This is a genomic window from Paeniglutamicibacter sulfureus, assembly GCF_039535115.1.
Taxonomy (GTDB): Bacteria; Actinomycetota; Actinomycetes; order Actinomycetales; family Micrococcaceae; genus Paeniglutamicibacter; species Paeniglutamicibacter sulfureus.
In genome coordinates this window covers 3,136,253-3,250,355 of record NZ_BAAAWO010000001.1, presented here as the reverse complement: position 1 = coordinate 3,250,355, position 114,103 = coordinate 3,136,253, and the positions used below count along the sequence as shown (strand labels likewise).

At 64.1% G+C, this 114,103-nt stretch carries 103 protein-coding genes, 4 tRNA genes, 6 rRNA genes and 1 pseudogene (2 of these 114 cut by a window edge); 37 read left to right on the top strand and 77 right to left on the bottom strand.

The genetic code is table 11. The features are described from left to right. A protein-coding gene (locus ABD687_RS14895; protein ID WP_310290035.1) for an ABC transporter permease subunit crosses the window boundary here: on the top strand, positions 1–19 show its final stretch. It extends 1,634 nt beyond the left edge of the window; the window shows 19 of its 1,653 coding nt (coding positions 1,635–1,653); its start codon lies beyond the left edge, outside the window; the stop codon is at positions 17–19. Further along, positions 16–711 (top strand): ABC transporter ATP-binding protein, encoded by a 696-nt coding sequence (locus ABD687_RS14890; RefSeq protein ID WP_310290037.1) that lies wholly within the window; start codon positions 16–18, stop codon positions 709–711. Before ABD687_RS14895 ends, ABD687_RS14890 begins: the two co-directional genes overlap by 4 nt. A gap of 23 nt (positions 712–734) precedes the next feature. On the opposite strand, the gene ABD687_RS14885 is transcribed toward ABD687_RS14890, so the two are convergent. From ABD687_RS14885 to pyrE, 10 genes and pseudogenes are all read right to left on the bottom strand, one after another. After that, the gene (locus ABD687_RS14885) at positions 735–1,841 is read right to left on the bottom strand and encodes an ECF transporter S component (protein WP_310290040.1); all 1,107 of its coding nucleotides are present in this window, start codon (positions 1,839–1,841) and stop codon (positions 735–737) included. A gap of 727 nt (positions 1,842–2,568) precedes the next feature. Next, positions 2,569–3,453 carry an urease accessory protein UreD gene (locus ABD687_RS14880; RefSeq protein ID WP_264270552.1) on the bottom strand — a complete coding sequence of 295 codons (885 nt, stop codon included), beginning with the start codon at positions 3,451–3,453 and terminating at the stop codon, positions 2,569–2,571. Positions 3,454–3,470: 17 nt separating this feature from the next. Next, positions 3,471–4,085, bottom strand: a complete 615-nt coding sequence (gene ureG / locus ABD687_RS14875) for an urease accessory protein UreG (protein ID WP_264270551.1) — start codon at positions 4,083–4,085, stop codon at positions 3,471–3,473. Positions 4,086–4,130: 45 nt separating this feature from the next. After that, on the bottom strand, positions 4,131–4,832 hold the full coding sequence (locus ABD687_RS14870; RefSeq protein WP_302263235.1) for an urease accessory protein UreF: 702 nt from the start codon (positions 4,830–4,832) through the stop codon (positions 4,131–4,133). Then, on the bottom strand, positions 4,813–5,286 hold the full coding sequence (ureE, locus tag ABD687_RS14865) for an urease accessory protein UreE (RefSeq protein WP_302263236.1): 474 nt from the start codon (positions 5,284–5,286) through the stop codon (positions 4,813–4,815). Before ureE ends, ABD687_RS14870 begins: the two co-directional genes overlap by 20 nt. 29 nt (positions 5,287–5,315) lie before the next feature. Continuing rightward, positions 5,316–7,028, bottom strand: a complete 1,713-nt coding sequence (gene ureC, locus ABD687_RS14860; RefSeq protein ID WP_264270548.1) for an urease subunit alpha — start codon at positions 7,026–7,028, stop codon at positions 5,316–5,318. 230 nt (positions 7,029–7,258) lie between these two features. Then, positions 7,259–7,600, bottom strand: a pseudogene (locus ABD687_RS14855) (urease subunit beta); the annotation flags it as partial. A 17-nt stretch (positions 7,601–7,617) separates the two neighbouring features. Further along, entirely contained in the window at positions 7,618–7,920 is a 303-nt protein-coding gene (locus tag ABD687_RS14850) for an urease subunit gamma (protein WP_264270547.1), read from the bottom strand. Positions 7,921–8,227: 307 nt separating this feature from the next. After that, the gene (locus ABD687_RS14845; protein WP_264270546.1) at positions 8,228–9,016 is read right to left on the bottom strand and encodes a hypothetical protein; all 789 of its coding nucleotides are present in this window, start codon (positions 9,014–9,016) and stop codon (positions 8,228–8,230) included. Between the two features lie 11 nt (positions 9,017–9,027). Continuing rightward, entirely contained in the window at positions 9,028–9,585 is a 558-nt protein-coding gene (gene pyrE / locus ABD687_RS14840) for an orotate phosphoribosyltransferase (protein WP_264270545.1), read from the bottom strand. Positions 9,586–9,737: 152 nt separating this feature from the next. On the opposite strand from pyrE, the gene ABD687_RS14835 reads away from it, so the two are divergent. Genes ABD687_RS14835 through ABD687_RS14825 form a run of 3 tightly spaced genes read left to right on the top strand, consistent with a single transcriptional unit; the run spans position 9,738 to position 11,791 of the window. After that, positions 9,738–10,190 carry a MarR family winged helix-turn-helix transcriptional regulator gene (locus ABD687_RS14835; RefSeq protein ID WP_264270544.1) on the top strand — a complete coding sequence of 151 codons (453 nt, stop codon included), beginning with the start codon at positions 9,738–9,740 and terminating at the stop codon, positions 10,188–10,190. 47 nt (positions 10,191–10,237) lie between these two features. Further along, entirely contained in the window at positions 10,238–11,062 is an 825-nt protein-coding gene (gene nadE / locus ABD687_RS14830; protein WP_264270543.1) for an ammonia-dependent NAD(+) synthetase, read from the top strand. A gap of 30 nt (positions 11,063–11,092) precedes the next feature. Continuing rightward, positions 11,093–11,791: a peptidyl-tRNA hydrolase gene (locus tag ABD687_RS14825; protein WP_264270542.1), complete on the top strand. Its 699-nt coding sequence runs from the start codon at positions 11,093–11,095 to the stop codon at positions 11,789–11,791. Here the strand turns inward: ABD687_RS14825 and ABD687_RS14820 are convergent. Then, complete coding sequence (locus tag ABD687_RS14820; RefSeq protein WP_264270586.1) at positions 11,778–12,920, bottom strand: acyl-CoA dehydrogenase family protein; 1,143 nt, start codon at positions 12,918–12,920, stop codon at positions 11,778–11,780. The two genes, ABD687_RS14825 and ABD687_RS14820, sit on opposite strands and share 14 nt — an antisense overlap. A 230-nt stretch (positions 12,921–13,150) precedes the next feature. Here ABD687_RS14820 and ABD687_RS14815 point away from each other — a divergent pair, with 230 nt between their 5' ends. Together ABD687_RS14815 and ABD687_RS14810 are read left to right on the top strand one after the other, a co-directional pair. After that, the gene (locus ABD687_RS14815) at positions 13,151–14,866 is read left to right on the top strand and encodes an AMP-binding protein (protein ID WP_302263238.1); all 1,716 of its coding nucleotides are present in this window, start codon (positions 13,151–13,153) and stop codon (positions 14,864–14,866) included. Positions 14,867–14,918: 52 nt separating this feature from the next. Further along, complete coding sequence (locus ABD687_RS14810) at positions 14,919–15,443, top strand: MarR family winged helix-turn-helix transcriptional regulator (protein ID WP_264270540.1); 525 nt, start codon at positions 14,919–14,921, stop codon at positions 15,441–15,443. A 32-nt stretch (positions 15,444–15,475) separates the two neighbouring features. On the opposite strand, the gene ABD687_RS14805 is transcribed toward ABD687_RS14810, so the two are convergent. From ABD687_RS14805 to ABD687_RS14780, 6 genes are all read right to left on the bottom strand, one after another. Further along, complete coding sequence (locus tag ABD687_RS14805) at positions 15,476–16,201, bottom strand: ABC transporter ATP-binding protein (protein ID WP_264270539.1); 726 nt, start codon at positions 16,199–16,201, stop codon at positions 15,476–15,478. Between the two features lie 71 nt (positions 16,202–16,272). After that, positions 16,273–17,388 (bottom strand): ABC transporter permease, encoded by a 1,116-nt coding sequence (locus ABD687_RS14800; protein WP_310290058.1) that lies wholly within the window; start codon positions 17,386–17,388, stop codon positions 16,273–16,275. A gap of 133 nt (positions 17,389–17,521) precedes the next feature. Beyond that, entirely contained in the window at positions 17,522–18,337 is an 816-nt protein-coding gene (locus ABD687_RS14795) for an MBL fold metallo-hydrolase (RefSeq protein WP_264270537.1), read from the bottom strand. A gap of 145 nt (positions 18,338–18,482) precedes the next feature. Continuing rightward, a complete protein-coding gene (gene mmsB / locus ABD687_RS14790) occupies positions 18,483–19,409 on the bottom strand; it encodes a 3-hydroxyisobutyrate dehydrogenase (RefSeq protein ID WP_302263241.1) in 927 nt (308 codons plus the stop codon). A 15-nt stretch (positions 19,410–19,424) separates the two neighbouring features. Further along, entirely contained in the window at positions 19,425–20,498 is a 1,074-nt protein-coding gene (locus tag ABD687_RS14785; protein WP_264270535.1) for an enoyl-CoA hydratase/isomerase family protein, read from the bottom strand. Positions 20,499–20,503: 5 nt separating this feature from the next. After that, complete coding sequence (locus ABD687_RS14780; RefSeq protein WP_264270534.1) at positions 20,504–22,003, bottom strand: CoA-acylating methylmalonate-semialdehyde dehydrogenase; 1,500 nt, start codon at positions 22,001–22,003, stop codon at positions 20,504–20,506. A 239-nt stretch (positions 22,004–22,242) separates the two neighbouring features. Between ABD687_RS14780 and ABD687_RS14775 the strand changes: the two genes are divergently transcribed. Genes ABD687_RS14775 through ABD687_RS14765 form a run of 3 tightly spaced genes read left to right on the top strand, consistent with a single transcriptional unit; the run spans position 22,243 to position 24,951 of the window. Beyond that, positions 22,243–23,046, top strand: a complete 804-nt coding sequence (locus ABD687_RS14775; RefSeq protein WP_264270533.1) for an exodeoxyribonuclease III — start codon at positions 22,243–22,245, stop codon at positions 23,044–23,046. A gap of 3 nt (positions 23,047–23,049) precedes the next feature. Beyond that, on the top strand, positions 23,050–23,901 hold the full coding sequence (locus tag ABD687_RS14770) for a DUF8083 family protein (protein WP_264270532.1): 852 nt from the start codon (positions 23,050–23,052) through the stop codon (positions 23,899–23,901). A gap of 48 nt (positions 23,902–23,949) precedes the next feature. Further along, positions 23,950–24,951 carry a YdcF family protein gene (locus tag ABD687_RS14765; protein WP_310290065.1) on the top strand — a complete coding sequence of 334 codons (1,002 nt, stop codon included), beginning with the start codon at positions 23,950–23,952 and terminating at the stop codon, positions 24,949–24,951. Between the two features lie 10 nt (positions 24,952–24,961). Here the strand turns inward: ABD687_RS14765 and ABD687_RS14760 are convergent, their stop codons facing one another. From ABD687_RS14760 to ABD687_RS14725, 8 genes are all read right to left on the bottom strand, one after another. After that, complete coding sequence (locus ABD687_RS14760) at positions 24,962–25,576, bottom strand: alkaline shock response membrane anchor protein AmaP (RefSeq protein ID WP_264270530.1); 615 nt, start codon at positions 25,574–25,576, stop codon at positions 24,962–24,964. After that, positions 25,573–26,148, bottom strand: a complete 576-nt coding sequence (locus tag ABD687_RS14755; RefSeq protein WP_310290068.1) for a hypothetical protein — start codon at positions 26,146–26,148, stop codon at positions 25,573–25,575. Before ABD687_RS14755 ends, ABD687_RS14760 begins: the two co-directional genes overlap by 4 nt. Then, positions 26,148–26,513: a hypothetical protein gene (locus ABD687_RS14750; protein ID WP_264270528.1), complete on the bottom strand. Its 366-nt coding sequence runs from the start codon at positions 26,511–26,513 to the stop codon at positions 26,148–26,150. Before ABD687_RS14750 ends, ABD687_RS14755 begins: the two co-directional genes overlap by 1 nt. Next, positions 26,510–26,701, bottom strand: a complete 192-nt coding sequence (locus ABD687_RS14745; protein ID WP_310290073.1) for a hypothetical protein — start codon at positions 26,699–26,701, stop codon at positions 26,510–26,512. The genes ABD687_RS14750 and ABD687_RS14745 overlap by 4 nt, the downstream gene beginning before the upstream one ends. After that, positions 26,698–27,135: an Asp23/Gls24 family envelope stress response protein gene (locus ABD687_RS14740; protein WP_310290075.1), complete on the bottom strand. Its 438-nt coding sequence runs from the start codon at positions 27,133–27,135 to the stop codon at positions 26,698–26,700. The genes ABD687_RS14745 and ABD687_RS14740 overlap by 4 nt, the downstream gene beginning before the upstream one ends. A gap of 260 nt (positions 27,136–27,395) precedes the next feature. Then, positions 27,396–27,471, bottom strand: a tRNA-Phe gene (locus ABD687_RS14735). 55 nt (positions 27,472–27,526) lie between these two features. Next, positions 27,527–27,600: transfer RNA gene (locus ABD687_RS14730), tRNA-Asp, on the bottom strand. Between the two features lie 80 nt (positions 27,601–27,680). After that, positions 27,681–27,753, bottom strand: a tRNA-Glu gene (locus ABD687_RS14725). A 184-nt stretch (positions 27,754–27,937) separates the two neighbouring features. On the opposite strand from ABD687_RS14725, the gene ABD687_RS14720 reads away from it, so the two are divergent. Together ABD687_RS14720 and ABD687_RS14715 are read left to right on the top strand one after the other, a co-directional pair. Further along, positions 27,938–28,309, top strand: a complete 372-nt coding sequence (locus ABD687_RS14720; protein ID WP_264270525.1) for a metallopeptidase family protein — start codon at positions 27,938–27,940, stop codon at positions 28,307–28,309. 454 nt (positions 28,310–28,763) lie between these two features. Beyond that, on the top strand, positions 28,764–30,470 hold the full coding sequence (locus ABD687_RS14715) for an NlpC/P60 family protein (protein ID WP_310290081.1): 1,707 nt from the start codon (positions 28,764–28,766) through the stop codon (positions 30,468–30,470). Positions 30,471–30,554: 84 nt separating this feature from the next. Here the strand turns inward: ABD687_RS14715 and ABD687_RS14710 are convergent, their stop codons facing one another. Then, the gene (locus tag ABD687_RS14710) at positions 30,555–31,529 is read right to left on the bottom strand and encodes a universal stress protein (protein ID WP_264270523.1); all 975 of its coding nucleotides are present in this window, start codon (positions 31,527–31,529) and stop codon (positions 30,555–30,557) included. 169 nt (positions 31,530–31,698) lie between these two features. Between ABD687_RS14710 and ABD687_RS14705 the strand changes: the two genes are divergently transcribed. After that, positions 31,699–33,171, top strand: coding sequence for an NCS2 family permease (locus tag ABD687_RS14705; RefSeq protein ID WP_264270522.1), 1,473 nt, complete (start codon positions 31,699–31,701; stop codon positions 33,169–33,171). Positions 33,172–33,261: 90 nt separating this feature from the next. On the opposite strand, the gene ABD687_RS14700 is transcribed toward ABD687_RS14705, so the two are convergent. The 5 genes from ABD687_RS14700 to ABD687_RS14680 form a co-directional block, all read right to left on the bottom strand. Next, positions 33,262–34,395 carry a class I SAM-dependent methyltransferase gene (locus tag ABD687_RS14700; RefSeq protein ID WP_310290086.1) on the bottom strand — a complete coding sequence of 378 codons (1,134 nt, stop codon included), beginning with the start codon at positions 34,393–34,395 and terminating at the stop codon, positions 33,262–33,264. A gap of 129 nt (positions 34,396–34,524) precedes the next feature. Continuing rightward, complete coding sequence (locus ABD687_RS14695; protein ID WP_377700284.1) at positions 34,525–35,403, bottom strand: spermidine synthase; 879 nt, start codon at positions 35,401–35,403, stop codon at positions 34,525–34,527. Continuing rightward, complete coding sequence (locus ABD687_RS14690; RefSeq protein ID WP_264270520.1) at positions 35,396–35,917, bottom strand: GNAT family N-acetyltransferase; 522 nt, start codon at positions 35,915–35,917, stop codon at positions 35,396–35,398. Before ABD687_RS14690 ends, ABD687_RS14695 begins: the two co-directional genes overlap by 8 nt. Positions 35,918–36,009: 92 nt before the next feature. Then, a complete protein-coding gene (locus ABD687_RS14685; protein WP_310290087.1) occupies positions 36,010–36,699 on the bottom strand; it encodes an O-methyltransferase in 690 nt (229 codons plus the stop codon). Between the two features lie 5 nt (positions 36,700–36,704). Continuing rightward, on the bottom strand, positions 36,705–37,010 hold the full coding sequence (locus ABD687_RS14680; protein ID WP_264270518.1) for a thiamine-binding protein: 306 nt from the start codon (positions 37,008–37,010) through the stop codon (positions 36,705–36,707). A gap of 145 nt (positions 37,011–37,155) precedes the next feature. Between ABD687_RS14680 and ABD687_RS14675 the strand changes: the two genes are divergently transcribed. Continuing rightward, on the top strand, positions 37,156–37,584 hold the full coding sequence (locus ABD687_RS14675; RefSeq protein WP_310290088.1) for a hypothetical protein: 429 nt from the start codon (positions 37,156–37,158) through the stop codon (positions 37,582–37,584). Positions 37,585–37,605: 21 nt separating this feature from the next. Here ABD687_RS14675 and ABD687_RS14670 read toward each other — a convergent pair whose 3' ends face one another. The 4 genes from ABD687_RS14670 to ABD687_RS14655 all read right to left on the bottom strand — a co-directional run bounded on the left by ABD687_RS14670 (position 37,606) and on the right by ABD687_RS14655 (position 40,298). After that, the gene (locus ABD687_RS14670; RefSeq protein ID WP_264270516.1) at positions 37,606–37,920 is read right to left on the bottom strand and encodes an AzlD domain-containing protein; all 315 of its coding nucleotides are present in this window, start codon (positions 37,918–37,920) and stop codon (positions 37,606–37,608) included. Further along, positions 37,917–38,639: an AzlC family ABC transporter permease gene (locus tag ABD687_RS14665; RefSeq protein WP_264270515.1), complete on the bottom strand. Its 723-nt coding sequence runs from the start codon at positions 38,637–38,639 to the stop codon at positions 37,917–37,919. Before ABD687_RS14665 ends, ABD687_RS14670 begins: the two co-directional genes overlap by 4 nt. A 70-nt stretch (positions 38,640–38,709) precedes the next feature. Further along, positions 38,710–39,384: an alanyl-tRNA editing protein gene (locus ABD687_RS14660; RefSeq protein ID WP_310290090.1), complete on the bottom strand. Its 675-nt coding sequence runs from the start codon at positions 39,382–39,384 to the stop codon at positions 38,710–38,712. A gap of 53 nt (positions 39,385–39,437) precedes the next feature. Then, positions 39,438–40,298 carry a glycerophosphodiester phosphodiesterase gene (locus ABD687_RS14655; RefSeq protein ID WP_310290092.1) on the bottom strand — a complete coding sequence of 287 codons (861 nt, stop codon included), beginning with the start codon at positions 40,296–40,298 and terminating at the stop codon, positions 39,438–39,440. 115 nt (positions 40,299–40,413) lie between these two features. Here ABD687_RS14655 and ABD687_RS14650 point away from each other — a divergent pair, with 115 nt between their 5' ends. Continuing rightward, the gene (locus ABD687_RS14650) at positions 40,414–41,685 is read left to right on the top strand and encodes a DUF445 domain-containing protein (RefSeq protein ID WP_310290094.1); all 1,272 of its coding nucleotides are present in this window, start codon (positions 40,414–40,416) and stop codon (positions 41,683–41,685) included. Here the strand turns inward: ABD687_RS14650 and ABD687_RS14645 are convergent. From ABD687_RS14645 to ABD687_RS14635, 3 genes are all read right to left on the bottom strand, one after another. Then, complete coding sequence (locus ABD687_RS14645) at positions 41,682–42,503, bottom strand: hypothetical protein (protein ID WP_310290096.1); 822 nt, start codon at positions 42,501–42,503, stop codon at positions 41,682–41,684. The genes ABD687_RS14650 and ABD687_RS14645 overlap by 4 nt on opposite strands. A gap of 299 nt (positions 42,504–42,802) precedes the next feature. Next, the gene (locus tag ABD687_RS14640; RefSeq protein WP_310290098.1) at positions 42,803–43,342 is read right to left on the bottom strand and encodes a DUF2871 domain-containing protein; all 540 of its coding nucleotides are present in this window, start codon (positions 43,340–43,342) and stop codon (positions 42,803–42,805) included. Between the two features lie 76 nt (positions 43,343–43,418). After that, positions 43,419–44,057, bottom strand: a complete 639-nt coding sequence (locus ABD687_RS14635) for an alpha/beta hydrolase (RefSeq protein ID WP_302263260.1) — start codon at positions 44,055–44,057, stop codon at positions 43,419–43,421. A 68-nt stretch (positions 44,058–44,125) separates the two neighbouring features. On the opposite strand from ABD687_RS14635, the gene ABD687_RS14630 reads away from it, so the two are divergent. The 3 genes from ABD687_RS14630 (at position 44,126) to ABD687_RS14620 (ending at position 47,355) form a co-directional block, all read left to right on the top strand. Further along, entirely contained in the window at positions 44,126–44,701 is a 576-nt protein-coding gene (locus ABD687_RS14630) for an Lrp/AsnC family transcriptional regulator (protein ID WP_310290100.1), read from the top strand. A gap of 142 nt (positions 44,702–44,843) precedes the next feature. Further along, a complete protein-coding gene (hisC, locus tag ABD687_RS14625; RefSeq protein WP_302263261.1) occupies positions 44,844–45,923 on the top strand; it encodes a histidinol-phosphate transaminase in 1,080 nt (359 codons plus the stop codon). Then, positions 45,916–47,355 carry an amino acid permease gene (locus ABD687_RS14620; RefSeq protein WP_302263262.1) on the top strand — a complete coding sequence of 480 codons (1,440 nt, stop codon included), beginning with the start codon at positions 45,916–45,918 and terminating at the stop codon, positions 47,353–47,355. The genes hisC and ABD687_RS14620 overlap by 8 nt, the downstream gene beginning before the upstream one ends. Before the next feature lie 77 nt (positions 47,356–47,432). On the opposite strand, the gene ABD687_RS14615 is transcribed toward ABD687_RS14620, so the two are convergent. Next, on the bottom strand, positions 47,433–48,698 hold the full coding sequence (locus ABD687_RS14615) for an endonuclease/exonuclease/phosphatase family protein (RefSeq protein ID WP_310290102.1): 1,266 nt from the start codon (positions 48,696–48,698) through the stop codon (positions 47,433–47,435). 105 nt (positions 48,699–48,803) lie between these two features. Beyond that, complete coding sequence (locus ABD687_RS14610) at positions 48,804–50,465, bottom strand: thiamine pyrophosphate-binding protein (protein WP_310290104.1); 1,662 nt, start codon at positions 50,463–50,465, stop codon at positions 48,804–48,806. 419 nt (positions 50,466–50,884) lie between these two features. On the opposite strand from ABD687_RS14610, the gene ABD687_RS14605 reads away from it, so the two are divergent. Further along, on the top strand, positions 50,885–51,079 hold the full coding sequence (locus ABD687_RS14605) for a flavodoxin family protein (protein WP_425566752.1): 195 nt from the start codon (positions 50,885–50,887) through the stop codon (positions 51,077–51,079). Positions 51,080–51,327: 248 nt separating this feature from the next. Continuing rightward, the gene (locus ABD687_RS14600; RefSeq protein ID WP_310290106.1) at positions 51,328–51,534 is read left to right on the top strand and encodes a helix-turn-helix domain-containing protein; all 207 of its coding nucleotides are present in this window, start codon (positions 51,328–51,330) and stop codon (positions 51,532–51,534) included. A gap of 39 nt (positions 51,535–51,573) precedes the next feature. Here the strand turns inward: ABD687_RS14600 and ABD687_RS14595 are convergent, their stop codons facing one another. Continuing rightward, positions 51,574–52,128, bottom strand: a complete 555-nt coding sequence (locus ABD687_RS14595) for an ANTAR domain-containing protein (RefSeq protein WP_310290107.1) — start codon at positions 52,126–52,128, stop codon at positions 51,574–51,576. A 588-nt stretch (positions 52,129–52,716) separates the two neighbouring features. Here ABD687_RS14595 and ABD687_RS14590 point away from each other — a divergent pair. Next, positions 52,717–53,025 carry a hypothetical protein gene (locus ABD687_RS14590; protein ID WP_264270500.1) on the top strand — a complete coding sequence of 103 codons (309 nt, stop codon included), beginning with the start codon at positions 52,717–52,719 and terminating at the stop codon, positions 53,023–53,025. On the opposite strand, the gene ABD687_RS14585 is transcribed toward ABD687_RS14590, so the two are convergent. From ABD687_RS14585 to ABD687_RS14565, 5 genes are all read right to left on the bottom strand, one after another. Next, a complete protein-coding gene (locus tag ABD687_RS14585) occupies positions 53,022–53,240 on the bottom strand; it encodes a hypothetical protein (protein WP_310290111.1) in 219 nt (72 codons plus the stop codon). The genes ABD687_RS14590 and ABD687_RS14585 overlap by 4 nt on opposite strands. Positions 53,241–53,561: 321 nt before the next feature. After that, positions 53,562–54,281 carry a GAF and ANTAR domain-containing protein gene (locus tag ABD687_RS14580; RefSeq protein ID WP_310290112.1) on the bottom strand — a complete coding sequence of 240 codons (720 nt, stop codon included), beginning with the start codon at positions 54,279–54,281 and terminating at the stop codon, positions 53,562–53,564. Further along, positions 54,282–54,557, bottom strand: coding sequence for a hypothetical protein (locus tag ABD687_RS14575; protein ID WP_264270498.1), 276 nt, complete (start codon positions 54,555–54,557; stop codon positions 54,282–54,284). A 16-nt stretch (positions 54,558–54,573) separates the two neighbouring features. After that, positions 54,574–55,305: a GAF and ANTAR domain-containing protein gene (locus tag ABD687_RS14570; RefSeq protein WP_264270497.1), complete on the bottom strand. Its 732-nt coding sequence runs from the start codon at positions 55,303–55,305 to the stop codon at positions 54,574–54,576. A 503-nt stretch (positions 55,306–55,808) separates the two neighbouring features. Beyond that, a tRNA-Lys gene (locus ABD687_RS14565) sits at positions 55,809–55,881 on the bottom strand. A 215-nt stretch (positions 55,882–56,096) separates the two neighbouring features. Here ABD687_RS14565 and ABD687_RS14560 point away from each other — a divergent pair. The 3 genes from ABD687_RS14560 (at position 56,097) to ABD687_RS14550 (ending at position 58,688) form a co-directional block, all read left to right on the top strand. Next, positions 56,097–56,756, top strand: coding sequence for a hypothetical protein (locus tag ABD687_RS14560; protein WP_264270496.1), 660 nt, complete (start codon positions 56,097–56,099; stop codon positions 56,754–56,756). 284 nt (positions 56,757–57,040) lie between these two features. Then, positions 57,041–57,655, top strand: a complete 615-nt coding sequence (locus ABD687_RS14555; protein WP_264270495.1) for a hypothetical protein — start codon at positions 57,041–57,043, stop codon at positions 57,653–57,655. 7 nt (positions 57,656–57,662) lie between these two features. Continuing rightward, positions 57,663–58,688 (top strand): inorganic phosphate transporter, encoded by a 1,026-nt coding sequence (locus tag ABD687_RS14550; RefSeq protein WP_264270494.1) that lies wholly within the window; start codon positions 57,663–57,665, stop codon positions 58,686–58,688. 413 nt (positions 58,689–59,101) lie between these two features. On the opposite strand, the gene pstB is transcribed toward ABD687_RS14550, so the two are convergent. The 4 genes from pstB to pstS all read right to left on the bottom strand — a co-directional run bounded on the left by pstB (position 59,102) and on the right by pstS (position 63,285). Then, the gene (gene pstB, locus ABD687_RS14545) at positions 59,102–59,881 is read right to left on the bottom strand and encodes a phosphate ABC transporter ATP-binding protein PstB (protein ID WP_264270493.1); all 780 of its coding nucleotides are present in this window, start codon (positions 59,879–59,881) and stop codon (positions 59,102–59,104) included. 52 nt (positions 59,882–59,933) lie between these two features. Further along, positions 59,934–61,085, bottom strand: a complete 1,152-nt coding sequence (pstA, locus tag ABD687_RS14540) for a phosphate ABC transporter permease PstA (protein WP_264270492.1) — start codon at positions 61,083–61,085, stop codon at positions 59,934–59,936. Beyond that, complete coding sequence (gene pstC / locus ABD687_RS14535; RefSeq protein ID WP_264270491.1) at positions 61,085–62,017, bottom strand: phosphate ABC transporter permease subunit PstC; 933 nt, start codon at positions 62,015–62,017, stop codon at positions 61,085–61,087. Before pstC ends, pstA begins: the two co-directional genes overlap by 1 nt. Positions 62,018–62,169: 152 nt before the next feature. Then, a complete protein-coding gene (gene pstS / locus ABD687_RS14530) occupies positions 62,170–63,285 on the bottom strand; it encodes a phosphate ABC transporter substrate-binding protein PstS (protein ID WP_264270490.1) in 1,116 nt (371 codons plus the stop codon). 225 nt (positions 63,286–63,510) lie between these two features. Between pstS and ABD687_RS14525 the strand changes: the two genes are divergently transcribed. The 3 genes from ABD687_RS14525 to disA all read left to right on the top strand — a co-directional run bounded on the left by ABD687_RS14525 (position 63,511) and on the right by disA (position 67,281). Then, entirely contained in the window at positions 63,511–64,638 is a 1,128-nt protein-coding gene (locus ABD687_RS14525; RefSeq protein WP_310290117.1) for an FUSC family protein, read from the top strand. A gap of 56 nt (positions 64,639–64,694) precedes the next feature. Next, positions 64,695–66,083 carry a DNA repair protein RadA gene (radA, locus tag ABD687_RS14520; RefSeq protein WP_264270488.1) on the top strand — a complete coding sequence of 463 codons (1,389 nt, stop codon included), beginning with the start codon at positions 64,695–64,697 and terminating at the stop codon, positions 66,081–66,083. Between the two features lie 121 nt (positions 66,084–66,204). After that, positions 66,205–67,281, top strand: coding sequence for a DNA integrity scanning diadenylate cyclase DisA (disA, locus tag ABD687_RS14515; RefSeq protein ID WP_264270487.1), 1,077 nt, complete (start codon positions 66,205–66,207; stop codon positions 67,279–67,281). Between the two features lie 32 nt (positions 67,282–67,313). On the opposite strand, the gene ABD687_RS14510 is transcribed toward disA, so the two are convergent. Continuing rightward, on the bottom strand, positions 67,314–67,940 hold the full coding sequence (locus tag ABD687_RS14510; protein ID WP_310290119.1) for a hypothetical protein: 627 nt from the start codon (positions 67,938–67,940) through the stop codon (positions 67,314–67,316). A 103-nt stretch (positions 67,941–68,043) separates the two neighbouring features. On the opposite strand from ABD687_RS14510, the gene ABD687_RS14505 reads away from it, so the two are divergent. After that, positions 68,044–69,039, top strand: a complete 996-nt coding sequence (locus ABD687_RS14505; RefSeq protein WP_302263269.1) for an HhH-GPD family protein — start codon at positions 68,044–68,046, stop codon at positions 69,037–69,039. Positions 69,040–69,068: 29 nt separating this feature from the next. On the opposite strand, the gene ABD687_RS14500 is transcribed toward ABD687_RS14505, so the two are convergent. From ABD687_RS14500 to ABD687_RS14460, 9 genes are all read right to left on the bottom strand, one after another. Next, a complete protein-coding gene (locus ABD687_RS14500; RefSeq protein ID WP_264270484.1) occupies positions 69,069–69,575 on the bottom strand; it encodes an amino-acid N-acetyltransferase in 507 nt (168 codons plus the stop codon). A gap of 131 nt (positions 69,576–69,706) precedes the next feature. Next, positions 69,707–72,220, bottom strand: a complete 2,514-nt coding sequence (locus ABD687_RS14495) for an ATP-dependent Clp protease ATP-binding subunit (protein WP_302263270.1) — start codon at positions 72,218–72,220, stop codon at positions 69,707–69,709. A 228-nt stretch (positions 72,221–72,448) separates the two neighbouring features. Beyond that, on the bottom strand, positions 72,449–72,769 hold the full coding sequence (locus tag ABD687_RS14490; protein ID WP_264270584.1) for a histone-like nucleoid-structuring protein Lsr2: 321 nt from the start codon (positions 72,767–72,769) through the stop codon (positions 72,449–72,451). 120 nt (positions 72,770–72,889) lie between these two features. After that, positions 72,890–73,066: a hypothetical protein gene (locus ABD687_RS14485; protein ID WP_302263271.1), complete on the bottom strand. Its 177-nt coding sequence runs from the start codon at positions 73,064–73,066 to the stop codon at positions 72,890–72,892. A gap of 1 nt (position 73,067) precedes the next feature. Continuing rightward, the gene (gene lysS / locus ABD687_RS14480; protein WP_372342931.1) at positions 73,068–74,591 is read right to left on the bottom strand and encodes a lysine--tRNA ligase; all 1,524 of its coding nucleotides are present in this window, start codon (positions 74,589–74,591) and stop codon (positions 73,068–73,070) included. Positions 74,592–75,253: 662 nt separating this feature from the next. Next, on the bottom strand, positions 75,254–77,257 hold the full coding sequence (locus tag ABD687_RS14475) for a M13 family metallopeptidase (RefSeq protein ID WP_310290122.1): 2,004 nt from the start codon (positions 77,255–77,257) through the stop codon (positions 75,254–75,256). 454 nt (positions 77,258–77,711) lie between these two features. Further along, positions 77,712–77,828 (bottom strand): 5S ribosomal RNA (gene rrf / locus ABD687_RS14470). A gap of 173 nt (positions 77,829–78,001) precedes the next feature. Next, positions 78,002–81,131: ribosomal RNA gene (locus ABD687_RS14465) — 23S ribosomal RNA — on the bottom strand. A gap of 534 nt (positions 81,132–81,665) precedes the next feature. Next, a 16S ribosomal RNA gene (locus ABD687_RS14460) occupies positions 81,666–83,193 on the bottom strand. The 16S, 23S and 5S rRNA genes sit together here, the layout of an rRNA operon. 1,373 nt (positions 83,194–84,566) lie before the next feature. Between ABD687_RS14460 and ABD687_RS14455 the strand changes: the two genes are divergently transcribed. From ABD687_RS14455 to ABD687_RS14440, 4 genes are all read left to right on the top strand, one after another. Continuing rightward, positions 84,567–84,929, top strand: a complete 363-nt coding sequence (locus tag ABD687_RS14455; RefSeq protein ID WP_302266480.1) for a hypothetical protein — start codon at positions 84,567–84,569, stop codon at positions 84,927–84,929. A gap of 1,079 nt (positions 84,930–86,008) precedes the next feature. Further along, a complete protein-coding gene (locus ABD687_RS14450) occupies positions 86,009–86,653 on the top strand; it encodes a DUF6431 domain-containing protein (RefSeq protein WP_302263213.1) in 645 nt (214 codons plus the stop codon). Positions 86,654–86,739: 86 nt separating this feature from the next. Further along, positions 86,740–88,257: a DDE-type integrase/transposase/recombinase gene (locus tag ABD687_RS14445; protein WP_310292703.1), complete on the top strand. Its 1,518-nt coding sequence runs from the start codon at positions 86,740–86,742 to the stop codon at positions 88,255–88,257. After that, positions 88,254–89,066: an ExeA family protein gene (locus ABD687_RS14440; protein ID WP_302263215.1), complete on the top strand. Its 813-nt coding sequence runs from the start codon at positions 88,254–88,256 to the stop codon at positions 89,064–89,066. The genes ABD687_RS14445 and ABD687_RS14440 overlap by 4 nt, the downstream gene beginning before the upstream one ends. 853 nt (positions 89,067–89,919) lie before the next feature. Here the strand turns inward: ABD687_RS14440 and rrf (ABD687_RS14435) are convergent. From rrf (ABD687_RS14435) to ABD687_RS14425, 3 genes are all read right to left on the bottom strand, one after another. Continuing rightward, positions 89,920–90,036: ribosomal RNA gene (rrf, locus tag ABD687_RS14435) — 5S ribosomal RNA — on the bottom strand. A gap of 173 nt (positions 90,037–90,209) precedes the next feature. Beyond that, positions 90,210–93,339: ribosomal RNA gene (locus ABD687_RS14430) — 23S ribosomal RNA — on the bottom strand. Positions 93,340–93,873: 534 nt separating this feature from the next. After that, a 16S ribosomal RNA gene (locus tag ABD687_RS14425) occupies positions 93,874–95,401 on the bottom strand. 545 nt (positions 95,402–95,946) lie between these two features. On the opposite strand from ABD687_RS14425, the gene ABD687_RS14420 reads away from it, so the two are divergent. Then, on the top strand, positions 95,947–96,963 hold the full coding sequence (locus ABD687_RS14420) for an NAD(P)H-dependent flavin oxidoreductase (protein WP_310290124.1): 1,017 nt from the start codon (positions 95,947–95,949) through the stop codon (positions 96,961–96,963). Between the two features lie 19 nt (positions 96,964–96,982). Here the strand turns inward: ABD687_RS14420 and panC are convergent, their stop codons facing one another. The 14 genes from panC to dacB all read right to left on the bottom strand — a co-directional run bounded on the left by panC (position 96,983) and on the right by dacB (position 110,473). Beyond that, entirely contained in the window at positions 96,983–97,918 is a 936-nt protein-coding gene (panC, locus tag ABD687_RS14415; RefSeq protein WP_302263274.1) for a pantoate--beta-alanine ligase, read from the bottom strand. Positions 97,919–97,952: 34 nt separating this feature from the next. Further along, on the bottom strand, positions 97,953–98,849 hold the full coding sequence (locus tag ABD687_RS14410; protein WP_302263275.1) for a Rossmann-like and DUF2520 domain-containing protein: 897 nt from the start codon (positions 98,847–98,849) through the stop codon (positions 97,953–97,955). Then, positions 98,846–100,384, bottom strand: a complete 1,539-nt coding sequence (locus ABD687_RS14405; RefSeq protein WP_310290128.1) for a PH domain-containing protein — start codon at positions 100,382–100,384, stop codon at positions 98,846–98,848. Before ABD687_RS14405 ends, ABD687_RS14410 begins: the two co-directional genes overlap by 4 nt. Beyond that, complete coding sequence (locus ABD687_RS14400; protein ID WP_302263277.1) at positions 100,381–100,893, bottom strand: PH domain-containing protein; 513 nt, start codon at positions 100,891–100,893, stop codon at positions 100,381–100,383. The genes ABD687_RS14405 and ABD687_RS14400 overlap by 4 nt, the downstream gene beginning before the upstream one ends. After that, complete coding sequence (locus ABD687_RS14395) at positions 100,874–101,374, bottom strand: DUF3180 domain-containing protein (protein ID WP_302263278.1); 501 nt, start codon at positions 101,372–101,374, stop codon at positions 100,874–100,876. Before ABD687_RS14395 ends, ABD687_RS14400 begins: the two co-directional genes overlap by 20 nt. Positions 101,375–101,378: 4 nt before the next feature. After that, entirely contained in the window at positions 101,379–101,870 is a 492-nt protein-coding gene (folK, locus tag ABD687_RS14390; RefSeq protein ID WP_302263279.1) for a 2-amino-4-hydroxy-6-hydroxymethyldihydropteridine diphosphokinase, read from the bottom strand. A gap of 5 nt (positions 101,871–101,875) precedes the next feature. Next, positions 101,876–102,244 (bottom strand): dihydroneopterin aldolase, encoded by a 369-nt coding sequence (gene folB, locus ABD687_RS14385; protein ID WP_264270981.1) that lies wholly within the window; start codon positions 102,242–102,244, stop codon positions 101,876–101,878. A gap of 22 nt (positions 102,245–102,266) precedes the next feature. Next, entirely contained in the window at positions 102,267–103,184 is a 918-nt protein-coding gene (gene folP / locus ABD687_RS14380; RefSeq protein WP_264270982.1) for a dihydropteroate synthase, read from the bottom strand. Between the two features lie 11 nt (positions 103,185–103,195). Next, the gene (gene folE / locus ABD687_RS14375) at positions 103,196–103,807 is read right to left on the bottom strand and encodes a GTP cyclohydrolase I FolE (protein WP_372342948.1); all 612 of its coding nucleotides are present in this window, start codon (positions 103,805–103,807) and stop codon (positions 103,196–103,198) included. A 30-nt stretch (positions 103,808–103,837) separates the two neighbouring features. Next, entirely contained in the window at positions 103,838–105,793 is a 1,956-nt protein-coding gene (gene ftsH / locus ABD687_RS14370) for an ATP-dependent zinc metalloprotease FtsH (RefSeq protein WP_264270983.1), read from the bottom strand. A gap of 234 nt (positions 105,794–106,027) precedes the next feature. Continuing rightward, positions 106,028–106,579: a hypoxanthine phosphoribosyltransferase gene (gene hpt, locus ABD687_RS14365; protein ID WP_264270984.1), complete on the bottom strand. Its 552-nt coding sequence runs from the start codon at positions 106,577–106,579 to the stop codon at positions 106,028–106,030. Positions 106,580–106,732: 153 nt separating this feature from the next. Further along, entirely contained in the window at positions 106,733–107,782 is a 1,050-nt protein-coding gene (tilS, locus tag ABD687_RS14360) for a tRNA lysidine(34) synthetase TilS (protein WP_310290133.1), read from the bottom strand. Between the two features lie 26 nt (positions 107,783–107,808). Continuing rightward, positions 107,809–108,957: a zinc-dependent metalloprotease gene (locus ABD687_RS14355; RefSeq protein WP_310290134.1), complete on the bottom strand. Its 1,149-nt coding sequence runs from the start codon at positions 108,955–108,957 to the stop codon at positions 107,809–107,811. Positions 108,958–109,048: 91 nt separating this feature from the next. Further along, complete coding sequence (gene dacB, locus ABD687_RS14350; RefSeq protein ID WP_310290136.1) at positions 109,049–110,473, bottom strand: D-alanyl-D-alanine carboxypeptidase/D-alanyl-D-alanine endopeptidase; 1,425 nt, start codon at positions 110,471–110,473, stop codon at positions 109,049–109,051. A gap of 131 nt (positions 110,474–110,604) precedes the next feature. Here dacB and ABD687_RS14345 point away from each other — a divergent pair, with 131 nt between their 5' ends. The 4 genes from ABD687_RS14345 to ABD687_RS14330 all read left to right on the top strand — a co-directional run. Then, positions 110,605–111,090, top strand: a complete 486-nt coding sequence (locus ABD687_RS14345) for an inorganic diphosphatase (RefSeq protein ID WP_264270988.1) — start codon at positions 110,605–110,607, stop codon at positions 111,088–111,090. 161 nt (positions 111,091–111,251) lie between these two features. Next, positions 111,252–112,994 (top strand): HNH endonuclease signature motif containing protein, encoded by a 1,743-nt coding sequence (locus tag ABD687_RS14340; protein ID WP_310290139.1) that lies wholly within the window; start codon positions 111,252–111,254, stop codon positions 112,992–112,994. A gap of 94 nt (positions 112,995–113,088) precedes the next feature. Next, positions 113,089–113,772 (top strand): membrane protein YczE, encoded by a 684-nt coding sequence (gene yczE, locus ABD687_RS14335; protein ID WP_310290141.1) that lies wholly within the window; start codon positions 113,089–113,091, stop codon positions 113,770–113,772. A 90-nt stretch (positions 113,773–113,862) separates the two neighbouring features. After that, positions 113,863–114,103, top strand: the 5' end (the start) of a protein-coding gene (locus ABD687_RS14330) for a hypothetical protein (protein WP_264270991.1). It continues 374 nt past the right edge of the window; 241 of the gene's 615 nt are visible here — the first part of the coding sequence; the start codon lies at positions 113,863–113,865; its stop codon lies beyond the right edge, outside the window.

Genomic DNA, 114,103 nt, shown 5'->3' with positions numbered 1-114,103 from the left:
GCTGGGGGCGTTGGCATGAGCCTGGAGCTCGCGGACGTTTCCTACACCCACCCCGGCACCGCACCGACATCCGGGAAGCTGCTCGAGGGGTTGAGCCTGCGGGTCGGAGCAGGCGAAATCACGGGGCTTGGCGCCCCCTCGGGGGCGGGCAAATCGACGTTGCTACGCATCGCCGCGTTGATGACGCCCGCGGCTTCCGGGGCCGTGCTCGTTAACGGCCAGGCATTTGCACCGGGTACCCCGGTCCCGCGTCGGGTGCGCCAGTCCATTGGCATGGTCCTGCAGTCCCCGCGTGCCGCCGCCGATCCGCGGCTGCGCCTTGACGCATTGATTTGCGCCCCGCTGGCCATCCGCGACCGCGCCCTGCGCCCGCAACCACGGCGCCATGCCAAACGGCTGGCCGAGCTGGCCGAGGCGGTGCAATTGGATCCGGCACTGCTGCGGCACTATCCGCACCAGGTCTCGGACGGGCAGCTCCAACGGGCCATGGTGGCCCGTGCCCTGGCACTGGATCCGGAGGTGCTGATCTGTGACGAGCCAACCGCCCAACTCGACGCCGGAACCAAAGCCGTCATTCTGGGGTTGTTGTCCGTCCGCGCCGCGGCCGGCGCCGCCGTCCTCATCGCCTCGCACGACCGCGCCGCGCTGTCCAGGGTTGCCCACACCATGGTGGACCTCACGGACGTCAACCACGCCGGACGGCCTTCCTGACGCCCTTCCTGACGGCACGAGGCTCAGGGCCTGTCGGCGGTCGATTCCGACTCGTTCCTCCCGGGATCGGGACCAGCCATCCGCACCGGCAAGGGAGCCTGCCAACGCCGGGAGCCGGGCCCGGCGTTCCGGGCGGGGTCGCCAACCGCCTTCAGAAGGAGCTTCACGTCCGTGCTCAACGCCTCGTAGAACGGAACCTCGATCCATCGCCGAACGGCGCCCAAAGCACCAAGAACGACAAAACCAGTCAACAATTTGTCGGCCAGGGAATGAACCAGGTTCGACCCCAAGACGGCAAGGTACAAGGAATTGCCCATCGCCGCGAGATTCCGGGTTGTCGACTCCGATGCGTGGCCGGTTCCGCCGTTGAACAGCAGGACCAGCAAGGCGGATGCGACCAGCGAACAGCTGAGGGCAACGAGGACATTGAGCAACACGTACCTGGGGAAGGTTTGGCACAGTCGAAGGCGCCGCGCACCGTATCCCCACACCAAGGCGCCGGCAATGTTGACCAGCGCGAAGGCAATCGACGAAGAGTCGGTGATGGCCAAGCCAATCGCGTTGGTGGTCAGCCCCACGGCCACGCCTGCCCAGGGGCCAAGCACAATGGCGACGATGGCCGTGCCCACCATGTCGAAATAGAGCGGCAACCCCAACCAGGCCACCAGCGTGAATCCCAGGACGTTCAAGCAAACACATGCCAGAAGAAGCATGAGTTTCCGACGTCGCGCCGGAACCGCCGCCTCAGCCACGGCCGACTGCGGAGTTGCTGGTTCCGCTTCGGCGTCCGGCATCGCGGCGGGAACTTCCCGCGGGTTGCGCCTGGCATGAAGGCAACGGTGTTCCCACTGGGCGACCTCGGCTTCGGACGCCCCCAGGACGCGCGCAATTTCACCGACGAGCTGGGGGTTGACTCGCGTTCGCCCGGTCCGGAATGCGTCGTAGACCGTGGTGCGGGCGGGACGGGCGTTGCCGGCATCCACGCCGCCGAGCTCCCTGTGGGCCGCAATCCGGCGGACTATCTCGGCATAGGAAATATCACCGGCGGCGAAACGCAATACCTGCAAGTCATGGGCGATTTCATCGTATGAGCTCGCCGGGCGCTCCGCTGCAGGGGGTTCGTCAATCATTCAGTCCTCTTTAGCTACCGCCGCGTGCATGCCGCACATGGCCCCACCTGAATCTTAGGCACCCGGCGACCCCAGCCGGAAAGCCGTTACGTCCCGTTCGGAATATCCGGCTTTGTTCGGGGTTGTTCGAGAACTCGCTGGCCGCGCTTTTCCACTTGTCGCGTCAGCTAGTTTGGTACTTGATGGGGGCACCCGGGCACAGGTGCCGCCCGCCCTGCGGCCCGAAGCCGTGCATCCGGCTCGTTGGACTTCCCGTTGCAGCCTTGGGGGCAGCAGGGGGGATCGGCGCCACCAAGGAAGCAAATCACGCAGTGCACCACGGAGGGGCGATCATGCTTGTTGTCGCGGATCTTGCGGGGTGGCTGGCCCTGGCCAACGGCAGCCGGGGAGCATCCTCGAATATTCCACTTTTCGATATATTCCCCACGTGGAATTTGCCGTTCTGGCGATCGAGCACCAACGTCCGGGTGCCGATATCCACGGCAGTCTTCGATGACGGGGAACGTGTGGCCACTGACCGCTTTGAAGCGGCTCGGGTTCAGACCTAAGACGGTCCCGTGACCGTTACCTCCGTACTCGGCACGACCAAACTTGGGGGCGTGCCGAGCACAGAGATGACGATTTTCGACAGGTGGGCGGCCTCCGGGACGGGTTGGGATACCTGGGCGCATACCGCCACGCAGGACGCGGGTTGCCTGCACCGCAAACGCACAGGTGGGGCACGCCCCTAGTACTTGCGCAGGTTCAGCGGCTTTTGGCCCCTCAGGTGGTGGCGCAGCTCGTCGACCACGGACATCAGGACCGCAGTGATGGCCTCGGTGGAGTTCGACAGGGCACGCACGGCGACGCCCGGGCCCGGCACCTTGCTGATCCCCAGATGCACCTCGGTGCGCTGCGCCTTCCCGGTTCGGTAGGCCAGGTCGCGGATGCGCTCGACGTCTCCGGAACCGATGTTCGCATCGATGGCCAGCAGCATTCCCACGTGCGTGTAGTCCTGCAGGAAGAGCAGTGAATCCAGCGAGTCCGCCCCGGGGCGCACCAGCAGGTTGTCCAGCACCGCCAGGCGGCCGTCCACGCAGACCTCGGTGCGCAGGCGCACCTCGTCGTAGCGGAAGAGTTTCCCGTCCGGGCTCCACCCCGGGGTGAGCACCTCGCAGAAGAGCAGGCTGGAATCCCGGTGCATGTCCACCGTGGTGAACTGCCGGTAGTCGGCCCCGCGGTAGGCGATGAGCTGGTCGGGCACGTATTCGAGCACCGCCCCGGCGTCCAGGCGCACCACCAGGTCCTGGCGGGCAAAGGTGCCGGGGGTCTTGTACACCTTGGTGGCCGACTGGGTGGTCAGCAGCAGCGAGGCGCCTTCGTCCACAGAGACCTCGATGCCGTAGTTGTCCCCGCCGAGGTAGCCGCCGCCGGGGTTCACGATGGTGTAGCAGACCTGTGCCGTGTCATCAAGGTAGTGCGGCCGCAGGATCCGCAGGGCGCCCTGGTGGTACTGCCGGGTGGCGATCGCCTTTCCGGCGCGGTTCCCCACCTGCAGGCGCAGCTCGCCCACGAGCTTGGTTCCCGCGAAGGGCGAGGGCCCCAGCTCCTTGATGGCTGGCTGCTCGGGCATTCTCGGTGCCATCCTCCCTAGCCCAGGTCCAGCATCAGCACCTCGTGCTTGAGCCAGTCGATGACGGTGTCCAGTCCCTCGTCGGTCTTGAGGTTGGTGAAGCAGAACGGCTTGTCCCCGCGGAATTCCTTGGAGTCGCGCTCCATCACCGACAGGTCGGCGCCCACGTAGGGGGCCAGGTCGGTCTTGTTGATGATGAACAAATCGGACTTGATCATGCCCTGTCCGGCCTTGCGCGGGATCTTCTCGCCCTGGGCCACGTCAATGATGTAGACGGAGAAGTCCACGAGTTCCGGGGAGAACGTCGCGGAGAGGTTGTCTCCCCCGGACTCGACGAAGATGACCTGCAGGTCCGGGTGCTTGGCCTTCAGTTCCTCGATGGCCGCGGAGTTCATCGAGGTGTCCTCGCGGATCGCGGTGTGCGGGCAGCCGCCGGTCTCGATGCCGACGATCCTATCCAGCGGCAGCACGCCGTTGGCCGCCAGGATCTTGGCGTCCTCGATGGTGTAGATGTCGTTGGTGATCGCGGCCATCGACACCTCGTCGTTCAGCCTGCGGGTGATCCGCTCGATCAGCTGGGTCTTGCCCGCTCCCACGGGTCCGCCGATGCCAATGCAAATCGGTTCCATCATGCACTCCTTCTGTCGTAGGTTTCTCGCGCCGCATGTCACTGCCGGTCAGGACATGAACATGCGGGCGCGCAGGTGTTCGTGGCGCATCTGCGCAATTTCCAGGCCAGGGGCAGCCGCTCCCAGGTCCTGGAGGTCCAGGGCGAAGATCTTCTCCACGGCCGCCAACACCGGGGCGTGCATGGCACGCAGCACCCGCTGCCCGGCGTTCTGCCCAATGGGGATCCCGCGGATCGCGTTCTGCGTCAGCGAGGTCACGGTGGAGAACAGGTAAGCCGCAACGGTGTCGGCGCACGGGGCGCCGGCGCCGCGCGCGCCCAGGGCAAAGGCGATGCCCGGGTGCCCGAAACAGGTGCCGGAGGCCACCTGCTCCCGGTAGTCCTCGAGCTCCTTGGTGGGGAAGACGCTGGTGGCCACGTGCAGCATGCGCGCGCCCATCTTCACCCCTGCCTCGCGGATCTGCCGCGGCACGGCCGAGGCATGGACCAGCGCATCAATCCGCGCCAGCTCCTCTCCCCCGGCAGCCTCGTGGGCCAAGCGCACCGCCAGCCCGTCGGTGTAGGCCAGGGACTGTGCGATGAACTTCTCGAGCCACAGCGTGAAGCTGGCCTCATCGTGCACGGTCCGGGCGTCCAGGTAGCTTTCCAGGCCCAGGGAGTGGCTGAAGGCGCCGGTGGGCAGCGCCGAGTCGGTCAGCTGCAGCAGCGTCAGCAGGTGGCCCGGCCCGGGGCTAGTGGGTGTGTTCGGCATGGCGGAACGGCACCGGCATCACGCGTTCCTGGCGCTGGAACGGCGTCTTGTGGTGCTTGAGGAAATCCTCGACGGTGTGGTCGTATTGCACCACCATCACCGCCGCGCCATAGTCGGAATCGGCGTCGAAGAACTGCGCCTGCAGGTGGCGGTTGCCCAGGGCGTGCGCCACCTGCCCCATCTCGAAGACGCTGCCCGGGGCAATGACCAACACGTCGGTGGGAAGCACCGAGACGGTGATGATTTCCTTCTCGTTGCGCAGCAGGATGTCGCCGTCCTGAAGGTCCGCGCCCGGGGCCAGGCGGATGCCCAGCTCCCGGCCGTGGTCGGTGGTGACGCGCTGGATGCGCTTGACCAGGGCTGCGGAGGGCAGCACGACTTTTTCCTCGTGCAGCTTTGCCAGCTCGGCCTCGGGGACATCGCGTTTGTTGCCCGAAAGCTGCTCGATGATCATGGAACTCCTTTGAAATGCTCGACGTCGGCTTAGAAGAGGAAGTAGCGCTGGGCCATGGGCAGCACGCTGGAGGGCTCGCAGGTGGCCAGCACCCCGTCCACGGTGACCTGGTAGGTCTGCGGGTCGACTTGGATGTCAGGGGTTTCCCCGTTGAACTTCAGGTCGGACTTGGTCAGCGTCCGGATGCCTGAAACCGGCCGGATGACCTTGCGCAGCCGCAGGCGCTCGGGCACGCCCTCCTCGATGGCCGCCTGGGACAGGAAGGTGATCGAGGAGTGGTGCACCGCGGTGCCCAGCGCGCCGAAGTTGGCGCGCAGCGTGCGCGGCTGCGGGGTGGGGATCGATCCGTTGGAGTCCCCCATGAGCGACTGGACGATCAGCCCGCCCTTGATGACCATGTCCGGCTTCACCCCGAAGAACGCGGGATCCCAGAGCACCAGGTCGGCGAACTTGCCTTCCTCGATGCTGCCGATGGAATCGGCGATGCCGTGGGCGATGGCCGGGTTGATGGTGTACTTCGAGATGTAGCGCTTGAGCCGGAAGTTGTCTCCCACCTCGGGGTCGCCCTCCAGCTTGCCGCGCTGGCGCTTCATGGCGTCGGCGACCTGCCAGGTGCGCAGCACCGTCTCCCCGACGCGTCCCATGGCCTGGGAGTCGGAGGAGGTCATGGAGAACACGCCCATGTCGTGCAGCACGTCCTCGGCCGCAATGGTCTCGGCGCGGATGCGCGAGTCGGCGAACGCTACGTCCTCCGGGATGTCGGCGTTGAGGTGGTGTGCCACCATGAGCATGTCAAGGTGCTCGTCCACGGTGTTGTTGGTGTACGGCAAAGTGGGGTTGGTGGAAGCCGGCAGCACGTTGGGCAGCCCCGCCATGCGGATGATGTCCGGTGCGTGGCCGCCACCGGCACCCTCGGTGTGGAAGGTGTGGATGACCCGCCCGTCGATGGCCGCGATGGTGTCCTCCACGAAGCCGCACTCGTTCAGCGTGTCGGCGTGGATGGCGATCTGCACGTCGAATTCGTCGGCGATCTTCAGCGAGTTGTCGATCGAGGAGTGGGTTGCTCCCCAGTCCTCGTGGATTTTCAGGCCGATGGCGCCGGCGCGGATCTGTTCGGCCAGCGGGCCTCTGGCGCTGGCGTGACCCTTGCCCAGGAATCCGATGTTCATGGGCAGGTTTTCAACAGCCTGCAGCATCCGGGAGAGGTGCCAGGGGCCCGGGGTCACTGTCGTTGCCTTCGAGGCATCGGAAGGCCCGGCGCCGCCGCCGATCATGGTGGTGACCCCCGAGGCCAGGGCCACCGGAACCTGGTCGGGGCTCACAAAGTGGATGTGGGTGTCGATGGCGCCGGCGGTCAAGATCTTGTGCTCGCCCGCAATGATGTCGGTGGCCGCGCCGATGGTGATGTTCACCCCGTTGGTGATGTCGGGGTTGCCGGCCTTGCCGATCTTGAAGATGTGGCCGTCGCGCAAGGCGACGTCGGCCTTGTAGATCCCGGTGTAGTCCAGCACCACCACGTTGGTGATGACGGTGTCCGGGATGTCCTGATCGCGGGTCATCTGGCCGTTTTGGCCCATGCCGTCGCGGATGACCTTGCCGCCGCCGAAGACGACTTCGTCGCCATAGTTGGTGTAGTCGTGCTCGATCTCGGCCAGCAGCTCGGTGTCGGCCAGGCGAATGGCGTCGCCGGTGGTGGGTCCGTACATCTCCGCATAGTGCTTGCGGCTCATTTCAAAGCTCATGCTTGGTCCTCCTCCGGGGTCTGATCCTTCGAGGCCGCATCGGCCTCGGCCTTTTCGCTTTCCTCGGTGGCGCGCCGAACCTCTTCGGGGTGCGGCGGAAGCGATTCGTCCACGGGGTCCACGCCGAAGTCGGTGTGGAAGCCCACCGATTCCCCGCCCAGGTTGGGCAGATCGATGTCGTAGTCGGCGACCAATTCCGCTTCGGTGACCGGGTTGATGCCGGCGGAGCCGCCGATGGCCTCGGTCTCCACGGCCGGGATGGTCTCGCCGACCGGGCCGTTCACGCGGTCCTGGAACCCATAGACGTGCCGGCGCCCGGCGAATTCGACCAAGTGCACGGTGCGTGCATCGCCGGGTTCGAAGCGGACGGCGGTGCCGGCGGGGATGTCCAGACGGAAGCCGCGGGCGGCCACCCGGTCCAGGTCCAGCTGCGGGTTGACCTCGGCAAAGTGGTAGTGCGATCCGACCTGGATGGGACGGTCGCCGTGGTTCACCAGGTTCAGGATTCGGGTTTCGAGCTCCGAATTGCAGAGCACGGGTTCGTCACGCAGGATGTATTCTCCCGGTTTCATGTTCTTCTCTCCCTTGCCTAGCGAATCGGGTTGTGGACGGTGACGAGCTTGGTGCCGTCGGGGAAGGTCGCCTCGACCTGCACGTCCGAAATCATGTCGGCGACCCCCTCCATGACCTGCTCCCGGGTCAGGATGGTAGTTCCGTAGCTCATCAAATCCGCCACCGTGCGCCCGTCCCGGGCGCCTTCAATCAGTTCATAGGTCAGGATGGCCACGGATTCGGGATGGTTGAGCAGCAGTCCGCGGGATTGGCGTCTGCGCGCCAGGTCGGCGGCAACAACCACCATGAGTTTTTCGTGCTCACGCGGGGTCAAATGCATCTAGGGCTCCAGTTCTCAACAGCGGTAATAAAATGCGCCACCCGTTATCTTCAACCGGCGGGCAGATGCGCCGGGAGGTCCGTGGATAGGGCAAGAATAGCAGAAGAAAACCGACACCTATCTACGACTTGTGGTAGCGCGGCAGCATGGCGTTCCACCCCCGGTTTCGCGAGCGTAAACCGTAAGTTGACCAGCCCGCATTCGGTCTAACGTAGATGTAGCGATTCGCGTCCGGGAAGCAGGTTGCGCCGAACCCTGCCCGAGGCAAGCAAAACCTCCATCTCCGGGCCCGCAATAAACACTTGCCTCAGGGCTCAGCCCGTTCTGCGGCCAGTAATCGTTCCAGTCCGTCAGCCCAGCGCAATTGGAAGGCACTGGTGTGGCGCGTCCGGAAGCGGTCAATCCCATCGTGTACCTGTTCCGAATCCCACGTTCCGGTCCGGAGCAGGCCCAAAATCTGTCGATCGATACGGTCCTCGCTGGCCGGATCCAGCTGCCAGTCCAGCGCGGCGGCGCCCAGGGAGGGCCTGACTTCGGCGTCGAAAAGCCTCGGCAAGGTAATCGCGGCCAAGGCCGGAGCTGCCGCAAACAGCGCCGCGCGTTCGCGCGGCTTGCTCCAGCGAAGGGTAAAGAGCAGGTGGTTCACCGTGCCGTCACCGGTGGGAGCGGGGGCGAGCCCGCAAACGACCCAATCAAACATCACCCCGTAGGGACTGATCTTGTCCCAGTTCTTGGGAGCGCGCTGGTAGTTCTCTCCCAGCCTTTCGAGGATCGCGGGCAATTCTTCCGGAAAGATCCTTGGGTAGGCGTTCTTGAGTACTTTCCGCGGGATAGCGACCAGGTCGGCTGCCCGCATGGGGCCGATGCATGCTGCATGGGCACACACCACCGCGTCGACGTGCTTGCCCAGTTCACCGGTCCAGTGCCCCTCGGGCGAGGTGGCCAACCCCGGGGCGCTCATCATCAAGCGGTACAGCGCCGCGACGGGACGCTTGGCCGCGAGCACCCCGGGGCGGTCGGACTCGATAAGTGCCAGGACTGCCCCGGGGTCTCCGCGGCGCACTGCACGCAGGACTGGCGCGTCAGCGGAAGTCACAAGTGGCGGGCTTAGAGGCCCAGCTCGTCCTTGCCGAAGGCATAGAGGTAGGGCACACCCGCCTCGGCCTCGATGCGTTCCTTGGATCCGGTGTCGCGGTCAACGATCACTGCCACCGCCACGACGTTGCCGCCTGCCTTGCGAACGCCCTCGACGGCGGTCAGTGCGGAACCGCCGGTGGTGGAGGTGTCCTCGAGGACCACGACGTTGCGTCCCTCGACCGAGGGGCCCTCGACCTGTCGGCCCATGCCGTAGGACTTCTGGGCCTTGCGGACCACGAACGCGTCGATGGAGCGTCCGGCGTGTCCGGCGGCGTGCATGAGCGCGGTGCCCACCGGGTCCGCACCCATGGTCAGGCCGCCGGCATTGGTGAACTCGATGCCTGCCTCGTCGAGCATTTCCAGCATGACGGAGCCCACCAGCGGGGCCGCCTCGTGGTGCAGGGTGATGCGGCGTAGATCGATGTAGTAGTCGGCCTCCTTGCCGGAGGAAAGGATGACCTTGCCGTGGACCACGGCGAGTTCCTTGATGAGTTCGAGCAGGCGGGTGCGCGCGGCAGTGTTGGTCATGAGTTCAATTCTAGTTTGGTCGACGGCATACCTGTGATCGCAGCGAGTGTGTGTCATTGAGAAGCCGGCATCGCCCGCACTGCCTTCCCTCACTCGCTGCGTGGCCAACCCGGCTACAGACAGGCAGGTGGTCCCCGGGTTAGGGTGGGGTCATGACCGATTCTCGCCCTTTGGGTTACTGGCTTAAATTGGTTGACTCGCTCATCTCCGAGCAGTTCGCCAACTCCCTCGAAGAGCACGGCGTCACCCGCCGGCAATGGCAATTGCTCAATGTCCTGACGCGCGGACCCGCCACCGGAGGCGAGCTGACTGCAGCCCTTGCCCCGTTCTTCGGGGACGTCCAGATCGAAGACGAACCCACCAGCCCATCCGAGCATCTGGCCGAGCTCGTTGAATCGGGTTGGGTTGCCGAGGAAGGGCACACCTTTGCACTCACCGAGCAGGGGTCGGTGTCCCTGAACCGTCTCACAGAGATCGTCGATGCGATGCGCGAGGAATCAAGCGCCGGAATCACGCCGGAGGAGTATTCCACCACGGTCTCATCCCTGCAGAAAATGGCCACCAACCTTGGATGGGATCCCAACCGGCCTCCCGCGGACGCGTAGGACGAATCCGCCATGGTTGGGTTCCCTTGACAGGTTAGGCTAGGGACATGCGCGAACTACAGGCTGCCATCATCAAGGAAATGGGTGTCAAGCCCCGGATCGACCCCGCCGCGGAGGTCCGTGCCCGCATTGATTTCCTCAAGGAATACCTCACCGCCACGCACACCAGCGGGTTTGTGCTTGGCATCTCTGGCGGCCTGGACTCCACCCTGGCCGGGCGCTTGGCACAACTCGCCGCGGAGGAGCTCCGGGCTGCAGGAACCGACGCCAAGTTCGTCGCCGTTCGACTTCCCTACGGAACCCAGCTCGACGAGGACGACGCGCAGGCCGCCATGGAGTTCGTGGCCGCAGACGTGGAACGGACCTTCAACGTCAAGGCGGGTGTCGACGGACTCGAAGCCGCCTTCCACAAGGCCGTGGGCACACCGGTCTCGGATTTCAACAAGGGCAACATCAAGGCGCGCATGCGCATGATCGCCCAGTACACCTTGGCCGGCGAGGAAAACCTTTTGGTCCTGGGCACCGATCACGGCGCCGAATCGGTCACCGGATTCTTCACCAAGTTCGGAGACGGCGGGGCCGACCTCCTTCCGCTCTTCGGTCTGAACAAGCGCCAGAACCGCGAGCTGCTGCGGCATCTGGACTCCCCGAGGCAATTATGGGAAAAGGTCCCCACGGCCGATCTGCTCGACGGCCAGCCTCTACGCACCGACGAGGATGAGCTGGGCATCACCTACGAGAACATCGATGACTACTTGGAGGGACGGGAGATCCCGGAGGCCGCCGCAACCCTGATCGAGGGCAAGTTCCTGCGGACACGGCACAAGCGCACCACTCCCGTCACGATCTCCGACACGTGGTGGAAGTCCTGATCGGTTCCACTACCGCATAGGCTGGAACCCGTGGAAAGCAGCCTGAACGAACCATCCCCACGTCCCGACGCACCAGAGAGTCCGGTCGAGGAATTCCCTGAACCGACCGGCGAGCTGGTGCAGCCCATCATCTTGCTGGTGGATCGCGAGGAACCCTGCCCCGAGGACGAGGGCATCGCCGTCGCGGCGCTGGCCTCGGTCAGCGCCTTGCTGGCAGATCCGCGCCACCCGTATTGGCGGCCATGGGCGCAGGGAGCGTTTGCCAAGAGCGTCCGCCGGGCGGATGCCAAGATGTTCGCCAAGGTCGCCGAGGAATTCCCCGCCCACGCGCTCGCGCAGATTGGGTCCGCACGGGCCATGGGTTTTGCCCCGATGCAGGCCGACTCCCTGCCCAAGCGCCTGGCCAAACTGCAGGTCTCGGGAACCACCTTGCCTCCGGGCGCGCCCATGGTCCCGACGACGGTTCGCATTGGGTTGAACGATTCATTGGGAATGAGCACCGGGAAGGCCGCCGCGCAGGCAGCGCACGCGTTGTTCGCCTGGGTACTGGAGGGAAAGCCCGAGGAGCTCGATGCCTGGCGTGCGGCCGGCTGCCCGCTTTCCATCGAACGCCTTGACTCCAGGGCGTTCAGGAAGAACGCCCGCACTGCCCACGGCCCGGTGATCCACGATGCCGGGCGCACCGAAATCACCCCCGGTTCCGCGACCGCATTCGTCAGTGTCGGCTGACAAACGCCGAGACGCCGGTGACGGCCCGGCCGACGATCAATGAGTTTATTTCGTAGGTGCCTTCATACGTGTAGAGGATTTCAACGTCCCCAAATAGCTTGGCCATCTCGTAGTCGCTGGTGACGCCGTTGCCTCCCAAAAGGGCACGTCCCTTGGCCGCGGACTCGCGTGCCAGGCGGGTGGTGGTCGCCTTGGCCATGGCGGCCTGGACCATTTCGAGATCCCCGGTCCCCTGGATCCTGGCCACGTCCGACATGAGTGAGAGGCTTGCCATGGCGTTGCCCAGAATCTCGGCCAGCGGCAACTGCACCAACTGGAAGCCTGCGATGGGCGCACCGAATTGCGTGCGTGCCAAGGCGTAGTCCCTGGCGATGTCGAAGATCCCCAGTTGGACGCCCGCCGCCTGCCATCCCACCCAGGCACGGGAGTGCTTGAGCAGTTCGTTGGCCGCCGCGAAGTTCTTGGCCCCGGGCAGCCTGTTGGTTTCCGGAACACGTACAGCGTCCAAACGGATGTCCGCGTTTTGCATGATGCGCAAACCGACCTTGTTGGAGATCTTGGTGGCGCTGAAGCCCGGACAATCGGACTCGACGATGAAGGCCTTGACCGTATTGTCTTCGGTGTCGCGTGCCCAAACCAGGGAAAAGTCGGCCATCGTGGCCGCGCCGATCCAGCGCTTGGCCCCGTTGATGACCCATTCATTCCCGTCGCGAGTCGCCGTGGTGGCGAGCCCTCCGGCGATGTCGGAGCCATGCTCGGGCTCGGTCAGGGCAAAGGCACCCAGTGCAGTGAATTGGGATAGTCCAGGCAGCCACTTCTTTTGCTGTTCCGCCGATCCGAGTTCCCGGATCATGCCGACGATAAGTTCGTTGTGGATGCCAACGAGGGCCGAGAGTGAGACATCGGCGCGTGCCGCCTCGACATAGACCAGGCCCTTGAACAATTCGCTGCTGCCATCCAGCTGGATTCCTCCGAGGCCGTGGGCTGCCATCTCGGGCAGGAGGTGGTGCGGAAACTCCTCGCGGTTCCAGTACTCGAGGGATTCCGGGCGCACCCGGTCCTGCAGGAAAGTGCGGATATCCCGCAAGCGTCGACGTTCGGACGGCTCCAGCAGCTGCCAGATGTGCATGAGGTCCACGTCCGGAAACGGGAGTGAAGTGAAGCTTCGTTCGGTGTCGGCAACGGCGATTGTTGCCTGGTTCTCACTCAATGGCATGAGAGGGGTAACTCCTTGTCCGGTGAAATGTTTGGCTCGATGTTTGCGAGCTCTTCCAAACCCTTGGATATCCAAGTATATTTGCCAGTGACTCAAATCACTAGGGCTTCCTACTAATTGGGTGTCCGGGCGAAAGGACGGCAATGACAGTTACCGAAGAATTCCGTGCAGCACGCGACCGACTCCTGGAACTGCGGACCGATTACGACGGCGCCCGCAAGGAATTTCGCTGGCCCGAGTTCACGGAGTTCAATTTCGGCCTCGACTGGTTCGACCAGGTTGCCAAGGATCCACTGCGCGCCGACACCAATGCACTGGTCATCGTCGAAAAGGACGGAACGTCCACGCGCCGCACCTGGGCCGAACTATCTGCCCGCTCCGGACAGGTCGCCAATTGGATGCGCTCGATCGGCATGAAGCGCGGCGAAAAGATGATCGTCATGCTTGGCAACCGCGTGGAACTCTGGGAGATCATGCTGGCCGGCATCAAGCTGGGCATGGTCATGATCCCCACCACCACGCAGATGAACCACGTCGACCTGCAGGACCGGGTTGAGCGGGGCGGTGCGCGCTGGGCGCTGGCCGGGCACGGCGACACCGAAAAGTTCTGCCGGGTCGCCGGCGACTACACGGTGATCCACGTGGACGGCGACGCACCGGTGGGCGCGGTGGACTACACCGAGAGCACCGGGCATCCCACCGAATTCGTGCCCGAGGTGGCAACCAAGGCCGATGAAACCCTGCTGCTGTATTTCACCTCCGGCACCACTTCCAAGGCCAAGCTGGTGGAACACACCCATACCTCGTACCCGGCCGGGCACCTGAGCACGATGTTTTGGATCGGTCTGGAGCCCGGTGACGTACACCTGAATGTTGCATCCCCGGGTTGGGCCAAGCACGCGTGGAGCAACTTCTTCACCCCCTGGATTGCCGAGGCAACCGTCTTCCTCTACAACTACGAACGCTTCGACGCCAAGGCGCTCATGGCCCAGATGGATGCCGAATCCGTCACCAGCTTCTGCGCCCCGCCCACCGTGTGGCGCCTGCTGATCCAGGCCGACCTGACGGCACTGAAGAACCCTCCGGCCAAGCTGGTGTCTGCCGGCGAGCCGCTGAACTCGGAGGTCATCGACCAGGTCAGCCGCGCCTGGGGGCAAACGATTCGCGACGGCTTCGGACAGACCGAAACCACCGTGCAGATCGCCAATCCGCCGGGGATGCCCATCAAGATCGGTGCCATGGGCAGGCCCATGCCCGGCTACGACGTGGTCCTCATCGACCCAGCCACCGGAGCGGAGGGGCGCGAGGGGGAAATCTGCCTGCGGCTGGATCCACGCCCGCTGGGGCTGATGAAGTCGTACTACGGGGACGGGGAGAAGACCGCGGATGCCTTCCGTGACGGCGTCTACCACACCGGAGACATGGCCGAGATGGACGAGCAGGGGGTCATCACCTACGTGGGCCGCGGCGATGACGTGTTCAAGTCCAGCGACTACAAGCTCAGTCCCTTCGAGCTGGAGTCGGTGCTGATCCAGCATCCCGCCGTCGCCGAGGCCGCCGTCGTGCCCTCCCCCGATGCGCTCAGGCTCTCGGTCCCCAAGGCCTTCGTGGTCACCGCCGCGGGCCATGAGCCTTCGGCGGAGTTGGCCGAAAGCATCCTGGGCTACTGCCGGGAACATCTGGCTCCCTTCAAACGTATCCGTCGACTCGAATTTGCCGAGCTTCCCAAGACCATTTCCGGGAAGATCCGGCGCGTGGAACTGCGGAACAACGAAGCGGCACGCCACGACGCGGCCCCTGGGCTCCAGCCCCAGGGCATCGAGTACCGTGACGACGATTTCCCGTCCCTGAAATCCTGATGCACGGAGAGGCTTGGATAAGCTGGGGCACGAATTCTATCCGGAGGGAACATTGAGCCAGCCACTATCGCGCGACCCGATCCTGGAAGCGCAACGCAATTGGGAACGCCGGGGGTGGGAGGACGTTGCCGAGCCCATGGCTGCGATCACGGCCCTGATGAGGACGCAACAGATCCTGTTGCAACGCGCGGAAACGGTCCTCAAGCCATTCGGCCTCACCTTCGCCCGCTATGAGATGCTCGCTTTACTCAGCTTTGCCCGTGAGGGCTCGCTGGCCATGAATCGGGCAAGCGCCCTGTTACAGGTCCACGCCACCTCGGTGACCAACGCCGTGGACCGGCTGGAGAGTGCCGGCCTGGTGGCTCGCACCAAGCATCCGACCGACAAGCGCACCACCCTCATTGCCCTGACGCGGCAGGGCCGCGAACTGGCCGCGGCCGCCACCATCGAGCTTAATTCCCAGGTTTTTGCCGACTCCGGGTTTTCGGACCGCGACATCTCCACACTGATCCGGATCTTCAGCAAGTTCCGCCGCGAAGCCGGGGATTTCTCCGGGGACGAGCCGGCTTCCGAGTAGCGGAGGGAAACGGCCTGCCTGTTTTCGGCGGTCTAGACGCCGACCAATTCCGGGAGTCCGAGCACGCCGTCGCGCATTGAGGCGACGGCATCGGTGAGCGAGATGAATTCGGTATCGTGCGTGACCATCACGGTGGCCACGGAGAACTCCTTGGTCACATGGGCCAACAGCCGCACAATGGACTCGCTGCGCGTGTTGTCCAGTGCCGCGGTGGGCTCGTCGACCAGCAACACCTTTGGCTCTCCCATCAGGGCGCGGGCGATGTTCACGCGCTGGCGCTGACCGCCGGAAAGCTGGTGCGGGCGCTTCTTGGCGCTGTCGGCCAAACCAACGATTTCCAGCAGTTCCAGGGCCCGGGCCTTCGCGGGCTTCAGCGGCTTGCCGCGCAAGTGGTCGGAAATCATGAGTTGCTCGACTGCCGTCAGCGAGGCCAACAGGTTGGGCTGCTGGAAGATGATGCCGACCTTCTCGCGACGCAAAGTGGTCATCTGGGCATCGTTCAGGTCGCTGGCGGTTGTCCCGTCGATGATGACCAGCCCGCTGGCGGGGCGGATCAATGTTGCCGCGGCCGCCAGCAGGGAGGACTTGCCCGACCCCGAGGGACCGATGAGCGAGAGCATCTGGCCGGCACCGACGCCGAGGTTGACGGCGTCCAGGGCCTTGACGGTGCCCTGCCCGTCCGGGTATTCCAGGGTCAGGTCGATCAATTGCAGGGGCATGTTGGCGGTTGCGGTTATGCCGGTGGCGGCGGTGTTCATTCAAATCCTTTGCGGGGAAGGTGGGGGCAGACGTTGGGAAAGACGCGCGGACGTCATCGTGGCCTGTGGGGCTAGTTGCCGCCCAGGGCGATGAGCGGATCGACCTTGGTGACGCGGGAGACGGCGAGCGCTGCCCCGGCCAGGCCGAGCACAAATACGCCGAGGATGGGTAGCACCGTGGTGGCGGGGCCGAGCAGGAAGGGCGCGGCGCTGGCGGCGAGGGAGCCGCCGAGGATGCCGATGCCGCCGCCGATCCCGGCACCGAGCAGCAGTACGATGCTCGCCTGGGTGATGGCGTCCCGAAGCACATACCCACCGGAGCCGCCCAGGGCCTTGAGCACGGCAATGTCGCGGGTGCGTTGCACGGTCCAGACCGTGAGGAAGGCCAGGATCACCAGGGCGGAGATCCCGTAGAGGAAGCCCTGCATCATCAGCAGCGAGCCGTTTTCGCTCTTGTAGGAGCCCAGCGCGGCGTAGGAGCCGGTGCGGGTGGTGCTGACGGTGCCTGCGGCGGCGTTGGCCGCCTCGCTATCAACCGTTGCCCCGTCCCGGTTGGTGACGGCGATGACGGTTCCGGCCTGGGTGGCGTCGCCCAGGTGGGCGAGGCCGGCCCAGGAATCGAGGTCCGTGTAGGCGACAGAGGTGTGCGAGTACCAGTTGTCCGCGGCAATCCCGCCGACGACCAGGTCGAACCCGGCCATGGAGACGGTGTCCCCGGCCTGAAGCGCCAGGTCCTCGGCCACCGATTCGCCGATGACGACCTCTCCCTCGGCAACCGGCAACGGGGCCAGCGAGCTGCCTTCCGGGATGCCGAAGACCGCGACGTTGGTGGTTCCGGTGCTGGTTTCCGACCCCGCGGCCGAGCCCTGGAAGCGGGTCTGGGTGATGCCGATGGCTTCTGCCGATGCAACACCCGGGCGGCTGCCCCAGACGTCAACCTGTTCCGCGGTGACCTGGCTTTCGGTGAACGAGGCCTTGGGTTCGTTGCCGCTGGCGGCGCCAAAGGCAAGGGTGTCCACCGGGGTGGTCCCGGAGCCGAGGTTTTTCAGGGCAGAGGTTGACTGGTCTCCCAGACCGGCGGTCAGACCGGAGAGCATGACCAGCAGCAAGGTAATGAGCGCAACCACCGAGCCCATGAGGGCGAAGCGGCCCTTGGCGAAGCGGATGTCGCGGATTGCAAGAAACACGGTAGGAGGTTCTCTCTCAGTGGATGGTGCGGGGGGCCTTGCGACCGGCAATTTCCCCCTTCTTATCTCCCATCCTCCGTCTGCAGCCTCCCTTGCACATCGACCATATGGTCGATTGGTGCAGGCTGTCCCATTATTCGGGCATATCCCCATTGACCCACGATATGTACCGGCGCAGCGTCCGTTTGACAGCGGTGTGGGCGTCCTGTTCCAATACGCCGAAGGCGCTGTACATCCGAGTGAACGCCAGTGGCATCACGATGCCAAGGATGCGTTCAACGGCACTGGCGGGCAGCGGGATGTTGTTGACGTAGCTGCGCATGGCGTTTGCCGATGTCCTGTCACCCCCCACGGCAATGGTGTCCCCGCTGACCAGCACCCCGGCACCATTCTGCCCGGCCGGCCAGTGCACGACGCTGCTTCCGGCGAAGTGGCCGCCACATTGGTACATCCAGAGGCCGGGGAGCATCTCGACTTTTCCTTCCCAAAGCCTGATGACCGGATCCGGGCGCCGGATCCACTGCTCATCTGCCGCGGCAACGTACACAGGGACATGTCCGAAGCGATGGCTGTACTGGATCGAGGATCCGGTCAGGTGCGGATGGCTGGAGGCAATGGCCGCCACTCCGCCGAGCTCGTCAATACGAAGTGCACCGGCCACATCGATGAATCCGGGCGGCTCAAAAAGCAGGTTGCCGTCGGGAGTGCGGATCAGCAGCCCGCGATGCCCGATGCCCAGTCGCGGTGTCGTGGTGACGGAGTAGAGGTCGGGTTCCAGTTCCTCGACCAGTATTTTGTACCCCTTGGATTCGAGCTCATCACGGGTGGTCCAGGCTTGGCCCGTCGCGGGCACGTATTGGCGTTCGTCCTCGCAGATCGCGCAGCTCTTGGGCGGGCCGGCGCCATCGCCGTGTTCAATGGCGCAGGTTAAGCAACTGAAGATGGTCATCAGGGCCCCTTTCCCCTCGGTTTGCAGGTCGTGGTCACATCCCACGAACCTCAAGGTGCGTTGAGGTCAAGTCCCCCGGGTGCGGGCGCGTCATAGACGCTCCCGCACCCGGGCGACCTTCCCGCGCTTCGGCTTGCCGGCCTGCCTAGCCTCCCGATTTGTCCCGGATCTCGGTGATGATGCCGGAAAAGTCGCGGCCGGCCCCGCCCTCATCGGCGAACTTGCGGTAGATCTGTGCGGCCATTGGGCCCAGTTGCGCGGCAACCCCCGCAGTCTCCACGGCGTTCAACGCCAGGCCAAGGTCCTTGGCCATCAGTGCACCGGCAAAACCGGGGACATAGTCGCGATTGGCAGGGGAAGCCGGCACCGGTCCGGGGACCGGGCAGTTGGTGGTCACCGACCAGCATTGTCCCGAGGCCGTGGAGATCACGTCGAACAGCGCCTGGTGGGTCAGGCCCAGCTTCTCGCCGAGCACGAACGCCTCGGCGGCGCCGATCATGGAGATGCCCAGGAGCATGTTGTTGCAGATCTTCGCGGCTTGTCCGGCGCCGTGTCCGCCGCAGTGCACCAGCTTCTTGCCCATGACCTCCAGCAGCGGGGTGATGTGCGCGAGATCGCCCTCCTCGGCGCCGATCATGAACGTCAGGGTCCCGGCTTCGGCTCCGACCACGCCACCGGAAACCGGGGCGTCTGCCGACCGGTGCCCGGCGGCCAGCGCCAGCTGCGCCGCCTCGCGGGCCTGGGCCACGTCGATGGTGGAACAGTCGAGGAACAGGGTATTCGGCGGGGCGCTTTCCAGCAACCCGGGTTCGCCCACGCCCCGGTAGGCATCGAGCAGGATGTCCCCGGAGGGGAACATCGTCAGCACGATGCGTGCGCCGGTGGCGGCCTCGATGGCCGAGGCAGCACATGGCACGCCCGCCCCGACGGCGGCGTCAACGGCCGCGGGGACGACGTCGAAGCCCACCACGTCGAAACCCGCCTTGATGAGGTTCACGGCCATGGGCTCGCCCATGTGCCCGAGCCCCAGGAATGCTATCCGGCCCGCGGAGGCGGGCGATTGTTCAGACATGTTCTTCCTCCAGCGTTATTCGACCGCGTCGCTCAGGGCGCGTGGGTTGAGTTTGAGTTCGCGCTCCCCGAGCGAGGCGAAGCAGGCATCAAGGTCTTCCTGCCGCACTTGGGCCAGGGTGGGGGGATTCCACGCCGGGGCGTAGTCCTTGTCGATGACCTGGGCACGAATGCCCTCGGGGAAGTCCCTGGACTCGAGGCAACGCAACCCGACCCGGTATTCCTGCTCCAGCGTCTCTTCGAGGGATCCCAGGTCCCTGGCGCGGCGCAGCGAGGCCAGGGTGAGCTTGAGCGCGGTCGGCGATTTCTTCGCCAGCGTCGCCACGGCGTACTGGGCCTCAGCGTTTCCGTCGTCTGCCAGTTCCTGGAGCGCGGAGACGATTTCCTCGACATCCTGCCGCGCATAGACGTCATCGAGCCAAGGCCGCCAGGCCTCCAGGTTCGAGGCCGGGACGGGCAGGAGGTATGCCGGCAGCACTTCGTCAACCGGCCTGCGCTCAAGTTCCGCGAAGAGCTCCTCGGCGCGGGCGAAGTCGATGAGGTGGTCCGCCAGTCCAAGGTAGAGCACCTCGGCCGCGCCCAGGTGCTCGCCGGTGAGCGCGGCATGGGTGCCGGTTTCCCCGGGGGCACGGGAAAGCAGGTACGTGCCGCCGACATCCGGGACAAAGCCGATGGTGGTTTCGGGCATCCCGCTGCGGGTTCGGCTGGTGACCAGGCGGTGGCTTCCGTGGGCGGAAATCCCGACTCCCCCGCCCAGGACCAGACCGTCCATGTAGGCGATGTAGGGCTTGGGATAGGCATTGATCAGGGAATTCAGCCGGTATTCGGTCGCCCAGAAGGCTTCGGTTTCCCTGCCGCCTGCCGCGATGTCGCGGTGGATCGCCACGATGTCGCCGCCGGCGCACAGCCCGCGATCGCCTGCCCCTCGCACCAGCACCTGGCTCACCGCCGGGTCGCTGGCCCACTCGCCGAGGGTCTGGAGCATGGTCGCGGCCATGCCAGCAGTCAGGGCATTGACGGCGCGCGGTCGGTTCAGCGTGATCACGCCGAGGGATCCGCGCACTTCGGAAAGGATCTGCGGCTCGTCCACGTCGCTTAGCTACCTTCCGGCATGACGAAGCTCGCGCCCTCGCGGATGCCCGAGGGCCAGCGCGTGGTCACGGTTTTGGTCTTGGTGTAGAAGCGGAAGGCGTCGGCCCCGTGCTGGTTCAGGTCCCCGAAGCCGGAGGCCTTCCACCCGCCGAAGGTGTAGTAGGCGATCGGGACCGGGATGGGAACATTGACCCCGACCATGCCGACCTGGACGCGCGAGGTGAAGTTCCGGGCGGTGTCGCCGTCGCGCGTGTAGATGGAGACGCCGTTGCCGAATTCGTGCTCCGAGGGCAGGCGCAGGGCCTCCTCGTAGTCCTTGGCCCGCACCACGCAGAGCACGGGTCCAAAGATTTCCTCCTTGTAGATGCGCATGTTTTCGGTGACGTTGTCGAAGAGGGTGGGGCCGACCCAGAATCCGTCTTCGTGGCCCGAAACGCTCAATCCGCGGCCGTCGACCAGCAGCGAGGCGCCCTCGTCCACGCCGACCTGGATGTAGTTCTCGATGCGTTCCTTGGCGCTTTGGGCCACAACGGGTCCGAAGTCGGATTCCTTGTCCATGCCGTCGCCGACCTTGAGCCCGGCCACGCGTTCCTTCAGCTTGGACACCAGGGCGTCGGCGGTGGCCTCGCCGACGGGGATGGCAACAGAGATGGCCATGCAGCGTTCGCCTGCCGATCCGTATCCGGCGCCCATGAGGGCATCGGCCACCATTTCCAGGTCCGCATCGGGCATGATGACCATGTGGTTCTTGGCCCCGCCGAAGCACTGGGCGCGTTTGCCGTTGGCTGCTGCGGTGGCGTAGATGCTTTGGGCGATCGGGGTCGAGCCCACGAAGCCGATGGCCTTCACCCGCGGGTCCTCAAGCAAGGCGTCGACGGCTTCCTTGTCACCGTTCACGACGTTGAAGACACCGTCCGGGAGCCCGGCCTCGGTGAAGAGCTCGGCGAGCCGCAGCGGGACGGAGGGGTCGCGCTCGGAGGGCTTGAGGATGTAGGAGTTGCCCGCGGCGAGGGCCGGTCCGGCCTTCCACAGCGGGATCATAGCGGGGAAGTTGAACGGGGTGATGCCTGCGACAACGCCCAGCGGCTGGCGCAGGGAGTGCACGTCGATGTCGGTTCCGGCACTGTCGGAGAATTCGCCCTTGAGCAGGTGCGGGGCGGCGGCGCAGAACTCGATGACTTCCAGGCCCCGCTGGATGTCACCCTTTGAATCGGGGAACGTCTTGCCGTGCTCGCTGGTCAGCAGCGCCGCCAGCTCATCCATGTTCGCGTAGACGAGCTCGACGAACTTGCTAAGGATGCGGGCCCGGCGCTGCGGGTTGGTCTGGCCCCATTCGACCTGTGCGGCCTCGGCGACGGTGATGGCGTCTCGGACTTCGCCGGGCGAAGCCAGTGGGAGCCTGGATTGCACGGCTCCGGTGGAGGGGTTGTACACATCGGAGAAGCGACCGGAGGTTCCTTTGGCGTGGGCGCCGCCCACGTAGTGGGTCAGTTCACGGGTCATGTGATTGATGCTCCTATGCAAGATTCGCCTGAACGCGGCAGCGGCCTGTGATGCGCACCACGCCTGTTACCCAAAAATATACTCGGACTTCCTACTAAATTGCTAGGTCTTGGCCACCCCCGCCCGCACCCCATGGCCGCACACCGCCCGTGCGCCGGGGCACGGACGGTGTTCATCGGGGCGGCAACCCGCTGTCGCGCAGAACTGACCGCCGTGATGAGAGTTGATAGGTTGGGTATGTGAAGATTGCTACCTGGAACGTGAACTCCCTTCGTGCCCGTGCCGACCGCGTCGAGGACTGGCTGCGCCGCTCCGACGTCGATGTCCTGGCGATCCAGGAAACCAAGTGCAAGGACGAGAATTTCCCTTGGGAGTTGTTTGAAAACAACGACTACGAGGTCGCCCACTTCGGCCTCAGCCAGTGGAACGGCGTGGCCATCGCCTCCCGAGTGGGCCTTGACGACGTCGAGCGGACCTTCGCAGACCAGCCGGCCTTCGGCAAGGGCGGCAAGGACCCGGTGCAGGAAGCGCGCGCGATTGCCGCAACCTGCGGCGGCGTGCGCATCTGGAGCCTGTATGTGCCCAACGGCCGCGCCCTGCAGGACGAGCACATGCCCTACAAGCTCGATTGGCTCGCAAACCTCAACGCCCAGGCCGCCGGCTGGCTGGCCGAAAACCCCGAGGCGCAGGTTGCCCTGATGGGCGACTGGAACATCGCCCCGCGCGACGAGGACGTCTGGGACATCGACTTCTTCATCGCCAATGAACTCACCCACGTCTCGGCCCCGGAACGCGCGGCCTTCGACGCCTTCCTGCAGACCGGTTTCGTCGACGTGGTCCGCCCGCATACCGACACCCCCAAGACCTACACCTACTGGGACTATACCCAGTTGCGGTTCCCCAAGAACGAGGGCATGCGGATTGACTTCACGCTGGCCTCCCCCGCGCTGGCCTCCCGCGTGATTGGTGCCGAGATCGACCGCAACGAACGCAAGGGCAAGGGCGCCTCCGACCACGTCCCGGTGATTGTGGAGCTGGACTAGGCCATGGTGCAGGTCAACGGAACCAACCGACGGGCCCTCCCGCCGACCTCGTACCTGCGCATTTTCGAACCACTTCGGGCCTTTTCGGATGCCGATCAGCGGCTGGCCGTGGCCAGCGGCCGAATCAACCGCGAAACCATGGAGGACGCCAGCGCATGCGCGGCATTGCAGCGCCTGACCCGCCCGGCTTCCGACCCGTTCCCGCACCGGCACACCGAGACCTTCCGCAAACTGGTCACCACCACCTGGGACGGCACCGTCAACACCCTGTATTGCCCCGACCAGTTGGCCACCCGCACCATCCTGGCCTCGGAACAGCTCGACGGCTCCATGCGCCCCCAGCTCCTGGAGCTGCTGGTTCCCGATGCCGCCCGGGCGGCCAATGCGCTGCGCGTGGACCGGCAACGCTTCACCGACGACCTGGCACACCTGCACACCCGCACTGCGACTTGGGGCATCCCCTTTGGCTGGCTGATCCTGGTGCACGAGGACGACGAGGTGGATGTCATTGAGGACGGGGAGGAACTGCTCGCCAGCCGCATCTACACCCCGCTGCCGCAGGCATTGGACCGGGTCCGCTATGCCGCGGCAACCCTGGCCATCCATGCCCCGGAAATGGACCTTCTGGACGAGCTTGCGGCGCTGAGCGAATGGCTGCAGCTCTTTGACAAGGAGTCGGTGGTCGAGCTCGACTACGGACGCATTGCAGCGCTCGTCTGGCCCGACGATTCGCCCCACGACCTGCGCCTGGGCATCGAGTCGCTGGCCGAATCCGACATGACCGGCGCCGCTGCTTCCTATCGCCGACTCTCGAACCGGTGGCTGGCCGTCCGCCAGCTCGCGCGGGCCAACTAGCCTGCAACCCCAACCAGGGGCACCGTGCGGCCTTGATAGTCTCGGACAGTGTTCCTTGTCCCAGCGTTGCTGCTTATTTTCCTGTACTTCCACCTGCGCCACCGCGACCGCCGGATGCTGCGCAACGGTGTGGTGTTGGTGGCTGCCTGCTACCTGGCATTGATCGAAATTGGCAATCTGCTTTCCCGCTGGGTCCCTGGCATGTCCTACGTGTTCCTGGGGATCTTGGCCCTGGCTCCGCTGTCGGTCCTGGCACTGGCAGCGACCCTGATTCGGAACGGGGTGATAATACTCAAGTCCGAGGGCCGGCGGCTGGGCAACCTGCTGTTCCTTGTGGCAGGGCTGCTGCTCATCGCCTTGCCTCCCCTGGCCCTGTTGCTGGTGCTCACGCTAAAGCCGATGGCGATCGGGCTGGCTGCCCTGCTCTTCTTCCTTTGCAGCTACTTCGGCGTGGTCTTCGTGGTCTTTCGTGCCTACGCAGTCGCCTACGGGCGCAGGACCTTTACCGGGATCCCGCAGGGAATCGTGGTGCTGGGCTCGCGGCTGGAGGACGGTGGTGTCCCGCCACTGCTGCGCAACCGGCTGGACAAGGCACTGCAAATCTACCGGTGCACCACACCTCGCCCGCTGCTGATCCCCTCCGGCGGACAGAGCCCTGACGGGGTCCTGGCCGAGGGCACGGCGATGACGGACTACCTGGTTGGCGCCGGGGTGGCTCGCGAGCATGTGGTGGTGGAGGACAATGCCGTGAACACGGAGGAAAACCTCACGTTTTCCGCGCATCTCTTCCGGGAATCGGGGGGCTGCGGACCGCTGCTAGTGGTCACCAACAATTACCACGCACTGAGGGCCGCACTGCTGGCACGTCGGCTGGGGGTCGATGCCGAGGTGGTTGGCTCGCCGACCGCCAAGCACTATCTGCCCGGTGCCTTCCTGCGCGAGTATGTGGCGGTACTGGTGGAACACAGATGGTTGCACGCGCTGTTGTGCCTCCCCTTCATGGCATTCACTGCGCTGCTGGTCATGGCCGTCATGAAAAGCCAGGGCTAACCGAGAGCGGCTACAGGACGCGTTCAACCCGGGCGAACCGGGAGCGGGTGCCCACAGCCAGGTAAACCACCACGGGCCCGCTTACACCCATGGACTGCTGGACCAGCTTCGCGGCGCGGGCAACTTCCCGGCCCAGCGGGCCCGGAGCCGTGCCCTTGCGGGGCTGGATCTTGATCCGCAGCCCGGCCTCCGGCTCCAGAACCCAGACACTGACGCCGATCGAAATGATGTCGTGGCGCCGCCCCAGGACGTGCCGAAGCGCCTGCTCGACAGCGTTTTGGGATATCTCCACCCTGCCGGGCAGCGGTTCGTCGTCAAAATAGGCCGAAACATAGTCGCCTCCCCTGCCGCTGCCCTGCACCGCGATCCACCACAGCGTTAAGAGGATGAAGCAGATCAGCAACGCCGAGATGAGGATCCACATCCAGGATTCCCGCTGTCCCGGCAGGGTGGTGGCCGCCAGCACCTCGTTGGTTCGCGCACCCAGCTGGCCGGCGACCTGTCGCCACCCATCGGCATAGCCGGGTGAAAGGGCAGCCAGCACCATGTGCGCGCCGCACACCAGCAACGCCAGACCCAGGACGGCCAGCAGGATCCGGTTGAGCAGACGTGGCGTGCGGTTCATTGGCCGATCACCCCGCGCTCGGCAACCCTGACAAAGACCTTCGGCAATGGAGTCACCAGGTTAGTTCGCAGCTCGTCCTCCAGTCCGGCAACGACACGTGCGGAGTCGACGGGTATTCCCGAGGTTGGGCTGAGCTGCACCTCGACTCGGTCCCGGTGCACCGTGACCAGCGCCTGTCCACGGCCAACGCCGGCTTCCGCGCGGGCGCGTCGGGCCAGCCCCGCGGCCAGCACCTGGTCATCGACAATGAGGACCCCGTCCTCGCAGGCCAGTGCGTGGCGGGCACGTCGCCCGCGGCGCAGCCCGTGCGCCAGCAGCACGAGGCCAAAGACCATGACGCACAGGCCAACGGCCACCTGCCCTGCGATTTCACTTCCACCGGGTAGCGCCGACGCCCGGCTCCACCAGGTATCCGGGGCGGCAAGCAAGGGTTCCTGCCCCAGGGCCTTGAGCGCCGTTTCCAGCAGGACGTATATGCATGTCAGCAAGATCAGCAACGCGACGGTGACGGCCGCCGGCGAACGGCCGCTGGTGAGCTCGCGCTCCCTGATGTCCGTGTGCTCCTGTCCCATCAGTGCCTCCGTTCCGCGGCGGAACCCACGATCCCGGTGACCCGTACGTCCACCCGGCTGACCAGGGAGCCGGTCAGCCCGCTGAATTGTTCGCCAATCTCCGCGCGTCGGTCGCGAACCCTGTCCAGGACGGTGGATCCGGCAGTGCCTGAGGTGCCCGACAGCGGCAAGGGCAGGTGGACCGTCAGCGCGAGGTAGCCCGCGTCATCACGGAGAAACGCCCGCACCAGGCCGGCCTCGACGCCAAAGACGTTGGCAGCCACAGCGCGTGCAGTGGCGGTGAGTGCCTGCGCATTGACCCGGGTGTGACCCGCGCGGGGAACTGACCCCGCATCCTGAACCGGCGAAACGGCACTCTGGCTCATGACGAAGATCGTCGTCCGGTCAGGGCATCAAGGATCGCGCGCATGTCGACGCGCCCGCGCACGGTCCTGGACGCCAGCGCACCGACCGCCATGAACAGCGCCATCAGAAGGAAACCCCCCAAGCCGTGTTCCAGTGCAGCCCAGGCCAGGATGGCCCCCAGAAGTGCGCCAATGAGTGTTGCATTCATGCCGGTCCTTCCCCTGCAGAGTTGCGTCGCTTTTCGGAGACGGGTTCGGAGGCGAAAATATGCACGTCTCCGATTTCAATATTGACCTCGATAACCTCGAAGTCCGTGAGGTCCTGGACGGCTCTGAATACCGCCTCGCGCACCGCCGTCGCGAGATCGTGAAGGCGATAGCCGAATGTGGCGGTGAGGACCAGGTCTATGGCAACCTGCCGCGATCCGACTTCCACGCTGACGCCATGTGCTGGTTCCGTGGCGGAACCCACGGCGCCGCGCAGGGCGCCGAACGCCCGCGAGGTTCCCAATCCCAGCGAATGCACTCCCGGAATGTCTCGGGCGGCGGCGGCGGCAACCTTCGCCACGGCAAGATCGGTGATCCTCGTGGTTCCGCTGGCTTCGGTTTCGGGCAAGCTATGCACCGAAAGTTCATGATCCATGGGTCCGGTCCTCTCTGCGCTCGCCTCATCATGCTCGGCGTACGCCACCAGCCTACAACCGAATGTGATGGACATCGCAAGAATCGGCAGGTGGGCAAGGGTTCCGGGAACTATTCCGATGCCTTTCGCCAAGAATCGGAAGACCTTGGCAGGCCCAGGGCCGACCCAATTTCTTGCCCCTATTTGGCCCACACAAGTCGGGCTTCAACATTCGCGTGGACAAAGCAAAAACCCCCCTTGTTTCCAAGGGGGGTTTTTGATGGTGGCTCCGACCGGCGTCGATCCGGTGACCTTTCGATTTTCAGTCGAACGCTCTACCAACTGAGCTACAGAGCCTGGCATCATCAGGCTAGATGATCACCCGATCTTCCGGCGAACCGAAAAACCTAAGCGACCCTGACGGGACTTGAACCCGCGACCTCCGCCGTGACAGGGCGGCGCGCTAACCAACTGCGCTACAGGGCCTTATTCGCGAAGTCTCCCTCGCTCACAAGACAAGAACTCTACCAGAGCATTTCGCTCGAGCAAAATCCAGATTTCGTGCGTACCCCCAACGGGATTCGAACCCGTGCCGCTGCCGTGAAAGGGCAGTGTCCTAGGCCGCTAGACGATGGGGGCCAGGAACCTCTGCCGTGGATTACTCCGCCGCAGTGGACTCAAATAACTATAGAGGCAAACTTCCCTCCGTGCAAAACCGGACACGCGTGACAGTCGACACAACCCCGCTTGCGCCTCATCCCGCCCCTTCGAGTCGTCGAACGGCCGCCGGAAATCAGGACGGCAGCTAGGTAGAGTGCAACGCATGGCGTACGAAATGACTGACGACGAGTTTGAACTGGTGGCCGAGCGTGCCCTGGATGAAATCCCCGAGGCCCTCCTTGCCATGATGGAAAACGTCGCCATCTTCATCGAGGATGCCTACAAGCCCCTACCCAGCGAAGACCCGGCGACTAAATTGCTGGGTCTTTACGAGGGGACATCACTGACGGAGCGCGATTCGGGATGGGGCGCCGGGGCCATGCCCGACCGCATCACCATTTTCAAGAATGCAATTCTCGAAATCTGCTCCACCGAGAAGCAGGTTGTTGAAGAAGTCGGCATCACGATCGTTCACGAGATTGCCCACCACTTTGGCATCGATGACGAACGACTGCATGAACTTGGCTGGGGTTAGGGCTCTACACCTCGCGGGGGCCGGTTAGTACCGCGCACGCTAGGCGCACCGATCAAGGCGGACATCGCTCCGTAGTGGAAAGCCGGGTTCCTTCGCCTGGGGCAACAGGCCCCTTGATCCTGTATGGGCGGATGTTCATCCGGACTTAATCCATCCCCCGACGCGCTTCCAACGCCTCCATCGCTTCGTGACGATGATGCAACACTCCGGCCTGACCTGCCTCTATTCCTGCGAGTTAACGAGTTCGATTCCAAGTTTTCCAAAATGCCGCGCAAATTGACGAATAATTACACTGTTGTAATTGCCGTTATTGAAGTGACTGGTGTTGCCAGTGTGAATAGTTTTCCCATAGGGTGCTATAGGAAGCAGCGATCTGGCCGCACCGTTTCGGCCGTATTTCCCGCGCCTGTTGCGAGACTTGCTAACCGATCGCCGAGGTAAGGAACATCAAGGCATGGCAATCAGGGAAACACTCGGCGTCGCCGCCTGCTCATTTGCATTGGCTGCCACATGCTTCACGGGCGCACTGCCGGCAACAGCGGCACCAATCGCTCCGAGCGCCCTCACCATCGTGGCGGAGCCCGGCACCTCCAGCATCGAGCTCCCTACCCGAGCGCAGTTGGACGCGGCTAAATCTGACCCGGCGGCGCTCAACTCCCTGGTCGAGCGACTCGAAGCCCAGATCGAATCCGGCCGCCAAGGAATCATTTCTGCCGAGGCAGCCGCATTGCATGCCCAGGACAACCTGCTGGCCGCTGATGAATTGCTCGCCGAACGCACCGAGGCCGCTGCGGAAGCCGCCGCGGAAGCGGACAAGGCCACCGAATACCTGCTCTCGAGCAAGAAGGATGTCGGGGAACTGGCATCCAACCTTTACCGCAATGGCGGCATCAATCCCGGCGTTATGACCTTGCTGGAAGACTCACAGGACAACGATGTCCTCTACAAGGCTTCCACCATGGACGCACTGAGTGCCAACCGCACCCTGACCGTCAGCAACGCCGAGGACGCCGCAGCTCTTTGGACTGCCTGGCAGGACTATGCCGCCGCAGCGGCCAAGGCCGCCGACGAAGCAACCAGCGCCCAGCAAACCGCCGCGGCAGCGGCCTCATCGACGCTTTCGAGCTTCCAAGACTCCGTTGCTCCCCAGGAAAAAATCCGCGAAGAGCTCATCGGCCAGTTGGCGTACCTGCACGAGGTCGACGCCAGCGAGGAAACCGAGCGCATTGCCGCCAAGGAAGCTGCTGCGGAAGCCAAAAAGCTCCAGGAACTGATCGAGAATGAGCCCCAGTCCGCACCCCCAGAGGTCGAGCTGAGCAAGGCACCCGAGATCAAGCCACTGGCGGCCCCGCCGAAGGTCCCCACTGAACGCCCGCAGGGCAACTCGCTGGTTCCCAAGCCCTCCGCGCCCAAGCCTCCACAGCTCTCCGTAGCGATTCCCCAGAAGGAAGATCCGGAGCCATCCAAGTCCGCTCCGAAGCCTGCTCCCGAACCCCAAAAGCCAACGGAAACCGCCAAGCCGGCTCCCGAGGCCGAGAAGCCGAAGGAAACGGCCAAGCCCAGGCCCAAGCCGGCTCCCGAGGCCGAGAAGCCGAAGGAAACGGTTAAGCCCAAGCCCAAGCCGGCTCCCGAGACCGAGAAGCCGAAGGAAACGGTCAAGCCCAAGCCCAAGCCGACGCCAACACCGAAGCCGACGATCGCTCCGCAGGCTCCGAAGCAGTCAATCAAGCCAAAGCCGGAACCCAAGCCCGAGCCCACCAAGGAGTCCGAGGCTCCCCAGTCGTCACGCAGCTACAACGCGGCCTTCTCCTGGGGCCACATGATCGCCAACGACGAATCCAAGCGATACAGGTACGGCGCCAACGGCCCGGACTTCTACGACTGCTCGTCCTTCACCCAAGCGGCATATGCCAAGTCAGGCATCAACCTGCCGCGAACCTCGTCGCAGCAATATGCGGCCGCGCCGACCAAGGTCCCGCTGAGCCAGCTGCGCGCGGGCGACTTGGTCTTCTCCTCCTCCAATGGAGGCAGCTCGTTCTACCACGTCGCCATCTACCTGGGCGGCGGACAGGTCCTGCATGCACGCAACCCCGCTAGCGGCATCTCAGTCACCTCTCTGGGTTACATCAACAACCTGCACCCCTACGCGGGACGTTACTAAGGATTCACCGCACCAAGATCAAATGAGTGAGGGCCGGGCAACCATTGGTTGCCCGGCCCTCACTCATTTGGTGGTCAAGGAAGCCTAGAGCCCCCCGTTGGCCCTGTCCTCGAACTCCTGGCGGGAGGCCAAGCGCGGGTCATCCCCGTCGGGGACCACCATGACCGGACCCTTGGAGTGGTGCAGCACGCCCTGGCTGGTGGAGCCCAGCAACATCCCGGCAAAACCGCCGCGACCGCGGGAGCCGGTCACCAGCAGCAGTGCGGTCTCGGATTCGCGGATCAGGATCTCCACCGGAGCGCCGTCGATGACATCGGTTTCAATCTCAAGGCCCGGGAACAGGCTCTGTAGCCAGGCCTTGCCGATGCCCATCTGGTGGCGCACGTCGGCGGTGACCGCTTCCTGGTCAACTGTTGCCGGCATCCAGGCCAGCGCTCCGCTGATCGGTGCCAGGGCACACACCACGCGCAGCGTCAGGCCGCGGGTGGCTGCCAGCTCGGCGGCCACCAGTACGGCCAGGCGCGCCCGGTCGGATCCGTCGACACCGACGACAACCCGGTCCTGGACCTGGGTGTCGTGCTCGTCGCGCTTGGATACGCACAGTGGCACCACGACAGTGGGGCACTTGGAGTGCGCCGGCAGCGCACTGGATACCGAGCCGAGCAGCCTTCCCACGAAGCCGCCGCGGCCACGGGTGCCGACCACGACGAGCTCGGCCTGGCGGCTTAGGTCCAGCAGCACCCCCGCCGGGTCGCCTGACTCGATGTAGGTGCGCACAGTGATGTTTTCGTCGGTGATGGTGGCCCGCGCCTGGCGGACGACTTCCTCCGCGCCGTTGCGGATCAACTGGTCATCCAGCGTGGCGTAACCGGCATCCATGGAGGAGGCGGCGAAGACCGGGATCGTATAGGCGGTCACGATATTCAGGACGCTTCCGCGCCTCTTGGCTTCCTGCGCCGCCCATTTCAGGGCACAGAGGCCCTGGTCTGAACCGTCGACACCAACAACGATTCCTTCGATGACCTCGGCGTCACCCTGGGCCTTGTTGTTTTCGCTCATCGTCTTCACTCCTACGTGTCACGGTCTGAGTCCTCGCGGGCTTCCCCGTACGAGGTCCCGTACTCCCATTGTCTACCACAGTGTGACGTGGGTCTATCTGCCGTTGAGCGTGGCGCATTTCTCCCCTGATTTTTCGCCTAGGGGCGTAAAGCCGAACTATAATTCCCACATGTCCCCTCAGGAAAAGACCCTCCCCCCAAGGACCGACGTGTCACGTCTGGACCGGTATTTCAAGATCACCGAACGCGGCTCGAACTACTCGCGGGAGATCCGTGGCGGCTTCGCCACCTTCTTCGCGATGAGCTACATCGTGGTGCTGAACCCCCTCATTCTTTCCGGCGCCGACTCCAACGGAGACTCGCTGGGCTCGGCCCGCGTCGCCGCGGTCACCGCCCTGGTCGCCGGCATCATGACCATCCTCATGGGCGCGTGGGCCAAGCACCCGTTCGCCATGGCCGCGGGCCTGGGCGTCAACGCCTTCATCGCCGTGACGGTTGCCGCCAACCCGGGACTCACCTGGCCCGACGTCATGGGACTCGTCATCATTTCCGGTGTGACCATGCTCGTGCTGGTGCTCACCGGATTCCGGACCGCGGTGTTCAACGCCGTGCCAACCAGCCTCAAGTCGGCCATCGTGGTCGGCATCGGCATGTTCATCGCCCTCATCGGCTTGGTCAATGCCGGTTTTGTGCGCCGCGTCCCGGATGCCGCCGGCACCACGGTCCCGGTGGGCCTTGGGTTTGACGGCTCGCTGACCGGCTGGCCGATCCTGGTCTTCATTGTCGGCCTGCTGCTCACCATCGCCCTGGTGGTGCGCCAGACCAAGGGTGCCATCCTCATTGGCATCGTGGTCTCCGCGATCCTGGCGAACATCCTCGAGGCCGTGTTCGACATCGGCCCCTCCTTCGATGCCGCCACCGGGACGGCCAACCCGCAGGGCTGGTCGCTGGTGGCCCCCTCGATGCCCACCTGGGCACTTCCTGATCTGTCCCTGGTGGGCGAGGCCAACGTCTTCGGTGCGTTCAGCACCCTGGGTGCCACCTCCGCGCTGCTGCTGGCCTTCGTGATCCTGCTGTCGATCTTCTTCGACGCCATGGGCACGATGGTGGGCCTGGCCAACGAGGCCGGGACGGTGGACAAGGACGGGAACATCCCGGACGTGGACAAGGTGCTGCTGGTCGACGCCATGGGCGCAGTGGTCGGCGGCGGGGCCTCGGGCTCCTCCAGCCAGATCTACGTCGAATCCGGCGCGGGCATCGGCGAGGGTGCCCGCACGGGCCTGGCCTCCATCGTCACCGGCGTGTTGTTCCTGGCCGCCATGTTCCTGACCCCGTTGATCCACCTGGTGCCGTTCGAGGCAGTCGCCCCGGCTCTGGTGGTCGTTGGATTCATGATGATCTCGCACGTTTCCAAGATCGACTGGAACGACTGGGGCGTTGCCATCCCGGCGTTCCTGACGTTCGTGTTGATGCCCTTCACCTACTCGATCGCCAACGGCATCGGTGCGGGCTTCGTGGCCTTCGTCTTCATCCGCTCGATCCAGGGCAGGGCCCGCGAGGTACACCCGCTGATGTGGGTCGTCGCGGGGGCCTTCGTGCTGTTCTTCGGTATCGGCGTCATCGAGCAGGCCATCGGCATCTAGGCACGCAGGCCACGCGCGAAAACCAATGAAGCGGGCAGGGGACGAAAGTCCCCTGCCCGCTTTGCTGTCCCCCCCGTTGGCGGGAAATGGCTACTTGACGCCGAGTTTCCACAGCGAGGTGACCTCGCCCGAGCGTTCCACGTGAAACGGGTCTGAGGTATCGGCCGCGCGCCCATGGGAGGGGACGGTGTCCTCGCGTCCCAGCACCGCCAGGCCGGCACCCTCGATCCAGTGCAGCAGCTCCGCGCGCGTGCGCAGCCCCAGCCGCTCGGCCAAATCCGAGATGACCAGCCACCCCTGCCCATCCTTCGCCAAATGGTCGGGCAACCCCGCAAGGAAGGCCCGCAGCATCGCCGACTTGGGGTCGTAGACCGCGTAGTCAAGCAGTGTCTGCGGGGTTCCCGGCAGCCATGGCGGATTGCACACCACCACATCGGCCCTTCCATCGGGGAACATGTCCTGCTGCACTGCGCGTGCCCGCTCCCCCAGCCCGAGCGAGGCGAAGGTCGCCTGCGCGCAGGCGACGGCGCGTTCCTGCGAGTCGGTGCCGATGACCTCGGTGACGCCGCGCGTGGCCAGGATGGCCGCAAGCACGCCGGTGCCCGTGCCGATGTCGAACGCCCGGCCGAGGCCGGGGAGCTCTGCCCGTGCCACCAGGTCCAGGTATTCTCCGCGCACCGGGGCGAAGGTACCGTAGTGCGGGTGGATCTTCGCATCCAGCGCGGCGACGTGCAGCCCGGTGGTGCGCCATTGCTGGGCGCCGATCGCGCCGAGCAGTTCCTGCAGGGAAACCACCACGGGTTCGGCCACCTGCCCAAAGGCATTGGTCCAGGCCTCGGTGACATCCGGGGCGCGGCGCAGTGCAACGGCCGGGCCGGGGCCCACCGGAACCAGCAGCATCGACAGGATCCGCGCCCGGTGCGTGCGTGCCTGGCGGTACTTGTAGAAGCGCTCGGCGGTCGTGGGTGCCGCGGCGGTGCGCTTGGCCTTGCCTCCGGCGGGAATGCGGCGGGCGATGGCGCTGAGCAGCTGGCGGGCGTTGTGGTAGTCCCCGGTGAAGAGCATGCCGGTGCCGTTGGTCGCCATCCGGTAGGCGTCGTCGGCTCCCAGTGAGTCGTCGACCTCAACGATGGCCTTGGGCGGTGGAACGTCATTGGCCGAGGACCACAGCGCCGCCTTTTCCAGGCCGTCGTGTGTCCAGGAAACTGTTGCGGGGGTGTTCATGGCGGTGCTGGCGCTCCTGCTCAACGTGGGTGGTGGGGTGGATACCGCGGTAGGCAAAAGGCCCTGTGAACCCCAAGCCTATAGCGGCCGGCGGGCACCCTTTGCCGCACCAAGCGGGCTGCGGCCGCGCTACACCGCGGTGGAGTGGCGCGCGAAGGCGCGCACCGTGGCATCGTCCCAGTGCTGGGCAGGGACTCCGCCGCCAAGCAGTTCCCGGATGAACTCCGGACCCGCGGGGATCGGCGCGTTGGAACCGGCGATGATGACATTGCCGTGTCGCCTGCCCTTGAGCATGGTCGGGTCGGCCACGATGGCCACGTGCTTGAAGACCGCGCCGATGGTGGCGGCCTCGCGCCGGGCATTCTCCAGTGCCGGGGTGTCCCCGCAATTGACGATGTACAGGCCAGTCTCATCCAGGACCCTGGCGGCGTGGGCGGTGAAGGCCAGGGTGGTCAGGTCCCGGGGGGTCTGGTCCCCGGCGAAGACGTCGCGGATCACCAGGTCGCGCGTGGCGTCGGTGAGCGTTGCCAGCACGGCTCCGGCCTCCCCGACGCGGATGCGCAACAGCGGCGCGCGCGGCAGGTCGAACCAGGCGCGCACCAGCGCGGCGAGCTTGCCGTCCAGCTCCACCACGACCTGGCGCGCGTTGGGGTAGGTCACCGACGCCCAGCGCGCCATGGAGCAGGCGCCGCCGCCCAGGTGCAGGGCGCGGAGCTTGTGCCCGTTGGCCTCGATCTGCCCGGGGTTGAAGCGGGAGCGGATGAGTGCGGCGATCCAGCGCATGTACTCGAAGTCGAGATGTCCGGGGGCGGCAAGATCCACGTGCGAAGACGGCACGTCGTTGATCCGCAGCAGCCAGCCGGTGGGCGAATAATGGTCGCGTTCAAGTTCCGCGGTGCCGGTGTCGATGGGGTAGATCCCCTCGACGGGACCGTCCTGCGGTGCAGCAGGCGTGTTGGCCGTTGCGGTGGCGAGGTTGCCGCCGCGCTTGTTCCTGCCCTTAGCCACGGTGTGCGCCACGGCGGACCATGCGGATTTCGTTCAGTCCGCTCCAGTCGTCGGCCAGCGGTTCCATCCGGCCGTCGGCATCGAATCCGTGCTTGGCATAGAAGGCCTGGGCGCGCGAGTTGTGCTCGAGGACCCAGAGCACGGCTGCGCGTTCCCCCAGCACGGTGTCAAGCAGCCGCCGGCCCAGCCCGGTGCCGTGTTCGGCGGCCAGGACGTAGAGGAGCTGCAGCTCGATGTCGATCCCGGTGTCGGCATCGTCCTCGGCAGCCGGACCGCCTCCGGCAATTCCGACGATGTCCCCGGCGGGGTTCGTGGCGATCCACAGCTCGGCGCCCTGGGCCAGTCCACGGATCCACCAGTCGCCCTGCTGCTCGAGGGAAGCGCGGGCGTTGGCAAAGAAGGATTCCGGACGTTGGCTGCCATAGGTCTCTTCCCACGCCTGCAGCTTCATCTCAAGGGCAGCGGGGATGTCTTCGGGTACGGCAAGTCGAATGGCGTAGGGCTCTGTAGTCACAGGGGCAAGCCTATGTGCTTCGGGGGCCGGGGGACGAAAGCCGTGATGCACATCAAGGGGCGCCACCGGGGATGAGGGCGCACCGGGACCTGCTAGCGGATGATCCCCACGGCAAAGCCGTCCCAGCCCTTGACGCCCACGGTCTGCAGGGCCGTGGCATCCACGCGCGGATTGGAACCCAGGACGTCGATCCCCCTCCGCACGCCGTTGACCAGGCGCCCGGCATCGGTGAGGGGGTCCCCTTCTTCCAGCACGGCGCCTTCGCGCACCACGTTGTCCACCACGATGACGCTGCCGGGACGGCCCAACATGATCGCCAGGTCGATGTAGTGCGCGTTGTTTTCCTTGTCGGCATCGATGAAGAACAGGTCAAACGGCTCCCCGTCCTCGGCCAGCAGGGAGTCGAGGGTGTCGAGGGCTGCGCCGATGCGGATCTCCACCCTGTCCTCTACCCCGCTGGCTGCCAGGTTGTCAGCGGCCACCCGGGCATGCAGCGGCTCGTATTCGCAGGTGGTCACGTGCCCCTCGGGGCCCACGCCGCGCGCCAGCCAGGTGGTGGAGTAGCCGCCGAGCGTGCCGATTTCCAGCACGCGCTTGGCACCGGCGATCTGGGTCAGCAACATCAGGAACTTCCCCTGCATCTCGCTGACTTCAATGTGGGGCAGCCCGGCCTCGTGGGCACGCCGACGCGCCGCCGCCATTTCCGGCTCCGGTGCCAGCAACTTTTCCACCAGGAACTTGTCGACGTCGACCGGGTTGGCGGAGGTCGCGGAGGTGTCCATGCTTGCTACTCCTGCTCGTTTATGGCCTTTTCCAGACGCTCGATCTTTCCGGTGATCTCCCCGCTGTAACCGGGGCGGATATCGGCCTTGAGCACCAGGGATACGCGCGAGCCATAGGCTGCCACGGCTTCCGTGGCGCGCTTGACCACGTCCATGACCTCGTCCCATTCGCCTTCCAGCTCGGTGAACATCGATGAAGTGGAGTTGGGCAGGCCCGATTCCCGGACCACCTTGACGGCGGCTGCCACCGCATCGTGGACCGACCCGTCGGTGTTGTCGGTACTGGGGGCTACGGAAAAGGCAACAATCATGGTTCCACTTTGCCACCGAGGCCCCGACATGTCACTTGCCTGCACCGCAAAAAGACTTTCAGGGCAATCGGTAGGCATTTTCCTTGCCAAGGGCCAACGGCTCTGCAAGGCTCGATCCACGTGACAAAGCTTGGGGGACCGGATCTTGGGAAAACTCGTACGGATCGGTGCGGCATTGTGCATGCTGGGCGTCGTGTGCGGATGTTCGGCGCTACCCGCACCACGGTCGGTGGCCGCGGGCGCTCCCGAACTGGATGACCTGTTGGCGGTGGTTCCGGGCGAGGCCCGGGTGCTCATGGGCATGGGATCGACCGACCATGCGGAGGTCATGGCCACCGCGGAGCTCGGTGACTACCGTGCAACCCGGCTGACCGTGGTGGCAGTTTGCCAGGGCGAGGGCGAATTGCAGCTCTCGCTGGACCATGGCGGCGCAGTGGCGTTCCCCTGTGACAAAAACATTGCCACTGTCGACATCCCCGTCACCTCCGGAGCACGTCCCAGCAAGGTGTCAATCGTGCTCGATCCGGGCAACACCTACTCGACGCTCGTCTATGCCGCGGACCCGCCACAGTAGGGCATGGACCCGGCGATTCGCTCAGCCCCAACCCAGGTAGCGGGTCAAGGCCGCCGCGCCCGCCCCGGCAATGACCACGACGAGGAACGGCGCCCGCAACAGCAGCGCAACGCCGGCGGCGGCCAAGGCGGCAAGCCTTGCATCGAATTCCACGCTGGTCCCGCTGGCGACGGTGTTGACGATGGTCAACGAGGCCAGCAGCCCAATGGTCAGGGTGCCCGCGGCGCGGGTCACCTTCTCGTTTTCGAGGATTTTCTCCGGGACCAGGTACCCCAGGAGCTTGATCGCGTAGGCCGCGGCGCAACCGGCAAGGACCCACCACCACAATTCATTCATCGCTTGCCCTTCGCGCTGTTGTGCGGCTCGACATCCGGTTCGAGTCCTTCGGTGGCCGGTCCGCGGCCAAAGTAGCCCCAGACCCCGGCGACGACGGCGGCCACCAGGATCGGCACGCCCGGCGGCACCAGCGGGATCGCCAGGACAGTGGCCAGCGAACAGACCGCTGCGATGGCCACGGGCTCCGCTGATTTCAGGCGAGGCCACAGCAGGCCCAGGAATGCGGCAACAGCGGCACCGTCAAGACCCCAGGCCTTAGGGTCGCCCAAGGCATCGCCCAGCAGTGCGCCCACCACCGTGAAAATATTCCACAAGACGTATACGCCAATTCCTGCCACCCAGAACCCGCGCCGCTGCTCGCCGGGTTCCGTCTGGCCGGCGGCGGTGGCGGTGGATTCGTCAATGGTCACTTGCGCCGCAGCGAGCTTTTTCAGTCCACGCGGCCTGAGCATGGCCTTGACCTGCATGCCGTAGACGGCATTTCTCACGCCCAATAGCGTGGCTGCACCGAAGGCCGGCCCGGGGCCGCCGCCACCGGCAATCACGCCGATGAAGGCAAATTGCGAGCCACCGGTAAACATGAGCAGGCTCAGGGCCACGGTCTGCCAGAGATTCAAGCCGGCGGCAATGGCCAAGGCACCAAAGGAAATCCCGTAGAGACCCGTCGCCACGGAGATCGAGAGAGCCGTCTTGGTGGCAGGAGTCAGTTGCAGTGTCACGGTATCAAGCCTAGTCGCGAGCGCAGCTCCGCACGATCCCTGCCCCGCAGTTGCGCCCTCCGGGCCCGGCTCAGCCGTGGGTCGCCTCGTAGCGAACCTTGAGCGTTCCTCGCTTGATCTTGGCCTCCAGTATCCGGGTGCCCCGCAACGCGGCCAGATCGCGGACGTGCGTGCCGCCGCACGGTTCCGCGTTGACCCCGGAGATCACCACAGTGCGAATGCCGGTCTCGTCGATGCTACTTGTGACGGGGGCCCCGGTGGCGACCAGCGCGTCCACACGTTCCTGGATCTCGGCGATGACCGGCTCGCGAGAGGACGCGGTGGAGAGATCCTCGGGAACGGAATCGGGATGGAAATCCAACCGAGCCTGACCCGGGAAATGGCTGTGGCCGCTGTGCCGCCAGCCCCGCTCCTCGCCAAGGAATCCCACCAGGTGCCCGGCAGTATGCAATGCGGCGTGCAGAAGCCGCGTTTCCGGATCAAGCGCTGTGCGCACGACCGCTCCCACGTTGTATTGCCCGGCACCGGTGAGGACCACCATCCCGTCCGCGCTGCGCGTCACCGCGACCGCGCGGCCCTCCACCGTTCCGGAGTCTTCCATCTGCCCGCCTCCACGCGGGTGAAAGATATTCGGACTGACAGCAATCCAGGGCTCGCCCTCATCATCACGCCCGGCGGCAATGACGGCGGCTGATGCCTCAAACAGGTAGGTATCGGAAAAATACGCATTCACTTGTTGTTCCACGCCGCGAGTCTACGCCTGTGCGTCCCCGTGCCCGGCTCCACCGCGCCCTTGTCCTAGGCCAGGCCGAGGTGCGCCTTGATGAGGGCCGGAACGTTGCTGGTCAGCTGGGCGACGCCCCGGCCAACGAGATATCTGGCGTCCTCGGGATCATCCACCGTCCACACCCGGAATGTTGCGCCGCGGGCCAGCCATTGACTGGTTACCGTGGGATGCTTGCGCATGTAGGCGACGCCGGGTCCCGCCAATTGCGGAACCCCGGTATTCAGCAACTCCACCCCCTCGGTCATGGCCTTGGCCAACACGGCCGCCACCCCTGCACGGTCACTTTCCCCTGCCTTGACCAGCTCGTCGATCCAGTCCTCGTCGACCTCGGTGACCAGTTGACAGACATGCGCCGGCGGGATCCGCTCCATCAGGTAGCGCACCGATCCGGGGTCGAAGCTCATGAACGAAATGTAGATGTCGTCCACCATGGATTGTTCAGGTTGCCACCCCATGTCCGACAGCTCGGCGATCATCGCTTCTTCCAATTGCCGCCCGTAGGGACTCGGATGCTTGATCTCCACGGCGAGGCCCACGGGGCGGTCGGCAGCCTGCAGCAGCTCCACCAATTCGCGCAGGGTCACCAACTGCTCATCGATCTTCCCATGGGATGCGGGAATCCAGGGGTTCTTCCATGAGGAGAAATCAAGTGACTTCAACTCGGCCAGTGTCTTGTCCCCGACCCTTCCGTTGGAGTCCGAGGTCCTGTCCACCGTCGGGTCGTGATGGCAGACCACAAAACCATCGGAACTTAGATGGATGTCGCATTCGATGCCGTCCGCCCCGTCAGCCAGAGCCTGCACGTATGCGGCACGCGTGTTTTCGGCATAGGCCTTCGATGAACCTCGGTGGGCGTAGACAAGGGTTCGCATGCCTTTTACGCTACCGCCGTCCCCGAAGCCCGCGCCGCTTGCCGCGCCCGTTGCCGGGTGAACTATCGTGGAAACCTGTTCCATCCACATGTCCAGGCCAAGGGAGCCGCAGTCAATGTCGTCAACCGGATTCAGCCTCGCCCCCGTGAACGACGCCGCCAAGGCGGTCGCGCTGCGCAAGATGAAACGACTCGCCACGGGGTTGCTGGTCATCATGGCGGTGATTTTTGCCGTGGCCTTCGCCCTGCAGCACCGCTATCCGTGGCTCGAGTATGTACGGGCAGCCGCCGAGGGGGGAATGGTCGGCGCGCTGGCCGACTGGTTTGCCGTCACGGCACTGTTCAGGCACCCCATGGGGCTGAAGATCCCGCACACGGCGATCATCCCGCGCAAGAAAGACCAGATCGGCGAGAGCCTGGGGCAGTTCGTGCAGGAGAACTTCCTTTCCCGGGATGTCGTCGGCACAAAGTTGGAGCAATTCGATGTTTCGCGCACTGTCGGCGGCTGGCTGGCCAAGGAGGACTCGGCCACCCGGGTGGCCCAAGAGGCCTCCACGGTGATCGGGGCGATGCTCGAGGTCCTGGATGACCGTGATGTCCTGGCGCTGTTGGAATCCCTGGCCAAGAAGCACATGCTTGCCCCCGAATGGTCATCGACCTTGGGCCGGATCATGGAGCGGGTGGTTGCCGACGGCCACCACAAGCCGGCAGTGGATCTTTTGGCCGAACGGGCAGGGCAGTGGGTGGCGGACAACCGCGAGATGGTCGTATCCCTGGTCGCCGAGCGCTCGCCCTCATGGGTCCCGGCGATGGTTGACACGCTGCTGGGTGAAAAGCTTCACCGCGAATTGCAGAAGTACGTACAGTCGGTGCGGAGCGACCCGCACCATTCCATGCGCTCGAGCATCGATCGGTGGTTGGAGAGGTTTGCCGCGGACATGCAGTCCGATGCGGAAATGATTGCCAAGGTCGAGGCCATGAAGCACTCGCTTCTTGGCGATGCGCAATTGCGCGAATTGGCCGCCACCAGCTGGTCATCCATCAAGGCCGCACTCGTCGATGCGATGGAAAACCCCGGTTCCGAGCTGCGCAGGTCCATGATTGCGGCAATCCGCGACTTCGGCGCGAGGCTGCGTGACGATGCCCGGCTGGCAGCCAAGGTCAACGGGTGGGTGGCGAACGCCGTGGTCTATGTCGTGGAAAACTACAGCGGGCAGATCACGTCTTTGATCACCGACACCGTCGCCCGCTGGGACGGCAGGGAGACCAGCGAAAAAATCGAGCTTCAGGTCGGACGGGACCTGCAATTCATCCGCATCAATGGCACCGTGGTTGGCTCCCTGGCCGGTCTGGCCATTTTCACCTTGGCCAACGCCCTGCTGCGTTAGCGTTCCTCGCCGGCCTCAAGAATGGTTCCGCGTCGCCGACGTTCGGCTTCGATGCCGGCTTCGACCTCGGCGTGCGCCTCGAGACGCTCCCCCTCGCTGACCAACTGGCCGGGGATGGTCGTGGGCAGGGTGCCAAAGGCAAGGGAGGCCGCTTCGATGACCTTCCTGCCCAGGAACCGGTTGCCGAATCCGCCAACCGCCGCACCGATGCCAAAGGGAACCGCCCGCCCCAGCATCGAAGCCCCCTGGGTGGCAAGCATCTTCTTCAGGAACGTTCGTTGCATGGTTTTCTGCATGGTCACCCACAAGCTGGAGGGCTTGTTGGCCCCGAACATTGCTGCCCATCCCTGGACGGGTCCGGCGCCGCGTCCCGCAACCTGGTGCGTCAGGGCGGAAATCATCGAACTTCCCTCGTCCCCCATGAGTATCGCCATGACCAGCAGCCGGGCCTTGTCCGGGTCCTCGGTGGTGATGCCGTGCAGTTCGGCGAGCGACTGCGCATAGAGCGCGCTCGCCTCAAGGAAGCCGATGGTCGCAGCCGCGGAGAAGCCCAGGGCGGCGACGGTTCCGACACCGGGGATGGCTGCCGTCGCACCAACTGCCGCACCGGATCCGGTGATGGCCAGCAGGTAGTCGCGTTCGACGAGCTTGGCCAGCTCCGCCGCGGTGTGGGCAGGGTATTTGCGGCGCAGGCGGCGCAAATAGGCCAGGACCAACGGGCGCTGCACACTGACGGCCTTCATGACGGCGCTCTGCACCCCGGGCTTGGGCTTGCCGTCCGGGCCGATGACACTGGAGGTAATGGGGTTCTTTTTCATCCTGTCTCCCACTCTATGGGTACAGGGCTGTCGACGTAAGCAAATCGCCGCTGGTCGTATGCCGTAAGAAGGAGAGGCTGAGGCTTCTTGCGGAAAAGGGGAAGTTTCGGAAACCGCAATTGCACGCCATTTCCATGGCTTGGCGGCGGATAGCGATCTGGCTCGACGCAGTTCAAGATCCGGAAGACCAAGGCAGGACGGTCGCATCAGGGGGCCACTGCGTCCAGTCATAGCGTGTCGCTGCGCCGGCAGTAAATGTTCCGTCGCGCCCCGGGGCGCAGGTGCCCGCCTTGATTCGGCTAGCGCCCGGCGACCGCCGGCGCGGACGCCCCGGCGGTTTCAGCGGTCTTGAGGGCAGCCCGCAAGGCAACAAACAGGACGATGACCGCAGCGGTCAACGAGATGTGCCCCAGGCCGGCAATGCCGGCGAAGGCGGCCGAGCTCGCATCGGTGCCCAGCACCACCAGCGTCCCCTTGACGAGCATCATGCCGCCGGTCACCGCAACGCCGATCGTCCACAGCCAGTAGAACCAGGCGAAGGCACGCGGCGCGGCGGTAGAGACAGTGAAGACCCTTTCCAGGACGAGCACGATGAGCAGGAACACGAAGCCGAGCACCAACAGATGGGTGTGCACCAGCGGCAACTGGGATGCCGAACGGACAGCGAAGTCGCTGGCCTTCGTCAGCTCGCGGTAATAGAGGCCCGAGAGCACTCCGGTGATTCCAAAGGCAAAGGCGGTGTACATCAGGCGCATCATGGCGTTGTGGTTCCTTTCGCTGGTGCCCGGGCAAACGGTGGTTGTGCCGGCAGGGCCCTCGGGCACGAGGCCTTGCCGCATCTCACCATCCACTGTGCCCGGATGCGCCCCCGGCCGGATCAACCATCCGGTTGATTGTGCGTGCAGCGGGAGGGAATCACGCCGTTGGCTTGGCCGCGAGGTAGTGCCGGTAGAAGTTGCGCACGTCGCGGCGTTCGTCGGCACCGAAGCCATGCCCCATCTCCGGGTAGGTGCGTGAAGTCAGGGCCGTGTGTTCGGCGAGCCATTGTCCCGCATAGGCGACGGCATCGGGGTTGATCACCAGGTCGAAGGGGTCCCTGCCCCAGAAAAACGGAACCGCTTCCCCGGGCTCCGGAACGATGTCGGTAAGCGAAAGCAGCTCGTTGGAGAGTACAAAGCCACTGAGTCCCGTGATCGTGGCATAATTTCCCGGCCGCAGCCGGTGCAGCGTCGTGGCCATGGCCATTCCCTGCGAATGCCCCAGCAGGCTGATCGAGCGATAGCCGCGGGCATACCTGTCCTGCCAATCGAACACCTGCTGTGCGGCGGAGACCACCTTGGCAAAGTCATTGGCGAGGAAGTAATCGAGCAGGAACCAGCCTCGGTCCCCTCCGACCTCCATCGGCCCGCGCAACGCCACCCCGGTGGCATCCGGCGGAAGCTCGTCGAACCAGCCCGTCATCCGTTCCGGGTTTGAGCCGTAGCCATGCAGCATCATGACCAGGTCGGTGCCCGCCCGTCGGCCCGCCGGCCGGGAATAGATTCCCTCATCCATTCATCCACCGTAGCCCGTGCCGCCGGCCGATTCGCGCGCAAGGCGGCTTCAGCCGCATACTGGGGCGCATGAGAATCGATTCGTTGGACGTGTCGCTGATCGAGCTGTTCACCGACTTTCCCGGCATCGGGGTCATGGAGTGTTCCAAGCGCCTGGGAGTTGCCCGCGGCACGGTGCAGAACCGGCTGAACCGGCTGCATGAATCCGGGGTGATCACGCGCATCGCCCCGCAAATCGATGCAGCCGCAATGGGCTATCCGGTCGCCGCCTTCTGTTCGCTGCAGATCCAGCAGAACCTGGGCCACGACGGAATGGCCGAGAAGCTCGCACAGATCCCCGAGATCCTCGAGCTGCACACCGTCTCGGGATCCAGCGACTTTTTGGTGAAGATCGTGGCCCGCTCCACCGCCGACCTGCAGCGGGTCATCGATGCGATCTCCGCCACCGAGGGCATGGGCCGCTCTGCCTCCTCCATCGTGCTGGCAACGCACTTCGAGAACCGGGTCATCCCGTTGGCGCGGGATGCAGCGCTGCACAATCCCGAGTCCCCCGCAGAGTCGGGCAACCGCTTGCGAAGCAGCTCGCTGCGCAATGGCGGTACCCTGAATGCGGCTAGAAAAAACATTGGGCACAATGTCCAGTGATCCACCACGCGCACTGATCTTTCTGTACAACTTGTGCGGTCTTTTGCCGGGCGTTTGACCGGCCGAAGCTCATTTTCGTAGCTTTTGTGAGGCGCGTCACCGGCGACGTGCGAGCAGCTTGTTTTTCGAAAGGCACCCACCGATGACCCTCGCCCAGCGCACTTCCCTTAACTCGATCCCGGCCTACAGGCAGGGTGCCACACCGGGTGCGGCCCAGAAGGCCTTCAAGCTCTCCTCCAACGAAAACCCGTATCCGCCGCTGGACTCCGTCATCGCGGGCCTTTCCTCCGAGCTGGGCACCATCAACCAATACCCCAATGCCGCTGCCCCCGAACTTGTCGGTGCGCTGGCCGCCCGCCTCGGCGTGGAACCGGAGACCATTGCCCTGGGAGCCGGGTCGGTGGAGGTCGCCGGCCAGCTGATCCACGCGACCGCCAATCCCGGCGACGAGGTCGTCTTTGCCTGGCGCTCCTTCGAGGCCTACCCCATCCTCGCCCATGTCGCCGGGGCCACCCCGGTGATGGTTCCGCTGGATGCCGACGGGGCCCACGACCTGGCCGCCATGGCGGAGGCCATCAACGAGCGCACCGCGCTGGTCTTCATCTGCAACCCCAACAACCCGACCGGCACCGTGGTTGACGCCGCAGCCGTGGACGCCTTCATGGCCAAGGTCCCGGCACACGTGCTGGTGGTCATCGACGAGGCCTACGTCCACTTCAACACCGCGCGCGATTCGGCCATCGGGCTGGACTTCTTCCGCCGCTACCCCAACGTCGCGGTGCTGCACACCTTCTCCAAGGCCTACGGGTTGGCCGGGCTGCGCATCGGCTACGCCGTGGCGCCTCCCGCGGTCGCTGCAAACCTGCGCAAGACCGCCGTCCCGTTCGGGGTCACCGCGCTGGCCCAGCGCGCCGCGGTGCTGTCCCTGGAACATGAAGACGAACTCCAGGTACGCATTGACGATCTGGTGACCGCCCGCGAATCCCTGCTGGCCACGCTGCGCGAAGCCGGAGTCACCGTCACCGAATCCCAGGCCAACTTCATCTGGCTGTCCACCGGCGATGACACCGAGGCCGTCGATGCGGGACTACGGGCCGCCGGCATCTGGGCACGCGCCTTTGCCGGGGAGGGCATCCGGATCTCCATCGGGTCCCCAGAAGCCAACGCGGCCATCGCCACCGCCGTCATCTCCGCACTGCAGGAAGCCCCCGCCCATGTCTAACACCCAGACCGCCCCGAAGTCCGCGAGCCTGAGCACCCGGCAGATCACCATGATGGGCCTGGGCGGCGCCATTGGCGCCGGCCTGTTCATCGGTTCCGGGCAGGCCGTTGCCGTGGCCGGGCCGGGCATCGTCCTGGCCTTCGCCCTGGCCGGCTTCCTGGTCATCCTGATCATGAACATGCTCGGCGAAATGGCCGCGGCGAACCCCTCGTCCGGATCCTTCTCCGTATATGCCACCAAGGCCATGGGCCCCAACGCCGGGGCCATCATCGGATGGCTTTACTGGATCCAGGGCGTCATCGTCATCGCCGCCGAGGCCACCGGTGCCGCGGCCATTGTCGGCGGATGGCTCCCCGGGGTATCGCAGGGCACCTGGTCCCTGGTTTTCGTGGCCCTGCTGACCGCCGTCAACCTGGCCAACGTGGCACGCTTCGGCCAATTCGAGTACTGGTTCTCCTTCCTCAAGGTCGCCGCTATTGTGGCGTTCCTTGGCATCGGCGTGGCCATCATCCTCGGGTTGGTGCCGGGCGTCGAAGCCACCGGCCTTTCCAACCTGGTGGCCCACGACGGCTTCCTGCCCAACGGCGTGGTCGGGCTGTGCGCCGGGCTGCTGATGGTCATCTTCGCCTTCGGCGGCATCGAGATCGTGGCCATTGCCGCGGCCGAAAGCGATGACCCGCGAACCTCCATCCGCAAGGCCGTGCGCGGGGTCCTGTTCCGCGTTCTGGTCTTCTACGTGGGCTCCGCCCTGGTCATGGTTTCGGTGCTGCCCTGGTATTCGCCGGAGCTAGCCGCTTCCCCGTTCGTTGCGGTGCTCACCTTCGCGCACATCCCGTGGATCGACTCCGTCATGGCGCTGGTGGTGGTCATCGCCCTGCTCTCGGCCATGAACGCGAACATCTATGCCGCCTCGCGCATGTTGCTTTCGCTCTCCGAGCGCGGGATCGCCCCGCGGGTCATCCAGGTCCGCAACCGGAACAAGACGCCATACGTGGCGGTGAGCGCCTCGGTCATCCTGTGCACGATCGCGGTGGTCATGAACTACCTCGCGCCGGATCTGGTGATGCCGATGCTGCTCAACGCCGTGGGTTCCACGCTGCTGGTCACCTGGGGATTCATTGCGCTCTCGCAGCTCATCCTGCGCATCCGTGCGGACAGGGACCCGAGCATCCACCTGCCGGTGCGGATGCCGCTCTTCCCGTACCTCTCGATCCTGGCGCTGGCGATGCTGGCCGGGATCGTGGTGCTGGCGCTCTTCGATCCGGCGTCCCGCACCCAGTTGCTCGCCACCCTCGGGCTCACCGTGGCGATCGGGGTGCTCAACGCCGTGGCCCAGCGCCGTTCCAGGCGCCGCCTGGCCGGGGGCCTTGGCACCCCAGAGGAAACGCCGGCCTCCGCAGTCGAGTCGCGTGGCGACCACAGGGTTTCATGACAGGCAGGAAAACCAATTCAACGGCCGGGCCCCGCTTTATTTTGGGTCCCGGCCGTTGCCGATTGGTTGCCGGGGGATCAGCCGGACACGGTGACGTCGACCCAGACCAGTCTGTGGTCGCTGCTGGCCGGCGGCCAGCCGGAGACAAGCCCGGCACCGTCTTGGCCGGCTCCCGGCCAGTAGACACCCGAACCCCGCGCCGGCAGCGTTGCCGAGGGCAACACGTAGTCCACGCGCAGCACCCCTGCACTTCCCCGGCCGAAGTCGGCGGTGCCCAGGGCGCTGCCGGTAATGCCCGCAATGCCCCTGGCTTCGCGGTCCCCTGTGCGCTCGGCAGCGGCCGGCAGCGGATCAACCAGCAGCGGGTTGCCGAGCAGCTTCGTGATGGCCGCCGGATCGGAGTCCCCCGAGCCGGCGTCGGAGTTCAAGTCCCCCAGCACCACGAAGTCGCTGCCGGGCTCCAGCGCTCCGCGCTTGCCCGAATCGTCATAGATGTACTCGCCGCGGCCCTCCCCGCCCAGGTAGTCGTTGATGAGCCGGATCTCGTCGTGGTTGCGCGCCCTGTTGCGTTTTTCCGGGCCATCGAAGACCGGCGGGGCGGGGTGGGCGGCAATCACGTGGATGGTCTTGTCCCCCACGGTGATCGGCACATCCCACATGGACTTGCTGGGCAGGGGCAACACGCCGCGGACCAGTTCGCCGTAGTGCCGGTTCGGCATTTGCGACTCCGGCATGTCCTTCCACAGGAACTTCTGGAAAGTACGGATCTTCGCGGCATCTATGGGGTGCTTGGAGAAGAGCACCATGCCGTATTGGCCCTCGAACTCCCCGTAGCCCAGGGCGTCGGCGGGTCCGCCGACAATGCCGTCCCCGTCGAGGTCCGCACCGCTGGGGATCCCCGTGTTGGAAGGGGCCAGGTACTTGTAGGGGTAGTCGATGGGATCCTGGCCGCCCTGGCTGCGCTCCAGGTAGTTGCGCTTGAAGCCTTCCGCGGCGGCACCCTCCGGGTCGTAGTCGAATTCGTTGAGCAGCAGCACGTCGGGTGCGTTACGCTGCACGATCTGCGCCACCGCCTGCGCCTGGCCGTCCAGCGGGGTGGAGAGGTCCAGCGCAAGTTGGCCGGGCTGCGGCCGATTCAGCGAGGCGTTGAACGTCGCCACACGCAGGGAGGGTGCCATGACGTCACGCCCTTCGGCATAGGGAATGGGGGCTGCCGAGAGCGGCTGCACGGAGATCGACCGTGCTTCGGCCGTTGGGTGCGCCTGCGCAGGGAGGGTACCTGCCACCCCCAAGGCGATGAGTGTTGCGGCGGCCAGGGCCGTCCGGATCGAATGTCGCACCATTCCACATTAGGGGTGGAACCTACTTTCCGGTAGGTCGGTACTTTATCCAGTCAGGGGTTTTTCTGTCGGCGAAACCCACCGGCCCGCCCGGTACGGCCGGAAGGCTCAACCGCGAACGCCGGCGGCCTTGCGGTTGGCCTCGAGGACTTCCTCCATGTACGGCGCACGAACATCCGGGGAAATGCGGCAGTCCACCAGATGGATCCCGTCGGCCCCCGCTGCGACCCAGTCGCGCAACCCGGCGAGGTCTTCCAGGCTGCGCACTTTCGTGGCCGAGGCACCGAGCCCGCGCGCCACGGCGGCAAAGTCGACCTCGGGAATCAGCATGGGCCCCTCATGCAGCCCGATGGATCCGTATTGGTGGATCTCCGCCCCGTAGGCGGCGTCGTTGTAGATGACGACGATGCCGCTGCGCACGGTGCGAATGACGGATTCGAGGTCCGCCAGGCCCATGAGGAAGCCGCCGTCGCCACTGGCCAGCACGATCGTCGACTCCGGTGACGCTGCCCCGGCACCCACTGCGGAGGCCAGGCCCAGTCCGATGCTCTGGTAGGCGGTGCCCACCAGGTTCAGGGCATGCGGCCCGGGGACATCCCAGTACATGGGGCCCCAGCCGATGAAGTGCCCGCCGTCCTGCACCACCACGCGGTCCGCGGGCATGATCGCGTTCAGGGCACGCGCCACCGACCGCGGATCGAGCAATCCGTCCGGTGCCGCCTCGTCGCCGGGCGCATGGTCGTTGACCCTCGCCAACCGGTCGCCCACCTCATCCACCCAGCGCAGGCCGCCGTGGCGCCCGCGCACCAGCGGCAGCAGGGAATCGGCAACCGCTGCCACGTCGGCCCGGAGGAACACGTCAACCCGCGGGCTCGTTGCGGCGGCGGCCACATCGACCTGGATGACCTGGGCGCCGACGTTGAAAAGCTCCCCGAAGCGGGTGGTGAACTGGTTCAGCCCGGCCCCGAGCACCAGCACCACGTCGGCTTCGTGGATGAGGGCGGCGGTTTCCCCGGAAGAGAACCCGCCGGCGATCCCCAAGTCCCCGTGGCGGTCGGCCAGGAGGTTTGGCGCGAGCACCGTGCTTGAGCTCAGTGCCCCCAGGGAATCGGCGAGCGCGGTGATTGCTTGCGCCGCACCGGACAGCCGTGCCCCGCGGCCATAGAGCACCAACGGACGCCTGGCCTCGTTCAGGGCGGCGGCCGCCTGGGTGAGCAGTTCCGGTGCGGCGGCCGGGTAACCGGGATCCAACGCGAAGTCGCCCAACGACAGCGGGCCCTCTTCGGCAGCTTCGTCGGCAACGATGTCATAGGGAATCGACAGCACCACCGCGGTGCGCTCGCGCAGGGCGTGGGCGACCGCCTCGAACGCTATGGCCATCGGGCGCTGCGCATCAACCACGAAGGTCGTGGCGCCCACTGCGTCGTTGATGGCGCCCTGGTCAATGTCCCAGGGGCGGGCGCCGGTGGAGGGCTGGTCCCCGGTGACAAGCACCATCGGGATCCTGGCCTTGGCGGCCTCTGCCAGCGGGGTGATGGCGTTGCTGAACCCTGCACCGTAGGTGGTGGTGGCGATGGCAGGCTTTCCGGTGATGCGGAAGTAGGCGTCGGCGGCGGTGACGGCGGCCGACTCGTGGCGTACCGCGGTGAAGCGGAACCCGGTGCGCAGCGCGGCGTCGAGGAAGTGGGCATTTCCGTTCCCCATGACTCCGAAGATCTCGGAAGTGCAGGTTAGGAGGGCGCGGGAAACGGCAGCGGAAACTGTAGACATTTTTTGTGACTTTCGAATGCAGCAAAAAGAACTAAGGCCATATTCGTCTTCGGGCAGCGAACCCGGATTTCGCCCATTTTTAGAGCGACGGCAGGAACTTCAGAAACGTTCCGCCTGACGATGCAACCATAACCGCACCAATGTGTCCTGCGCAACATCCACCGCTTCTGCGAATGCCATCCCAGTGGCTGCGCTCCGGCAAACCGTTCGACGGCAGGCCAGGTGAAGATTGTTGCTGCGGCTCACCATGGATCGGGGAACCAGGAAACAGATGATCCCCGTCCTCACGAGGAGAGCGGGGATAGGTAGTTCTGTGCGCCCCGCGGGGGTCGACCCCCCGGCCAATGGATTAGTAGTCGACATTTGTAGCAGTCCGCGACCGCCACTGTAAATCTGCGCCCGCCATCCGGGACAAGCTCATGGCTGCACAAATCCTGGTGCCGGCCGCCCCGATTTGGGTGGGACACCCCTCCAGCCTGGCCCAGCGGGTGCTGGAGAGGGATGCCGAAATCTCAGAGACCGACTGCCAAGGCCGACCGATCCTGTTCGGCAAGGTCGCGATGGTAGCCGTGGTCGGCAACGAAGACGGCGCACCTGGCCGCCCTGCCCAGTGACCGACCGTATCCGGCGGGCTAGGAATGTGCTGCCTATTTTCAAGGGCTCAAGGCGTGCAGAATGCCCCGCCGGGTGGGTGCGCAAAACATTGAAGCGCCGCCGAACCCGCGCCTACGATGGGAACCCAGCGGACCCCCTGAACGGTGCCTCCGGACCAGTCGTTCAGCCGGGGGATGATGAAGGCTACATGGATTGGGGGATGACATGCTCCAGCCACTAGCCCCCCGGGGACACCGAATACCTGCGGGTGGCCGAGGCCGCCGCCGCGATGCGCGTGCCAAGGATGACCGTGTACGACCTGGTGCAGGAGGGCAAGCTGCCGGCGGTGAGCTTCGGTAAGTCCTTCCGCATTCCTGCCCGCGCCGTGCGGGAGTTCCTCGCGGCCGCCCGGCATCCCGCGGCACCTGCGCCTTGCACGCGCCGACCTAGGCCAGAGCCTATAGCATCCGAATGAGGCCCGCCATCGCTGCCGTCCGCGGCAGTGCGGCGGCGGCTACCTGTCGAAATGGGTCGCGGGGGCCTCGGGGGTCGCGGAGCCGACCACGGCGGCCGCCACGTCGCGCAGCTTGATGTTGCGGCTGTTGGACGCTGCCCGCAGGATGCCGAAGGCCTCCTGCTGCGAGCACCGGTTCTGCCCCATGACGATTCCCACAGCCAGGTCGATGGTGGTGCGTGCCTTCATCGCCTCCAGCAACTGTTCAGCTTCCTCCCGGTGCCTGGCCACCTGGAGCGCCAAGGCCAGCGCGGTGGACGCCTGGTCCGCATATCCCCGCGCGGCCTCGACCTGCCGGGGGTCGAACCCGTGGACCTGGCGCGAATACAAGTTCAATGCGGCGCCGTCCCCGTCCTGTAGATCGAATGGCACCGCCAGCACCGAGCCAATCCCCCGGGATACCATGTGCCCGACATACCTCGGCCAGCGATGTTCCACGCGCAAGTCCGGGACCAGGACCAAGCCCCGGTCCCGGGCAGCGGTGAGGCACGGCCCCTCGCCCAAGCCGTACTGGACCTCGTCCACTTCCTGGGCCTCGAGGCTGCTGCTGGCCACCGTGCCCGCGCGGTGGCGGCACCAGCGTGATCCCGCACAGCACCCGTCCCGGGTCCCCGCCGGAAAGTTCCTGCACCGCCACGTGCGTCAGCGCATTGAGAAACCCCTCAATCTGCTCGGTATCCAGCACCTTCCCATAGAGGTACTCGCCGACGCTGGTCAGTTGGTCGCTATCCATCGCTGGTCCCCTTACTTCCGGGTCTGCGCAGCCATTCGACGAAAGTGCCCGCCCGCACCACGGCTACCTTTCCCTTTTACTGTGCCACTTGTTATCCGCCTCGGGAAGGATTGTTTGCATCGTGGCCCTCCCGTAGCCTCCACGGATCCGACCGCCGCCAGCCTCGTCGCTTTCAGCCCCGGGCCACACCGGCCCCTGGCCCGCGCCACGCCCGGGACCCCGCGGGGCGGATGGCGGGTCCGGACACCGCGGGGCACGAGGTGAAATCCCCTTGAATTCGGCAATACGTGTTGGGCATAATCGATTTATCGATCGGCCGGCGGGGTTTTTGTCGGCCGCACGTGGTTCTCCAGACCCCGGGAAGCACGTCATCCGCGTATCGGAAATTCGGAAATTCGAGGACAGGGCTCATGACCATCCAGCAATTGTTCGCCACCCCGCAACGTCGCAGCGAGCTACCCGCGGACACCGCCAAAATCACCTTGGTCTCACCATCGACGCAGGAGAGCGTGCCGCCGATCAGTTGCGGAACCTGCCACAGCGACAAGTACCTGGTCTTTGAACAGGTCAGGCCAGTACCACCGCATGGGCCCGCGCCCTCGGCCTGGGACGTTGAATGCTGGTGTGGCCGGTGCGAGGAATTCCAGGGAATCCGCACCCACCGCCTGCCCGCGCTGCCACACTCCTTCCTGCTGCGGGGCTACGGCACCGACATCTAGCCGGCTCCCAGGCCTCGCCCGAAGTAGGTCTTGTCGTGTTTCGCGGTCAGGGTGTCCGCGAGTCCGGTGGCCAGGACCACGCCTTTCTGGTTGCGGATGGAAGCCGCCCGCGAAGAGAACTTGAACGCCTCTTCCCTGGAACGACCCGCCGTCCCATGTTGACGCCAAATCGATGGGTGCGCGACCTCAGGTCTGCTGCGGATCCGCATGCTCATGCTGACGCGCGGCGAGCCACAGCGCCGGCGGGCGGGTGGACCTTGTGCCTGGGCCGCATGCCCCTGCGGACGGCGGGACCGCGGTGAGCCCCGGCCTACTCCGGCCAGCGGTCAGCCCGTTGCCAAGGGCATTGGCCTATTCGGTGGGCCGGCAGCGCGGCCGACGCCCGCACGGCGAAGAATCCGCACAGCTGCTCCAGGAAGTCCGCGAGGCCGGAACCCTCAAAAACGAGGTTTTGGGGTTGTCCGGCCACGGAGCCGGAAAATTCCCGGTTTCGTGCCCCTGCCACCTTGCCCTGGTCCCGGGCAAGGGACGAAGGACTATTCCATCCCCCGGGCGCGTCGCGCCTCACGCAGGACCTCGATCGCCCGGTCGCCGAGGCGCACGTTCGCCGAGAATGCCGAGCGACTCAATTGAGCGAAAGCCTCGGCACGGCTGCACTTGTCCCGGACCATGATCACCGCCACCGCCCCGTCAACCAGCCCGCGGGCCCGCAGCTCCGAACCGAGGTCAGCGCCGGCCAGGGCAGGCAGGTGGAATCGCAGGGCCAAGCGCAGGATGCGCGAAATCGATCCGGCGAAGGCCTCCACTGCGGAAACAAAGTCCGAATCCATTATTCCGGGTTCGCGGGCATAGCAGTTCAGCGCGGCCTGGGTGCCGCTGCCGGCTTCCACGGGGACCGCGAGGATGGCATGCACTCCGCTGGAGCCGATCTCCCGCGCATAATCCCGCCAAGTCCTCGACTCGTCTATTTCCGGGATGAAGACCTTGCGCTGCTGCCGCAGCGCGGTCAGGCAGGGACCATTGTCAAAGGCGTACTGGCGTTCATCCAGGACCATGGCATCGAGCTCGCTGCTTGCCACCGTGAGCGGGAAGCCCTCGCGCTCCACCGTGATGGAACACAGCACCGGCTTGCCGCTGCCCAGCCCCGCCGCGGCAATCAGCACCAGCTCCAGCATGAAGTCGCTGAAGCCCTCGCTCTCAAGTAGCAGGTCTTGCAGCTCGTCTTGGTTGCGTGCGTCGTGGCCTCGGGCGCCCATTTAGGTTTCCGTCTTTCCCGGGTCCTGGTCAGTGGAGTACGGGACCCTGAGATCCATGTCCAGGTCCATGAAGCGTTCATTGATCGCGTGGGCCACCAGATCGCGCTCCAACGTGGGCAACGCATGGGCGGCAAAAAGATAAGCCTCGATTTCGAATTGGCCGGCTGACCCGCCAAGGCCGAAGTACTTTAGCCACAACTCGCCCACCGTCAGGCCCGCAAGCGGCAGCGCCTGGCGCAGCTGCTTCAGCTGCAAATCATCGTCATCCATCTCCATGGCCTGTTCCCCGTCGCTAGGCACCTTGCGGGGTGGCGGCCTCGACTAACCGGGCAGCAAACTCGCCCAGGGTCCGGCCCTCCGCGATGGCCTGCTTCAACAACAGCCGCACCGCGTCATCGGCGGCAACGCCATGACGTTCCATGATGATGCCCTTGGCCATGCCAATGACGTCTCGCAAATACAGGGTACTGCGCAACTCGTCACTGACCTTCTTGGCCTGTTCCGCGGTGATGGCATGCTCCAGCAACACCGAAGCCTGCCGGGCCAGCAGCTCCAGGACACCTCGAGAGCGCTCAGTGAAGGCCTGGGGCTCGGCGGCATAGACTTTCACCGCGCCAAAGGACTCGGAGGAGGATTTCAGCGGAACGCTGATGGAGGCGGCGACGGCCAGCGGCGCCACCAACCTTGACCATTCGGGCCAGCGATCGTCGGCGGCAATGTCCTGGACCACCACCGTTTCGCCCGTGGCCCAGGCGGAGAGACAAGGGCCCTGCTCGAGATCGTATTGCAGACTATCGGCCTGCTCGACGACCTCGTCCGAGGCGGCAGCACTGGTCGGACGGGCATTGGCATCCATTAACGTTACCCCGGCACCAATGGCGAAGGGGACGCTGGACTTCGCCGCGGCGGTGATAAGTTTCAGCGTTTCGGCCACGGTGGCCTCGGACATGAGCAACCCGGCGGCACCCGCCGCCGCAGCGGCCAACTCGTCCGCAATCGGGAGCGACTTCCCAATCCTGGCCATGAACGTGCCTCTCTGTCCTGGACACAACAGCAATATACTGCTCCAAGCCTACACATCCGCGGACCACAAAGCGCCGGAAGCACAGACGGACTTCCAGGTCCCTCGGGGCATGTCGGCAATAAGGCGGTTGCCATCACAAACAGCGCACGCCCGTTGAGGACGACCACTGACGCAACCTGTTGAAAGCGGACCGGTCGAGCTGTCCTCCACGTTCTTGAACGGTATGCCGAGCGAGTTCAAGGTCGGCTGGGACCCCTCATACTTCTATCTGAGCGAGCTAGAAGAATGCGAAGCGAATCGGGCCTTGTGGGTCTTCGGTTCAGAGACTTCGGCCCTCGACGTCGTTGAGAAAGTGCAGGCAGCAGGAAGATTGTCCGAGATCAACTGGCACTCCCGGATCCAGCCAGATAATCGAATTCGTTGGCTTCCCTGAATTTGGGGGCAACGACTTAAACAGAAAGCGGTTCTGACTTAGATTTCTCCTAGTCAGAACCGCTTCTCTGTGCGCCCTGCGGGGGTCGAACCCGCGACCAATGGATTAAAAGTCCAGTGCTCTACCAACTGAGCTAAAGGCGCGCTTGGCACTTAGCCAACACCATATTAGCGGATAATCCGGTCCCGCTTGGACAAGCTTGCTGGAATCAGCTGGTGTCCGAACACCTGGGGTTCGCAGGACTTGCCCCGCCGCGGGCTTTCCTGCTGCCAGCCTGCCGGCACGCAGACTCCCTCCCGACGGCTCACCCATCCCGGAGATGAGCAAGTATCCAGCTGGGCAGAGTATCCTCGAGCCCATGAAGGGCCACCCAGCATTGACTCCCCCGGCAACCACATTCCGGCACCACAAACCCAAACCGTTCGCTCCCATGGATTTCGATCCCTTCGAGGGCGGTGCCGATCCGGCGCGCGTGTCCGAGGCAGCGCACCTCTCCGCCCACGCATTGGTGCAGGCAGGAAAACTCAATGACGATCCGGAGATCCGGGAGCGCCTGGTGCGGCTCGCCGAGGACGAAGGCCTGGAGGTCATTGCCGAGCTTTGGTCCAAGGCCCCCGCCCGCTCGCTTCCCGGCGCCCTGTGGCGGCTGTACGCAATCCGCGCCGCAACCGTCAACAATCCCGAGGCCATGGCCTCGTTCTTCGCCGCCGGCGCCCGCCAGGCCCAGGTCTCGCGTGTGGTTGCAGGAGCCGCGGAACCGCCGGGGGCCGAGGAACTGTGCAACATGACCAGCTCCATCCTCACCGGCGCCTTTGACGGCGAGTTCGATGTGGCCCTGGAACGCACCGCGGCGTACTGCCGGGTCATAGCCCTGGGGCAAGCCGAACAGGCGGATGCGGCCGATTTTTCGCACCCGGAGCGCGCCGCCTTGATGACCGGTCGCGCCCATGCCCTGTTGAAGACCGCCGAGGACTTGGAAGCCGCCGCCGCATCCTGGAGGCGCGGGGAACTGGACTGAGAGTTCCTTCACGCCGAGCGCGAATACTGCGCCGGCGTGTTGACAGGAGGGCCGGTTTCCTAGAAAACTGGAATCACGGTGCCGGACCGCGGCAGCCCCGGGCTCCAACTTTCAGCCGCTACGAGCGGCCTTCCGCCGAGAGGCGCTCCCGGTTCGGCACCGCCAACTTCACTCCCCGCCCTGGCACGGGGACGCACTTCACACGGCCCCGGGCGGGCTTGTTCACCTTGGATGCGTAAACTGGGCAGAGTCCCGCTTTTTCCTTTCCATCCGGTGGTTTCCTCGTGAAATTTAGATTGTTCCCTTCGGACATGCGCGGCCTTGGGCTTCTTCGTGACCTGGCCTCCGAAGTCAACCTATGCGTTGGGGTTCTTTCCGAAATGCTGGGCTCCAGCGAAGACCGCGCCGTGCAGCTTGATGCGCTGGACGCGTCCGAAGCCAGGGCCACCGACCTGCACTACGCGGTGCTGACGCATTTGCGCACCAGCTACGTCAACCCGTTGCCGCGCGAAGACGTTTACACTTTTTCGCGGCTGCTCCATGAGGCCGTCGAGCAACTCAGCGGAGGCGGCATCCTCATTGCGCACCTGGGCAAGCGACACCTCTCACATCGTGCGGCCGAGCAGCTGGAACTGATTGGCCGCCAGACCGAGCTCACCACCGAGGCATTGGGCAAGCTCCAGCGACTGGACGACCTGGAAGACGTTTGGCTTGATTTGGTGCGCATTTCCAAGCGCGCGCACCGAACGCACCAAACGTGGCTGGGTGAGATCGGGGAACTGAACAAGGCAGGCACCATCATTCGCCACCGTTCGGTCGCTGACCAGCTCCACTCCTGTTCCCAATCCCTGCGAGCCGTGGCCGACCACTTGGGACGCGTCCTGGTCAAGGAATCCTGAGTCGGGCGTGGTTACCGGCCAATCCTTCATGATGTTCGTGGTGCTGTTGTTCACCTGCGCCTTCGCGTTCCTCAACGGGTTCCGCGATGCCTCGAACTCAATCGCCGTCGCCGTGCGCAACCGCGCTTTGACCCCCAACTATGCGGTGCTGGTGGCTGCGTTCTTCACCTTTCTGGGCACCATGCTCTCCACCTCTTTCGGGGTCTACCTGATTTCGGCCGTCGAGCTGAACGTCCCGAGCGGGGTTCCCGGGCTGGCACTGCTGCTGTCCGCATTGCTCGCGGGCGGCGCCTGGGCGTTGTATTGCTGGTGGCGCGGACTCCCGGTGTCTTCGACGCATTCCCTGGTTTCCGCCCTTGCCGGCGCGGGCGGCGCGTCTGCCCTGCTGGGCGACGACGGGGTGCACGACGCCTGGCGAATGCTTGCCGGCGGAGTTCTGCTGCCACTGCTCTTCACTCCCGTCTTTGCCTTCGTCGTGTCATACGTCCTGGTCATCCCCGCCACCTGGCTGGTGCGCCATTCCACCGCCTCCGACGTCAGCGGGGCATCCCGCGCAGGGCAGTCCATCTCGGCGTGTGCGGTGGCCCTGGGCAACGGATTGCAGGACGGCCAGCGCACCGGCGCCATGTTGACCTTGGCCCTGGTGACGGCGGGCGCCGCGCAGCCCGGCACCATCATGCTCGGCCCCCAGCTGCTGGGCGCTTCCGCCCTGGCGGCAGGGGTCCTCTTTGGCGGCTGGCGCATCGCCCATACCCTTGCCTACCGCCTGGTCAACCTGGACCCGCTGCGCGGCATGGTGGCCCAATCGGTCTCCGCCGCAATGCTCTTCCTGGGTGCCATGCTGATCCACCTGCCGATTTCCACCACCCAGGCGGTGACCAGCTCGATCGTCGGGGCGGGCACCAACCAGCGGTTCGAGTCCGTTACCTGGCGGCAGGTAAAGCGCGTACTGCGGCACTGGGTGGCCACCCCCGTAGTCTGCTCGCTGCTCGGCGGCATCCTAAGCCTGGCCATTCATCCGTTGGTCAGCTGATTATTAGGCGGCTCTTGCCCGCTCCGTCCTGACCGGATCCACCCTCGACGCCTGGCCCCCTGCACCGGGCCCGGGGGGGCGCCTCCGAGCGTCTCCGGCCATTGGCGCCGGCACAAGCGCCACTGCCCCCGCCACAAGGCTTCGGCGGCACCACCGATGCCTCCGGTGCGGCCGGGTGGTCCCATTCCCCGGGTCGCGCTGTCGGGCTCCACGTGCATCCTCGCGGGCCCCCGATCAGCGATGGCTCCCTCGGGCGTTAAACAAGGCAACGGCGGAACCCCGCGCAAGACTCATGCGCGTGGTTCCGCCGTTGCGATCCCCCTCCAGGGATCCCCGGAAGATCCCCCTTCCGGTACCGCCGCAGGACCTGTTCGGTCCCGGGCGAATTTTTCTGCGGCGAGTGCAGTCAGGAATTATCCGAAGCGGCCCGAGACGTAGTCTTCGGTGGCCTTGACCCCGGGGTTGGAGAAGATCGTGGTGGTCTCGGCGTACTCAATCAGCTTGCCGGGCTTGCCGGTGCCGGCGATGTTGAAGAACGCGGTCTTGTCGCTCACGCGCGCGGCCTGCTGCATGTTGTGGGTCACGATCACCACGGTGTAGTCGTTCTTCAGCTCGTTGATCAGGTCCTCGATCGCGAGGGTCGAGATCGGGTCCAGGGCGGAGCACGGCTCGTCCATGAGGATCACCTCCGGCTTCACCGCGATGGTGCGGGCGATGCACAGGCGCTGCTGCTGGCCGCCGGAAAGCCCGGAGCCTGGCTTGTCCAGGCGGTCCTTGACTTCGTTCCAGAGGTTGGCGCCGCGCAGCGACTTCTCGACCAGTCCATCGGCATCCGAGCGGGAGATCTTCTTGTTGTTCAGCTTCACCCCGGCGAGCACGTTGTCCCTGATGGACATGGTCGGGAACGGGTTGGGACGCTGGAAGACCATGCCGATCTGGCTGCGGACCGTGACCGGGTCGACACCGGTTTCGTAGAGGTTGTCCCCGTCCAGGAGCACCTCGCCCTCGACGCGGCCACCGGGGATGACCTCGTGCATGCGGTTCAGCGTACGCAGGAAGGTGGACTTGCCGCAGCCGGAGGGACCGATGAAGGCGGTCACCGACTTGGCTTCAATTTCGATGCTGACGTCTTCCACGGCCAGGAAGCTGGAGTAGTAGACGTTGAGGTCCTTGACGTCGATGCGCTTAGACATGTGTTTTTTCCTTAGGAAGTTTGTGTGTCTGAGGGTCCGGAGCCTTTGAGGCTCAACGGCCCTTCTTGGGGGCGAACAGGCCGGCGATCAGGCGTGCGCCGAGGTTGAGCACCATGACCATGGCGATCAGCAACAGTGCGGCAGCCCAGGCACGCTGGATCGAGGGATCCACGTTGGTCGGCGAGGTCGGGGTGAGGATCTGGTAGTAGATGAACGTCGGCAGCGTGGCCATCCAGTTGCCAAAGACGTTCACGTTGATGTTGTTCGCCAGGCCGGCGGTGACCAGGATCGGTGCGGTCTCGCCGATGACGCGGGCGATGGCCAGGGTCACACCGGAGGCGATGCCGGAGATTGCCGTCGGGATGACGACCTTGGCGATGGTGCGCCATTTGCGCACACCCAGCGCGTAGGCCGCCTCGCGCAACTCGTTCGGGACGATCTTGAGCATTTCCTCGGTGGAGCGGACCACCGTGGGGATCATCAGCACGCTCAAGGCGACGGCGGCAACGATGCCCATGCGGGCGGTGGGGCCCATGATCACCGCGAAGAGCGCGGTGGCGAAGAGACCGGCGACGATCGAGGGAATGCCGGTCATCACGTCGACGAAGAAGGTGATGCCCCGGGCGAGCGGGCCGTTCTTGCCGTACTCGACAAGGTAGATTGCGGTCAGCATGCCCACCGGAACGGAGATCAGGGTGGACCAGAGCGTGATCAGCAGCGTGCCGATCACCGCGTGGTAGGCGCCGCCGAGAACCGGGGTGCCGTTCTCGACGCTGGCGTTGTCGGCCGCACCGGTGATTCCGTTCATGGAGTGGAACAGGAAGTGGGTGTTGATGCCCGGCAGCCCCTTCTGCAGCACCGTGAACAGCACGGAAGCCAGCGGGATGAGCGCGACCAGGAAGGCTGCATAGACCAGGTAGGTGGCCAGGGCGTTCCGGCCGCGGCGCGCCCCCTCCACCAGGGTGGTGATGACGCTGGAGGCCACCACGAAGATGACTGCGGTGTAAATGGCGAAGCTTGCCACGGAGAATCCACCGAGGGTGGAAGCCGCGGCGCCGAGGATCAGTGCGCCCACGGCAATGCCCGGGATGGCCCAGCGCGGCAGGTGGCCCTTGGACAGGGAGTTTCGCTTGCGGGCAACCGGAGGCTTGCCCGGCTGCTGGCGCGAATCGTTGGGGAGCTTGTTGGCGGTAACGGTGTTCATCAGTTGGCTCCCGAGAATTCCTTGTGGCGGGCGATGATTGCCCGGGCGATCAAGTTGACCACCAGGGTGATCACGAACAGCACCAGGCCGGCCGCAATCAGCTCGGAGAGGCGCAGGCCGAAGGCCTCGGGGAAGTTCAGGGCGATCTCGGCGGCAATCGTCTGGTTGCCGGACTTGATCAGCGATGGGATCAGGCTGCCGGTGGAGAGCACCAGGGCCACGGCCATGGTCTCGCCCAGTGCACGGCCCAGGCCGAGCATGACGGCCGAGATGATTCCGGGGCGGGCGAAGGGAAGCACCGACATGGTGATCATTTCCCAGCGCGTGGCGCCCAATGCCAGGGCGGCTTCCTCGTGCAGCTTGGGGGTCTGCAGGAAGATCTCGCGGCTCAGCGAGGTGATGATGGGAAGTACCATCACTGCCAGCACGATGCCGGCCGTGAGGATGGTCTTGCCGGTCTGCGAGGCGGGGCCTTCAAAGATCGGGATGAAGCCGAGGTTCGCGGTCAGCCATTGGAAGCTGGGGACCAGCGCCGGGGCCAGCACCAGGTAGCCCCAGGCGCCGTAGATCACCGACGGGATGGCTGCCAGCAGGTCGATGACGTAACCAAGGCCCGCCGCCAGCTTGCGCGGGGCGTAGTGGGAGATGAACAATGCAACGGCGATGCCGACCGGAGTGGCGATGAGCAGGGCGATGGCCGCTGCGATCACGGTGCCGATGACAATCGGATAGATGTAGCTGAAGAAACCTTCGCCGCCACTGACGAGTGTCGGGTCGGCGGTGAAGGTGGGCAGCGCCTGGATGAGCAGGAAGACCGCTACCGCAAGGAGGGTTACGAGGATCAGGATGCCCGCGCCTAGCGCGGCTCCGGAGAAGATCTTGTCTCCGGCCTGTCCCTTGGATCCGCTGCGCCGTAGCGCGTTGGTAGTCATATGGGTGAGCCTTAGGGAGTTGAGCGAGCGGCAAGGGGGATCATACGGCCGTTCGCGCTGGGATATGGAGGGGTCAAATCAGATGCTACTGCGCCTTCGGGGGAATATCGAAGAAAAGTCATCGATATTCCCCCGAAGGCCTGGGTGCAAAGTTAGGACGCGACCTTGATCGAGTCGACAGCCTTGATGGCGGCTTCGCTCATCTTGGCGGACAGCGGGGCGTTGCCGGCGGAGCCTGCAGCCTGCTTCTGGCCTTCCTCGGAGAGTACGTATTCGCCGAAGCTCTTGACGAGGTCAACCGTGGCCTGGTCCTTGTAGGTGGAGCAGAACACGTGGTACGAGACCAGGATGATCGGGTAGGAACCCGATTCGGTGGTGTCGCGCTTCAGGTCCAGGGACATGTCCAGTGCGCCGCGGCCTTCGACCGGGGTGGCTGCCTCGACGCCCTTGGCTGCTGCCTCGGGGGAAATCTCGGTGAACTCGTCGCCGACCTTCACGTTGACGGTGCCGAGCTTGCCAACGGCGGAGAAGTCCGCGTAGGTGATTGCACCCTCGGTGGCGGTGGTGGTTGCCACGACGCCGGAGGTGCCCTTGGCGTTCTCGCTGGCGAGGTCCTTGGGCCAGTCGCCGGAGACTTCGTAGTCCCAGACGTCCTTCGCGGCGGCCGCGAGGTAGTCGACAAAGTTCTCGGTGGTGCCCGACTCGTCATTGCGGTGCACCACGGTGATCGCGGTGTCCGGAAGCTCCACGCCTTCATTGGTCGCGGCGATGGCCGGATCATTCCACTTGGTGATTTCCAGCTTGAAGATCTTTGCGATGGTGGCTGCATCGAGGTTCAGGGTCTCAACGCCCGGAAGGTTGAAGGCAACGGCGATCGGGGAAACGTAGGCCGGGACGTTGAATGCGCCCTCGGGGCCGCAGATTTCCTTCGAGGATTCGACTTCCTCGTCCTTCAGGTAGGCATCCGAGCCTGCGAACTGCGCGCCTCCGGCCAGGAAGGCCTTGCGGCCGGCGCCGGAGCCATCCGGGGAGTACTGGACCATGGTGCCGGCGTTGGCCTGCTCGAAGCCAGCCTTCCAGGCTTCCATGGCGGACTTCTGCGAGGAAGCACCGCTACCGGTCAACGTGCCGGAGACTGCCCCTGCGGACGAGTTGCCGGCGTCGCCGGTTCCGGCCGTGGCCGTCGGGCTGTCCGAACCGCAAGCGGTCAGGGCAAGTGCTGCCACGGTAAGAACTGCAGCCGCGCTGCCAATGCGATGAAGCTTCACGAGTTATCCTCTTTCACATGCCTGTCAATGACGAACCGTGTCGTCCTGGTCTTTCCCAAGGATGCGCACACCGGCACATCGCTTCAATACGAAATTAGGCCCCGGAAGTAACCAGCACTTCCGACGAAGGTGAACGCAAGGTGAACAAGGCCGGCATGGCCCAGTGTTTCGCGTCACGATCCATACTTGCCAGTGGTATTTGCGCGCCATGACAGACTGTTGTCCATGGGTATCGGATCATCGGCCGGCGGCGCGTGGACGTTCGTCATGCGCCGCAACCGCGTGGGTGTGCGCCGCGTCGGGACATCGTTCCCCAAGATCATCCAGATGACCGTCTCCGCGGTGCTGGCCTACTGGATCGCCGAGCAACTCCTGGGCCACGTGGACCCGATCTTTGCCGCGACCAGCGGGCTGCTGGTGCTGGGATTCGGCACCGCCACCACGGTGCGCCGCTCGATGGAGGTCGCCATTGGCTGCACCCTGGGCGTGGCTGTCGGAGACTTGTTGCTGACGCTTCTGGGAAGCGGCCTGTGGCAGGCGGCCCTGGTCCTTTTTCTGTCGCTGGTGATCGCCAGGTTCCTGGATTCCGGCCCCATTTTCTCCACCCAGCTGGGACTGCAATCGGTGCTGGTGGTCCTTCTGCCCATCGGTGCCGCGGGACCATTCAGCCGTTCAATCGACGCGGTCATCGGTTCGCTGTGCGGCCTGTTGATCATGATGGTTTTTCCCCGCGACCCGCGCCGCACCCCCACTGCCGAGCTGGGCAAGCTTTTGGGCGAGCTCGCCGGCATCCTGCACGAATGCGGGCGCGCCGTCAGCGCCTCCGACACCACCCTGGCATTCCACGCACTGGTCCGCGCCCGCGGAACCCAGCAGCTCCTGGATTCCCTGCCCGCGGCCCTGAACATGGCCCGCGAGGTGGCCACCCTGGCCCCGGCACACCGCCGACACCGCTCCGACCTTGACCGGTTGAAGGTTACGGCGGAAAAGACCGATCTGGCCGTGCGCAACTCCCGGGTCCTGGCCAGGAGGCTGACCACCGTGATCACCCAGGGCTCCCTGACCGACCAGGGGGTCGAGTCCGTGGCGGGCTTGTTGACCGAACTGTCCGAGGCGGTCAACGCCCTTGGCTACGCAGTGTTGGAGACCAAGGAGTCCGGATACCGAAGGGCTGTGGGTCGGGCCCGACGCGAGCTTGCCGAATGCGCAGCCCGGCTGGATCCCGCGGCCCTCCAGGTCAGCGGCCTGCAAGGTGAAGGCATGGTGCTGCTGCTGCGCCCTCTGGTGATTGACCTGCTCGAGGCCACCGGCACCAGCCACGAGGAAGCAGTGGCGTTGTTGCCGCGCCTGTAGCGTAACCCGGCTGCCACGCACCCAAAGCGTGGGCACCGCAAGCTAGCATCAAAGGCATGGCCAAGAGCACCCGCACCAAATCCACCCCCGGTTACCGCTGCGCGGAATGCGGGTGGAGCACCGTGAAATGGGTGGGGCGCTGCGGCGAATGCCAGGCCTGGGGCACGGTGGAGGAAATGGGCGCCGTCTCGGCAAAGACCACCGCCGCCACCAGCATCGCCGTCCCGGCCCAGCCCATCGGCGACGTCGATGCCTCCGCAGCTTCCTACCGCTCCAGCGGCGTGGAGGAACTTGACCGGGTGCTCGGCGGCGGGCTGGTCCCGGGAGCCGTCATCCTGCTGGCCGGGGAACCCGGAGTGGGCAAGTCCACGCTGCTGCTCGACGTTGCGGCACGCGCCGCCCGCTCGGACCGCAAGGTCCTGTACATCACCGGCGAGGAATCCGCCGCCCAGGTCAAGGTCAGGGCCGAACGCATCGACGCCATGGCCACCACGCTCTACCTCACCGCCGAGACCGATTTGGGCATCGCGCTGGGCCAGGTGGAAAAGATCGACCCGGAGTTGCTGATCATCGACTCCGTGCAGACCCTGGCCTCCTCCGAGGTCGACGGCACCGCCGGCGGCATCTCGCAGGTACGCGAGGTGGCGGCCTCCCTCATCAACGCCGCCAAGCGCCGGAACATGACCACCATCCTGGTTGGACACGTCACCAAGGACGGCTCGATCGCCGGGCCCCGGCTGCTCGAGCACCTCGTGGACGTAGTGTGCCAGTTCGACGGCGAGCGCCATTCCCGCCTGCGCCTGCTGCGCGCGCTGAAGAACCGCTACGGCCCCACCGACGAGGTCGGCTGCTTCGACCTGACCGAGGGCGGCATCGAGGGACTGGCCGATCCCTCCGGGCTCTTTGTCACCCGCACCAAGGATCCGGTGCCCGGAACCTGCATCACCGTCACCCTCGAGGGACGCCGCCCGCTGGTCGCCGAGGTACAGACCCTGCTCTCGAGGGCCACCAGCGCCATCCCGCGCCGGGCCACCAGTGGCCTGGATGCGGCGCGCACCCAGATGATCCTGGCCGTGCTCCAGTCGCGCGCCCGGATGGAATTGGGCGGGCTTGATTCCTACGTGGCCACCGTGGGCGGGGTCAAGCTCAGCGAACCGGCCACCGACCTCGCCACGGCCCTGGCGCTTGCCTCTTCCATGCACAACCATCCGCTGCCACCGCAGTTCGTGGCGTTCGGAGAGGTCGGTCTGGCCGGCGAGGTGCGCCCCGTTCCGGAGATCGGCCGCCGGATCATCGAGGCCGAGCGGCTCGGCTTCCGCTACGCCATGGTGCCGGCCTCCCCGCAGCCTCCCAAGAACATCCCCGATTCGATCCGCGTCTTCACCGTTTCCTCGGTGCACGAGGCACTGGACATCGCCTTCGAGCAACGCGTCAAAACCGGGTAATCCATGTTCTTTCGGTAACAAAAGGGTGCCGAAGTCGCTCACTGGGGTGCATTTCCGGGCTTGGTGGGTCCGCCTTGGCCATACCATAGGTAGTAGTCACCCCCTTGGAAGGAACCGGCCCATGTCGAAAAGCCCCGAAGATGCGCTGCGCGCCACCCTGGCCCGTGTTGCACCCGGAACGGAGCTGCGCGACGGCCTCGAACGGATCCTGCGCGGCCGCACCGGCGCACTGATCGTGCTGGGGCACGACAGGGTCGTGGACTCGATCTGCTCCGGTGGCTTCGACATCAACATCGCCTTCTCCCCCACCCGCCTGCGCGAACTTGCCAAGATGGACGGGGCCATCGTCTGCGACAAGGACGGTTCAAACATCCTGCGCGCCGGCGTGCAGCTGGTCCCGGACCACTCGATCCCCACCCAGGAGTCGGGGACCCGCCACCGCACCGCCGAGCGCGTCGCCATCCAGACCGGCTTCCCGGTCGTCTCGGTCTCGCAGTCGATGCACATCATCGCCCTGTACGTCCAAGGCATCCGCTACCTGCTCGAGGGCTCCGAGCCGGTGCTCGCCCGCGGAAACCAGGCCCTTGCCACGCTGGAGCGCTACCGCTCGCGGCTGGACCAGGTCACCAGCGCGCTGTCCGCTGCGGAGATCGAGGCAGTCGTCACGGTCCGCGATGTCGCGGCGGTGCTGCAGCGCCAGGAAATGGTCAGGCGCATCTCCGAGGAGATCGCCCAGTACGTGCTCGAGCTGGGTGCTGACGGACGACTGTTGGCGTTGCAGCTCGACGAACTCTCGGCCGGGCTCGGCCCCGGTGCCGACCTGCTGCTGAAGGACTATTCGACCCTGGGCGGCAAGGAGCTCGACATCGAGGCGGCGCTGAAGAAGCTGCAGAACCTCGACTCCACGGACCTGATCGACCTGGGGAAGTTCGCTGCGATCCTGGGAATCAGCCCCGGCATCGACTCGCTCGACGCGGTTGTCACGCCCAAGGGCCACCGGCTGCTGGCAGGCATCACGTCGGTTCCCCGGGCAGTGGCCGACCGGCTCGTCAATAACTTCGGCGGTTTGCAGCGCCTGATGGCCGCCAATATCGAGGACCTGATGGCGGTGGACGGGATCGGGGACCAGCGTGCCCGCACGGTCCGCGAGGGCCTGTCCCGCGTCGCTGAATCATCCCTGCTGGACCGCTTCATCTAGAAAACCACCTGAGCGGGGCAGGACGAGGGCGGCTAGCGCAGCTCGAACCTCGCGGTCTCGCTGCTCACGTCCCCCAGTTTCGCGGTGAAGCCGTAGGTTCCCGGTCGCGGCTTGGCTGCCACGAACTTGCACCCCGGGGCGCTGCGCACCCGGGTCCAGGTGAAGCGCGCGGTTTCACTGGCACCCGGCTTGATAGTGATCTCGGTGTCGGTGGGATCCTCCACACAATCAGAGGTGGAAAAAATCCGGTCCGCCCCGCTCGTGACGGAAAACTCCTGCTGACTGGTTCCCACATTGACCATGCAGTCGGCCGTCCCCGCGTTCTTGATGGTCATCACCAGCACCGGATCATCCGCGGGCCCGTGCGTGGTCTGGGCGGTTGACGCGGAAACGACCACCTCCTCATCGAGGCAGCCGTTAGGCTCGGAAGGTTCCGGGGAGGGAACACCCGATGGCTGCGAGGAAGCCGCTCCTGGCGCGGCCGCCGCGGGATCCGCCGTGCTCTCTGCCGGGGCCGCGGGTCGCAGCAGGGAGGCGATGCCGACGCCCGCCCACGCCAAAAGCCCGACGAGTACGAGCGTGGTGATCAGCACCGCGAGTCGACGACGCCGATATACCCGTGCGGAGGGGCGGGTGGAACGGACCTGCTTTTGTGCCATACTTCAAGGCTACGAAGCCAAGCGTCCAGCCGTCGACTCCCACGCCGCCAGATAGAGTGATATCGCCAGCATTTGCCCCGAAGTCCAAAGGATTGCCCCCGCCGTGCCCCACCCCGCCCTGGAGAAAATCCATCACGACATCACCGCGTGGTATTCCGCCAACGCCCGCGAGCTGCCTTGGCGCGGCTCCGCGGCCGGCCCGTGGGCCGTGATGGTTTCCGAGTTCATGCTGCAACAGACCCCCGTGGTGCGCGTGCGCCCGGTCTGGGAAGCCTGGATGCAGCGCTGGCCCACACCCGCGGCGCTGGCGGCAGAGCCGGTCGCCGAAGCCGTGCGGGCCTGGGGGCGCCTGGGATATCCGCGCCGTGCACTGCGACTGCATGCCGCCGCAGTCGTCATCACCAACGAACACGGCGGGAAGGTCCCGGGGACCGAGGCCGAATTGCTGGCACTGCCCGGCGTCGGCACCTACACGGCAGCAGCCATCGCCTGTTTCGCCTTCAAGGTCCCCACGGTGGTGGTGGACACCAACATCCGCCGCGTCCATGCCCGGCTGGTCAGTGGCAAGGCGTTGCCCGAGCAAAGCCAGAACGCCGCGGAACTCGCGCTGGCCGCACGGCTGCTGCCTCAGGCCGGTGAGGGCAACGACGCCGGCACTGCGTTGGCCAACGACTGGAACATCGCGGTGATGGAGCTCGGTGCGTTGGTGTGCACGGCGCGCTCCCCGCGTTGCGAGGACTGCCCTGTCGTCAACCAGTGCGCCTGGATCGCCGCCGGGCGCCCCGAGCCGCATTACAAGCCCAAGGGCCAACCGTGGCACGGAACCGACAGGCAGGTGCGTGGGGCCATGATGGCGGTGCTCCGCCATTCCACGGCCCCGGTCCAGCGCAGAGACCTGCTAGGCACCGTCGACCTGGCAGCAGCTGCCGCGGAAGCACGGCCACTGAATCCGGCCCGTGAGGCCGACGACGAGCACCGGGCCTGGGTCGGGTTGCATGCGCTGGACGCACCGGCCGAACAGCGTGAACGCGCCCTGGCCTCCCTCTTGGCCGACGGGTTGGCCCAGCAATCCCCCGCGGGCATAGCCCTGCCGCGCTAGGGGAGCCCGGGATCCCGGTGCCGATCCGGCTAGAGGTGGGTGATCATCCGGGTGTTGCCCAGCGTATTGGGCTTGACCCGCGCGAGATCCAGGAACTCGGCCACGCCCTCGTCGGTGGAACGCAGGAGCTCGGAGTAGACCTCCGGGTCGACGGCGCTCTGCTCGGCCATCACCGTGAACCCGTTGCGCAGGAAGAAATCGACCTCGAAAGTCAGGCAGAACACCCGTGAGACGCCCAGCTCGCGCGCCTCGTTGAGCAATTTCGCCAGCAGTCGGTGTCCCACGCCGTGGCCACGCCAGGCAGCATCGCTGGCCAGGGTGCGGACCTCGGCGATGTCCTCCCACATGACGTGCAGTCCCCCGCAGCCGATGACATTGCCCTCGGCGTCCTCGGCAACGAAGAATTCCTGCAGGTTTTCGTAGTAGGCGACAGCTTCCTTTTCGAGCAGCACTCGGTCCTCCGCCAGCGGCCTGACGAGGTTGCGGATGCTCTTTACATCGCTGGTCTTCGCACGCCTGACGGTAAAGGATTCCATTCTTGTATCCTATGCCCGGCGTTGGCGCCCATCGTGAATTGTGTAGCAGGCCCCGAGGTCCGTTGACGCAAAAACGCCTGGGGTCGGCATCCTTGCGGATGCCGACCCCAGGCGTTTTTTGCTTGGTCCTTCTAGCCTTCGATGGCGATCGGGGCGGACTCGCCCTCGATTTGCGGGGTCCCGCCTTCGCCGTGGAAGGTGAATGTCGCGTCGTCGCCTTCGCCCTCGACGTCGACCTTGATGTGCTGGCCGGGAACCAATTCGCCGAAGAGGATCTTCTCCGAAAGCTGGTCCTCGATGTCGCGCTGCATGGTGCGGCGCAACGGACGGGCGCCCATGGCCGGGTCGTAACCGCGGGTCGCCAGCAGGACGCGGGCGGCCTGCGACAGCTCGATGGTCATGTTCCTGTCGACCAGGCGCTTCTTCAGGCGGCCGAGGAACAGGTCCACGATCTCCACGATCTCGTCCTGCGTCAGCTGCGGGAAGACCACAACGTCGTCAACACGGTTCAGGAACTCGGGGCGGAAGTGCTGGCGCAGCTCTTCCTGGACCTTCGCCTGCATCCGGTTGTAGCCGGTCTTGGTGTCCGCGGACGACTGGAAACCGGTCATCACGCCCTTGGAGATGTCGCGGGTGCCAAGGTTCGTGGTCATGATGATCACGGTGTTCTTGAAGTCCACCACGCGGCCCTGGGAGTCGGTCAGGCGGCCGTCTTCCAGGATCTGCAGCAACGAGTTGAACAGGTCCGCGTGGGCCTTCTCGACCTCGTCGAAGAGCACGACGGAGAACGGGCGGCGGCGGACCTTCTCGGTGAGCTGGCCGCCCTCCTCGTAGCCGACATAGCCCGGAGGGGCACCGAAGAGACGGGAGACCGTGTGCTTCTCCGAGTACTCGGACATGTCCAGGGTGATCAGCGCGTCTTCCTCGCCGAAGAGGAATTCCGCGAGCGCCTTGGCCAGCTCGGTCTTGCCGACGCCGGTGGGGCCGGCGAAGATGAACGAGCCGCCTGGGCGATTCGGGTCCTTCAACCCGGCACGGGTGCGCCGTATGGCCTGGGAGATCGCCTTGATTGCCTCATCCTGGCCGATGACCCGCTTGTGCAGCTCATCTTCCATGTTCAGCAGTCGCGTGGACTCTTCCTCGGTCAGCTTGACCACCGGGATGCCGGTGGAGTTGGCCAGGACCTCGGCGATCAGGTCGGCATCGACCTCGGCGATCTCGTCGAGTTCGCCGTTCTTCCAGGCCTTCTCCTTCTCCGCGCGGGCTTCCTGGAGCTTGCCTTCCTTGTCGCGCAGCGAGGCGGCACCCTCGAAGTCCTGCGCGTCGATGGCGGCTTCCTTCTCCAAGCGAACCGTGGCGATTTCCTCGTCCATGAGCTTGAGCGCCGGAGGGGCGGTCATGCGGCGGATGCGAAGTCGCGCGCCGGCCTCATCGATCAGGTCGATGGCCTTGTCGGGAAGGAAGCGGTCCGAGATGTAGCGGTGTGCCAGCTCGGCGGCCGCGGACAGGGCACCGTCGGTAATCGAGACGCGGTGATGGGCCTCGTAACGGTCGCGCAATCCACGCAGGATCTGCGTAGTGTGCTCCACCGAGGGTTCCTTGACCTGGATCGGCTGGAACCGGCGTTCGAGGGCCGCGTCCTTTTCGATGTGCTTGCGGTATTCGTCAAGCGTGGTTGCACCGATGGTCTGGAGTTCTCCACGGGCAAGCATCGGCTTGAGGATCGAGGCAGCGTCGATTGCGCCCTCGGCCGCACCGGCACCGACAAGGGTATGGATCTCGTCGATAAAGAGGATGATATCGCCGCGGGTGCGGATTTCCTTGAGGACCTTCTTCAGGCGTTCCTCGAAGTCACCGCGGTAACGCGAACCGGCAACCAGGGACCCGAGGTCAAGGGTGTAAAGCTGCTTGTCCTTGATGGTTTCCGGCACATCTCCGCGCACGATCGCCTGGGCCAGGCCCTCGACGACTGCAGTCTTGCCGACACCGGGTTCACCGATGAGCACCGGGTTGTTCTTGGTGCGGCGCGAGAGAACCTGCATGACGCGTTCCATCTCGAACTCCCGGCCAATAACCGGGTCAAGCTTGCCCTCGCGGGCAGCGGTCGTGAGGTTGCGGCCAAACTGGTCGAGCACGGCCGAACCGGCAGGAGTGCCCTCGCTCTGTCCACCGGAGCTAACACCGGCACCGGCGGTTTCCTTGCCGCCTTGGTAGCCGGAGAGCAGCTGGATGACTTGCTGGCGCACGCGAGACAGGTCGGCACCGAGCTTCACCAGGACTTGGGCGGCAACACCCTCGCCCTCGCGAATCAGGCCGAGCAGGATATGCTCCGTGCCAATGTAGTTGTGCCCCAGCTGCAGCGCTTCGCGCAGCGAGAGCTCGAGAACCTTCTTGGCGCGGGGCGTAAAGGGGATGTGGCCGGAAGGAGCCTGCTGGCCCTGTCCGATAATCTCTTGGACCTGCTCACGCACGGCACCAAGGGATATGTTCAGCGACTCAAGGGCCTTGGCCGCTACTCCCTCGCCTTCATGGATGAGGCCGAGCAATACGTGCTCGGTTCCGATGTAGTTGTGGTTGAGCATGCGCGCCTCTTCTTGGGCAAGCACGACAACGCGACGGGCACGGTCGGTAAATCTCTCAAACATGCGGCACACTCCTAGCTAACACGTATTTCGATGCTACGCATCAAATTAGGGCTCGTGTTGGATGTTCGCCCAAGGGATAACATTGTTCACCCTCGGCGTTCTTCTTCGCATTAAACAAACTCGGGGGACCTGACCCATTTCAATGGATCCGATCCCCCGACGTCTATTGCCTACCCCCACAGCGGCGGGAGCCCGCAGGCTCCCCAGAAATATCAGAAGTCGAAAGTTCTACTTGGACTTGGAACGCGATTTCTTCGCCTGGGCTGCATGGTAGGCGGAGATGACATCGGCCTGCAGGCGTCCGCGGGCGTTGACCTTGACGTTGTTCTCCTTGGCCCAAGCACGGATGGCCGGGGCTTCCTTCGGAGTGAACTGCTTCGAGGTGCGTGCGACCTTGATGTACGGCTTGAAAGCCTCGCGGAATGCCGCGGCATGTTCCTCGTTGAGGTCGATTTCATAATGCTGACCGCCGATACCGAATACGATAGATTCGACCGCCTCGGAACCATCAATATCATCAATCAATGCAATTTGGACTTGACGCGCCATTAGCTTCTCCTTGCTGTGGTGGGAATTCACATGAACACATTAACGGTTTGTGCCCTTGTGTGTACCCATAACATAATCATAACAACGGATCATCCAGCAAGTGGGAATTCAGATATTGGGCTAATTATCAGCTTTCGGGCTTTTGTTGTCCTCGTGATGCGCCGTTATATTGATTTGTTCGTCCGCTTTGGCTTCTGCAGCACGCTCACTGCGATCCACATTGGATACGGCACGAATGACAAACCAAAACACGAGCGCAACAACAATAGTTGGAAGAAGTTCCTCAATATATGGCATATTAGGCCTCCGGCTTTAGCAGTGGGAAGAGGATCGTTTCTCGAATTCCAGTGTCTGCGAAGAGCATGACCAGTCGGTCAATACCCAACCCAATGCCACCCATCGGCGGGGCTCCGTATTCGAGCGCACGCAGGAAGTCCTCGTCCAGCTGCATGGCTTCGTCGTCGCCGTCGGCAGCCATACGGGACTGCGCGGTCAGTCGTTCTCGCTGGATCACGGGGTCGATCAGCTCGGAGAACGCGGTTCCCCGTTCCATCCCTCCAATGACCAGATCCCAAGCTTCGATAATTCCCGGCGTGCTGCGGTGCGGGCGGGCCAGTGGCTGCGCAGCCGGCGGATAGTCGTAGACGAAGGTCGGGTCGATAAGGGTCGGTTCAACGATTTCGCCAAACAATTCAATGACCAGCTTTTGAGATTCCCACTTTGGGTCGACTTTCACGCCATGCTTTTCGGCAACTGCTCGCAGGGTTTCGACGTCGGTGTCGGGGGTAATTTCTTGGCCCACTGCTTCGGAAAGTCCGGGATAGACGCCCAACCATGCCCATTCGCCATCAAGGTTGATGGTGCCCTTGGAAGTTTCGATCTGGCGGCCGGCGCCAACGGCATCGGCGGCATTAAGGATGATTTCCTTGATGCGGTCGGCCATCACGAATTGATCCGCATAGGCTTCGTAGGATTCAAGGGTCGTGAACTCCGGGGAGTGCGTGGAATCCACGCCTTCGTTGCGGAAGATCCGCCCCAATTCAAAGACGCGGTCAATACCGCCGACGACTGCACGCTTGAGGAACAATTCGGTGGCAATACGCAACGTCATTGGCTGGTCAAAGGCATTCAAATGCGTCTCGAACGGACGAGCAGAGGCACCACCGTGGATCAGCTGCAGCATCGGGGTTTCAACCTCGACGTAATCGCGGGCATGCAGAGTGTCGCGGACCGCGCGCGTGATTGCCGCGCGCTTGTAAACCATCTCCCGTGCCTCATCGCGCACGATCAGGTCGGCATAGCGCTGGCGCACGCGCGTTTCCTCGTTGAGGTCCGCGTGCAACACCGGCAGTGGACGCAGCGCCTTGGAAGCCATTTGCCAATCACTTGCCATGACCGAAAGTTCGCCTCGGCGCGAAGCAATGACCTCACCGGTGATCAGCACGTGGTCACCCAGGTCCACAAGGGCCTTCCAGTCGGCGAGCCTTTCCTCGCCCACGTTGGCGAGAGAAAGCATGGCCTGGAGCCGGGTACCCGTACCTTCGGGGCCGCCCTCCTGCAAGGTGGCGAAGCAAAGCTTGCCCGTATTGCGCATGAAGACAATGCGCCCGACGATGCCGGCTTGGAAGCCCGTGGCGGTGTCGGGGGCAAGGTCCGGGAATTGCTCCCGGATCTCATGAAGCGAGTGAGTCCGTGCAACGCCCACTGGATAGGCTTCTTCTCCACGGGCCAACAAAGCGGCACGCTTGTCCATGCGCACCTGGCGCTGGTCGTTGGTCTCGGTGGGGTTAGCTACTGGGGCAGTTTTTTCGGCAGTCACAATATCCAATTCTAGTCCGAATATTCTGCGTGCGGGCTGAGAGGTGGGGAGCAACACCTCAAGGCCTTCTTCGAACCCCGAATAGAATGAAGGGATCGGGGAAGAAGCCATTCTTCAAACACCCCACGGTGGTTCACTCGCCCTGTATTCCTAGGGCAACCCTCGTGCTCCCGGCCACCGCCGAATCCTAGCCATGGGAGGTACTCTCCATACTGCGCTCATCCCTCGGCCATTCGCCGCTGCCCTCAGCGCTCAGCTGGGCGACGCCTAGGCAGTGGATTTCTACGACCGTCGTGGGCGTGGCAAGTCAACCAAGGACGGAGAGCTTGCCCGGAGCATGCTTCCCATCGAGGTGGGAGAACTGCGGGCAACTCTGGCAGAGCCGTAGTCCGCAGACAGCTTTGCGGTTCTTCCGCGTAATACGCATTTCATGGCAGGTGCCAAGAGCGCAGCATATTTTCGTTCTACGGCGCGCAAGCTCCATCAGGTCGTTCCAGGATCCACATTCCTCGAAACGACCAAGGGCATTCACGGCTCCGTTCCGGCAGCCTTCGCGGCATTGCTAGATGACACCGGCGACCACGTCGCCGCGTTACAGCATCGCGGCGAAACCGCTTCCGTTGCCCCTGCACACGCGTGGAAAGGGGCAACGGAAGCATTCCTGACTACCAGATCCTGACGCGGTCCATGGGGTCCATCCACATGCCGTCGCCGGGCTTGGTATCGAAGGCTTCATGGAACGCATCCATATTCTTGGGCACCTGATTGCAACGGAACTCACCGGGTGAGTGCGGGTCAGTGGTGATGCGGGTGACCATGGTCTCCGGGCGGGTCAGCGTACGCCAGCACTCGGCCCAGGAATAGAAGAACCGCTGGTCACCGTTCAAACCATCTATAACTTCGTCAGCAGCCACGCCGCGGGCAGCCAAATCCAGCTTGTAGGCCGTGTATGCAATGCCAAGTCCGCCCAAGTCCCCAATGTTCTCACCGAGGGTGAGCTTTCCGTTGACGTGGTGTTCCGGCGCTTCCAGCGGTACCAGCGCTTCGTATTGGTCGACGAGTTTGCCGGTGAGTTTTTCAAAGGCTGCCCGGTCCTCGTCGGTCCACCAGTTTTTCAACTGGCCCGTCCCGTCAAACTGGGACCCTTGGTCATCGAAGCCGTGTCCTATCTCGTGCCCGATCACCGCGCCTATGGCGCCATAGTTGGAAGCGGCATCCCGGTCGGCGTCGAAGAAGGGTGAGCGGAGGATTGCAGCAGGGAAGGCAATCTCATTCAACAATGGGTGGTAGTAGGCGTTGACGGTTTGCGGGAACATGAACCACAACTCACGGTCCACACCGTCGTCGATCTTCTTAAGTTCACGCAGGAACTCGAATTCGTTTGCCGCTGCGATATTGGAAATCACATTGTCGGCCACGGTGGAAATGGCGGAGTAGTCGATCCACTCGTTCGGGTAGCCGATCTTGGGCCGGAACATGGACAGTTTCTCCAGCGCCTTGTCCTTGGTGTCAGGGCTCATCCATTCCAGCTCCCCGATGGACTGACGGTAGGCATCAATGAGGTTGGCAACCAGAGCTTCCATTTTGTCCTTGCTGCGCTCTGGAAAATGCTCGGCTACATACAGCTGGCCGATGTCCTCGCCGACGGCTCCTTCGGTGAACGCCACACCTCGCTTCCAGCGCTCACGAAGCTCCTGAACTCCGGAAAGCTTCGCGGAATAGAAGGAGAAGTTCTCGTTGACGAATGCGCTGGACAAGTAAGGTGCGTTGGATCGGATCAGTTGCACTGCCAGCCAGTGTTGCCATGAAGCCAGCGATTCGCTGTTCAGCACCTGCTCGAGCCCCGTGAGATAGCTCGGCTGCCAGACATCGACCTCGGCGAAATACTTTTCCTCGATGCCGGCGCCACGAAGCCATTCGGAAAGAGAAGGAATGTGTTCAAGGAGAGTCGAGGCATCCATCAGGTTGTAACGCGCCTGGGCGTCGCGGCACTTGACTCTGTCCCAGTGATGGGAAGCCAACGCAATTTCCAACGCGACGACGTCCCGCGCTGCGGCCTCGGTGTCCTTGATTTCCCCAAGTGCCAGCAAACGGCCCAGGTGCTCCCGGTATTCGCCAAGGAGTTCGGCGAACTGCTCTTCGCGGTAGTAGGACTCATCCGGCAGCCCAAGTCCACCCTGAATCAGGGTGAGGAGATTTCGCTCCGGCGATCCGGCATCCGAACTGGCACCTGCCTGGATGAAACCGGACACACCTCGCCGGAAAAACGATCCGCTGAGGGTGACAAGTTCGGCAATCGACGTGGTGGCATAAATGGATGACAGATCGGTCCGGATGGGTTCGACTCCACTGGCTTCGATCCGCTCCTCGTCCATGAAGCTTTCATAGAGGTTCGCGATGCGCTCTTTGCGTGCGTCAGGGGTCCCGTCAGCAGCGATCCGGTTGTCTTGGGCGCTTTCAATGATTGCCCGCACGGCTGCCTCGGAATCGTCTCGCAGGGCCATGAAGGAGCCGTAGCTACCTTGATCCGCGGGTATCTGTGCAGTAGATAGCCAAGCCCCATTGGCATGACGATACAGATCATCCTGTGGTCGAACGTTGTTGTCACGGTGGTTCGCGTTTGCCATCGGCTTTGCTGCGTTGGTAGCAACTGACGAATCTGTGCTCATATCTGTCCCATCCATTCATCCGCGCGCACACCGTGGCCGTTTCAGCGGTAGGGCAGAATCGCGTCCGCACCGCGGGGAAGCAACCAGGGCATACGCATCGTGTTCCACGTCTCAACGATTCACTGTACGCGTCTGAAGTGAGAATTTGAGACTATTTTTCACGGTTACTCCAGCGGTGAAACGCATCAGCCTTGGGTCTGGTGGCATGTGGACTCTACGACCGCATCAGGGCGGTGTGCGGTCGTTGGTGCTTGGGGGCGAGCCGGGATCGCGATGTTTTCCACAGATGCTGTGGATAGGGGCCGGCTATCCACAGTGTCTGTGGATGGCCGGGGTGCCTTAACGGGGTGCGGCCCCCGGGGGGTGTGTGTCCGGGGGCCGTGGTTTTTGGTGGTGTGGTGGTTAAGCATCGAAACCCCCAAGCCGGTGGGGCTTGGGGGTTTCGGGACGTTGTGTCCGGCGGTGACCTACTCTCCCACACCCTCCCGAGTGCAGTACCATCGGCGCAGTGGGTCTTAGCTTCCGGGTTCGGTATGGGACCGGGCGTTTCCCCCACGCTATGACCGCCGTAACTCTGTTACCGCCACCCAAAGCTGGTTTGGGGGTGGTGAATCTGTGGGTTACGACCATGATAGTTATGGTTGTTGTTGTTCCGCGAAAAACAAATTGGGTTTGTTGTTTCGGGACCGTATAGTGGACGCAGCGTTTCTTGCCAACCACCCGCGGGGGGTGGTGTGGTGTTTGTGGTTTAAGTTGTCGGCCTATTAGTACAGGTCAGCTTCACGAGTCTTTAGTCCTCGCTTCCACATCCTGCCTATCAACCCAGTGGTCTGGCTGGGGGCCTCTCACACTCAAAAGTGTATGGAAATCTCATCTCGAAGTGGGCTTCCCGCTTAGATGCTTTCAGCGGTTATCCCTTCCGAACGTAGCTAATCAGCGGTGCACTTGGCAGTACAACTGACACACCAGAGGTTCGTCCGTCCCGGTCCTCTCGTACTAAGGACAGCTCTTCTCAAATTTCCTGCGCGCGCAGCGGATAGGGACCGAACTGTCTCACGACGTTCTAAACCCAGCTCGCGTACCGCTTTAATGGGCGAACAGCCCAACCCTTGGGACCTACTCCAGCCCCAGGATGCGACGAGCCGACATCGAGGTGCCAAACCATGCCGTCGATATGGACTCTTGGGCAAGATCAGCCTGTTATCCCCGAGGTACCTTTTATCCGTTGAGCGACGGCCGTTCCACAACGTGCCGCCGGATCACTAGTCCCGACTTTCGTCCCTGCTCGAGCTGTCGCTCTCACAGTCAAGCTCCCTTGTGCACTTACACTCGACACCTGATTGCCAACCAGGCTGAGGGAACCTTTGGGCGCCTCCGTTACTCTTTAGGAGGCAACCGCCCCAGTTAAACTACCCATCAGGCACTGTCCCTGACCCAGATCATGGGCCGAAGTTAGGTGACCGGTACAGCCAGAGTGGTATTTCAACGATGACTCCACCCGAACTAGCGTCCGGGCTTCACAGTCTCCCACCTATCCTACACAAGCTGCACCGAACACCAATACCAAACTATAGTAAAGGTCTCGGGGTCTTTCCGTCCTGCTGCGCGTAACGAGCATCTTTACTCGTAGTGCAATTTCGCCGAGTTCATGGTTGAGACAGCGGGGAAGTCGTTACTCCATTCGTGCAGGTCGGAACTTACCCGACAAGGAATTTCGCTACCTTAGGATGGTTATAGTTACCACCGCCGTTTACTGGGGCTTAAATTCTCAGCTTCGCTCCAAAGAGCTAACCGGTCCTCTTAACCTTCCAGCACCGGGCAGGAGTCAGTCCGTATACATCGTCTTGCGACTTCGCACGGACCTGTGTTTTTAGTAAACAGTCGCTTCCCCCTGGTCTCTGCGGCCCACACCCGCTCCGAGGAGTAAATCCTCATCACGGGGCAGGCCCCCCTTCTCCCGAAGTTACGGGGGCATTTTGCCGAGTTCCTTAACCATGATTCTCTCGATCGCCTTAGTATTCTCTACCTGATCACCTGTGTCGGTTTGGGGTACGGGCGGCTAAAACCTCGCGTCGATGCTTTTCTTGGCAGCATAGGATCACCGAATCACCCCCCAAAAGGGGCGCCTATCGGGTCTCAGGCTATGTGAGTCGCGGATTTGCCTACGACTCGCCCTACATCCTTGGACCAGGTCAATTCCATTGCCTGGCTCGGCTACCTTCCTGCGTCACACCTGTTAATACGCTTACCTCCCTGGTTCGGGTCCCGCGCCGCACACCCGATACAAGGCCCGAAGGCCTTGAGGTGGGTGGTTGGGGCGGTTAGCATCACCAGTTCGGTATGGGCGGTTTTTCACCGGTACGGGAATATCAACCCGTTGTCCATCGACTACGCCTGTCGGCCTCGCCTTAGGTCCCGACTTACCCAGGGCAGATTAGCTTGACCCTGGAACCCTTGATCATTCGGCGGACGGGTTTCTCACCCGTCATTCGCTACTCATGCCTGCATTCTCACTCGTGTGGGCTCCACCGCTGGTTTACACCGCGACTTCACTGCCCACACGACGCTCCCCTACCCATCCACACGGCTGGACCACGAAGGCCTGCCAAATATGTGAATGACGCAACTTCGGCGGTGTGCTTGAGCCCCGCTACATTGTCGGCGCGGAATCACTTGACCAGTGAGCTATTACGCACTCTTTCAAGGGTGGCTGCTTCTAAGCCAACCTCCTGGTTGTCTTCGCAACTCCACATCCTTTTCCACTTAGCACACGCTTAGGGGCCTTAGTTGGCGTTCTGGGCTGTTTCCCTCTCGACTATGAAGCTTATCCCCCACAGTCTCACTGCTGCGCTCTCACTTACCGGCATTCGGAGTTTGGCTGACGTCAGTAACCTTGTAGGGCCCATTAGCCATCCAGTAGCTCTACCTCCGGTAAGAAACACGCAACGCTGCACCTAAATGCATTTCGGGGAGAACCAGCTATCACGAAGTTTGATTGGCCTTTCACCCCTACCCACAGCTCATCCCCTCCATTTTCAACTGAAGTGGGTTCGGTCCTCCACGCGCTCTTACACGCGCTTCAACCTGGCCATGGGTAGATCACTTCGCTTCGGGTCTAGATCACGCCACTCACTCGCCCTATTCAGACTCGCTTTCGCTACGGCTTCCCCACACGGGTTAACCTCGCGACGTAACACTAACTCGCAGGCTCATTCTTCAAAAGGCACGCTGTCACCCCAACAAGGAGGCTCCAACGGATTGTAAGCGCACGGTTTCAGGTACTATTTCACTCCCCTCCCGGGGTACTTTTCACCATTCCCTCACGGTACTTGTCCGCTATCGGTCATTGGGTAGTATTTAGGCTTACCAGGTGGTCCTGGCAGATTCAAACGGGATTTCTCGGGCCCCGTCCTACTTGGGATACTCTCACAAAGCGGCGGCACGCATTCGCACTACGGGACTCTCACCCTCTACGGTCCGGCATTCAAGCCGATTCGCCTATGCGCCCGCACCTCACTTCACCAGTCCGGCAGAACTGATATGGAAAGTCCCACAACCCCGACCATGCAACGCCCGCCGGCTATCACACATGGCTCGGTTTAGCCCCATCCGCGTTCGCTCGCCACTACTAACGGAATCACTATTGTTTTCTCTTCCTGCGGGTACTGAGATGTTTCACTTCCCCGCGTTCCCTCCACACAGCCTATGTGTTCAGCTGCGGGTCATACGGCATGACACCGTACGGGGTTTCCCCATTCGGAAATCCTGGTCTCAACGTCCGGTTATCGACTCCACCAGGCTTATCGCAGATTCCCACGTCCTTCTTCGGCTCCCAATGCCAAGGCATCCACCGTGCGCCCTTAAAAACTTGACCACAAACATGATCAAAAATTTACATGAGCTATATATTATTACAATCGAAAGAACCAAGAAAAACACACCCGAAAGTGCGTTCACCAGGTTCAATAATTCATAAGAAATTGCTATGCAAGACAAGGAAAAAATCCCTTGCCTCACAAGATGCTCGCGTCCACTATACAGTTCCCAAACAACAACCCCGTCACACCCACCACCAACACACCCCCAGGGGGCTCGTGCGGCTTAGGCCATGCGCGGGACAATCCAGAAAAAACAAGAACCCAACCCGAAACCGGATCGGGGCCTGTTATTCCAGGACCCAACAGTGTGCCAAAAGACCACCCGCGTTCGCCGGCGGCTCCCGTTCCAACCACCGGAACGAATCCCGGAAGCGTACTAGAAAACCACCCACCAACGATGGACGGCCATGATTTGTTGATATTCCACCCTTGAGCACTCGCCCATCAACACAAGTGATGGATGCGAGCAGCACTGAACACCCGCACGGGAAACACTGTGGAATCCCTGCCTGGTGCTAGTTGCTCCTTAGAAAGGAGGTGATCCAGCCGCACCTTCCGGTACGGCTACCTTGTTACGACTTAGTCCCAATCGCCGGTCCCACCTTCGACGGCTCCCTCCCACAAGGGGTTAGGCCACCGGCTTCGGGTGTTACCAACTTTCGTGACTTGACGGGCGGTGTGTACAAGGCCCGGGAACGTATTCACCGCAGCGTTGCTGATCTGCGATTACTAGCGACTCCGACTTCATGGGGTCGAGTTGCAGACCCCAATCCGAACTGAGACCGGCTTTTTGGGATTAGCTCCACCTCACAGTATCGCAACCCATTGTACCGGCCATTGTAGCATGCGTGAAGCCCAAGACATAAGGGGCATGATGATTTGACGTCGTCCCCACCTTCCTCCGAGTTGACCCCGGCAGTCTCCCATGAGTCCCCGCCTTTACGCGCTGGCAACATGGAACGAGGGTTGCGCTCGTTGCGGGACTTAACCCAACATCTCACGACACGAGCTGACGACAACCATGCACCACCTGTGAACCAGCCCCAAAGGGGAAACCGTGTTTCCACGGCGGTCTGGCACATGTCAAGCCTTGGTAAGGTTCTTCGCGTTGCATCGAATTAATCCGCATGCTCCGCCGCTTGTGCGGGCCCCCGTCAATTCCTTTGAGTTTTAGCCTTGCGGCCGTACTCCCCAGGCGGGGCACTTAATGCGTTAGCTACGGCGCGGAAAACGTGGAATGTCCCCCACACCTAGTGCCCAACGTTTACGGCATGGACTACCAGGGTATCTAATCCTGTTCGCTCCCCATGCTTTCGCTCCTCAGCGTCAGTTAATGCCCAGAGACCTGCCTTCGCCATCGGTGTTCCTCCTGATATCTGCGCATTTCACCGCTACACCAGGAATTCCAGTCTCCCCTACATCACTCTAGTCTGCCCGTACCCACCGCAGATCCGAGGTTGAGCCTCGGACTTTCACGATAGACGCGACAAACCGCCTACGAGCTCTTTACGCCCAATAATTCCGGATAACGCTTGCGCCCTACGTATTACCGCGGCTGCTGGCACGTAGTTAGCCGGCGCTTCTTCTGCAGGTACCGTCACTTTCGCTTCTTCCCTACTGAAAGAGGTTTACAACCCGAAGGCCGTCATCCCTCACGCGGCGTCGCTGCATCAGGCTTTCGCCCATTGTGCAATATTCCCCACTGCTGCCTCCCGTAGGAGTCTGGGCCGTGTCTCAGTCCCAGTGTGGCCGGTCACCCTCTCAGGCCGGCTACCCGTCGTCGCCTTGGTGAGCCATTACCTCACCAACAAGCTGATAGGCCGCGAGTCCATCCCTGACCAAAAAATCTTTCCACCAAAAACCATGCGGTCCACGGTGCATATCCGGTATTAGACCCAGTTTCCCAGGCTTATCCCAGAGTCAGGGGCAGGTTACTCACGTGTTACTCACCCGTTCGCCACTAATCATTCTGTGCAAGCACAAAAGTCATCGTTCGACTTGCATGTGTTAAGCACGCCGCCAGCGTTCATCCTGAGCCAGGATCAAACTCTCCGTAAAAAAATACAGACACAACCAACACGACCCTGGAAAAAGGATCGCGGGTTGCACCAAGCAAAACATCCTGGCAAATTGCCCCAGGCATCCACACGGGGGTGCGGACCCTGAAACCATTCACCAATAAAATAAATAAATTGGTATCAACAAACTTGGCACACTATTGAGTTCTCAAACAACAGACACTTCCAACACCCACAACCGGACTAACAATTCCCGCCGGCGCTTCGCTCTGGAGCAACTTGTCTACCTTACCCCACCGCGTGTCCCGAAGCAAATCCACCGTTTCCGGCCCGACCTGATCTAACATGCGATCCCACAACATTTCCGGCGCACAAGGCAACCAGCAAAACTGGGGTGGGGTTTTGGCAAAAATTCGGTCGCCCGGCGATTCCTCCAGCGGCTTTCCCGCTGTGTCCCTCGCGGCGACTTAGAAAACTATACACACCATTCCGCACCCCGGCAAATCGACGACCACCTTCAAAGTGGGCTCCATTATTCCCCGCCAACAAAGGGAAGCAGGGGTCGATACGAGAAAGAAGATGGCCGTTTTGAATAGATTGGTGAAAGTGATCCGCGCCTCACGAGGCAGACCAAAGCTGTCAACGGACTAAATACGTGGTCCACCATTGACGAAGCGAGAGGGCTTTGCCTCGCACCAGATCCACCTAATAACTCCAACAGACGATTCGAACAAAGTGCGCCCCTGTCTTTCAACCCAAAACGGCGCTCGTATTTCCGTCCAGGCCTCGATCGCCCACCCGGCCGCGGGGGTGGCTCCCTGCAGGATGGGCAGAGCCGGGATTGGATTGATATTGAGTCTGGGGCGTCCGTGGTTCCAAGATGCGGCAACTGCGCAGTCTCGCCCATACTGACCAACCCGTAGGGGTCCTCGCGATTCAAAGGTCGCTTACCCATCCGGCAGCGCTGTTCCGATCGGAAAGCTTCACGCGGACTGAAGTCCTCAAGCAGAATCTGTTTTATGGGAATCTGGCCTCAGAGAGGCCGAAGTCGGCAGTGTAGGCGTTGGTCAGGGTGCTTGGGCGCCGGCTGCCGGGACCTTCTTGGGAAGGAACAGAAGCTGATCGGTGCATCCATGAGGATGACCGCGCCGTTGACTGCAAGCCCGAAATGGACTCCGCGCAGGATCACTTCGGCGCCTTCGTGGTTCGGCAATGCAACCACCGAGCAGGTCAGCGCTTGTGCTTGCGCTTGCGATCAGGGTTCCGATGGTGAATGCCGCCTTCTGGGTTCGTCCGGCGAGGTGCTGTTCGGCATGCCGTAGCCCGGAGATCACCGCGACCGTATAGGCGACGATCCGCAGTACGTGTCCGAGGCCGGCAACCCCTGTAACGATGAGCATGCGGATGAAGCCAATGCTGACATTCATGCCAAGTCGCAGCAGGCTGATTGTTGCCAGCACTGAGGATTCGACGGTTTCCGTGGAGCAGGCCGGCATGGCGCCTACGCAGTGGCCCCATCATGCGGCCAGCCTGCTAGCGGGGCGGATAGCGCAGTGCTACAGCCTGACTGGTGAAGAGTTCTTCAAGACACTTCGATTCGATCTTGATTCAGAAGGCGTACTCGACAATCTCGTTGGTGGACATGGCATTCCGATACCTGCCAACCGCGTGTACCCGTGGATTGGTGAAGCCATCGAGCCCCCGACCGATATTGGCACGGTTCTCCACTGGGGCGGTGCGCCTGGCGAGTTGTTTCTTGCCGACGAGCTCGCATAGGTGTTCCATGTCCCTGTCACCCACCTTCAACGTCTGCACGGTAGCGTCCACGACCTCGGTGGCGATGCCGATTTTTCCTGTCTGTTACAGCCAGGTCTATCGGTTGACAGCACCATTGGCGAACAAGGGAGCTTCCTCCCTTCGTAGGCCTGCGGTCCGCCGACGGCTGACGGTCGAAAGAGCAACATCTGCGGGGCGAAGCTGCTCGCGCCGCGAGACTGTGGTGGCGTGCTTCGGATTCGTCAGAACTGAGCGCTGACAGCGCAGCGGTCTCTGCCATCCATGTCATGCTCAGGGCTCTCAAACGTGCGGGATGGTTCGGACATGGTGCGTGGTGTTTATGCCCCGCGGTCTCCGCCATTGCGTCAGTCCCGTCCGCGGTCGGCGCCGGAAGCTCGCAAAAGACTAGCGGCCATGAATAAATGCGCACCGGCGGGCATTGGCTCATGGCCATGTGCGGAATCGTCCGCGACCGCCGGGCGGGCATGCATCTGGGGCAGGCCTTTGGTACTCGGGGGCGCATCGTCATTGCCGAAGACTTGGACGGTGAACGCATGTCGCTCCGGATGCAGGTCCACACCGTCGGTTTTCGTTGCCATGCCGGGCGGCGCGGGCACTGCGGGGCGTCCAAGCAGCGTCGATCAGTGGCTGGCCCAACGGCCAGCAGGGAAATGCCCACAGGCCTGCGGGGTAGGGAGGGATGCGAACTCCGAAAACCGCGGATTAATTCTTTTTGCTTGGGGCCGCCGGCGGGTAGTCCTCATGGCCATCCCGGGCGGATCCAGTGCCTTCGCGCTGGCCGCCAGTGAACGCTTCCCATGACCGCCAACAGCCGAACAAGAAAATCATCTGTACTCGGTATGTGTAAGGCTACTGCGGCAAAGATAGCCATTTGTTGAGCGTCGCGTTGTTTGGGGATGAGCCGTCGAGTTCGGTGCCGATGCAAGGTTTCGACTTGTAGGTCTTGATCTTCGGTTATTGGCGGCGGCAAGCTGACGATAACCAAACTTAAGGCAAACGACCCAGCGCCAGATTTCGAAGGCTGCGCCGGGTCGTTCTAACGCGAAAGAGTCGCGCTAATGATCACGGTAAGTTATGCGCCCGCCGCTGTCGAATCTGATCTGCGTGGCGGGCTCCTTTCATGCCCCGAATGCGCCGGGGCATTGCGTCCGTGGGGCCATGCACGGGAACGACGGATCCGCATGGGAACCGCGGGGCCGTCCGTGTCGGTGTTTTGCCCGTTGCGGGCCCGGTGCACCGGATGCCGGATGACTCATGTGCTGTTGCCGGTTGTTCTGGCGGCACGGAAGGCTGATGAGGCTTTGGTGATCGCCGCAGCCATCGAAGCCAAGGCCCTCGAGGGGCTCGGCCACCGCTCCATCGCGGATCGGGTGGGCCGGCCGGTGAGCACGGTGCGTGGTTGGCTGCGGTCTTTCGGCTCTTCCGCCGCGTCCCTGTGTTCTTGGTTTCGGTCTCTGCTGCTCCGGGACGCGTCGGATGCCGCGTCGCTCTGGCCGCAGTCCGCCCGTGGAATTCTTGCCCAGGCCTTGGGGGTTCTGTTGGCCTATGCCCGGGTGGTGGGCGAGCGTTTTGCGGTCCCGGAAGCCAGTGCGGTTCCTTGGCATGCTGCCGCGTTGGCCAGCGCCGGGCCGTGGGTGTTCAGCGGCACCTGGTGGGTGAAAAGGCTTGCAACACCAATTGGCCCTGATAGGGCGGGGTGTTGATGGGCGAAAGTGGGCAACAAGCATGACCTGCGCCCCGGTGCAGGTGGTGCCGATAAATACCGTTTCCCTGAAAGGACACCGCCTTGATGCCACTTGCCCTGATCCCGGAACAGCGTCCGGAAACCTTTGTTGCAGCCGACCCTCCACCGGCAACACCGGCACCGTCCTCGGCTCCGGTGAAAGGACCGGTGAAACGCAGCGAACGCGCCGAGCAGATCGCCCTGTTCCGCTACCAGCTCATCCGGGAAGCAGCCGATGACCAGCTCGGTGCCAAGGCCCGAGGTGTCATGGTGCGCGCACTGGCCACCCAATACCATCCCTGGCCTTTCGGGGGCACCAAGCGGTTCTCCCGGGAAAGTATCGATCGCTGGATCAAGGCCTGGAAGAAGGACGGCTTTGACGGGTTGAAGCCAACCCAACGCGCCCAAGGCCCGATCACCGAGCCCCGGGTGCTGCTGCTGGCCGAGACCTTGAAGCGGGAGAAGCCTCACCGCACTGCCGCCCAAATCAAAAGGATCATCGCCACCACGCTGGGCGATGCACCCTCGGAAACGACGCTGCTGCGCCACTTCCGGTCCCTGGACATTTCCACCGGCGTTCCCGGGGCCGCCACCGGCCGCTTCGAAACCGAGGAATCCAACGAAATCTGGGTGGGAGATGCCCTGCATGGGCCGCGGATCGAGGGACGCAAAACCTATTTGTTCGCGTTCCTCGATGACCATTCCCGGATGGTGGTCGCCTCCCGGTGGGCCTTCGCCGAGGACACCGTCCGCCTGGCCGCGGTGCTGCGTCCGGCCCTGCAAACCCACGGAATACCACGTCAGGTCTATGTCGACAACGGCAGTGCCTTTGCTGACAAGGCACTTCAGCGGGTCACGGCGAAGCTGGGGATCAGGTTGGTTCATTCGGCCCCCTACCGCCCGCAGGGAAGGGGCAAAATTGAGCGGTTCTTCAATACCGTGACCCAGCAATTCCTGGGTGAAATCACCGTCACCAACCAGCCCTCGCTTCCGGGCACCGGGCAGGGATCGGAGATCTCCACCCTGCAAGAACTGAACGCGCTCTTCACCTCCTGGGTGCAGGTTCTCTATCACCGCACCATCCACTCCACCACCGGGCAAACACCGCTTGAGCGCTGGGATGCCAGCTGGGTCAAACGCACCCCGGTACGCAAATCCCCGGACCAGGTCAGTGAGGCATTCCTCTGGTCCGAGAAACGTAAGGTCACCAAGACTGCCACGATCTCCCTGCTGGGCAACACCTACCAGGTGGACCCGGTGCTGGCAGGAACCCGGGTCGAACTCATCTATGATCCCTTCGACCTGGCCGCCCCCATCGCCGTGCACTCCCACCTGGGAGTCCCGGCCGGAACCGCGACCCTGCTTCAGATTCGTCGGCACGTGCACCCGAAGGCCAAGAATGCGGCCGCCGACCGGGACGCCGGGGCCCAAAACGTTTCCACCGGCATCGATTACCTGCGCCTGCTCGAGGACCAACACAAACACACCATGAGCGGGGCTCCGATCAGCTTCGAGAAACTCGCCACCCCGTCCAGAAACACCGACACCGCCAAAGCGCACCACCGCCAGGAGAACACGCTGTGAGCATCACGTCTCTGCAAAGCCATTACGGTTTTTCCCGCATGCCCTTCAGCGCGGACATCCCGCCCCAGGCGCTGCATCCGCACCCCGGGCACCGCGAGGCGATCGCCCGGATCCACTGGTGCATCGGCCAACGCCAAATGGGTGTGATCACCGGGGAGGTCGGTGCCGGGAAAACCGTCGCGGTGCGCGCGGCACTGGCCGGGCTCGAGGCCTCCCGCCACCAGGTCATCTATCTTCCGGACCCGACCATCACCATGCGCGGCATCCATGCCACCATCGTTTCGGCCCTGGGCGGCCAGCCTTCCTTCTATTCCGGGGTATTGGCCACCCAAACCGCGGCACTGCTGGCCGGGGAGCTGGACGAGCGTTCCCGCCTGCCGGTCGTGGTCATCGACGAGGCGCACCTTTTGAGCAACACCGAGCTGGAATCCCTGCGCATGCTCACCAACACGGCCCTTGATACCGGGTCCCACTTCGCATTGCTGCTCATTGGGCAACCCACGCTGCGCAGGCGCCTGAAGATGGCCGTCCTGGCCGCGCTGGACCAGCGCATCGGCACCCGTTTCACCCTCACCGGCATGAACCTGGCCGACACAGCCAGCTATATCAAAGCGCATCTCGGTTTTGCGGGCAGATCGGACACGCTGTTCTCCGAGGATGCCGTTACCGCCATCCACCAGGCCTCCCGGGGTTACCCGCGGGCGGTGAACAACCTCGCCGTCTCCGCGTTGATCGCCACCTACGCCGGCAACAAGACCATCGTCGACCAGGCCGCGGCGCAATCCGCGATCACCGAAAACAGCGAATAGGAGCCCGGCACCGACGACGACCACGCCGTCAGCAAGACAACGAATGCCCTGCCGAAACCCCTCGGCAGGGCATTTCCATGGGCGGCTCGTCGTCAAACCCGGTGACGCGAAGATCGTCAAACAACGCGACGGTCAACACCATTCACCAAACGGGGGTATCCGGATGCTCATTCCACTTCTTTTCAACGCGTGGATGTCCACGTTTTCCCTCCGTGTCAAAATAGAAAAGCGGGCCTTTCTCAAGAACTGGTGTGTGGTCAGAGACCATCAGTTTCGAGGAAGGCCCGCCCTCATGGGCGGATCAACACGAGGTGGGGAATTTCAGTGAGCAGAAGTGGGGAATTTCGATGAGCGCGATCACGGTGGCCTTCCTAAACATGCTTCCCACTGGGATATGCCGTCACCCGTGGAAGGCTGATGATTTCTGGCCGACATGGGGACAGGTTGGATCGGATATTCGAAGGTGCGGCACGAGAGTTCTTGCTCCCGAAACCTTCCGTTGTTCGCGCACCACTTCTCCTGGCAAGCGCACGTCTTGGCTCAGGCCAGGTGCCTGGCCGCCCTAATGGTGCGGACCTTCCGACGACGCCTTGGGTCTGGTGGCATGTGGACTCTACGACCGCATCAGGGCGGTGTGCGGTCGTTGGTGCTTGGGGGCGAGCCGGGATCGCGATGTTTTCCACAGATGCTGTGGATAGGGGCCGGCTATCCACAGTGTCTGTGGATGGCCGGGGTGCCTTAACGGGGTGCGGCCCCCGGGGGGTGTGTGTCCGGGGGCCGTGGTTTTTGGTGGTGTGGTGGTTAAGCATCGAAACCCCCAAGCCGGTGGGGCTTGGGGGTTTCGGGACGTTGTGTCCGGCGGTGACCTACTCTCCCACACCCTCCCGAGTGCAGTACCATCGGCGCAGTGGGTCTTAGCTTCCGGGTTCGGTATGGGACCGGGCGTTTCCCCCACGCTATGACCGCCGTAACTCTGTTACCGCCACCCAAAGCTGGTTTGGGGGTGGTGAATCTGTGGGTTACGACCATGATAGTTATGGTTGTTGTTGTTCCGCGAAAAACAAATTGGGTTTGTTGTTTCGGGACCGTATAGTGGACGCAGCGTTTCTTGCCAACCACCCGCGGGGGGTGGTGTGGTGTTTGTGGTTTAAGTTGTCGGCCTATTAGTACAGGTCAGCTTCACGAGTCTTTAGTCCTCGCTTCCACATCCTGCCTATCAACCCAGTGGTCTGGCTGGGGGCCTCTCACACTCAAAAGTGTATGGAAATCTCATCTCGAAGTGGGCTTCCCGCTTAGATGCTTTCAGCGGTTATCCCTTCCGAACGTAGCTAATCAGCGGTGCACTTGGCAGTACAACTGACACACCAGAGGTTCGTCCGTCCCGGTCCTCTCGTACTAAGGACAGCTCTTCTCAAATTTCCTGCGCGCGCAGCGGATAGGGACCGAACTGTCTCACGACGTTCTAAACCCAGCTCGCGTACCGCTTTAATGGGCGAACAGCCCAACCCTTGGGACCTACTCCAGCCCCAGGATGCGACGAGCCGACATCGAGGTGCCAAACCATGCCGTCGATATGGACTCTTGGGCAAGATCAGCCTGTTATCCCCGAGGTACCTTTTATCCGTTGAGCGACGGCCGTTCCACAACGTGCCGCCGGATCACTAGTCCCGACTTTCGTCCCTGCTCGAGCTGTCGCTCTCACAGTCAAGCTCCCTTGTGCACTTACACTCGACACCTGATTGCCAACCAGGCTGAGGGAACCTTTGGGCGCCTCCGTTACTCTTTAGGAGGCAACCGCCCCAGTTAAACTACCCATCAGGCACTGTCCCTGACCCAGATCATGGGCCGAAGTTAGGTGACCGGTACAGCCAGAGTGGTATTTCAACGATGACTCCACCCGAACTAGCGTCCGGGCTTCACAGTCTCCCACCTATCCTACACAAGCTGCACCGAACACCAATACCAAACTATAGTAAAGGTCTCGGGGTCTTTCCGTCCTGCTGCGCGTAACGAGCATCTTTACTCGTAGTGCAATTTCGCCGAGTTCATGGTTGAGACAGCGGGGAAGTCGTTACTCCATTCGTGCAGGTCGGAACTTACCCGACAAGGAATTTCGCTACCTTAGGATGGTTATAGTTACCACCGCCGTTTACTGGGGCTTAAATTCTCAGCTTCGCTCCAAAGAGCTAACCGGTCCTCTTAACCTTCCAGCACCGGGCAGGAGTCAGTCCGTATACATCGTCTTGCGACTTCGCACGGACCTGTGTTTTTAGTAAACAGTCGCTTCCCCCTGGTCTCTGCGGCCCACACCCGCTCCGAGGAGTAAATCCTCATCACGGGGCAGGCCCCCCTTCTCCCGAAGTTACGGGGGCATTTTGCCGAGTTCCTTAACCATGATTCTCTCGATCGCCTTAGTATTCTCTACCTGATCACCTGTGTCGGTTTGGGGTACGGGCGGCTAAAACCTCGCGTCGATGCTTTTCTTGGCAGCATAGGATCACCGAATCACCCCCCAAAAGGGGCGCCTATCGGGTCTCAGGCTATGTGAGTCGCGGATTTGCCTACGACTCGCCCTACATCCTTGGACCAGGTCAATTCCATTGCCTGGCTCGGCTACCTTCCTGCGTCACACCTGTTAATACGCTTACCTCCCTGGTTCGGGTCCCGCGCCGCACACCCGATACAAGGCCCGAAGGCCTTGAGGTGGGTGGTTGGGGCGGTTAGCATCACCAGTTCGGTATGGGCGGTTTTTCACCGGTACGGGAATATCAACCCGTTGTCCATCGACTACGCCTGTCGGCCTCGCCTTAGGTCCCGACTTACCCAGGGCAGATTAGCTTGACCCTGGAACCCTTGATCATTCGGCGGACGGGTTTCTCACCCGTCATTCGCTACTCATGCCTGCATTCTCACTCGTGTGGGCTCCACCGCTGGTTTACACCGCGACTTCACTGCCCACACGACGCTCCCCTACCCATCCACACGGCTGGACCACGAAGGCCTGCCAAATATGTGAATGACGCAACTTCGGCGGTGTGCTTGAGCCCCGCTACATTGTCGGCGCGGAATCACTTGACCAGTGAGCTATTACGCACTCTTTCAAGGGTGGCTGCTTCTAAGCCAACCTCCTGGTTGTCTTCGCAACTCCACATCCTTTTCCACTTAGCACACGCTTAGGGGCCTTAGTTGGCGTTCTGGGCTGTTTCCCTCTCGACTATGAAGCTTATCCCCCACAGTCTCACTGCTGCGCTCTCACTTACCGGCATTCGGAGTTTGGCTGACGTCAGTAACCTTGTAGGGCCCATTAGCCATCCAGTAGCTCTACCTCCGGTAAGAAACACGCAACGCTGCACCTAAATGCATTTCGGGGAGAACCAGCTATCACGAAGTTTGATTGGCCTTTCACCCCTACCCACAGCTCATCCCCTCCATTTTCAACTGAAGTGGGTTCGGTCCTCCACGCGCTCTTACACGCGCTTCAACCTGGCCATGGGTAGATCACTTCGCTTCGGGTCTAGATCACGCCACTCACTCGCCCTATTCAGACTCGCTTTCGCTACGGCTTCCCCACACGGGTTAACCTCGCGACGTAACACTAACTCGCAGGCTCATTCTTCAAAAGGCACGCTGTCACCCCAACAAGGAGGCTCCAACGGATTGTAAGCGCACGGTTTCAGGTACTATTTCACTCCCCTCCCGGGGTACTTTTCACCATTCCCTCACGGTACTTGTCCGCTATCGGTCATTGGGTAGTATTTAGGCTTACCAGGTGGTCCTGGCAGATTCAAACGGGATTTCTCGGGCCCCGTCCTACTTGGGATACTCTCACAAAGCGGCGGCACGCATTCGCACTACGGGACTCTCACCCTCTACGGTCCGGCATTCAAGCCGATTCGCCTATGCGCCCGCACCTCACTTCACCAGTCCGGCAGAACTGATATGGAAAGTCCCACAACCCCGACCATGCAACGCCCGCCGGCTATCACACATGGCTCGGTTTAGCCCCATCCGCGTTCGCTCGCCACTACTAACGGAATCACTATTGTTTTCTCTTCCTGCGGGTACTGAGATGTTTCACTTCCCCGCGTTCCCTCCACACAGCCTATGTGTTCAGCTGCGGGTCATACGGCATGACACCGTACGGGGTTTCCCCATTCGGAAATCCTGGTCTCAACGTCCGGTTATCGACTCCACCAGGCTTATCGCAGATTCCCACGTCCTTCTTCGGCTCCCAATGCCAAGGCATCCACCGTGCGCCCTTAAAAACTTGACCACAAACATGATCAAAAATTTACATGAGCTATATATTATTACAATCGAAAGAACCAAGAAAAACACACCCGAAAGTGCGTTCACCAGGTTCAATAATTCATAAGAAATTGCTATGCAAGACAAGGAAAAAATCCCTTGCCTCACAAGATGCTCGCGTCCACTATACAGTTCCCAAACAACAACCCCGTCACACCCACCACCAACACACCCCCAGGGGGCTCGTGCGGCTTAGGCCATGCGCGGGACAATCCAGAAAAAACAAGAACCCAACCCGAAACCGGATCGGGGCCTGTTATTCCAGGACCCAACAGTGTGCCAAAAGACCACCCGCGTTCGCCGGCGGCTCCCGTTCCAACCACCGGAACGAATCCCGAAAGCGTACTAGAAAACCACCCACCAACGATGGACGGCCATGATTTGTTGATATTCCACCCTTGAGCACTCGCCCATCAACACAAGTGATGGATGCGAGCAGCACTGAACACCCGCACGGGAAACACTGTGGAATCCCTGCCTGGTGCTAGTTGCTCCTTAGAAAGGAGGTGATCCAGCCGCACCTTCCGGTACGGCTACCTTGTTACGACTTAGTCCCAATCGCCGGTCCCACCTTCGACGGCTCCCTCCCACAAGGGGTTAGGCCACCGGCTTCGGGTGTTACCAACTTTCGTGACTTGACGGGCGGTGTGTACAAGGCCCGGGAACGTATTCACCGCAGCGTTGCTGATCTGCGATTACTAGCGACTCCGACTTCATGGGGTCGAGTTGCAGACCCCAATCCGAACTGAGACCGGCTTTTTGGGATTAGCTCCACCTCACAGTATCGCAACCCATTGTACCGGCCATTGTAGCATGCGTGAAGCCCAAGACATAAGGGGCATGATGATTTGACGTCGTCCCCACCTTCCTCCGAGTTGACCCCGGCAGTCTCCCATGAGTCCCCGCCTTTACGCGCTGGCAACATGGAACGAGGGTTGCGCTCGTTGCGGGACTTAACCCAACATCTCACGACACGAGCTGACGACAACCATGCACCACCTGTGAACCAGCCCCAAAGGGGAAACCGTGTTTCCACGGCGGTCTGGCACATGTCAAGCCTTGGTAAGGTTCTTCGCGTTGCATCGAATTAATCCGCATGCTCCGCCGCTTGTGCGGGCCCCCGTCAATTCCTTTGAGTTTTAGCCTTGCGGCCGTACTCCCCAGGCGGGGCACTTAATGCGTTAGCTACGGCGCGGAAAACGTGGAATGTCCCCCACACCTAGTGCCCAACGTTTACGGCATGGACTACCAGGGTATCTAATCCTGTTCGCTCCCCATGCTTTCGCTCCTCAGCGTCAGTTAATGCCCAGAGACCTGCCTTCGCCATCGGTGTTCCTCCTGATATCTGCGCATTTCACCGCTACACCAGGAATTCCAGTCTCCCCTACATCACTCTAGTCTGCCCGTACCCACCGCAGATCCGAGGTTGAGCCTCGGACTTTCACGATAGACGCGACAAACCGCCTACGAGCTCTTTACGCCCAATAATTCCGGATAACGCTTGCGCCCTACGTATTACCGCGGCTGCTGGCACGTAGTTAGCCGGCGCTTCTTCTGCAGGTACCGTCACTTTCGCTTCTTCCCTACTGAAAGAGGTTTACAACCCGAAGGCCGTCATCCCTCACGCGGCGTCGCTGCATCAGGCTTTCGCCCATTGTGCAATATTCCCCACTGCTGCCTCCCGTAGGAGTCTGGGCCGTGTCTCAGTCCCAGTGTGGCCGGTCACCCTCTCAGGCCGGCTACCCGTCGTCGCCTTGGTGAGCCATTACCTCACCAACAAGCTGATAGGCCGCGAGTCCATCCCTGACCAAAAAATCTTTCCACCAAAAACCATGCGGTCCACGGTGCATATCCGGTATTAGACCCAGTTTCCCAGGCTTATCCCAGAGTCAGGGGCAGGTTACTCACGTGTTACTCACCCGTTCGCCACTAATCATTCTGTGCAAGCACAAAAGTCATCGTTCGACTTGCATGTGTTAAGCACGCCGCCAGCGTTCATCCTGAGCCAGGATCAAACTCTCCGTAAAAAAATACAGACACAACCAACACGCCGACTGGAAAAAATCGACCGGGCTGCACCAAGCAAAACATCCTGGCAAATTGCCCCAGGCATCCACACGGGGGTGCGGACCCTGAAACCATTCACCAATAAAATAAATAAATTGGTATCAACAAACTTGGCACACTATTGAGTTCTCAAACAACAGACACTTCCAACACCCACAACCGGACTAACAATTCCTGCCGGCGCTTCGCTCTGGAGCAACTTTACTATCCTAGACCCAAACAAACTCAGCGTCAAATCGACTTCCGAAGTTCATTTGGAATTCTTTGCAATCGGCTCCGCGCTTCACCCTTTCGGGCTACGTTGCGGTGCTCGGTGCGAGAAATAACTGTACGCGCATCCGGCCCAAATGTCCAAACGGCAGGAACCCTCACTACCGGAAGGCCAAAACCCCCGGAAATACGGGGCCCAGACCCTGCTGCGGCTGCGTTTTTCGGCCATTCGGCCAAAAGCGTCAAATGAGCCCTGCATCACTACAGCGTCAGGGGTCGGCCATAGACTGAAAACATGCCTGAATTTCCCGTAAACGCATCGCCCATTCAGCAATCCCTCAACCCATTGCAGCAGATACTCGGTTACACCGAGCCAATCTTCAACGCATCGATGGCCGGTGCGGCCGGCGGCGCACTGGCTGCAGCTGTTTCTGCCGCCGGAGGCTTTGGCATGCTGGGCATCGGTGGCAATGCCACCAAGGAGTGGATCGACAACGAGGCAGCACTTGCCGCGTCATCCGGTCGGGGGTGGGGCGCCGGACTCATGGCCTGGGTCCTGGCGAAGAACCTTGAACCGCTGGAACAGGTGTTGGATCACGGCCCTTCCTTCGTCTGCATTAGCTTTGGGGAACCCGGACCCGCCGCCTCCCTTGCGCATGAGTCCGGTGCTTTGGTGGGCATGCAGGTCGGGAATGCAGCAGAGCTTTCCCGCGCACTGGAAGACGACATCGATGTGGTGATCTGCCGGGGGAATGAGGGAGGCGGTCATGGACGCAATGAGGTGTCCACCCTTCCCCTGCTTCAGCTGGCACTGGAACGAACCGGCAAGCCCGTCATTGCCGCGGGAGGTTTGGCCACGGCCGCCGGGGTCGCCGCAGTACTGGGTGCCGGCGCATCGGCCGCATGGATCGGAACGCGTTTCGCAGCCGCGACGGAATCGACCAGCCACCGCAACATCAAGGATTCCATCGGGGCGGCCGGCCTGGATGACACCGTCTACACCCGCGCCTTTGACATTGCCCAGCGCATTGACTGGCCGGTTCAATACGGCGGCCGGGCCTTGCGCAACGACTTCAGCGATACCTGGGCCGAGAACCTCGAGGCCCTCGGTGCCGCGGTGAAGGCAGACGACTCCCTGACCACATCGATCAACGGCGCCCGCGCCGAGGGAGACACTTCCCTTGCTCCGGTCTATGCCGGCCAGTCTGCGGGGCTTTCGACTACGGGGCAAAGTGCCGCGGAAATCATCGCGGACCTTTCACGTTTCCGGTCGCTGTTGCGGCAGGCTGCCAGCCGATGGGACACGAAGTAGGCCACCCGGGCCGGCAGGCTCAGTAGCCCAGCGGCATATTGTCGATCAGCCGGACCTCGCCGACCCTCGCCGCCACCAGCAGCAACCCCTCGCCGGTGAACGGGGTGTCCTGGCAATTGAAGGCCAGCTCCTGCAAGGTGCGCGGGTCAACCAGTTCGAAGTAGTCGAGCTCCACCAGGGGTTCCATCTCGAAGAGTCCCGCGGCGTCCTCCAGATACAGCGGTTCGTGCCGTTCGGCCCGTTCCTTGACCAAGCTCAATGCCCGGTGGATCACCAGGGCCGCCTTGGCCTGCTCCGCGGTGAGGAATTGGTTCCGGCTGGAAAGGGCCAGTCCCTCGGCGCTGCGGATGATGGGCACCGAGCAAATTTCGACCGGGTAGTTCAGGTCGGCCACCATGCGGTTGATGAGCACCAGCTGCTGCGCGTCCTTCTGTCCAAAATATGCGCGATAGGAAACTGGTACCCCAAGCGTGGCGGGCGGCATGGCAAAGTGGAGCAGCTTGGCCACCACGGCGAGCATCCCGTCGAAGTGGCCCGGTCGCGAAGCGCCCTCGAACTTGGATCCCAGTTCCCCCGAATCGATCTTGATCAGTGGGCGGCCGTCGGGGTAGACCGTCGAAGCCTGGGGGGCAAAGACGATGTCGGCACCGGCGCGGGCCAGGATCTCGACGTCGGCCTCGAGGGTGCGCGGATATCTGGCAAAATCCTGCGCATCGTTGAATTGCAGCTCGTTGACGAAGATGCTGACCACCAGCACGTCGTTGTGCGCCCGGGCGGTGGAAACCAGGGACTCGTGGCCCGAGTGCAGGGCTCCCATCGTGGGCACCAGTCCCAAGGTTGCGGTGCCCTGCTCCGGGGCATTGAACTCGATGGCCCGGGCAATCGCCGCCGAAAGTTCGGCCGCCGTGCGGACGATGCGGGGGGTGCGGCCGGCTGTATCTGCTGGTGTGCTCACCGGCCCAGTTTATCCGCGGGTTCCGCCGATGGCCCTAGTGTGTCGGTTCGCCCAATGCGGCCAGGATCCCGTCGAGGGTCTCCCGGTTGATCAACCCGCGGGCATGGGCGCGCAGCGCTGTCGCCCGGCTCATCGCCAGGTAGCCCTCCCGGGTGTCCTCGCCGATGTCCTCCCCGGCCAGTGCGGCCCGGTGCGCGGCAACCGTCTGCACATCCCCGCGGGCCACCGGCCCGGTCAGCGCGCCCTCCCCGGAGGCCAGCGCATTTTCCAGCGAGGCACGCATGAGCGCCGAGAGCACCCGCTCGGGATGCTCGACGCCGATGCCCGCCAGGATGCCCGCCGACTGCCCGGCAACCGTCACCAGGTGGTTGGAGGCGTGTGACAGGGCCGCGTGGTACTTGACCCGGTCTTCCTCGGCGATGACCACCGGCTCGCCGCCCATTTCCACCACGAGCGCCTGGGCGATGGGAAGAACCATGTTCGAGGCGGTGACCCCGAAGACACAATCGCCGAGCCGCTCCAGGTCCATGCTCATCCCGGTGAAGGTCATGGCCGGGTGGATGGCCAGCCCAATGGCGCCGGCTGCCATTGCCGGAGCCAGCACCTCGGTGCCGTAGCGCCCGGCGGTGTGCACCACCAGCTGGCCCACCTGCCAATGTCCGGCCGCGGCGAGCCCGGAGACCAGGTCCGCCAGCGCGTCGTCGGGCACCGCCAGGATGACCAGTTCGGCGCGGCGCAGGATCTCCGGGATCTGCAGCACCGGGACGTCGGGAAGGAGCAGCTCCGCGCGTTCGAGCGAGGACTCGGAGACCGCGTGGACCCCGATGACTTGGTGCTCGGCCGCGCGCAGCGCCGCACCCAGCACGGCGCCGACCTTGCCGGCGCCGATGACGCCCACTCCCAGCCGTCCCGGCTTGCCCGTGTTTCTCATGCGTCTCCCAGCCAGTGGTTCGAATCCGTTTGCTTCCGCGCCGCGGCGGCGCGGTCTGCCTGTTCAAGGAACAGGTCCCGTCCCGCATCGATGTCGAGCTGGCGCACCACCGGCACCACCGGCCCGGGGATCGTGGCAAGGGCCAGGTCAACCACGCCCATCCGCCGGGCCAGGGGGCCCTGGCGCAGGGAAAGCCCTTGGGTGCGGGCGTGCGGAACGATGGCGATGGTGCGGTGCAGCGCGCCGTTGCGTGCCACCAACGCGGTGTCGGTCAGCGCGTAGCCCTGCCGGCGGTAGGCCAGGAGCGCGAGCGGGCGGATCCGGGGCGGGGAAACCACGAAGCCGTGCGCTGTGCCGCTGCCGTTGATGGCGGCGGCAAAGAATTCGCGCGGCGCCTCCACCCCGGGGGACGGCAGCACCACCGAGAGCACCGCGAGCACGTCCTCGTAGGTGCCCACCGGCAGCAGCACGCTGCGTTGCTCCGCATCGTTCGCGGCCCCTCCGCCGATGCCCGCGACATTGACCGCGACCTTGTACCAACCCATCGGACGCCAGAAGAAGGGGGCGGAAACCTTGATGGCCTGCACCCGCCCCGGGGGCACCGTTTGGTGGCGGGTGTCCAGCAGCCCGTAGCCCACGCGCAATCCGTCGGCACTCGTGGCGGCCTTGAAGTTGTAGCCGGTGTTGAGGTTGTTCCACAGCGCGCCGGCCATGCCCAGCAGCGCCGGGAGCAGGTAGAACGGCGCGAAACCCTCGATGTTGGACATGGCGATGGCCAGCCCGATAAGGCCCAGCAGCATGAACACCGTGGACGGGCGCAACAGGATGGAACCGACCAGCCGGCCCAGCGGGACGCTGGCGACCACGCGTTCGCTCGCTGCCCGGGGGCCGCGCGGCGCCGCATCGGCGGGCGGGAACCGCGCATCCGCCATTTGCCCGGGTTCCGGAGACTGGCCACCGGCAGGCCCCTGCTCGCCGGCCGGTGCAAGCGGTGGCGGGGAATCGTTGGTTGCCTGCAGTCCTGCGGCGCGGGCCAGGATGGAGTTGCGCAGTTCGTGGGCCTCGGAGAGCTTCACGAAGGCCAGGTTCATGGCGGCGGAGCCGGAGTCTGCGACGTCGAAGCGCAGCTCGGCCAGCCCGAAGATCCGGGCGACCAGCGGCTGGGCAATGTCGATCGACTGCACCCGGTCGATGCGTGCCTGGCGCTGCTGGCGGAAGACCATGCCGGAATTCACGTTCACGTGGCGCTCGGTGATCTGGTACTTGGTGAACCACCAGGAGCCGAAGAAGCCCAGCAGGATCAGCAGCAGGATGCCGCCGCCGATGAGCAGCGAAACCAGCAGCGGGGCGCCGGAGACAAAATCGGGTCCGCGGCTTGGTTCCTCCTCGCCGAAGAAGGAGGAAAGGGTGTTTTGCCCGTAGACGAAGGCGATGGCCACCACGGCGAGCCAGCCGCGCACCAAGGGCGAGACCGGGTGGACCCGGTGCCACGGCACCTCGGGTGCACCGGGCTCCGGTGCGGGTGGGGGGTTCACAGCCCGGCCAAACGCGATTCGCCGCGGGCCGCAAGCTGCTCGCGCAGGCGCGTGCCCTCTGCCAGGGGCAGGCCGGGGATCTCGGCGGTGGCGTCGGCCGCCGCGGTGTGCAGCTTGACCTTGCACAGCCCCAGCATCCTGTCGATGGGTCCGACGGCCACGTCGACGAATTGCATCCGGCCGTAGGGAACCACCAGCACCTTTTGGAACATCAACCCCTGGCGCACCAGCAGGTCGTCCTCGCGCTCTGCATAGCCGATCGCTGCAACCTGGCGCGGAATCAGCACCAGGCGAATGATGTCGATGGCCACCGCCACCGCGGGGATGGCAATGGCCAGCCAGAGCGGGAAGCCGGTCCACACCCCGAACCGGTTCAGCACCAGCGGCATGCACAGCACCGCCAGCGTCACCAGCGCGCCAATGCCCCAGCCCACCATGCGGACCTTTGCGTAGCTCGGGGACACCCGGGTCCAGTGGATCCCGGCCGGATCAATTGGTTCCTGCTGCATAGCCTTCCTCGTCCTCGCCCTCGGTCTTGGCCGCCGGGTCCGAAGGATCTTCCGGGGGCAGCTTGCAGAACTGTTCCACAACCCATCCCACGATAACCATCACCAGCGCACCGCCGATCATCACCAAGGATGATTTCACCGCCTCGCTGCCCAATCCTGCCGCGGTGAGAAGCCCCAACAGGATCCCGCCGTGCCATCCGGCGATGATGGACCCGGCATACACGCTGGCCTGGGCCAGCACCAGGGTCCTGGCCGCGGCAATCGGGTCCACCCGCTTCTTGGTCCGCCCGGAGGTGTAGAGCTTGATGCGGATGCCCATCACCAGGGTGATCAGGCAGGCAGCGCCCATGGACACCAGCGAGGTCCAGTGCAGCACCGGCACCGGGTAGCCGCGGGTGGTGGCAAGGATCTGCAAGGCGTAGCCGGCGACGACGCCGATCACCAGCACCGTGAAGACCCACAGGGGCCGCAGCGAGTTCATCGGCCTAGGCCTCCGCTTCGGCACGTTTGATGCCCGGGGTGTCCGCCGCGGCGGCGGCCAGCTCGGCCACCGGCGTCCCGTCCAGCGTGGCGTCGGGTTCCATCCAGGACCAGGGAAGCAGCACGAAGCCGCGCGTCGCGGCCCGCGGGTGCGGCAGCGTCAGCACCGGGTCGTCGCTGGTTTGCCCGCCGTAGGTGATCACGTCGATGTCGAGGGTGCGCGGGCCCCAGCGCACCTCGCGGGTGCGGTGGTGTGCCTGCTCGATGGCCTGGCAGGCTGCCAGGAGCCCCAGCGGGGCCAGGTCGGTGTTGATGCGCAGCACCAGGTTCAGGAAGTCGGGTTGGCCTGCGGGCCCTCCCACGGGCTTGGTCACCGCGGTGTCGGAGACGCACACCACCTCGATTCCCGGTGTGGCGGCCAGTTCGGCAACCGCGGCCTGGAGCGTTCCGGCACGTTCGCCCAGGTTGGAACCCAGGGCAAGGATGCAGGAAACCATTCGGTTCACTCCCGTTCGCGGTAAATGTGGATCGTGACGTCGGAAAAGGTCACGGTGATCGGGGCCTTGGGCTTGTGCACGATGACCTCGACCCCCGAGACGGTGGGGAAGGAACCGAGGATCGCCGCGGCGGTCTTTTCCGCCAGCGTCTCGATCAGGTCCCAGGGTCCGTCCTGGATCTGGGCGACCACGAGCTCGCCGAGTTCGCCATAGTGCGCGGTGTCGGCGACGTTGTCGCTGGCCGCCGCCTTCCGGATATCGGTGTGCAGCACGACGTCGAGCGTGAAGGGCTGGCCGTCGCGCTTCTCGTGCTCAAAGACGCCGTGGTGCCCGATGGCGGTGATGCCGCTCAGGGTGATGGTGTCGCTGCGCATGGTGTTCCCCCGGCCGGGCTTCCTAGAGTGCCGGGACGCGGGCCGCGGACCAGGCGTGGGCGACCTTGATGGCGTCGAGGGACGAGGGAACGTCGTGCACACGCACGCCCCAGGCGCCGTTGGCGGCAGCAAGCGCGCTGGTGGCGGCGGTCGCTGCGTCGCGTTCGGTCGGTGCGGCGGGCTTGCCGTCGACGGTCAGCAGGGCGCCCAGGAAGCGCTTGCGGCTGGTGCCCACCAGGACGCGGTGACCCAGCGCGGTGAAGCGGTCAAGGGCGTTGAGCAGTTCCCAGTTGTGCTCGTGGTCCTTGGCGAAGCCCAGCCCCGGATCCAGGATCAATGCCTCGGGCTTGACGCCGGCGGCAACAAAGCGCTCGCGCAGCGCGAGCATCTCCTCGATGACCTCGGAGACCACGTCGGTGTAGTTCGCCTCGGTGACCATGGTGGCGGCGTCCCCGCGGCGGTGCATCAGCACGTAGGGGGCTCCGGTCTCGGCCATGAGAGCCGGCATGTCCGGCTCGTGGGTCAGCCCGGAGACGTCGTTGATGATGTGCGCGCCGGCAGCCAGGGCGGCGCGGGCAGTGGAGGTGTGCATGGTGTCGACCGAGATGATCGCCCCGGCCTTGGCCAGTGCCGTGATGACCGGCAGGATGCGCTGCTGTTCCTCGTCGGGGTCCACGGGCTCGGCGCCGGGGCGGGTGGATTCGCCTCCGACGTCGATGATGTCCGCCCCGCCGTAGTACATGCGCAGGCCGTGGGAAATGGCGTCGTCGGCGCTCTTGTACTTCCCGCCGTCCGAGAAGGAATCCTCGGTGATGTTCAGGATGCCCATGACCAGGGTGCGGTCGGCGGGCAGGTCGGCCAGGGTGCGGGCCGTGATCTTCTTGATGACCGGCAGCGGGCTGGTGGCCGGACCGGTTCCGGGGATTGCTCCAAGTGACATGGGGGTGTTACCTACTTTCCGAGGATGAGGCTCATGGCCTCTGCGCGGGTGGCCGGTTCGCGTAGCTGGCCACGCACGGCGCTGGTGACGGTCTTGGCGCCCGGTTTGCGGACGCCCCGCATGGACATGCACATGTGTTCGCATTCGACGACGACCATGGCGCCGCGCGGGTTCAGGTGGGCGACAAGTGCGTCAACGATCTGCGTGGTCAGTCGTTCCTGGACCTGCGGGCGGCGGGCGTAGACCTCCACCAGCCGGGCCAGCTTGCTCAGGCCAGTGACCTTGCCCTCCGGGCCGGGGATGTAGCCGACGTGGGCGCTGCCGTGGAACGGCACCAGGTGGTGTTCGCAGGTCGAGTAGAACGGGATGTCCTTGACCAGGACCAACTCATCGTGTTCGATGTCGAAGGTCGTGGCCAGGAGGTCCGCCGGGTCCTCGTGGAGCCCGGCAAAGAACTCCGCATAGGCCTTGGCCACGCGCTTGGGCGTCTCCAACAGGCCGTCGCGCTGGGGGTCCTCGCCAATGGCATGCAGGATCTCGCGCACGGCGTTTTCAATGCGGACCAGGTCCACGCCGCCGGCGCGCTGGACGTTGTCGTCTTCAAGCTGATCGATCTCGTTCACCCTCAGATCCTAGCGTGTGTGTGCGATGGGTTACTCGCCGGTGACGTCGCCTGACGTTGCAGCTGCCGCATCGGCGGCGATTTCCTTCGCGGAGAGGACAGGACCGGCCGCGTGGACGGGGCGGCTGTCCTTGCTCAGCCAGACGTCGCGCTCGGGACGCTTGGTGAGGTCGTGGAAGATTTCCTCGATCTCCTTCTGGTTCAGCGTCTCATGCTCGAGCAGTGCCAGGGCCAGGCGGTCAAGCACGTGGCGGTTCTCGGTCAGCGCGGCGTAGGCCTCGTCGTGCGCGGTGTCGATCAGCGCGCGGACCTCTTCGTCGACCACGTTGGCCATGGCGTCGGAGTAGTCGCGGCTGGCCGCCTGGCCGTACATGGCATCCCCGGAGGAAGAGCCCAGCTTCACGGCTCCCACGCGCTCACTCATGCCGTAGTCGGTGACCATCTTGCGTGCGGTGGCGGTGGCCTTCTCGATGTCGTTGGAGGCGCCGGTGGAGGGGTCGTGGAAGACGATTTCCTCGGCCACGCGCCCGCCCATGGCGTAGGCCATCTGGTCCAGCAGCTCGTTGCGGGTCACCGAGTACTTGTCGTCGTCGGGCACCACCATGGTGTAGCCCAGGGCGCGTCCGCGCGGCAGGATGGTCACCTTGGTGACCGGTGCGGTCTGGCGCATGGCGGCTGCCACCAGCGCGTGTCCGCCCTCGTGGTACGCGGTGATCTTGCGCTCGTGTTCCTTCATGAGGCGGCTGCGCTTCTGCGGGCCGGCCATGACGCGGTCGATGGCCTCGTCCAGGGCGCGGTCGTCGATCAGCTGGGCGTTGGAGCGCGCGGTGAGCAGGGCTGCCTCGTTGAGCACGTTGGCCAGGTCGGCGCCGGTGTAGCCGGGGGTCTTCTTGGCAACGGCCTTGAGGTCGACGTTGGTGGCCATCGGCTTGCCCTGGGCGTGGACCTTGAGGATCTGCTCGCGGCCGATCATGTCGGGGGCCTCGACGGGGATTTGGCGGTCGAAGCGGCCCGGGCGCAGCAGCGCCGGGTCAAGGACGTCGGCGCGGTTGGTCGCGGCGATCAGGATGACGTTGGTGGTCGCGTCGAAGCCGTCCATCTCAACCAGCAGCTGGTTGAGCGTCTGCTCGCGCTCGTCGTTGCCCCCTCCGATGCCGGCGCCGCGGTGGCGACCCACGGCGTCGATCTCATCGACGAAGATGATGGCGGGGGAGTTGGTCTTGGCCTGCTCGAAGAGGTCGCGGACGCGCGAGGCGCCGACCCCGACGAACATTTCCACGAAGTCCGAGCCGGAAATCGAGTAGAAGGGGACGCCTGCCTCGCCGGCGACGGCCTTGGCCAGCAGCGTCTTGCCGGTGCCCGGAGGGCCGTACAGCAGCACTCCCTTGGGGATCTTGGCCCCGACGGCCTGGAACTTGCCCGGTTCGCGCAGGAACTCCTTGATTTCGTGGAGTTCCTCCACGGCCTCTTCGGCACCTGCAACGTCGACGAAGGTCACCTGCGGCATGTCCTTGGTGATCAGCTTCGCCTTGGACTTGCCGAACTGCATGACCTTGGATCCGCCGCCCTGGGAGCGGGAAAGGATGAACCAGAACAGGCCCACGATCAGGATCATCGGGATCATGAAGCCGAGCATGGAGGTGAACCAGTTGCTCTGCACCGGCTGGTCGGTGTAGCCGGAGAGGTTGGCCTCGTTGACCGCCGTCACCACCTGGGTGCCGCGCGGCTGTGAGTAGAAGAACGAGACGTTCTTGCCCTTGTCCTCGCCGTCGAGGTTCAGCGGTTCCTTCAGCGTCAGGTCCACGCGCTGCTCGCCGTCGAAGATCTTCGCCTCGGTGACCTTGTCGTCCTTGAGCAATTGCATGCCAACGGAGGTGTCGATGCGCCCGGAGTTGCCGCCCAGAAGCGTCGGCAGGAAAATCAGCAGCACCGCGGCGCCAAGCAGCACCCATACGATCCAGCTGTTGAAGATCTTTTTCGCGTTCATTGATTGGGGGTCCCGCCCCATCCCTCCTGCTTTCGGGCACTGGCGGCCCGGGCGCCTGGGCGACGCCGGTAATCTTGCTACACGCTCATTAAGTAAACGCCCTATGTGATACCCACGGATGGGCAAGGCGATAAGTTCCCCTTTGGGCGTAAGAACACCGATGGCCGCCCCCGGGAACCGGAAACGGCCATGGCACACCGCACAAGGGATGCTGGAGCGGGCTGGTGCCGCCGGCTACTGGTAGACGTGAGGTGCCAGGGTGCCGATAAAGTCCAAGTTGCGGTACTTCTCGTCGAAGTCCAGGCCGTAGCCGACAACGAATTCGTTGGGGATCTCCATGCCGACGTACTTCACGTCGATCTCCACCTTTGCGGCCTCCGGCTTGCGCAGCAGGGTGCAGATCTCGACCGAGGCCGGGCCGCGGGAGTGCAGGTTGGCCAGCAGCCAGGACAGCGTCAGGCCGGAGTCGATGATGTCCTCGACGATCAGCACGTCCTTGCCCAGCAGGTCGGTGTCGAGGTCCTTGAGGATCCGCACGACGCCCGAGGACTGGGTACCCGAACCGTAGGACGAGACCGCCATCCAGTCCATGGTCACGTGGCTGTGCAGCGCGCGGACCAGGTCGGCCATGACCATCACGGCGCCCTTGAGGACGCCGACAACCAGGATGTCCCGGCCTTCGTAGTCGGCGTCGATCCGGGCGGCAAGCTCATTGATCTTGGCCTGGATTTCTTCCTTGGTGTAGAGGACATGCGCCAAATCGGCGCTGACATCTTTCGAATCCACGAGGGCTCCTGGTTCTGGGGTCGGCGATATACCGGTCGAAGGGGGTTTTCCACCCACGAACTAGAGTGCCACAGTCTGGCTTGCGGTGGGGAGCGCGGCACCCCGGTGTTGCCGCGGCCTTGGGGCTGGCGGCCCGGGATTGTGAGGCAATTCTCATCCGTCGCCGGGCCGCAGGCCGCTGGCGTCCAGCCGCAGGAAGGGCGCGGTGCCGGCGGGAAGCCTGGTTCCGGCGATCCGGGTGGCCTCCACCGGGCCCTCCAGTTGGATGGGGCCGGCGGATTTCGACCCGAGGACCAGCGCGTTCAATGCCCGCAGCCGTTCGAAGTCAGGTGCCGGTGCGCCCAGCCGCACCACGGACAGGCGCAAGGCGCGGGAGCGCAGGGGCTCGGGCATGGCCCGCAGCCGGGCCAGGTCGATGGAGGACACCGCGGAGGCGGCCACCGAGGCCCCGTCGGCGAGCGCCGGTTCCGGGGCGAGGATGGCGTCGTGCAGCGCGCTGGCGGCCAGCCCGTCGAGGTATTCGGCGTCGGCGCGCGCCAGGGCCGCGGTGCGTGCCAGCGCGGCGGGCACCTGGTCCCCCAGCACCGAGCGCAGCACCGGCATCAGCTCGTGGCGCACCCGGTTGCGCAGGTAGCGCGGGTCGGTGTTGGTCGGGTCGCTCCAGTAATCGAGCCCCTCGTGCCGGCAGATCGCCTCGACATCCGCCCGTGCCAGGCCCAGCAGCGGGCGCAGGTACTGCCCGCGGGCCGCCGGCATCCCCGCCAGCGAGAGCGTCCCGGAGCCGCGCGCCAGGCCGAGCAGCACCTGTTCGGCCTGGTCGTCGAGGGTGTGGCCGAGCAGCACGTGGCCTGCGCCGCTGTCCTCCAGCGCCCGGGCAAAGGCGGCATAGCGCGCGGTGCGCGCCGCCTGTTCACTGCCGCCGTCCACCTCCACCGGGAGGACCAGCACCTCGCCCAGGCCCAGGGCCCGGCATTGGGCTGCTGCCCGTTGTGCCACCTCGGCGCTGCCGGGCTGCATCCGGTGGTCGACGACGACCGCCCCCGCGTCGATCTCCCGCGCCCGGTGCAGGAAGGCCGCCGCGGCAGCAAGCGCCAGCGAATCGGCCCCGCCGCTGCAGGCCACCAGCACCTTGCCGCCTGGCGGCACCATGGCCCGGATCGCGTTGCGGGCATCGGCCAGCACGCGCGGCAGCTTTCCGCCCATCGTCGTCCTTCCCGTGGGGCTTGCCGCTAGTTGCCTGCCGGGGTCTGGTCCCCGGCAGGTGATCCGCCCATGCGGGCCACCCACGCGGCGGGGTGGTGCAGTTCGTGTTCGGTGGGCAGGTTCTCCGGACCCTCCCAGACCCGGTTGAAGCCCTCCATGCCCATGAGCTTCACGGCACGGGAGACGAAGCGCTGCCCGTCGGCATATTGGCGCATCTTCGCATCCAGGCCCAGCAGCTTGCGCAGCCACTTCTCCACCATGCCGCGGTCCTTGCCGCGGGCGCCGAAACGCTGGCGGATGGTGCGCACCGAGGGCACGATCGAGGAGTCCACTGCGTCCATCACCACGTTGGCGTGTCCCTCCAGCAGCGACATCACCGCGGTGATGTGCGAGAGGATCGCCTTCTGCTCGCCGGTGCGCAGGCCCGCCAGCAGCCCGGTGTCCCCGCTTGAGGGTCGGCCGGCGTCCGCTGCTTCCAGGTCCTTCTTGCCGCGGATGACCTCGGACGCGGCGGCACGCAGCCGCTCGCCCAGGGCCTCGGGTTCTGCCAGCAGCGAGGCCAACAGCTCCGCGATCTTTGACTGCAGGTGCTCGCGCAGCCAGGGGGCTGCGGCGAACTGCACTCGGTGGGTCTGCTCGTGCAGGGTGACCCAGAGCCGGAAGTCGTCGGTGTCGACCTTCAGTTCCCGCTCGATGGCCACGATGTTCGGCGCCACGAGCATCAGCCGGCCGCCGGAGGGCAGGTCCGCGCGCAGCAGGCCCGCGAAGGGGTCGTACTGGCCCAGCACCTTGGAGGACATGAAGGCCAGGATGGCGCCCATTTCCACGCCGGTGGCCGTGGAGGAAAGCACCTGTGCGGCTTCGCTGATCTTTTCGCCGCGGGTGGCGGCCAGGTGTTCCATGGCGGGTCCCAGCATCGCCTCGAAACTTTGGGTGTTCGCCTTGGCCCAGCCGGGCCGATCGACGATGAGCACCTGCGAGTCGCGCAGGTCCGCAGCCGCCTCCAGCCCGGTGATGCGGTGCACGTGTTCGACCGATTCGTCGGCCTTGGCTCGCAGGTCGGCGACCACTGCCGCAATCTCGGTGCCGGTGAGGCTCGGGCCCGCGGCGACCAGCTTGGCCGCTGTGCCGGCGGCGAGGTCCCAATTGATCAGCCGGAATTCGGTGGTGTCCATGCCTTCCATCCCATCACGCTTTTGTCCCGCACGGCGTGATTGCGCGCTGGGCCAAAAAACTTGTGCCCGCCCGGCGGCCCGGCCGGCGGGACTAGCGGCATCCGCAGCCGGTGAGCGCCGCGGCCGCGGCATCAAGCGTTGCCCGGTTCGGCCCGATGGAACGGTCGCTGGTGTTCACGAAGAACGAGAAGGCCAGCAAGCGGCCGTCCCGGGTCACGGTGAGCCCGCTGAGGCTGGAGACCTCCATGAGCGACCCGGTCTTGGCGCGCACCAGCCCGCGCGTCTGCGCGGCACCCAGCCGGGTGGACAGGGTCCCGGTGGCGCCTGCAACCGGCAGGCCATAGCTGAGGTTGCGCAGCGACGCATGTTCGGAGGTGGCCGCAAACGCCAGTGCCCGGGCCAGGGCCAGGGGTGCGACGCGGTTGGTGTTGGCCAGCCCGGAGGTGTCCCTCAGCTCAATCCCCGTGGTGTCGATGCCCAGGTCCGCGATCACCTGCGTCACCGCGGCGGCGCCGTGCGCATAGTCGCCGGTCTGCCCCAGCTCCACCGCGACGAGGCGGCCGAGCGCCTCGGCCACGTAGTTGTCCGAGACCTCCAGCATGAACCTGGTTTGTTCACCCAGCGTGGCGGAGCTGACGGCGGCCAGCTCGGTGCCCTGGACTCCGGGGTCGGCGCGCGTGACCTCGGTGGCGACCTGCGGGCCTCCGTCCGCCGCGCCCATTGCCGCGCGCAATGCCTTGGCAAAGGTCCTCGCCGCATCCATGCCCGGGTCGCCCACCCGTTCCGCCTTCGGATTGGCATTGGCGCGCGCCGCGTACATGGCGACGGGGGAAAGCGGCGCGATGTTGTTGGTGCTGACCAGCGATGCGTCCCAGTCGGGGTTCAGCGCGGGGCCGGCAAAGAGCGAGTCGTCGAGCTCGACGGACAAGGCATCCCCGGTTTCCCCGGCCGCGTGGGCCTGGCGCAGCGAGGTCGCGGCCCGCTTTGCGAGGGTTTCGAGACCTGCCCTGCCGCTGATGGACGCCGAGCCAGTGCCGGATCCCAGCAGCACGTCTCCCCCGCCCACCAGCACGACGGTGTCCGGGTCCTTGAGCACGGCCTTGGTGGTGAAACGATGGCCCTCGCCGAAGACGTGGGTGGCGGCGATGGCCGTGAACACCTTCAGGCTCGAGGCCGGGATGCCCGGCTGGTTGCCGGAAAGCGAATACAGTTCCTCGCCGCTTGCCACGTCGAGGACGCCGGCGCTGACCGAGACGTCGGCCGGGGAAGAAGACAGGATCGGATCCAGTGTCGCGGCAAGCGCTCCGGCAACGGGTGCAGGTGCCTCGGGATCAAGCGGCGGCAGAGCCAGGGCGCCGACGGCGGCTAGGTCCGGGGCCACCGGCTGTGCGGCCGACGGCTTCGACGCGGCACCCGAGGCCATGACCGGGATGAGGAAGAACGCCAGCAGCCCCAGCAGCACGCCGGCAACGATCGAGGTGATGCCCAGACGCTGGATTTGGCTCGCATGCTTCATTCAACATCCCCGAAATCGTCGTAGTCTGCGTGCGCCATATACCCTTAAGCGCAGCTACCTAAGACTAGACGGCAATCGGACGCGCCCGCGTCCGCACATGCCGCTGGTCACGAGAGTCGAGGAGACTTTTTATGAGCCACGACGTCACCATCGAGATCCCCGCCGGATCGCGCGTGAAGTACGAGATCGACCACGAGACCCACCGCCTGCGCCTGGACCGCGTGTTGTTCACGTCCATGCAGTACCCGACGCACTACGGCTTCTTCGATGACACGCTGGGCGAAGACGGCGATCCGTTGGACGCACTGGTCTTCATCCCGGGCGTCGACCTTTTCCCGGGCGTCGTGGTGGAGTCCCGCCCGATCGCCGTGTTCAACATGACCGACGACGGCGGCGGAGACGCCAAGCTCGTGTGTGTTCCGGCGGACAAGCGCTTTGACCACATCCAGGAATTCGAGGACCTCGACGGGTGGCTCGTCAAGGAAATCGAGCACTTCTTCCTGCGCTACAAGGACCTGGAGCCGGGCAAGTGGGTCAAGGCCGAGGGCTGGATGGGTCGTGCCGAGGCCGAAGCCGAGCTGGAACGCTCGATCGAGCGTTACAAGGCCCAGGCCTAACCGCTCCACCACACCACACCCGCGGGGCCGGGTCCGAAGGCTGCGCCACCGGCGCGATCTCCGGACCCGGCCCCGCGTTGTTTCCTGCGGTGCCTGTGCGGTTGTCCACATCCCCGCGCACCCTTGCCCCGCCACGGCCCCGGCGTCGCACACTGGAGAACATGGACACGCGGCGGCTCATTGAGGCCCTCACCGGCGATGGTGGCGATCCGGGACACCGAGTGTCGCCGGCCCGGAAGCTGCGCCTGTTTTCCGCGCTGTCCCTGCGACTCGCGGAACTTGCCGCCGAACTGGCCACGGAGATCTCCTCCCCCACCGAGGCCGCCCTTTTTGCCCACGACGTCGAGCGCACCCACCGCCAGGCCGAAATCGCGCAGATCCGGGCTGCACATACCGCCCAACGCACCCTCGTACAAGACCTGCCCGCTGAAAACCTTGAATGGGCGCGTGCCACCGCGGCGGATCCCGCAGCGTTCATCCGCGGGGAGCGGGCCCTGCCCCCGGACCCGGCCACCGTCCCAACCGGGATCATGCCGTTCAAGGACACCTGCGATTTCCTGCAGCATTCACTGCACCTGCCCCGCTTCGCCGCCCGGAACCGGCTCCACGCCGCAAACGCCCTGCTCCCGCACGCCGATGTCCACGGCAACCAGTGCGCACCGCGCTACCCGAAGCTCGCCGAACAGCTCCACGCCGGAACCGCGTGCCTGGGCGCCACGGCCGCCGCAGCACGCAATCTCGATGCCCTTGCACCGGCCATCGCCGCCCAACCCGCGCCGCACCGGCTCGCCGAGAGGATCGAGGAAAGGGTCGCCGGCTCCGTGGCCGCCGGCATCCCCCAGGACACCCGGCGTCTCTTCACTGCCCTGTCCGATGAACTCGAGAACGCCACCTCCGCCGACCAGCTGCCCACCCCGCAGGAAATCCAGGCGAAAACCGGCATCTTCATCACCAAACGCACCCGCCACTTCACGTATATGTCCCTGTGCCTGCTCAACACCGACGCCGAAGTCTTCCTTTCCCATTTCGCGGCCTCCGACAATCCCCGCACGCTGGCCGGCAACCGTGACGCCCTGGCGGCCGCAGCCACCGGAATGAACCCCGCCGCCGCTGCAGGCGGTGCATCTGCTACCCCTGATTCCGCTGACAAGGGCACCGCGGAAGGCACCTCCGGAGCCACTGATGGCCCTGACTGGTTCACCCGTCCCGAGGGAGTCGCCGTCGAAACCCTCGACGGCCCGGCAACCGGCTCCGGATCGCCGCCGGGTTTCGATCCGAACCTCGCAGACTCCCCCAATAGCCTCTTTCCCGGCCAGGACGGGCTAACCCCTCCCCAACGCCACCTGCAAACCGTGCTGAACCTCATGCGCGCACCAACCAAACCTCCGGGCAAGGGAGCCACCGGGCTGCCCACCGCCCAACTGATCATCCACTGCCGCCTCGACACCCTCCTCGGGCTAGCCACGGGCAACGGCTGGAGCGCCCACGGACTCGAAATCCCGATCAGCGAAATCCGAAGACGCCTCGCCACCGACGGAACGATTCCACTGGTCCTGGGCGGCCAAGGAGAAATCCTCGACGTCGGCCAGGAAATGCGCTTCGCCCCGGACCACGTCAGACGGGCCGTGCTGGCCCGCGACGGCGGATGCTTCTACCCCGGCTGCACCGTCCCGCCCGAACACCTGGAAATGTGCCACATCGACGGTTTTGCCCAAGGCGGGCACACCAGCGTCCACAAATTCACCCCCGGCTGCACAAGCCACCACCACATGGCCGACAACGGACTGCTCGAACTAGTCATCCACAACGGCATCCCGCACGTCGTATTGCCCAAGCACCTCGACCCCGAACAGCTACCGCGTCGCAACACCTACTGGCCGCAGAACCAGGCCGCTCTCTTCTAGGGACGGACATCCGGCACCCCCCGGTTCCCGGGGCCACGGCCCACACCATGACGAAGGATTTTTTCGGGCACGGATTGTGGGAGATGCTGATGGCATGACCAAGGCCGCACCACGTGAACTCGCCCAGCTGACCCCCATCGAACAATTGCGCGCGGGACGGCTCCCGTTGCGCATGGTTCAGCTTTTCGTGGGCTTGACACTCTTTGGCGCGGCCATGGCCGGGTTCGTCCGGTCGGGGCTCGGCCTGGCCCCATGGGACGTGCTCCACTACGGCGTCACCCTGCACACCGGACTCAGCCTGGGGACCGTGGTGATCGTCTTCGGATTCCTGGTGCTGTTGCTGTGGATCCCCTTGCGGCAGATGCCTGGCCTGGGCACCATTGCCAACGTCGTCTGGATCGGCGTTTCGGCAGACATTGGGCTGGCGCTCCTTCCCGAAGTCCACGGCCTGCCCGCACAGCTGGCCCTCTTTGCCGGGTCACTGCTGGTGAACGGACTCGGCGGAGGGATGTACATCGGCAGCCAGCTTGGCCCTGGCCCGCGTGACGGATTGATGACCGGGCTGCATGCGCGCACCGGAGTCAGCCTGCGGTTGGCGCGCACCGGCGTCGAGGTTACTGTGCTGGTCATCGGCTGGTTCCTGGGCGGGATCGTCGGTTTCGGCACCATCCTGTACGCGCTCGCCATCGGCCCGGTTACCCAATTTTTCCTGCGCTTTTGCATCATCGAGCTGCTGCCCGCAAGGACCACCGCCCAAGCCCCCGCGGCCACACCCTAGGCACCCAGGCCACCCGGCGGTCACCTGGCCAGGGCACTCTCACCGGCGTTTATCCAGACGGAGTCGGCGTTTCGCTGCATAATTGGGACTGTGTACCTCGTAACCCTCAGACAACGTGACCGGCGTTCCGACGGCGATCTCACCGATGAAATGCTCCGCACCCTGGCCGGAATTGCCACATTGGCCCCGTTCCAGCGCTCCGGGCCGTCCCTGCTCGTCGGCGTCCCCGAACGCGCCGAAGACGCCGTCGAGGCGGCTCTTCGCGCGCTGCGCAGCAACCAATGGCTGGTCGGCCTTGGCGTCGGCAGCCTGTACGAACCGGTGCCCCGCG

Coding starts and splice junctions, on each gene's coding strand:
- ABD687_RS14890 (WP_310290037.1), top strand. CDS start 16: ATGAGCCTGGAGCTCGCGGACGTTTCCTACACCCACCCCGGCACCGCA.
- ABD687_RS14885 (WP_310290040.1), bottom strand. CDS start 1,841: ATGATTGACGAACCCCCTGCAGCGGAGCGCCCGGCGAGCTCATACGAT.
- ABD687_RS14880 (WP_264270552.1), bottom strand. CDS start 3,453: ATGCCCGAGCAGCCAGCCATCAAGGAGCTGGGGCCCTCGCCCTTCGCG.
- ureG (WP_264270551.1), bottom strand. CDS start 4,085: ATGATGGAACCGATTTGCATTGGCATCGGCGGACCCGTGGGAGCGGGC.
- ABD687_RS14870 (WP_302263235.1), bottom strand. CDS start 4,832: ATGCCGAACACACCCACTAGCCCCGGGCCGGGCCACCTGCTGACGCTG.
- ureE (WP_302263236.1), bottom strand. CDS start 5,286: ATGATCATCGAGCAGCTTTCGGGCAACAAACGCGATGTCCCCGAGGCC.
- ureC (WP_264270548.1), bottom strand. CDS start 7,028: ATGAGCTTTGAAATGAGCCGCAAGCACTATGCGGAGATGTACGGACCC.
- ABD687_RS14850 (WP_264270547.1), bottom strand. CDS start 7,920: ATGCATTTGACCCCGCGTGAGCACGAAAAACTCATGGTGGTTGTTGCC.
- pyrE (WP_264270545.1), bottom strand. CDS start 9,585: ATGACCAACACTGCCGCGCGCACCCGCCTGCTCGAACTCATCAAGGAA.
- ABD687_RS14835 (WP_264270544.1), top strand. CDS start 9,738: ATGACCGATTCTCGCCCTTTGGGTTACTGGCTTAAATTGGTTGACTCG.
- nadE (WP_264270543.1), top strand. CDS start 10,238: ATGCGCGAACTACAGGCTGCCATCATCAAGGAAATGGGTGTCAAGCCC.
- ABD687_RS14820 (WP_264270586.1), bottom strand. CDS start 12,920: ATGCACATCTGGCAGCTGCTGGAGCCGTCCGAACGTCGACGCTTGCGG.
- ABD687_RS14815 (WP_302263238.1), top strand. CDS start 13,151: ATGACAGTTACCGAAGAATTCCGTGCAGCACGCGACCGACTCCTGGAA.
- ABD687_RS14805 (WP_264270539.1), bottom strand. CDS start 16,201: ATGAACACCGCCGCCACCGGCATAACCGCAACCGCCAACATGCCCCTG.
- ABD687_RS14795 (WP_264270537.1), bottom strand. CDS start 18,337: ATGACCATCTTCAGTTGCTTAACCTGCGCCATTGAACACGGCGATGGC.
- mmsB (WP_302263241.1), bottom strand. CDS start 19,409: ATGTCTGAACAATCGCCCGCCTCCGCGGGCCGGATAGCATTCCTGGGG.
- ABD687_RS14780 (WP_264270534.1), bottom strand. CDS start 22,003: ATGACCCGTGAACTGACCCACTACGTGGGCGGCGCCCACGCCAAAGGA.
- ABD687_RS14770 (WP_264270532.1), top strand. CDS start 23,050: ATGGTGCAGGTCAACGGAACCAACCGACGGGCCCTCCCGCCGACCTCG.
- ABD687_RS14760 (WP_264270530.1), bottom strand. CDS start 25,576: ATGAACCGCACGCCACGTCTGCTCAACCGGATCCTGCTGGCCGTCCTG.
- ABD687_RS14755 (WP_310290068.1), bottom strand. CDS start 26,148: ATGGGACAGGAGCACACGGACATCAGGGAGCGCGAGCTCACCAGCGGC.
- ABD687_RS14750 (WP_264270528.1), bottom strand. CDS start 26,513: ATGAGCCAGAGTGCCGTTTCGCCGGTTCAGGATGCGGGGTCAGTTCCC.
- ABD687_RS14745 (WP_310290073.1), bottom strand. CDS start 26,701: ATGAATGCAACACTCATTGGCGCACTTCTGGGGGCCATCCTGGCCTGG.
- ABD687_RS14740 (WP_310290075.1), bottom strand. CDS start 27,135: ATGGATCATGAACTTTCGGTGCATAGCTTGCCCGAAACCGAAGCCAGC.
- ABD687_RS14720 (WP_264270525.1), top strand. CDS start 27,938: ATGGCGTACGAAATGACTGACGACGAGTTTGAACTGGTGGCCGAGCGT.
- ABD687_RS14715 (WP_310290081.1), top strand. CDS start 28,764: ATGGCAATCAGGGAAACACTCGGCGTCGCCGCCTGCTCATTTGCATTG.
- ABD687_RS14710 (WP_264270523.1), bottom strand. CDS start 31,529: ATGAGCGAAAACAACAAGGCCCAGGGTGACGCCGAGGTCATCGAAGGA.
- ABD687_RS14705 (WP_264270522.1), top strand. CDS start 31,699: ATGTCCCCTCAGGAAAAGACCCTCCCCCCAAGGACCGACGTGTCACGT.
- ABD687_RS14700 (WP_310290086.1), bottom strand. CDS start 34,395: ATGAACACCCCCGCAACAGTTTCCTGGACACACGACGGCCTGGAAAAG.
- ABD687_RS14685 (WP_310290087.1), bottom strand. CDS start 36,699: ATGGACACCTCCGCGACCTCCGCCAACCCGGTCGACGTCGACAAGTTC.
- ABD687_RS14680 (WP_264270518.1), bottom strand. CDS start 37,010: ATGATTGTTGCCTTTTCCGTAGCCCCCAGTACCGACAACACCGACGGG.
- ABD687_RS14670 (WP_264270516.1), bottom strand. CDS start 37,920: ATGAATGAATTGTGGTGGTGGGTCCTTGCCGGTTGCGCCGCGGCCTAC.
- ABD687_RS14655 (WP_310290092.1), bottom strand. CDS start 40,298: ATGCGAACCCTTGTCTACGCCCACCGAGGTTCATCGAAGGCCTATGCC.
- ABD687_RS14650 (WP_310290094.1), top strand. CDS start 40,414: ATGTCGTCAACCGGATTCAGCCTCGCCCCCGTGAACGACGCCGCCAAG.
- ABD687_RS14645 (WP_310290096.1), bottom strand. CDS start 42,503: ATGAAAAAGAACCCCATTACCTCCAGTGTCATCGGCCCGGACGGCAAG.
- ABD687_RS14640 (WP_310290098.1), bottom strand. CDS start 43,342: ATGCGGCAAGGCCTCGTGCCCGAGGGCCCTGCCGGCACAACCACCGTT.
- ABD687_RS14635 (WP_302263260.1), bottom strand. CDS start 44,057: ATGGATGAGGGAATCTATTCCCGGCCGGCGGGCCGACGGGCGGGCACC.
- ABD687_RS14630 (WP_310290100.1), top strand. CDS start 44,126: ATGAGAATCGATTCGTTGGACGTGTCGCTGATCGAGCTGTTCACCGAC.
- hisC (WP_302263261.1), top strand. CDS start 44,844: ATGACCCTCGCCCAGCGCACTTCCCTTAACTCGATCCCGGCCTACAGG.
- ABD687_RS14620 (WP_302263262.1), top strand. CDS start 45,916: ATGTCTAACACCCAGACCGCCCCGAAGTCCGCGAGCCTGAGCACCCGG.
- ABD687_RS14615 (WP_310290102.1), bottom strand. CDS start 48,698: ATGGTGCGACATTCGATCCGGACGGCCCTGGCCGCCGCAACACTCATC.
- ABD687_RS14610 (WP_310290104.1), bottom strand. CDS start 50,465: ATGTCTACAGTTTCCGCTGCCGTTTCCCGCGCCCTCCTAACCTGCACT.
- ABD687_RS14605 (WP_425566752.1), top strand. CDS start 50,885: ATGGCTGCACAAATCCTGGTGCCGGCCGCCCCGATTTGGGTGGGACAC.
- ABD687_RS14590 (WP_264270500.1), top strand. CDS start 52,717: ATGACCATCCAGCAATTGTTCGCCACCCCGCAACGTCGCAGCGAGCTA.
- ABD687_RS14585 (WP_310290111.1), bottom strand. CDS start 53,240: ATGAGCATGCGGATCCGCAGCAGACCTGAGGTCGCGCACCCATCGATT.
- ABD687_RS14580 (WP_310290112.1), bottom strand. CDS start 54,281: ATGGGCGCCCGAGGCCACGACGCACGCAACCAAGACGAGCTGCAAGAC.
- ABD687_RS14575 (WP_264270498.1), bottom strand. CDS start 54,557: ATGGAGATGGATGACGATGATTTGCAGCTGAAGCAGCTGCGCCAGGCG.
- ABD687_RS14570 (WP_264270497.1), bottom strand. CDS start 55,305: ATGGCCAGGATTGGGAAGTCGCTCCCGATTGCGGACGAGTTGGCCGCT.
- ABD687_RS14560 (WP_264270496.1), top strand. CDS start 56,097: ATGAAGGGCCACCCAGCATTGACTCCCCCGGCAACCACATTCCGGCAC.
- pstB (WP_264270493.1), bottom strand. CDS start 59,881: ATGTCTAAGCGCATCGACGTCAAGGACCTCAACGTCTACTACTCCAGC.
- pstA (WP_264270492.1), bottom strand. CDS start 61,085: ATGAACACCGTTACCGCCAACAAGCTCCCCAACGATTCGCGCCAGCAG.
- pstC (WP_264270491.1), bottom strand. CDS start 62,017: ATGACTACCAACGCGCTACGGCGCAGCGGATCCAAGGGACAGGCCGGA.
- ABD687_RS14525 (WP_310290117.1), top strand. CDS start 63,511: ATGGGTATCGGATCATCGGCCGGCGGCGCGTGGACGTTCGTCATGCGC.
- radA (WP_264270488.1), top strand. CDS start 64,695: ATGGCCAAGAGCACCCGCACCAAATCCACCCCCGGTTACCGCTGCGCG.
- disA (WP_264270487.1), top strand. CDS start 66,205: ATGTCGAAAAGCCCCGAAGATGCGCTGCGCGCCACCCTGGCCCGTGTT.
- ABD687_RS14510 (WP_310290119.1), bottom strand. CDS start 67,940: ATGGCACAAAAGCAGGTCCGTTCCACCCGCCCCTCCGCACGGGTATAT.
- ABD687_RS14500 (WP_264270484.1), bottom strand. CDS start 69,575: ATGGAATCCTTTACCGTCAGGCGTGCGAAGACCAGCGATGTAAAGAGC.
- ABD687_RS14495 (WP_302263270.1), bottom strand. CDS start 72,220: ATGTTTGAGAGATTTACCGACCGTGCCCGTCGCGTTGTCGTGCTTGCC.
- ABD687_RS14490 (WP_264270584.1), bottom strand. CDS start 72,769: ATGGCGCGTCAAGTCCAAATTGCATTGATTGATGATATTGATGGTTCC.
- ABD687_RS14485 (WP_302263271.1), bottom strand. CDS start 73,066: ATGCCATATATTGAGGAACTTCTTCCAACTATTGTTGTTGCGCTCGTG.
- ABD687_RS14475 (WP_310290122.1), bottom strand. CDS start 77,257: ATGAGCACAGATTCGTCAGTTGCTACCAACGCAGCAAAGCCGATGGCA.
- ABD687_RS14455 (WP_302266480.1), top strand. CDS start 84,567: ATGCTGACATTCATGCCAAGTCGCAGCAGGCTGATTGTTGCCAGCACT.
- ABD687_RS14450 (WP_302263213.1), top strand. CDS start 86,009: ATGATCACGGTAAGTTATGCGCCCGCCGCTGTCGAATCTGATCTGCGT.
- ABD687_RS14445 (WP_310292703.1), top strand. CDS start 86,740: ATGCCACTTGCCCTGATCCCGGAACAGCGTCCGGAAACCTTTGTTGCA.
- ABD687_RS14420 (WP_310290124.1), top strand. CDS start 95,947: ATGCCTGAATTTCCCGTAAACGCATCGCCCATTCAGCAATCCCTCAAC.
- ABD687_RS14410 (WP_302263275.1), bottom strand. CDS start 98,849: ATGAGAAACACGGGCAAGCCGGGACGGCTGGGAGTGGGCGTCATCGGC.
- ABD687_RS14400 (WP_302263277.1), bottom strand. CDS start 100,893: ATGCAGCAGGAACCAATTGATCCGGCCGGGATCCACTGGACCCGGGTG.
- ABD687_RS14395 (WP_302263278.1), bottom strand. CDS start 101,374: ATGAACTCGCTGCGGCCCCTGTGGGTCTTCACGGTGCTGGTGATCGGC.
- folK (WP_302263279.1), bottom strand. CDS start 101,870: ATGGTTTCCTGCATCCTTGCCCTGGGTTCCAACCTGGGCGAACGTGCC.
- folB (WP_264270981.1), bottom strand. CDS start 102,244: ATGCGCAGCGACACCATCACCCTGAGCGGCATCACCGCCATCGGGCAC.
- folP (WP_264270982.1), bottom strand. CDS start 103,184: ATGTCACTTGGAGCAATCCCCGGAACCGGTCCGGCCACCAGCCCGCTG.
- ftsH (WP_264270983.1), bottom strand. CDS start 105,793: ATGAACGCGAAAAAGATCTTCAACAGCTGGATCGTATGGGTGCTGCTT.
- tilS (WP_310290133.1), bottom strand. CDS start 107,782: ATGGGCGGAAAGCTGCCGCGCGTGCTGGCCGATGCCCGCAACGCGATC.
- ABD687_RS14355 (WP_310290134.1), bottom strand. CDS start 108,957: ATGGACACCACCGAATTCCGGCTGATCAATTGGGACCTCGCCGCCGGC.
- dacB (WP_310290136.1), bottom strand. CDS start 110,473: ATGAAGCATGCGAGCCAAATCCAGCGTCTGGGCATCACCTCGATCGTT.
- ABD687_RS14345 (WP_264270988.1), top strand. CDS start 110,605: ATGAGCCACGACGTCACCATCGAGATCCCCGCCGGATCGCGCGTGAAG.
- ABD687_RS14340 (WP_310290139.1), top strand. CDS start 111,252: ATGGACACGCGGCGGCTCATTGAGGCCCTCACCGGCGATGGTGGCGAT.
- yczE (WP_310290141.1), top strand. CDS start 113,089: ATGACCAAGGCCGCACCACGTGAACTCGCCCAGCTGACCCCCATCGAA.